Source organism: Ensifer sp. 22460 (genome assembly GCF_052044935.1).
Taxonomy (GTDB): domain Bacteria; phylum Pseudomonadota; class Alphaproteobacteria; order Rhizobiales; family Rhizobiaceae; genus Ensifer.
The window spans coordinates 1-114081 of record NZ_JBQENZ010000025.1 but is presented as its reverse complement, the minus strand read 5'-3'; the positions used below and the strand labels follow the sequence as shown (position 1 = coordinate 114081).

101 protein-coding genes, 3 tRNA genes and 1 riboswitch (1 of these 105 only partly in view) are annotated in these 114081 nt (G+C 62.8%); of the genes, 42 read left to right on the top strand and 62 right to left on the bottom strand.

Annotation, left to right across the window (positions count from 1 at the left end):
• The 20 genes from visR to ACTJKM_RS26720 form a co-directional block, all read right to left on the bottom strand.
• A protein-coding gene (visR, locus tag ACTJKM_RS26815) for a transcriptional regulator VisR (protein WP_058328709.1) crosses the window boundary here: on the bottom strand, positions 1-282 show its 5' end (the start). It extends 459 nt beyond the left edge of the window; 282 of the gene's 741 nt are visible here — the first part of the coding sequence; it begins with the start codon at positions 280-282; its stop codon lies off the left edge, out of view.
• 12 nt (positions 283-294) lie between these two features.
• Complete coding sequence (visN, locus tag ACTJKM_RS26810; protein ID WP_058328710.1) at positions 295-1035, bottom strand: transcriptional regulator VisN; 741 nt, start codon at positions 1033-1035, stop codon at positions 295-297.
• Between the two features lie 827 nt (positions 1036-1862).
• Positions 1863-3533 carry a flagellar basal-body MS-ring/collar protein FliF gene (gene fliF, locus ACTJKM_RS26805; RefSeq protein ID WP_058323552.1) on the bottom strand — a complete coding sequence of 557 codons (1671 nt, stop codon included), beginning with the start codon at positions 3531-3533 and terminating at the stop codon, positions 1863-1865.
• A 359-nt stretch (positions 3534-3892) separates the two neighbouring features.
• Entirely contained in the window at positions 3893-4285 is a 393-nt protein-coding gene (gene cheT, locus ACTJKM_RS26800; RefSeq protein ID WP_057248196.1) for a chemotaxis protein CheT, read from the bottom strand.
• 74 nt (positions 4286-4359) lie between these two features.
• Positions 4360-4914 (bottom strand): chemoreceptor glutamine deamidase CheD, encoded by a 555-nt coding sequence (gene cheD, locus ACTJKM_RS26795; RefSeq protein WP_057248195.1) that lies wholly within the window; start codon positions 4912-4914, stop codon positions 4360-4362.
• Positions 4911-5300, bottom strand: a complete 390-nt coding sequence (locus ACTJKM_RS26790) for a response regulator (protein ID WP_025425902.1) — start codon at positions 5298-5300, stop codon at positions 4911-4913. The genes cheD and ACTJKM_RS26790 overlap by 4 nt, the downstream gene beginning before the upstream one ends.
• Positions 5300-6361 (bottom strand): protein-glutamate methylesterase/protein-glutamine glutaminase, encoded by a 1062-nt coding sequence (locus ACTJKM_RS26785; protein WP_057248194.1) that lies wholly within the window; start codon positions 6359-6361, stop codon positions 5300-5302. The genes ACTJKM_RS26790 and ACTJKM_RS26785 overlap by 1 nt, the downstream gene beginning before the upstream one ends.
• The gene (gene cheR, locus ACTJKM_RS26780) at positions 6358-7266 is read right to left on the bottom strand and encodes a protein-glutamate O-methyltransferase CheR (RefSeq protein ID WP_058328712.1); all 909 of its coding nucleotides are present in this window, start codon (positions 7264-7266) and stop codon (positions 6358-6360) included. Before cheR ends, ACTJKM_RS26785 begins: the two co-directional genes overlap by 4 nt.
• The gene (locus ACTJKM_RS26775) at positions 7263-7733 is read right to left on the bottom strand and encodes a chemotaxis protein CheW (RefSeq protein WP_058328716.1); all 471 of its coding nucleotides are present in this window, start codon (positions 7731-7733) and stop codon (positions 7263-7265) included. Before ACTJKM_RS26775 ends, cheR begins: the two co-directional genes overlap by 4 nt.
• A 5-nt stretch (positions 7734-7738) precedes the next feature.
• On the bottom strand, positions 7739-10039 hold the full coding sequence (locus ACTJKM_RS26770; protein ID WP_058328713.1) for a chemotaxis protein CheA: 2301 nt from the start codon (positions 10037-10039) through the stop codon (positions 7739-7741).
• A 19-nt stretch (positions 10040-10058) separates the two neighbouring features.
• Positions 10059-10424 carry a response regulator gene (locus ACTJKM_RS26765; RefSeq protein ID WP_025425897.1) on the bottom strand — a complete coding sequence of 122 codons (366 nt, stop codon included), beginning with the start codon at positions 10422-10424 and terminating at the stop codon, positions 10059-10061.
• A 3-nt stretch (positions 10425-10427) separates the two neighbouring features.
• Positions 10428-10721: an STAS domain-containing protein gene (locus ACTJKM_RS26760; protein WP_057248191.1), complete on the bottom strand. Its 294-nt coding sequence runs from the start codon at positions 10719-10721 to the stop codon at positions 10428-10430.
• Between the two features lie 41 nt (positions 10722-10762).
• A complete protein-coding gene (locus tag ACTJKM_RS26755; protein WP_058328714.1) occupies positions 10763-12376 on the bottom strand; it encodes a globin-coupled sensor protein in 1614 nt (537 codons plus the stop codon).
• A gap of 800 nt (positions 12377-13176) precedes the next feature.
• Positions 13177-14565 (bottom strand): FGGY-family carbohydrate kinase, encoded by a 1389-nt coding sequence (locus ACTJKM_RS26750; protein WP_113513735.1) that lies wholly within the window; start codon positions 14563-14565, stop codon positions 13177-13179.
• A 4-nt stretch (positions 14566-14569) separates the two neighbouring features.
• The gene (gene rhaM, locus ACTJKM_RS26745; protein ID WP_058323557.1) at positions 14570-14884 is read right to left on the bottom strand and encodes an L-rhamnose mutarotase; all 315 of its coding nucleotides are present in this window, start codon (positions 14882-14884) and stop codon (positions 14570-14572) included.
• Between the two features lie 7 nt (positions 14885-14891).
• The gene (locus tag ACTJKM_RS26740) at positions 14892-15896 is read right to left on the bottom strand and encodes an ABC transporter permease (RefSeq protein WP_058328715.1); all 1005 of its coding nucleotides are present in this window, start codon (positions 15894-15896) and stop codon (positions 14892-14894) included.
• The gene (locus ACTJKM_RS26735; protein ID WP_057248186.1) at positions 15896-16876 is read right to left on the bottom strand and encodes an ABC transporter permease; all 981 of its coding nucleotides are present in this window, start codon (positions 16874-16876) and stop codon (positions 15896-15898) included. The genes ACTJKM_RS26740 and ACTJKM_RS26735 overlap by 1 nt, the downstream gene beginning before the upstream one ends.
• The gene (locus ACTJKM_RS26730) at positions 16873-18369 is read right to left on the bottom strand and encodes a sugar ABC transporter ATP-binding protein (protein WP_057248185.1); all 1497 of its coding nucleotides are present in this window, start codon (positions 18367-18369) and stop codon (positions 16873-16875) included. Before ACTJKM_RS26730 ends, ACTJKM_RS26735 begins: the two co-directional genes overlap by 4 nt.
• A 302-nt stretch (positions 18370-18671) precedes the next feature.
• Entirely contained in the window at positions 18672-19661 is a 990-nt protein-coding gene (rhaS, locus tag ACTJKM_RS26725) for a rhamnose ABC transporter substrate-binding protein (protein ID WP_057248265.1), read from the bottom strand.
• A 116-nt stretch (positions 19662-19777) separates the two neighbouring features.
• On the bottom strand, positions 19778-20590 hold the full coding sequence (locus ACTJKM_RS26720) for a DeoR/GlpR family DNA-binding transcription regulator (RefSeq protein WP_057248184.1): 813 nt from the start codon (positions 20588-20590) through the stop codon (positions 19778-19780).
• Positions 20591-20792: 202 nt separating this feature from the next.
• On the opposite strand from ACTJKM_RS26720, the gene ACTJKM_RS26715 reads away from it, so the two are divergent.
• The 7 genes from ACTJKM_RS26715 (at position 20793) to ACTJKM_RS26685 (ending at position 27765) form a co-directional block, all read left to right on the top strand.
• Complete coding sequence (locus ACTJKM_RS26715) at positions 20793-22892, top strand: bifunctional rhamnulose-1-phosphate aldolase/short-chain dehydrogenase (RefSeq protein WP_058329021.1); 2100 nt, start codon at positions 20793-20795, stop codon at positions 22890-22892.
• Between the two features lie 14 nt (positions 22893-22906).
• Complete coding sequence (rhaI, locus tag ACTJKM_RS26710) at positions 22907-24202, top strand: L-rhamnose catabolism isomerase (RefSeq protein ID WP_058329022.1); 1296 nt, start codon at positions 22907-22909, stop codon at positions 24200-24202.
• A gap of 158 nt (positions 24203-24360) precedes the next feature.
• The gene (locus tag ACTJKM_RS26705) at positions 24361-24615 is read left to right on the top strand and encodes a GlsB/YeaQ/YmgE family stress response membrane protein (RefSeq protein WP_057248181.1); all 255 of its coding nucleotides are present in this window, start codon (positions 24361-24363) and stop codon (positions 24613-24615) included.
• Positions 24616-24758: 143 nt separating this feature from the next.
• Positions 24759-24947 carry a hypothetical protein gene (locus ACTJKM_RS26700; protein WP_057248180.1) on the top strand — a complete coding sequence of 63 codons (189 nt, stop codon included), beginning with the start codon at positions 24759-24761 and terminating at the stop codon, positions 24945-24947.
• 89 nt (positions 24948-25036) lie between these two features.
• On the top strand, positions 25037-25498 hold the full coding sequence (locus ACTJKM_RS26695) for a YbaK/EbsC family protein (RefSeq protein ID WP_058323563.1): 462 nt from the start codon (positions 25037-25039) through the stop codon (positions 25496-25498).
• A gap of 120 nt (positions 25499-25618) precedes the next feature.
• Complete coding sequence (locus ACTJKM_RS26690) at positions 25619-26005, top strand: DUF930 domain-containing protein (protein WP_057248178.1); 387 nt, start codon at positions 25619-25621, stop codon at positions 26003-26005.
• A 512-nt stretch (positions 26006-26517) separates the two neighbouring features.
• Positions 26518-27765 carry a glycosyltransferase family 2 protein gene (locus ACTJKM_RS26685; protein ID WP_058329023.1) on the top strand — a complete coding sequence of 416 codons (1248 nt, stop codon included), beginning with the start codon at positions 26518-26520 and terminating at the stop codon, positions 27763-27765.
• 121 nt (positions 27766-27886) lie between these two features.
• Here ACTJKM_RS26685 and ACTJKM_RS26680 read toward each other — a convergent pair whose 3' ends face one another.
• The 12 genes from ACTJKM_RS26680 to ACTJKM_RS26625 all read right to left on the bottom strand — a co-directional run bounded on the left by ACTJKM_RS26680 (position 27887) and on the right by ACTJKM_RS26625 (position 35367).
• Entirely contained in the window at positions 27887-28108 is a 222-nt protein-coding gene (locus ACTJKM_RS26680) for a hypothetical protein (protein WP_113398434.1), read from the bottom strand.
• A gap of 254 nt (positions 28109-28362) precedes the next feature.
• The gene (locus ACTJKM_RS26675) at positions 28363-28743 is read right to left on the bottom strand and encodes a flagellin (protein WP_057248175.1); all 381 of its coding nucleotides are present in this window, start codon (positions 28741-28743) and stop codon (positions 28363-28365) included.
• Positions 28744-28818: 75 nt separating this feature from the next.
• Positions 28819-28894, bottom strand: a tRNA-Phe gene (locus ACTJKM_RS26670).
• 342 nt (positions 28895-29236) lie between these two features.
• On the bottom strand, positions 29237-29461 hold the full coding sequence (gene yacG / locus ACTJKM_RS26665; RefSeq protein ID WP_057248174.1) for a DNA gyrase inhibitor YacG: 225 nt from the start codon (positions 29459-29461) through the stop codon (positions 29237-29239).
• Between the two features lie 5 nt (positions 29462-29466).
• Positions 29467-30087 carry a Maf-like protein gene (locus ACTJKM_RS26660; RefSeq protein ID WP_058323566.1) on the bottom strand — a complete coding sequence of 207 codons (621 nt, stop codon included), beginning with the start codon at positions 30085-30087 and terminating at the stop codon, positions 29467-29469.
• Between the two features lie 150 nt (positions 30088-30237).
• On the bottom strand, positions 30238-30456 hold the full coding sequence (gene infA / locus ACTJKM_RS26655; RefSeq protein ID WP_004435948.1) for a translation initiation factor IF-1: 219 nt from the start codon (positions 30454-30456) through the stop codon (positions 30238-30240).
• 271 nt (positions 30457-30727) lie between these two features.
• Positions 30728-31195 (bottom strand): arsenate-mycothiol transferase ArsC, encoded by a 468-nt coding sequence (locus ACTJKM_RS26650; protein ID WP_057248171.1) that lies wholly within the window; start codon positions 31193-31195, stop codon positions 30728-30730.
• A 14-nt stretch (positions 31196-31209) separates the two neighbouring features.
• Entirely contained in the window at positions 31210-31686 is a 477-nt protein-coding gene (locus ACTJKM_RS26645; protein ID WP_057248170.1) for a UPF0262 family protein, read from the bottom strand.
• Complete coding sequence (gene hisD / locus ACTJKM_RS26640; protein WP_058323568.1) at positions 31683-32987, bottom strand: histidinol dehydrogenase; 1305 nt, start codon at positions 32985-32987, stop codon at positions 31683-31685. The genes ACTJKM_RS26645 and hisD overlap by 4 nt, the downstream gene beginning before the upstream one ends.
• Positions 32988-33029: 42 nt before the next feature.
• The gene (locus ACTJKM_RS26635) at positions 33030-33470 is read right to left on the bottom strand and encodes a DUF2948 family protein (protein WP_440661280.1); all 441 of its coding nucleotides are present in this window, start codon (positions 33468-33470) and stop codon (positions 33030-33032) included.
• Between the two features lie 105 nt (positions 33471-33575).
• A complete protein-coding gene (murA, locus tag ACTJKM_RS26630) occupies positions 33576-34868 on the bottom strand; it encodes a UDP-N-acetylglucosamine 1-carboxyvinyltransferase (protein WP_057248168.1) in 1293 nt (430 codons plus the stop codon).
• A 253-nt stretch (positions 34869-35121) separates the two neighbouring features.
• Positions 35122-35367 carry a hypothetical protein gene (locus ACTJKM_RS26625; RefSeq protein ID WP_057248167.1) on the bottom strand — a complete coding sequence of 82 codons (246 nt, stop codon included), beginning with the start codon at positions 35365-35367 and terminating at the stop codon, positions 35122-35124.
• 157 nt (positions 35368-35524) lie between these two features.
• On the opposite strand from ACTJKM_RS26625, the gene ACTJKM_RS26620 reads away from it, so the two are divergent.
• A tRNA-Thr gene (locus tag ACTJKM_RS26620) sits at positions 35525-35599 on the top strand.
• Between the two features lie 611 nt (positions 35600-36210).
• Here ACTJKM_RS26620 and pncB read toward each other — a convergent pair.
• The 3 genes from pncB to ACTJKM_RS26605 all read right to left on the bottom strand — a co-directional run bounded on the left by pncB (position 36211) and on the right by ACTJKM_RS26605 (position 39511).
• On the bottom strand, positions 36211-37515 hold the full coding sequence (gene pncB, locus ACTJKM_RS26615) for a nicotinate phosphoribosyltransferase (protein WP_058329025.1): 1305 nt from the start codon (positions 37513-37515) through the stop codon (positions 36211-36213).
• Positions 37516-37553: 38 nt separating this feature from the next.
• Positions 37554-38153 carry a bifunctional nicotinamidase/pyrazinamidase gene (pncA, locus tag ACTJKM_RS26610; protein WP_057248164.1) on the bottom strand — a complete coding sequence of 200 codons (600 nt, stop codon included), beginning with the start codon at positions 38151-38153 and terminating at the stop codon, positions 37554-37556.
• 176 nt (positions 38154-38329) lie between these two features.
• Positions 38330-39511, bottom strand: coding sequence for a polysaccharide biosynthesis/export family protein (locus ACTJKM_RS26605; RefSeq protein WP_057248163.1), 1182 nt, complete (start codon positions 39509-39511; stop codon positions 38330-38332).
• 407 nt (positions 39512-39918) lie between these two features.
• On the opposite strand from ACTJKM_RS26605, the gene ACTJKM_RS26600 reads away from it, so the two are divergent.
• From ACTJKM_RS26600 to ACTJKM_RS26580, 5 genes are all read left to right on the top strand, one after another.
• Positions 39919-47427 (top strand): type I polyketide synthase, encoded by a 7509-nt coding sequence (locus tag ACTJKM_RS26600; protein WP_058329026.1) that lies wholly within the window; start codon positions 39919-39921, stop codon positions 47425-47427.
• On the top strand, positions 47424-48839 hold the full coding sequence (locus tag ACTJKM_RS26595) for an aminotransferase class I/II-fold pyridoxal phosphate-dependent enzyme (RefSeq protein ID WP_058329027.1): 1416 nt from the start codon (positions 47424-47426) through the stop codon (positions 48837-48839). Before ACTJKM_RS26600 ends, ACTJKM_RS26595 begins: the two co-directional genes overlap by 4 nt.
• A 100-nt stretch (positions 48840-48939) precedes the next feature.
• On the top strand, positions 48940-49779 hold the full coding sequence (locus tag ACTJKM_RS26590) for an SDR family oxidoreductase (RefSeq protein ID WP_058329028.1): 840 nt from the start codon (positions 48940-48942) through the stop codon (positions 49777-49779).
• Positions 49780-49876: 97 nt separating this feature from the next.
• Positions 49877-51469, top strand: coding sequence for an LTA synthase family protein (locus ACTJKM_RS26585; protein WP_093231877.1), 1593 nt, complete (start codon positions 49877-49879; stop codon positions 51467-51469).
• 28 nt (positions 51470-51497) lie between these two features.
• On the top strand, positions 51498-52808 hold the full coding sequence (locus ACTJKM_RS26580; protein ID WP_058329029.1) for a capsule biosynthesis protein: 1311 nt from the start codon (positions 51498-51500) through the stop codon (positions 52806-52808).
• 36 nt (positions 52809-52844) lie between these two features.
• On the opposite strand, the gene ACTJKM_RS26575 is transcribed toward ACTJKM_RS26580, so the two are convergent.
• A complete protein-coding gene (locus ACTJKM_RS26575) occupies positions 52845-54002 on the bottom strand; it encodes an MFS transporter (RefSeq protein ID WP_440661279.1) in 1158 nt (385 codons plus the stop codon).
• A gap of 48 nt (positions 54003-54050) precedes the next feature.
• On the opposite strand from ACTJKM_RS26575, the gene ACTJKM_RS26570 reads away from it, so the two are divergent.
• Positions 54051-54575, top strand: a complete 525-nt coding sequence (locus tag ACTJKM_RS26570) for an Lrp/AsnC family transcriptional regulator (protein ID WP_057248156.1) — start codon at positions 54051-54053, stop codon at positions 54573-54575.
• 32 nt (positions 54576-54607) lie between these two features.
• On the opposite strand, the gene ACTJKM_RS26565 is transcribed toward ACTJKM_RS26570, so the two are convergent.
• From ACTJKM_RS26565 to ACTJKM_RS26530, 8 genes are all read right to left on the bottom strand, one after another.
• A complete protein-coding gene (locus ACTJKM_RS26565) occupies positions 54608-55618 on the bottom strand; it encodes a KpsF/GutQ family sugar-phosphate isomerase (protein WP_440661278.1) in 1011 nt (336 codons plus the stop codon).
• A gap of 145 nt (positions 55619-55763) precedes the next feature.
• Complete coding sequence (locus ACTJKM_RS26560) at positions 55764-56219, bottom strand: RrF2 family transcriptional regulator (protein ID WP_057248154.1); 456 nt, start codon at positions 56217-56219, stop codon at positions 55764-55766.
• 212 nt (positions 56220-56431) lie between these two features.
• The gene (locus ACTJKM_RS26555; RefSeq protein WP_057248153.1) at positions 56432-56644 is read right to left on the bottom strand and encodes a hypothetical protein; all 213 of its coding nucleotides are present in this window, start codon (positions 56642-56644) and stop codon (positions 56432-56434) included.
• Between the two features lie 510 nt (positions 56645-57154).
• On the bottom strand, positions 57155-59692 hold the full coding sequence (gene secD, locus ACTJKM_RS26550; RefSeq protein ID WP_057248152.1) for a protein translocase subunit SecD: 2538 nt from the start codon (positions 59690-59692) through the stop codon (positions 57155-57157).
• Positions 59693-59804: 112 nt separating this feature from the next.
• A complete protein-coding gene (locus ACTJKM_RS26545) occupies positions 59805-60212 on the bottom strand; it encodes a hypothetical protein (protein WP_245296243.1) in 408 nt (135 codons plus the stop codon).
• 183 nt (positions 60213-60395) lie between these two features.
• Positions 60396-62003 (bottom strand): 5-guanidino-2-oxopentanoate decarboxylase, encoded by a 1608-nt coding sequence (locus ACTJKM_RS26540; protein WP_057248150.1) that lies wholly within the window; start codon positions 62001-62003, stop codon positions 60396-60398.
• Entirely contained in the window at positions 62000-63190 is a 1191-nt protein-coding gene (locus ACTJKM_RS26535; RefSeq protein WP_440661277.1) for a pyridoxal phosphate-dependent aminotransferase, read from the bottom strand. Before ACTJKM_RS26535 ends, ACTJKM_RS26540 begins: the two co-directional genes overlap by 4 nt.
• 17 nt (positions 63191-63207) lie before the next feature.
• Positions 63208-63831, bottom strand: coding sequence for a TetR/AcrR family transcriptional regulator (locus ACTJKM_RS26530; protein WP_057248148.1), 624 nt, complete (start codon positions 63829-63831; stop codon positions 63208-63210).
• A 272-nt stretch (positions 63832-64103) separates the two neighbouring features.
• Between ACTJKM_RS26530 and ACTJKM_RS26525 the strand changes: the two genes are divergently transcribed.
• The 8 genes from ACTJKM_RS26525 (at position 64104) to ACTJKM_RS26490 (ending at position 72022) form a co-directional block, all read left to right on the top strand.
• Entirely contained in the window at positions 64104-64877 is a 774-nt protein-coding gene (locus ACTJKM_RS26525; RefSeq protein WP_057248147.1) for an ABC transporter ATP-binding protein, read from the top strand.
• A 36-nt stretch (positions 64878-64913) separates the two neighbouring features.
• Entirely contained in the window at positions 64914-65696 is a 783-nt protein-coding gene (locus ACTJKM_RS26520; RefSeq protein WP_058329032.1) for a transporter substrate-binding domain-containing protein, read from the top strand.
• A gap of 101 nt (positions 65697-65797) precedes the next feature.
• A complete protein-coding gene (locus ACTJKM_RS26515) occupies positions 65798-66523 on the top strand; it encodes an ABC transporter permease (protein WP_057248145.1) in 726 nt (241 codons plus the stop codon).
• A complete protein-coding gene (locus ACTJKM_RS26510; RefSeq protein ID WP_058329033.1) occupies positions 66520-67344 on the top strand; it encodes an ABC transporter permease in 825 nt (274 codons plus the stop codon). Before ACTJKM_RS26515 ends, ACTJKM_RS26510 begins: the two co-directional genes overlap by 4 nt.
• A 1-nt stretch (position 67345) precedes the next feature.
• Positions 67346-68515 carry a M20 aminoacylase family protein gene (locus ACTJKM_RS26505; protein WP_058329034.1) on the top strand — a complete coding sequence of 390 codons (1170 nt, stop codon included), beginning with the start codon at positions 67346-67348 and terminating at the stop codon, positions 68513-68515.
• 315 nt (positions 68516-68830) lie between these two features.
• Positions 68831-70252: a cytochrome ubiquinol oxidase subunit I gene (locus tag ACTJKM_RS26500; RefSeq protein WP_112947173.1), complete on the top strand. Its 1422-nt coding sequence runs from the start codon at positions 68831-68833 to the stop codon at positions 70250-70252.
• Positions 70242-71246, top strand: coding sequence for a cytochrome d ubiquinol oxidase subunit II (gene cydB / locus ACTJKM_RS26495; protein WP_058323579.1), 1005 nt, complete (start codon positions 70242-70244; stop codon positions 71244-71246). The genes ACTJKM_RS26500 and cydB overlap by 11 nt, the downstream gene beginning before the upstream one ends.
• Before the next feature lie 467 nt (positions 71247-71713).
• The gene (locus tag ACTJKM_RS26490; protein WP_057248140.1) at positions 71714-72022 is read left to right on the top strand and encodes a chorismate mutase family protein; all 309 of its coding nucleotides are present in this window, start codon (positions 71714-71716) and stop codon (positions 72020-72022) included.
• Between the two features lie 34 nt (positions 72023-72056).
• Here the strand turns inward: ACTJKM_RS26490 and ACTJKM_RS26485 are convergent, their stop codons facing one another.
• Both ACTJKM_RS26485 and mscL read right to left on the bottom strand, forming a co-directional pair.
• On the bottom strand, positions 72057-73223 hold the full coding sequence (locus tag ACTJKM_RS26485; RefSeq protein ID WP_058323581.1) for a pyridoxal phosphate-dependent aminotransferase: 1167 nt from the start codon (positions 73221-73223) through the stop codon (positions 72057-72059).
• Positions 73224-73426: 203 nt separating this feature from the next.
• Positions 73427-73855: a large conductance mechanosensitive channel protein MscL gene (mscL, locus tag ACTJKM_RS26480; RefSeq protein WP_057248138.1), complete on the bottom strand. Its 429-nt coding sequence runs from the start codon at positions 73853-73855 to the stop codon at positions 73427-73429.
• 262 nt (positions 73856-74117) lie between these two features.
• Here mscL and ACTJKM_RS26475 point away from each other — a divergent pair, with 262 nt between their 5' ends.
• Positions 74118-77621: a PAS domain-containing hybrid sensor histidine kinase/response regulator gene (locus tag ACTJKM_RS26475; protein ID WP_058329036.1), complete on the top strand. Its 3504-nt coding sequence runs from the start codon at positions 74118-74120 to the stop codon at positions 77619-77621.
• A 67-nt stretch (positions 77622-77688) separates the two neighbouring features.
• On the opposite strand, the gene ACTJKM_RS26470 is transcribed toward ACTJKM_RS26475, so the two are convergent.
• Together ACTJKM_RS26470 and ACTJKM_RS26465 are read right to left on the bottom strand one after the other, a co-directional pair.
• Entirely contained in the window at positions 77689-78339 is a 651-nt protein-coding gene (locus ACTJKM_RS26470; protein WP_058329037.1) for a response regulator transcription factor, read from the bottom strand.
• An 81-nt stretch (positions 78340-78420) separates the two neighbouring features.
• Positions 78421-78840: a hypothetical protein gene (locus ACTJKM_RS26465; protein ID WP_057248135.1), complete on the bottom strand. Its 420-nt coding sequence runs from the start codon at positions 78838-78840 to the stop codon at positions 78421-78423.
• A 169-nt stretch (positions 78841-79009) separates the two neighbouring features.
• Between ACTJKM_RS26465 and ACTJKM_RS26460 the strand changes: the two genes are divergently transcribed.
• Together ACTJKM_RS26460 and ACTJKM_RS26455 are read left to right on the top strand one after the other, a co-directional pair.
• Positions 79010-79357, top strand: a complete 348-nt coding sequence (locus ACTJKM_RS26460) for a DUF952 domain-containing protein (protein ID WP_058323584.1) — start codon at positions 79010-79012, stop codon at positions 79355-79357.
• Positions 79354-80439, top strand: a complete 1086-nt coding sequence (locus ACTJKM_RS26455; RefSeq protein ID WP_058329038.1) for a quinone-dependent dihydroorotate dehydrogenase — start codon at positions 79354-79356, stop codon at positions 80437-80439. The genes ACTJKM_RS26460 and ACTJKM_RS26455 overlap by 4 nt, the downstream gene beginning before the upstream one ends.
• Here the strand turns inward: ACTJKM_RS26455 and ACTJKM_RS26450 are convergent.
• The 3 genes from ACTJKM_RS26450 to ACTJKM_RS26440 all read right to left on the bottom strand — a co-directional run bounded on the left by ACTJKM_RS26450 (position 80415) and on the right by ACTJKM_RS26440 (position 82873).
• Complete coding sequence (locus ACTJKM_RS26450; RefSeq protein ID WP_058329039.1) at positions 80415-81770, bottom strand: MATE family efflux transporter; 1356 nt, start codon at positions 81768-81770, stop codon at positions 80415-80417. The two genes, ACTJKM_RS26455 and ACTJKM_RS26450, sit on opposite strands and share 25 nt — an antisense overlap.
• Positions 81771-82100: 330 nt before the next feature.
• A complete protein-coding gene (locus ACTJKM_RS26445; protein WP_058329128.1) occupies positions 82101-82604 on the bottom strand; it encodes a CAP domain-containing protein in 504 nt (167 codons plus the stop codon).
• Between the two features lie 2 nt (positions 82605-82606).
• On the bottom strand, positions 82607-82873 hold the full coding sequence (locus ACTJKM_RS26440) for a DUF6460 domain-containing protein (RefSeq protein WP_057248131.1): 267 nt from the start codon (positions 82871-82873) through the stop codon (positions 82607-82609).
• A gap of 162 nt (positions 82874-83035) precedes the next feature.
• Here ACTJKM_RS26440 and ACTJKM_RS26435 point away from each other — a divergent pair, with 162 nt between their 5' ends.
• The 4 genes from ACTJKM_RS26435 (at position 83036) to pdeM (ending at position 88251) form a co-directional block, all read left to right on the top strand.
• The gene (locus ACTJKM_RS26435; protein WP_058329040.1) at positions 83036-83974 is read left to right on the top strand and encodes a methyltransferase; all 939 of its coding nucleotides are present in this window, start codon (positions 83036-83038) and stop codon (positions 83972-83974) included.
• A gap of 106 nt (positions 83975-84080) precedes the next feature.
• Entirely contained in the window at positions 84081-84716 is a 636-nt protein-coding gene (locus ACTJKM_RS26430; RefSeq protein WP_065372333.1) for a YitT family protein, read from the top strand.
• A 175-nt stretch (positions 84717-84891) separates the two neighbouring features.
• On the top strand, positions 84892-87438 hold the full coding sequence (locus tag ACTJKM_RS26425) for a ligase-associated DNA damage response DEXH box helicase (protein ID WP_162764741.1): 2547 nt from the start codon (positions 84892-84894) through the stop codon (positions 87436-87438).
• A gap of 87 nt (positions 87439-87525) precedes the next feature.
• Complete coding sequence (pdeM, locus tag ACTJKM_RS26420) at positions 87526-88251, top strand: ligase-associated DNA damage response endonuclease PdeM (protein ID WP_057248128.1); 726 nt, start codon at positions 87526-87528, stop codon at positions 88249-88251.
• A gap of 48 nt (positions 88252-88299) precedes the next feature.
• Here the strand turns inward: pdeM and ACTJKM_RS26415 are convergent, their stop codons facing one another.
• The 4 genes from ACTJKM_RS26415 to ACTJKM_RS26400 form a co-directional block, all read right to left on the bottom strand.
• On the bottom strand, positions 88300-88536 hold the full coding sequence (locus ACTJKM_RS26415; RefSeq protein WP_034797129.1) for an Lrp/AsnC ligand binding domain-containing protein: 237 nt from the start codon (positions 88534-88536) through the stop codon (positions 88300-88302).
• Positions 88537-88736: 200 nt separating this feature from the next.
• A complete protein-coding gene (locus tag ACTJKM_RS26410; RefSeq protein ID WP_057248127.1) occupies positions 88737-89537 on the bottom strand; it encodes a TIGR02186 family protein in 801 nt (266 codons plus the stop codon).
• Complete coding sequence (locus ACTJKM_RS26405; RefSeq protein ID WP_057248126.1) at positions 89537-90463, bottom strand: sulfite exporter TauE/SafE family protein; 927 nt, start codon at positions 90461-90463, stop codon at positions 89537-89539. The genes ACTJKM_RS26410 and ACTJKM_RS26405 overlap by 1 nt, the downstream gene beginning before the upstream one ends.
• A gap of 339 nt (positions 90464-90802) precedes the next feature.
• Positions 90803-94624, bottom strand: a complete 3822-nt coding sequence (locus ACTJKM_RS26400; RefSeq protein ID WP_058329042.1) for a peptidoglycan-binding protein — start codon at positions 94622-94624, stop codon at positions 90803-90805.
• Between the two features lie 485 nt (positions 94625-95109).
• On the opposite strand from ACTJKM_RS26400, the gene ACTJKM_RS26395 reads away from it, so the two are divergent.
• The 6 genes from ACTJKM_RS26395 (at position 95110) to ACTJKM_RS26370 (ending at position 102325) form a co-directional block, all read left to right on the top strand.
• The gene (locus ACTJKM_RS26395) at positions 95110-96906 is read left to right on the top strand and encodes an acyl-CoA dehydrogenase C-terminal domain-containing protein (RefSeq protein WP_058329043.1); all 1797 of its coding nucleotides are present in this window, start codon (positions 95110-95112) and stop codon (positions 96904-96906) included.
• Positions 96907-96971: 65 nt separating this feature from the next.
• Positions 96972-98180 carry an acetyl-CoA C-acetyltransferase gene (locus ACTJKM_RS26390; RefSeq protein ID WP_058329044.1) on the top strand — a complete coding sequence of 403 codons (1209 nt, stop codon included), beginning with the start codon at positions 96972-96974 and terminating at the stop codon, positions 98178-98180.
• A gap of 11 nt (positions 98181-98191) precedes the next feature.
• Positions 98192-98593: a YbaY family lipoprotein gene (locus ACTJKM_RS26385; protein ID WP_156437035.1), complete on the top strand. Its 402-nt coding sequence runs from the start codon at positions 98192-98194 to the stop codon at positions 98591-98593.
• 11 nt (positions 98594-98604) lie between these two features.
• Positions 98605-100821, top strand: coding sequence for an FAD-dependent oxidoreductase (locus tag ACTJKM_RS26380; RefSeq protein WP_058329046.1), 2217 nt, complete (start codon positions 98605-98607; stop codon positions 100819-100821).
• Between the two features lie 168 nt (positions 100822-100989).
• Positions 100990-101418 (top strand): GNAT family N-acetyltransferase, encoded by a 429-nt coding sequence (locus ACTJKM_RS26375; protein WP_058323596.1) that lies wholly within the window; start codon positions 100990-100992, stop codon positions 101416-101418.
• Between the two features lie 73 nt (positions 101419-101491).
• Complete coding sequence (locus ACTJKM_RS26370) at positions 101492-102325, top strand: methyltransferase domain-containing protein (protein ID WP_058329047.1); 834 nt, start codon at positions 101492-101494, stop codon at positions 102323-102325.
• Between the two features lie 68 nt (positions 102326-102393).
• Here the strand turns inward: ACTJKM_RS26370 and ACTJKM_RS26365 are convergent, their stop codons facing one another.
• Complete coding sequence (locus ACTJKM_RS26365; RefSeq protein ID WP_058323598.1) at positions 102394-103278, bottom strand: DMT family transporter; 885 nt, start codon at positions 103276-103278, stop codon at positions 102394-102396.
• 219 nt (positions 103279-103497) lie between these two features.
• Between ACTJKM_RS26365 and ACTJKM_RS26360 the strand changes: the two genes are divergently transcribed.
• Entirely contained in the window at positions 103498-104079 is a 582-nt protein-coding gene (locus ACTJKM_RS26360) for a LysE family translocator (protein ID WP_440661275.1), read from the top strand.
• Positions 104080-104139: 60 nt separating this feature from the next.
• Here ACTJKM_RS26360 and ACTJKM_RS26355 read toward each other — a convergent pair whose 3' ends face one another.
• The gene (locus ACTJKM_RS26355) at positions 104140-104613 is read right to left on the bottom strand and encodes an SRPBCC family protein (RefSeq protein WP_058323600.1); all 474 of its coding nucleotides are present in this window, start codon (positions 104611-104613) and stop codon (positions 104140-104142) included.
• A 135-nt stretch (positions 104614-104748) separates the two neighbouring features.
• Between ACTJKM_RS26355 and ACTJKM_RS26350 the strand changes: the two genes are divergently transcribed.
• Positions 104749-105258, top strand: a complete 510-nt coding sequence (locus ACTJKM_RS26350) for a winged helix-turn-helix transcriptional regulator (RefSeq protein WP_057248115.1) — start codon at positions 104749-104751, stop codon at positions 105256-105258.
• A gap of 27 nt (positions 105259-105285) precedes the next feature.
• Here ACTJKM_RS26350 and ACTJKM_RS26345 read toward each other — a convergent pair whose 3' ends face one another.
• Positions 105286-106374, bottom strand: a complete 1089-nt coding sequence (locus tag ACTJKM_RS26345) for a calcium:proton antiporter (protein WP_082615702.1) — start codon at positions 106372-106374, stop codon at positions 105286-105288.
• A gap of 181 nt (positions 106375-106555) precedes the next feature.
• Between ACTJKM_RS26345 and ACTJKM_RS26340 the strand changes: the two genes are divergently transcribed.
• From ACTJKM_RS26340 to ACTJKM_RS26330, 3 genes are all read left to right on the top strand, one after another.
• Entirely contained in the window at positions 106556-107206 is a 651-nt protein-coding gene (locus ACTJKM_RS26340; RefSeq protein ID WP_057248113.1) for a S24 family peptidase, read from the top strand.
• Between the two features lie 13 nt (positions 107207-107219).
• Complete coding sequence (locus ACTJKM_RS26335; RefSeq protein ID WP_058323601.1) at positions 107220-108074, top strand: thermonuclease family protein; 855 nt, start codon at positions 107220-107222, stop codon at positions 108072-108074.
• A 149-nt stretch (positions 108075-108223) separates the two neighbouring features.
• Positions 108224-108634: a tellurite resistance TerB family protein gene (locus tag ACTJKM_RS26330; protein ID WP_058323602.1), complete on the top strand. Its 411-nt coding sequence runs from the start codon at positions 108224-108226 to the stop codon at positions 108632-108634.
• A gap of 143 nt (positions 108635-108777) precedes the next feature.
• Here ACTJKM_RS26330 and ACTJKM_RS26325 read toward each other — a convergent pair whose 3' ends face one another.
• The 3 genes from ACTJKM_RS26325 to ACTJKM_RS26315 all read right to left on the bottom strand — a co-directional run bounded on the left by ACTJKM_RS26325 (position 108778) and on the right by ACTJKM_RS26315 (position 111006).
• The gene (locus ACTJKM_RS26325; RefSeq protein ID WP_057248110.1) at positions 108778-109611 is read right to left on the bottom strand and encodes a transporter substrate-binding domain-containing protein; all 834 of its coding nucleotides are present in this window, start codon (positions 109609-109611) and stop codon (positions 108778-108780) included.
• A gap of 141 nt (positions 109612-109752) precedes the next feature.
• A tRNA-Gly gene (locus ACTJKM_RS26320) sits at positions 109753-109827 on the bottom strand.
• An 81-nt stretch (positions 109828-109908) separates the two neighbouring features.
• A complete protein-coding gene (locus tag ACTJKM_RS26315; RefSeq protein ID WP_057248109.1) occupies positions 109909-111006 on the bottom strand; it encodes a 2'-deoxycytidine 5'-triphosphate deaminase in 1098 nt (365 codons plus the stop codon).
• A gap of 74 nt (positions 111007-111080) precedes the next feature.
• A riboswitch (SAM riboswitch) is annotated at positions 111081-111159 on the top strand.
• A 45-nt stretch (positions 111160-111204) separates the two neighbouring features.
• On the opposite strand from ACTJKM_RS26315, the gene ACTJKM_RS26310 reads away from it, so the two are divergent.
• Positions 111205-112389: an O-succinylhomoserine sulfhydrylase gene (locus ACTJKM_RS26310; protein WP_058329049.1), complete on the top strand. Its 1185-nt coding sequence runs from the start codon at positions 111205-111207 to the stop codon at positions 112387-112389.
• Between the two features lie 238 nt (positions 112390-112627).
• Positions 112628-113020, top strand: a complete 393-nt coding sequence (gene apaG / locus ACTJKM_RS26305) for a Co2+/Mg2+ efflux protein ApaG (RefSeq protein WP_057248107.1) — start codon at positions 112628-112630, stop codon at positions 113018-113020.
• A 21-nt stretch (positions 113021-113041) separates the two neighbouring features.
• Here apaG and ACTJKM_RS26300 read toward each other — a convergent pair whose 3' ends face one another.
• On the bottom strand, positions 113042-114031 hold the full coding sequence (locus tag ACTJKM_RS26300; RefSeq protein ID WP_058323604.1) for an Hsp33 family molecular chaperone: 990 nt from the start codon (positions 114029-114031) through the stop codon (positions 113042-113044).
• Positions 114032-114081: the final 50 nt, after the last annotated feature.

Below are 114081 nucleotides of genomic sequence, written 5' to 3'. Positions count from 1 at the left end.
CAGCAGGGATTGATCGAGATGGGCAACCAGTTCCTCGCCATACGCGGTGATGAGATCATGCGCGTTCGCTTCGGCCGTAAGGCTCCAGTTGTCGAGGACGCAGGTCAGCTTTCGGGCCGTGCCTTTACCGCTGAGGCGCAGCACGGCGAAATGCTTGGCATTGATCTGCCGCTGCATCGCTTGCAGACGCGTGACCAGGGTTGCGGCACGTGCGGCGCGGTTGCCCTGCCGGGCGAGCTTGTGGTCGTCGTCGAACCGCCCACCACCGAGAAAATGCGTCATCGCGCCCGTTCCTCACACAAGATTGTTGCGCACCGCGTAAGCTATCGCTTCCGATCGCGTCCTGGTCGCGGTCTTGCGCATGACGCTGGTGATGTAGTTGTTGATGGTGTTGCGCGAAATTCCGAGGATCACCGCGATCTCTTCGCTGGTTTTGCCCTCGGCGATCCAGAAGAGGCATTCGAGCTCGCGCTCCGTCAACTCGAAGTCTCGATCGTGCCGGACTTCGGCGCGCGTCGTGAAGCTTGCGAGGTAACCCGCAAGCAGCGTGACGTCCCGCAGGCTCTCCTGCGACAGGATCACGTCTTCCGGCATGAGCAGCATCAGCGAGAAGCGCAGCCGTCCGACGTTGAAGGTGACCGCACAATATTCGCGGCTGATGCCGCGCGGCAGGCCGATGTCATCGGGCAGCGCGTAGAAGCACGGCTGCAGCACCGCCAGGCATTTTTCAAGCTCGGTCGTCTTGGCGTGGAGCGACGTGACGACGCCGGAGAGGCGCCGCACCACGTCGAAGGGCCAATCGGAACAGACCACGAAGTCGAGCCCGTTGTCCTGCGAGATGTCATAGCGCGCCAGAAGATAGTGGCTCGCGCCGACATATTCGGTCAGCGCCGACAGACCGCTGCCAAGACCGCCCCGACCGGCGACTTCCCCCAGCCTTCGCAAAAGTTGTTCGCGCGAGAAACCGCCGCCGCGTGCACGTGCCGGTGCCGTCGGCAAAGGCCAGACAGCAATGTCTGCTTGCGAAATGTCCATGAGTTCAGCCCCCGTGCCGGATTCACATCCCGGAACTGCACTTGCACTGTCGCCGCCAACAGCCGGCCGAAGCCGAATATTACCACCAGTCGCAGATCAGGACGCGAATCAACTGTTAAAAATGTACATCGGCACGAGAAAAATACCACCGCCCTGTTCTGGCTATTTACTTCACACCCTGTGCATAGACCGATTCGGCCCAGACAGGCCTCGCCTGTTCTGCCCAATGACGTTCATCGCCTATGCCAAGGCACAACACATTGATAGACAATGCATTTCTACTTGAAAACCTGCCGTTCCCGCGCGTCAGCCGCGATCCTGGACAGCGCTATTGGCGTGGTTTTGCCCAACAAACGGGCGCTTATTGCCGAAATTCGAAAATTAGAACCTGAAGAAATTATACTTTGTTTTCACAGCTGTGGCTGAAATGCATCAGGAGTTTTTCGGGCTCTTCTCATTTTACCGATATATAAATTGTAAAATTTTCAGAATAAATCTGAGTGCATGCGAAGTTATATTTCAGTTTGACTATGTATAGCTGGAATCCGGTATAGTAGATGACCGCACCGAATGCACGCCATGCGCGCGCGACGAATCTATAAATTAAGATATCGTTAAAATATTACCATTCTCGGCTCCCACAGGACTCAGCGGCCTCACTTCGAAACTTGAAGCAAATTTGCGGCAGTGGCGGCGGACGCGCCCGGACTCTCACAATATTTGGCCCGAACATAGACGACGCCGCCTGACATGCGGGAGCGACGCCACAAACACAAATCCCGCCACAAGGGCGGGATCTGTTTGATTGCGGCAGGGCTGCGGCGATATCAGGCGGCCTTGTCGAGGGCCCATTTGCGCAGGATTTTCGCCGCGCGTTCTTCGCTGATCTCGACCATCCGGGCCAGGCGCCTTTCCGGGCCTTCCTTGACACGGCGGTTGAAGCCACCGTCTTCGCCCATATTGAGCAGGTCGTCGGTGCTGTCGAAGCCGAAGTCCGACCCGAAGCCTTCCATGAGCGCCCCGCCGGCACCGGCATTGGCCGGAGAGAAGTCGGGCAGTTCGAGACCGGCGGCTTCGCCTTCGAGCTGGCCGGCAGTGCTGCCGAACCCGAGCTGACGGGCGAGCGGCCGCATGCCCCAGACGACCAGAGCGGCCACCACGATAAAGGCAAGGGCATTGATGATGCCGCCGAGATTGCGGGTCAGGGTTTCCATCACGCCGGGGCCGGCGACGGCCTGGTCGAGCAATTGCGTTTCGACGAAGTCCATGGCGGTCAGGGTCACGACGTCGCCGCGGTTCGTATCGAGGCCGGCAGCGGAAGCGACGATCTTCTGCATGTCCTGAAGATAGGCGTCGATCTTCGCCTGGTCGGCCGGCTCGCCGACCATCGCGGCCAGTCGGCCACGGTTGACGACGACCGCAATGGAGAGGCGTTCGATCGTGTAGCTGTTCTTGACGGTAGCAATCGTCTTGCTGTTGATCTCGTAGTTGGTCTGCTCTTCCTTTTTCTCGGCCTCGTCGCTCGACTTCGGGCCGGCGCCGCCGCTCGGGGCAGCCTGAGGAATGTTCTGCTGGACGGTCGCGGCATTGTCCGGCTGCTGCTGGCTGGACTTCTGCTCTTCCTTAGTCACGCGCGTGGAGCGCTCAACCCGCGATTCCGGATCGAAAACCGTTTCCTGGATCTGCTGCGTATCGGTGTTCAGCCGCGCGGTGACACTCGAACGGAAATTGTCCATTCCGAGGAAGGGCGCCAGCGCATTGTCGATCTTCTTCTCGAGCTCGGTCTGCACATTCTGGACGACGCCGAGCGACTGGTTGAGAGCGCTGTTGGCCGGATCGTCGCCGGAGGCGAGCAACTGTCCGGTCGAATCAAGCACGGTCACGTCATCGACGTCGAGCCCCGGTACGGAAGAGGCGACGAGATGGCGGATCGAGGCAGCGGCGCTGCGGCCGACGGTGGCGCTGGCGCGGATCATGACCGAGGCTGTGGGGTTCTGGTCCGCCTTGCGGAAGCTGCCGCGTTCCGGCATCACGATGTGGACGCGGGCGGCGGCGATGCCGGAAATCTGCTGGATGGTACGGCCGATTTCGCCTTCGAGGGCACGCACCCGCGTCACTTCCTGCATGAAGGAGGTGAGGCCGAGCGAACCGACATTGTCGAAGAGTTCGTAACCGGCATTGGCACTGCTCGGCAGGCCACGCTCGGCGAGCAGGAGGCGCGCCTTGCTCGTCATGCCGACGGGAACCTGGAGGCTGGCGCCATCGGAGCCGACATTGAAATCGATATTGGCCTCAGCCAGCGCGATGCTGATCTGGGTGACATCGCTGCGTTCGAGCCCGACATAGAGCGTTTCGAACGAGGGTCTGTTGACGTAAATGCCCGCCCCGAGCACCAGGCCGACCGCGACCATGCCGGCTGCCGCCAGCGCGATCAGCTTGCCCTGCCCGAGATTGCTCAGGTTCTTCGTGACCGTCGAAAGTTGATCCAACAGACTCATTCTGTTTCCGCACCCAGTATCGCAGAGCTTTCAAGCCGGTCATCGGCCGAGCGCCCTGCGCAGTTCCAACATTCGGGTTTGCTGGGTATCGACATGCTTTGTATCGACTTCCAATGCGCGCGAATCTACCAGCCCCGATCGGGACCGTAGGAAACGAAACTTGCGCGAAATTGGCTTGATCGGCCCGGATCGCCGATCGAATGGACGCATCGGCAGAGTTATCCACTGACTGACAAGAGCCTGTGAAGGCGGATATCCGGGGTAAGCGGCATGAGCTGAGCGCTGGTCTGCACGCCGCAAGCCGCTGATTTTGCGGCGCTATTGCCAGATTCGCGCGTCGCACAGACTTCCGACGAGCGTCAGAATGCCTCGAAATCACCCGCTGCCTTGGTCAGCGGCTGGGAGTGGCCGTGGCGCAACATGCCGTTGCCAAGTGCCTTCTTCATATCGGCAAGCTTGACGAGACTGACGGCAGTGGTCACGTCGACCAGCCAGTCGTCGGGGATCGACGCCGTTATGGTGTCGATGAACTCCGCGATGCCGCGCGTCTTCTGCACCGCGAGGTCGATGCCCTGCAGCAGCATCATCTTGTCCGGATTGGCGAGCGCATCGGCCCCCTCATCACCTGCCAGCTGCGGTTCGATCCGTTCGATCAGATAGGCGACGTCATGCAGCTCGGTGACGATGCGCATCAGCACTTCGGGCAGTGCTTCTTCCACGTGCGGCATGTGGCCCTGGTAGTCGGTCTGCATTGGTATGTCTCACGTGGCTCGGGGCTTCGGTAGAAGGTCTTATTTGCGGCCTGCGAGGCGCCTGCCCCGCAGGATCAGAAGAATTCGATCGAGCTTTCGGCCGGCTTCGGCGCGATGACCGGACGCTCCTCCAACTGTACGGTGCGCTGCGTCTCGACGCCGGTCAGGGCATATTGCCGAGCCCGGCCGCTGGACGGCCAATATTCGAGCTTGCGACCGTGCTCGCCGCCGGTGCTTTCGCCGACGATGCGGATGCCTTCGTCGAGCAGGAACTGCCGTGCGAAAGCGGCATTCTGTTCGCCGACATTGGAGAACCGCGCGATCGTCTTGGCGCCGCCAAAGATCTTGGCTTCAAGACGATCTCGACGCGCGCCCTGCTTCAGCAGTCCGTTGATCAGGAGTTCCATGAGATGGACCCCGTAGCGGGTCGCGTCGCCGCCGGAAGCGGGCGAAGTCGCGGAACCTGGCAGCAGGAAATGGTTCATGCCGCCGACACCGACCACGGGATCGCGCATGCATGCCGCCACACAGGAGCCGAGAATGGTCGACAGCACGATATTGGGATCGTTGAAGACCTTGTACTCGCCCTGGATGACATGCACGCGCTTGCCGGCGGCTTCCATGTTCATTTGAGCGCCCCGAATACGGCTTCGATCGCCGCCTTCATCTTTTCGATGGTGAAGGGCTTGGCGAGCACGTTGTTGGCACCGAGGGCCGCCGCCTTCTGAACCAGTGCGCGATCGCCCTGGGCCGTCAGAATGATAAAGGCCGCCTTCTTGGTCGCCGGGTTGGAACGGACCGCCTGCAAGAGGCCAAGGCCGTCCATCTTCGGCATGTTGAAGTCGGAGATCACCAGATGGTGCGGGTTCTGGGCCATGATCTTCATGCCCTGCTCCCCGTCACCGGCGGCGGTGATCTGCTTGAAACCGAGCTGCTGCAGGGCATCACCCAGCAGCAGGCGGCTCGTCACCTGATCGTCAACGATCAGAACTTTGATTTTTTCGGCGATGGACATTATTCGCTTCCTTCCTTGCGGAGCGCCGCTGCTTTCAGGACCTCCTCCCCGATGGAACCGAGGGGGAGCTGGGTTTCAACGGCGCCCAATTCATAGGCGACTCTCGGCATGCCGTAGACGACACATGTCTTTTCGTTTTGTCCGAAGGTCTTTGCCCCGGCATGCCGCATTTTCAGGAGACCGGAGGCGCCATCGCGCCCCATGCCGGTCAGAATGACGCCGATCGCATTGCGGCCGGCGAGTTCAGCAACGGAATCAAACAGCACATCTACCGACGGCCGATGTCCGTTGACCGGTTCGCGATCGACCAGGCGGCAGCAGGGTGCCGTCGCGTTCGCGACCTGCAGATGGCGCTCGCCACCGGGTGCCAGGTAGACCTTGCCGATTTCGAGCCGCGCACCATCCGTCGCCTCCTGCACCGTCGGCGCGCACAGGCGGTTCAACCGCTCGGCAAAGCTCTTGGTGAAGGTGTGCGGCATGTGCTGCGTGATAACGGTCGGCGGGCAATTGGCCGGGAACTTCTGCAACACCGTGATCAGTGCTTCCACGCCGCCGGTCGACGCACCGATGGCGATGATCTTGCGGCCGGCCCGGTATTCCGAAGCCGTGTTCGCGTTGGCGGCAGCGGGAGAGCCCGCGATCTTGTTGCCGGTGATGATGAACTTGCGTTGCGAACGCGCTGCCGCCTTCACCTTGTCGACCAGGCCGGCGAAGGGATGTGGATCGCCCGGGTGCGGCTTGCCGACGCAATCGAAAGCACCGATTTCGAGTGCGGCGATCGTCGCCTCTGCGCCCTTGTGTGTCAGCGTCGAGACCATGATGACCGGCATCGGTCGGAGCCGCATGATCTTGTCGAGGAATTCGAGGCCGTTCATGTTCGGCATTTCGATGTCGAGCGTGACGACATCGGGGTCGAGTTGCTTGATCGCCTGGCGCGCTTCCATTGCGTCGGCCGCCTGGCCAACGACGGTCACATCAGGGTCGGCGTTCAGGACAGCGGTGATCAGGCCACGCATGGTGGCCGAATCGTCAACGACGAGAACACGAGCGGGAGCGGTCATGCCCGTCCTCCATGAAACTTGCCGGTATGGCGGTAGGTGGTGATACCGATGTTGTCGAAGTGCGACTTGGCGTCACCCGACACGCGCTCGGAATGCCCTATGTAAAGATGACCGTCGGTGTTCAGCATGCCGGCGAAGCGCGACCAGATCTTCATCTGCGTCGGTTCATCGAAATAGATGACGACGTTGCGGCAAAAGATGACGTCGAACGGGCCCTTGAACGGCCATTGCGCCATCAGGTTCAGCTCGTTGAAGGTGATCAGGCGCTTGACCCGGTCGTCGACCTGCCACTTGAAGCGGCCGCCGGCATTGACCTCGGAGAACCATTGCTTGCGCATCGCCGGGTTGACGGTTTCAAGCGCGGTTGCGTCATAGGCGCCGGCACGGGCGAGCGCCAGGATCTTCGGATCGATGTCGGTCGCAAGGATGCGGAAGTCGTAGTCGGCCGCGTTCGGCAGCAGCGACAGAACCGTCAGCGCGATCGAATAGGGCTCCTGCCCGTCCGAGCAGGCCGCCGACCAGATACGCACCCGGCCGCCGGCCTTGGCGCGCGCGATCAGCTCCGGCAGCACTTCGGTCTTCAAGTGCTCGAAATGGTGGTTCTCGCGGAAGAACCGCGTGAAGTTGGTGGTCAGGTGCGAAAGCATGTCGCGACGGGCGGCGGCTCCGACGGGCGAAGCGACCAGCTGGCAATAATCCCGGAAGCCCTTGAGCCCGAGATTGCGGATATGCTTCGACAGACGCGAATAGACGAGCGACGCCTTGCTTTCGTTGAGATAGATGCCGGCATCCGCATAGATCATCGCGGCGATCTCGGTGAGATCGCGGCGGGTCAATGGATACTCGCCGCTGGCCAGGCACTCGTCCGGCGACAGCTTCTGTTCGAATGCGACCTGGTTCCTCATGCCGCTTCCCTTTCTTCCTGCGGGAAGATTGCTTCCAGCTCTATGAGGCAGATCATCCGGCCCTCGATCGCCAGCACACCGCGGGCGAAGCTCTTCTCGAACTCCGACGAGACGACGTCGGGTGTCGGCTGGATCTTGTCATTGGTGATGGTCAGGATGTCGGAGACGGCATCGACCAGGAGACCGACGGCCTGGCTTTTGACCTGCGCAACGATGATGACGTGACGCACTGTCGGTTCGGCCGGCTTCATGCCGAGCCGGGCCGAAAGATCGATGATCGGCAACACGGCACCGCGCAGATTGATGATGCCGAGCATGTAGGACGGCGCATGCGGCATTGCCGTCGCCGGTGTCCATCCACGGATCTCGCGCACGGACATCACGTTCACGCAGAACTCCTGGTCGCCGACGCGGAAAGCGATCAGCTCTCGCCCGTCCGTGGTCAGACTTTTTGCGACATAGGTCATCACATTCATCCAGCAGCGGCGAGAGACATTTCAGGCTTCAGCGACTGGCCACGCGAAGCGGCCACGATCGTGTCGACGTCGAGAATGAGCGCCACGCGGCCGTCGCCGAGAATGGTCGCCGCAGCGATGCCCGGCACGTGGGTGTAGTTGGCCTCGAGGCTCTTGATCACCACCTGGCGCTGCCCCTGGATCGCATCGACCATCAGCGCACGCTGACCGCCACCTTCCGATTCCACCAGAAGTGCTACGCCCTCGACCGGGTTCGCCTGGATGGCGCGGAAATTCAGGATGCGGCCGACGTCGACGAGCGGGCAGAAGGAGTTGCGGATCGAGATCAGCCGCTGGTTGGAGCCGAAGGAATGGATTGCCGAAGCTTCCGGCTGCAGGGTCTCGACGATCGCGGTCAGCGGCACGACGAGCGTCTGGTTGGCGACGGTGACCACCATGCCGTCGAGCACGGCGAGCGTCAGCGGCAGGCTCATGGTGAAGACCGAACCGTGACCCGGCTTCGAGGAGATGTTGATGCGGCCACCGAGCGCCTGGATCGAGCGCTTGACCACGTCCATGCCGACGCCGCGGCCGGAAATGTCGGAGATCTTGTCCGCCGTCGAGAAGCCGGCGTGGAAGATCAGGTTGTCGATCTCTTCGTCCGAGAGATTTGCGTCGGCCGCGATCAGGTCGTTGTCGATCGCCTTCTGGCGCACCTTCTCGCGGTTGATGCCAGCGCCGTCGTCGGCAAGTTCGATGACGATACGGCCTGAGCGATGCTTGGCCGTCAGGCGCACCGTGCCTTCAGCGCTCTTGCCGGCGGCAAGTCGCTTCTCCGGCGTTTCGAGGCCGTGGTCGACCGCGTTGCGGATCATGTGGGTCAGCGGCTCGGCAAGCTTGTCGATGACCGTCTTGTCGACTTCGGTGTTCTCGCCCTCGGTGATCAGGCGGACCGATTTGCCGGTCATGTCGGCGATTTCGCGGACGATGCGCGACATGCGCTGGAACACCGGCTTCACCGGCTGCGCGCGGATCGCCATCACCGAATCCTGGATCTCGCGGGTGAGCTGCTGCAGCTCTTCGAGACCCATGTTGATCGAGGACGTGCCGTTGGCGTCGTTCTCGACGACGCTCTGCGAGAGCATCGCCTGGTTGATGACCAGTTCGCCGACGAGGTTGATCAGGCGATCGACACGGTCGAGATCGACGCGGATCGTCGGCGTGCCGGCCGATGCGGCTGCCTGCTGGGCGGCAGCGCTCTGGGCCGCGCTGGCGGCGGGCGCTGCCTTTTCGGCAGGGGCGCGGGCTGCGGATTGCGCCATCTGCAGCACGTTGCTGGCGGTGCCTGCGGCCGAAACGGCGGCGTTGCGGATGTCCTGCTGTCGGGACGCGAGCTGTTCTTCCTCCTCGACGACACCGACCGAAACCGCCGGCTCATCATCAAGGATCGAAAGATCGAAAGGCACCGGCTGCATCGGCAGCTCTTCGCCCGACTGCGTAGCCTCGTCTTCGACCAGGGAAATCTCCAGGTCGCAATCCCACTCGGCGAATTCGAAGACGGTGCGGATCGCGTCCTCGCCCTTGTCGGTCGCAAGCTGGATCTTCCAGGAGAAATAGGCGCTCTCCGGGCTCAGCCGCTCGAGCGTCGGCAGTGCGCCCATGTCGCAATGGATGCTCATTTCGCCAAGGCGGGAGAGGTCGCGCAGAAGCAGCGTTGCCTCATTGCCCTTGGCATAGAGATCGGACTTCGGCTTGAAGACGATCTCGTAGGTGGGCATTTCCATCAGCGGCGGTTCTTCGGCAGCGTCGAAGTCGTCGAAGGAGAAAGCGACCGGTTGGAACCCTTCGTCGTTGACCGGCGGCGGGGCCACGGCGGTGACGGGCTTGGCAACCACTTCGACCGGCGCTGGGGCGGCTGCTGACGCTTGCGGCACTTCGCCGTTCGCCAAAGCCTCGAGCTCCTTGATCAGCTGGCGGCTGCGCGCCTCGTCGACACTGCCGCCGTCACGAGCGGCATTGGTGAGGTCGGCGAGCACGTCGGCCGACTTCAGCATGACCTTCAGAACCTCCGGACCGGGATCGAGCCGGTTGGAACGAACGCAATCAAGGGTCGTCTCGAACACATGCGCGAAGGAGACGAGGTCGTCGAGCCCAAAGGCGCCGGCGCCGCCCTTGATCGAGTGCACCGCGCGGAACACCGCATTGACCGTTTCCGGGTCGCGGTCGCCGTCATTGAGCTTCAGCAGACCCGATTCCAGTTCAGCGAGTTGCTCCTCGCACTCCTGGAAGAAGATCTCTTTGATTTCGTTCATATCCATTGGAGGTTATCCCCGGACTTCAGGCCGTTACGCGCTCAATTGCATCGATGAGTTTGGTCGGGTCGAACGGCTTGACGATCCAGCCCGTTGCCCCCGCCTGGCGCGCGCGGTTCTTCTTTTCCGCATCGCTTTCGGTGGTCAGCACCAGGATCGGGATGGCGCGGTAGCGATCGTTCTTGCGCACGCCTTCGATGAAACCGAAACCGTCGAGACGCGGCATGTTGATATCGGTGACGATCACATCCGGGTTGGCTTCTTCCAGAACCTCAAGTCCCTCGACGCCGTCCTCGGCCTGGATCGTCTCGAACCCGGCATTGTTCAGCGTGACCAGCAGCATGTTTCGGATCGTCCGGGAGTCGTCGACCGTCAGAACTCGCTTCTTCATTTCTCAAATCTCCTTTGCCACCAGATGATCGATTTCGACCCCGATGAGCTGTGTCGTTTTCTCGAAAGCGTCCGACACCTTGCTGAAGGTGAAAGACAAATGATCCTCTTCCCAGGTCTTGGCGCCGGCCATCAGCACCTGGACACAAAGCGTGCCCACCCGCTCGACCGCCGAAGCGTCGATCACGATGTCGCTGCCTTTCAGAGCGATCAGCTTCTCGTGCAACGCCGTCGCCTCATTCAGGTCCAGCACCGGAGCGAGGCTGAGCGTCTTCTGAGCGGTCTTCTTGCTGGCCATTCCTGTCTTCCTCGACTGCTAACTCTGTACTGCTCTTGAAATCAGCGCTGCCATCCGGCGAGCTGCCGTTGCGGCCCGTCGTCGAACAGCGGCAGTCCCGGCTCTTCGGCAATCACGCCCAGGGCCGGCCGGCTCGGTTCACGACCGGCAGCTGACGAAACAGGATGACGCCGCTCCAGACGAAACCGACGGATGGTTTCGCCAAGCTCGACGATGACGGTGTGGAGATCGTCCGACGAACGCGCGGTTTCTCCCGCCAGGGCAGCACTTGCCTGCACGCCCTGCGAGATCGTGCCGATCTCGGCCGCGACACCCCGGAGGTCGCCGACCTGTTGCTCCGCTTCGCGGGCTATGCCGGAAACGGCCGAATTGATCGACGTGACCTGCTCGACGATGCTGCTGATCGCGTCCTGGGTGCGGCCGACGATCTCGACACCGGTTTCGACCTGCGCCTTGGTGCCGGAGACGAGCTGCTTGATTTCACGGGCCGCCTCGCCGGAGCGCTGCGCGAGGGCGCGCACTTCCTGGGCGACGACGGCAAAGCCGCGACCGCTGTCGCCAGCCCGCGCCGCTTCGATGCCGGCATTGAGCGCCAGCAGATTGGTCTGGAAGGCGATCTCGTCGATCACGCCGATGATCTGGCCGATCTTTTCAGCCGATGCCTCGATGTCGGCCATGGCGCTGATTGCCTGGCCGGCGATTTCGCCGCTGCGCTCGACGGCGATGCGGGTTTCGTTGGCCTTCGTTTCCGTGGCGCTGATGCGGCCGGAGCCGCTCGCCATGCGTCCAGCCATGTCGGCAAGTGCTGCAAGCTGCCCGGACAGCGCATCGGCTTCCACACTCGCCTTGTCCGAGAAGGCAGCCGCGTTTCCGCGCATGCGATCGACCAGAGCTTCGGCGGAACGGTTGTGGTGGTCAGATGCCTGCAGGCTCTGTTGAATTTGTTCCAGCGCCGCATTCAGACTGGCGACGATCGGCTGGTAGGCTTCCGCTGCCGCTTCCGGCAGCCGCGCACCAAGATCGCCCTGGCTCAGACTCTCGGCAAAGTCGCCGAAGAGCGCCTTGACTTCCTGTTCGTCGGCGCTGCGCTGCTCGGTCAGCTGCCGCTGGTGCTGCTGGCGCAGGGCATTGAAACGGAGCGAAACACCGATCTCGGTGTCGACGAAGACGGTGCGCACCAGCGCCGCGACGAGGTCGCAGAGCTCGCGGCGGCGCGCCTTGCCCATCGGCAGGAAAGATCTCGGCCAGGCCTCTTCGATGAGACCGACGAGCAGATGCTCGAGCACGACCGCATGGCTGGCCATCTGCCAGCGCGGATCGAGACCCATGCGGCTTGCCGTGTCGGCGAGCACCTTGACGCGCTCGGCATAGAGCCCGTCGAAACGCGCGTCCGTCAGCACGTTCCAGTGCGACGATTGAAGGTCCTGAAGGCGATCGATCTGGCGGTCGCTGTCGAAATGGCGGGCGGCATCGGGATAGGTCTGGAGGCGCTGGAAAAGGTCGCGAAGCGCCTGGTCGATGCGGGGAGAAAGCTTCTGTCTGTGATCCCGGACGCGGTTGCAGCTCTCGTCGTCGAGCCCGGCAAAACGCAAGCGCTCCAGCAGGCTGCCTGCCTGGCCCTTCCTTGCCTGTTCTGACGATGCTTCCTGCCTCAACGCTGATCCCCGGGTAATGCGCGTTTTCGAATTTGCCCGGAGAGGTTCAAGGGGAGCCACAGTCCACCGGACGTGCACGCCACATCGATGAGATCAGCCCCCGCCAGCAGCGTCTGCTATCGTTCATCCCGCAAGTAAATTCGGTGAAGAATGGATACCGGACCGGAACCGGTACGGCGGGGCGGCATCATGCCTTGAGGAGACTTGTGAATTATCCCATTCCGACGTGTGGGACCATGTTTATGGTTAATTCCTTGCTTGAAGGTTAACGGTCCCTCGCCTCTAATCGGATTCACTAAAATTCGCAGGGTGTTTTCGCGGGCCATTTTTGCACCGCAACAAAACTGTAATAAAGCCCCTGGATTACAACAGGTTCTCACTCACAAGAGTTTAGAATTGTACTTCGACTTGCGCTCGCGTATCGAAGCGAAAGTGAAGTGGGCGCTCAATGCGCGAAGAAACCTTCGCAAGAGCGGGATGAGGAAAAGTGTGTGCGGTTTTCCTCCCGCATCCCGCTCTAAGTTATAAGAAATCGATCACGTTTATGATTGGGGTCGCTGCGACCCAAATCATCGTGATCTAGGCAAAGCGACATCATGACGATGCGCTTACAGGAAACGAACAATGATTGTTCTTGGTATTGGCGCCGCACTCACAGCAATCCTGACAATGATGGCAGTATCGATCGTGCTCAACATCGAGCATAACCGCTCGGCAAAGCGCAGCTCTGTGTTTTGAGCAGGCTCAGGCCCGTATCTTCCTGATACAGCCAAGCATCTTTGCGGCCGTGAGCGAATGTTCTATGGCCGCTTTTCTTTGCCTGTATGCTTGAGTGCCGCCTCGCGCCATGCCTGCGCATAGATGACGAAGCTCTCGGGAATCTCGCCCGCAACCGGCTCGATCCCGGTCCTGACCCTCGATCCCTGGACGAGGCAGGCTGCACCGAGGCTCGTGCCCGTAACATTCTGGGGATCGGCGAAGACCGGCCTTCCGGTCGCCGCTGCGAGCATGCGCAGATAGGCCTTGTTTGCGGCAAACGGTCCCTCGACGACGACCTCCCCGCGCGCGCCGATCAGATCGAGGCAGGTGGCCGTCATCAGCGCCAGGTGAAACGAGACGACGGCAAAACGCTCGGCGGCGCCAAGCGCCTGTTCGTCGGTCGTCCAGATCGCCTTCGAAGTCGGAAAGGGACCAGACCCCTCGGGAATGGACGGCAGCAGCATGTGGCCGGCCTTGGCGACCGTCTCTTCCACATCCGGCGATGGGGGAACCGACCCCTCCCCCAGCAGAAGCTGGAAGGCGCGGCCGCCCATGAAGCGGGCCGAGGGCACGGGCTCGCCGAGCGCGTTGACATTGATGAGCGTGTCGCGATGTTCGTCGAGCGCCTTCGGCTCTGCGCCGACCGCCAGCATGACGACCCAGGTTCCGGTCGAAACGACCGAGAATGGCGAAGCGCGCGTCAGCAGATGCGGGAGCAGCGATGCGTTGGAATCATGAATGCCGCAATAGACGGGTGTATCAGGCGCAATGCCGGTTGCGGCACAGACTTCCGGTCGCAAGGCACCGGCGATATCGCTCGCCTTCAAAACCGGCGCAAAGAGTGGCCTCCAGCCCTGGCGTTCGACCAGAGACGAGAACGTGCCGGCTCGCGGGTTCCAAAGATCGGTATGACAACCGAGCGACGTCAGTTCGTTTGAGAGAACGCCGGTCAGGCGATAGGTCCAGTATTGCGCATAGGTGAGGATCGACGCGACCCGCGCAAAATCATCCGGAAAGGTCTTCTGCTGCCAATAGAGTTGCGCGCCGACATTGAGGCCCATAGGCAAGCGTGCAGAGCCAGTCTCTGAAAACGGGGGCCGCGCCACATCATATTCGGCGGCAAGGCTGTCGGGTCCGGCGTATTCATAGTCCAGCACCGGTAGCGCAAGGTGGCCTGCAGCATCGAGCACGACCGCTGTCGCGCCATGGGTGGTAATGGAGACTGCCTCGAAAGCGTGTTCGGCGTTAAGCGCCGCGAGGCTCTCAAGCAGGAAGGCCCAGAGGTGCTCGATATCGAAATGCGGATAGGGACCGGAAGTTAGCACCGCATTCGCCGTCTTGCGGACGGCGATCTCCTCGAACCGTTCGAGATCGACGGCCGCGACCTTCGCATTGGTCTTGCCGATATCGATGACGCAAACGACCCGCATCCGATCAGTCCATATGGAAGACGGTTTTGAGCGGCACCGCCACCGGCTCGTTATCGGCCTTGGTCTCCATGATATCGGCCATATAGGCCCACCATTTCCGCATGACGGGATGGGACGGCAGGTCGGCCATTCGGTGGTCGTCCGTGCGCCAGAGAACGCCGAAGAGCAGGCTGGTCTCCTCGTCCAGATGGATGGAATAGTCGGAGACGCCCGCCTCCTTCAGGAGCGCCGCCAGCTCCGGCCAGATGGCATCGTGCCGCGCCTTGTATTCGGCCGCCATGCCTGGGTTCAGCCGCATGCGGAAGGCGTATTTTTCCATCGGAACCTCAATGCGCGAGACGGCGGCGGGCACGCCGCCAGAGAATGGGGAGTGCGATGACCGAGATCAGCAGCAGGCCGATGAAGATCGACATGACGATACCGGGCACGTTGAGAAGGCCGAAGCCGAAGGTCACCATGCCCATGATCAGCGCCGCGAGCACGACGCCGGGGATGGTTCCGGAGCCACCGAGAATGTTGACGCCTCCGAGCACCACCATCGTCACCACTTCGAGCTCCCAGCCGAGCGCGATCGACGGACGGGTCGAGCCGAGGCGCGAGGTCAGGCAGATCGATGCAAGCCCCGCCATCAGACCGGTAAGCAGGAAGAGGATAAACTTGATGCGCGCGACCCGGATGCCGGAAAAAAGCGCTGCAGTCTGATTGTTGCCAATGGCATAGACCGCACGGCCGAAATTGGTCTTGTGCAGGACGATGCCGTAGACGACGGCGAGGATGACGAAGAGCGTGAACTCGAAGGAAAACACCCACCAGACATAGCCCTGGCCGAACCAGGAGAAACTGCCGGGATAGCCGGTGAAGGCCTGGTCGCCGAGAATGATGAAGGAGAGCCCGCGGAAGAGGCTCATGGTGCCGATGGTCACCACGATCGACGGCAGCCCGAGACCAGTGATCAACAGGCCGTTGACCGCGCCGCAAATGAGGCCCACTGAGAGGCCGATCGCCACCAGCGCCGGCGTATCGAAGCCGAGCTGGACGGCATAGCCCATCGCCGTCGAGGCAAGCGCGATGATCGAGGCCACCGACAGATCGATCTCGCCGGAGATGATCACGAGCGCCATGGCAAAGGCGATCATCGCCTTCTCGGTGAAGTTGAAGGTCGCGTCCGAGAGGTTCCACGGATCGAGGAAATACGGCGACGCCAGTGAGTTGCCGAGGAAGATCAGGCAGGCGACGACGAACAGCAGGCTTTCCCAGCTCCTCAAAAGCCGGGCGCTGCGCCCTTCCAGCCGATCGGGGATGTGGCGGGGAGCCAGGTGGGTTTCGGCCATCAGACAGCCTCCGCTTTTCTCAGGATGACACGGCCCTTTCGCCGCTCGGCGCGGGCGTTGACGGCAACAGCGATAATGATGACCGTGCCGGAAATCGCCATCTGCGCGAAGGGCGAAATGTTGATGACCGGCAGGGCGTTCTTGATCACGCCGAGAAACAGCGCGCCGAGCACTGCACCCGCGACGGTACCGATACCGCCGGCGATCGAGATGCCGCCGATGACACAGGCCGCGATGATGTCGAGCTCGAAGCCGGCGGCGATGTCGACATAGGCGACGGCATAACGCGACACCCAGAGATAGCCGGATAGCCCGGCGAGCGCGCCCGAAAGGCAATAGGCCGAGAAGCGGGTGCGGCCGACATCGATGCCGGTATAGACGGCCGCATGCGGATTGCCGCCGACGGCATAGAAGGCGCGGCCGAGGGCCGTGCGGTTCATCAGCAGGAAGACGAGCCCGATCATGACCAGCGACAGCCAGGAAAGAACCGGGAAGCCGAAGAGCGCGTCGCGCGGCAGCGCCTTGAATGCATCACTCATCTGGTGCGCGTTGATCCACTTGCCGTCGGTCAAGAGGAAGATCAGGCCGCGATAGATAGTGAGCGTGCCGAGTGTCACGACGATCGGCGGAATATCGAGTTTCCAGACGAGCGCGCCGTTGATCATACCGAGCAACGCGCCGAGCGCGATCGCGGCGAGCATGATCAGTGGGATCGGCAGGCCCGGAAAAGCAGCGTTCAGCATCGCCGCGACCATGCCGGAGAGCGCCAGGTTGGCAGCCATCGAAAGGTCGATGCAGCGCGTCAGGATCACAGCCATCTGGCCGAGCGCCAGGATAATGAGGATCGAGGTGTCGTTGTAGACACGCGCGAGATTGGCGGGTGCGACGAAAGGCGGGAAACGCCAGGTAATGAGCGCGAGCAGCACGGCGATCGCGCCGACGAGCAGCAGCTCACGATTCTTTAGAAACTTCGCCATCACGCGGCCTCCTGAATGCCGGCAGCGGCACGCACCAGCTTTTCGGCCGTCAGATCGGCGCGCTCGAAGCGCCCGGCGATCCGCCCCTCGCGCATGACGATGACGCGGTCGGACATGCCCATGATCTCGGGGATTTCCGAGGAGACCATGATGACGCTGAGGCCTTGAGCCGCAAGCTCGCTCATGAAGGCGTGCACGGCCGCCTTGGAGCCGATGTCGATGCCCTTGGTCGGCTCGTCGAGAATGATCACCTTCGGCTTGGTCGCCAGCCACTTGGCGATGACGACCTTCTGCTGGTTGCCGCCCGAGAGCGTGCCGACGTCTTGATCGAGCGAAGCAGCACGCAGATCGAGGCGCGCGGTGTACTCGCGGGCGAGCGCGAACTCGTTGGCAAGTTTCAGGAAGCCCGAGCGCGAGGTCCGCGACAGCGACGGCAAGGTGACGTTTTGAAAGATCGGCAATCCGATGATCGCGCCCTGGCGGCCGCGCTCTTCGGGCACATAGACGATGCCGCTGCGGATCGCCTCGGAGGGGCTGCGGATCACGAGCACCTCGCCATCGAGCCGGACCGCACCAGCGGAAGGCCGGGTGACGCCGATCAGCGACTGCATGAATTCCGATCGGCCGGCGCCGACGAGACCGTAGAAACCGAGGATCTCGCCGCGGCGAAGCTCGAAATTGATGTCCTCGAACTCGGTCGGGTGGCGGTAGCCCGAAACGGTGAGCACCGGCGCGCCGATCACCACTTCCTTCTTCGGGTAGACCGAACCGACGGCGCGGCCGACCATGAGGCGCACCAGTTCGTCCTGGCTGACATCGGCAATCAGGCCCTCATCCACCATCGTTCCATCGCGGAAGACGGTGTAGCGATCGGCAATGCGGAAGATCTCGTCGAACTTGTGACTGATGAAGAGGATCGCCTTGCCGTCAGCCTTCAACCGCTCGACGAGCGCATAGAGCTCGTGGATCTCCTTGTGCGACAGCGCGGCGGTCGGCTCGTCCATGATGACCACCTGGGCATCGACGGAAAGCGCGCGGGCGATCGCGACGAGATGTTTCTTGGCAATGCCGAGATCACGCAGGCGGATCGTCGGATCGAGATCGGCACCGGCGCGCGCAAGCAACGCGCGCGCATCAGTATTGAGCTTCTTCCAGTCGATCAGGCCGAAGCGATTGCGCGGTGCATGGCCGAGGAAGATGTTTTCGGCGACCGAGAGCTCATCGAAAAGCACGGTTTCCTGGTGGATCGCGGTGACGCCGGCACGCGCTGCGGCAAGTGCCGTCGGGAAATGGACCTCCTGCTCCGCAACGCGGATCGTGCCGCCATCCGGCTGATAGATGCCGGTCAGGATCTTCACCAGCGTCGACTTTCCGGCGCCGTTTTCGCCGATCAGCGCGGTCACCGATCCCGGATAGAGCGACAGCGAAACATCAGAGAGCGCCTTGACGCCGGGGAAGGACTTCGAGATCCCCTCAAGCGCGATGGCGGGCTTCATCCGCGATGTGAGCGTATCCTGGAGCAAGTTCCGTTCCGCCTGATCTATGTGCCTGACATCGAGGGCACCGCAGTCTGCAAATGCCCCTCTCCTCGGGTTTAACCCGAGGACTAACCCTCTCCCCGCGCGCGGGGAGAGGGAACGAGGACGCCGCTCTCCTCCCTCCTTGACGTGGAAGAGGAGCGAACGGTTGCCGCTTGTCCCTTCTCCCCGCCTGCGGGGAGAAGGTGCCGGCAGGCGGATGAGGGGCCCTTCCCTCACCGCGCGGATGAGGGGCGACGCCAGTTTGGTCGTTCGCCAGATCAGAAGATCTTGGCGAATTCCTCGACGTTCTTGGCATCGTAGACGAACGGGTCGGCCATCGCGCCTTCATTGTTGTCGTCGAGCTTGACGGCACCCATACGGCCCATCTTCAGTTCCGCGCCGGGCTTGGCTTCGGCACCGCCGATCAGATCATAGGCGATCATCGTTGCGGAATAGCCGAGGTCGATCGGGTTCCAGATGGCGAAGGACTTGGAAGCGCCCGACTTGACGTGGCCGGCCATTTCCGAGGGAAGGCCCAAGCCCGTTACGTTGATCTGGCCGATCTTGCCGGCGTCGGTAACGGCCTGTGCGGCGGCAACGATACCGACCGAGGTCGGCGCGATGATCGCCTTCAGGTTCGGATAGGACTGAATGAGCCCTTGGGTTTCGCGATAGGACTTGTCGGCAAGGTCGTCGCCATAGACGGTTGTTACGACGTTGATGCCCTTGTAGTTGCCCTGGACCTTCTTCATCTCGGCGATCCAGGTGTTCTGGTTGGTCGCTGTTGCGGACGCCGAGAGCACGGCGACGTCGCCGCCCTCAGGCAGGTTGTCGGCGGCAAGCTTGATGATCATGTTGCCGATCAGCGGGTTCGACGACGGGTTGAGGTGCATCAACCGGCCATCCTTGGCGACACCGCTGTCCCAGGAGATGACCTTGATGCCGCGGTCCATCGCCTTCTTCAGCGCCGGCACCAGGGCGTCCGTGTCGTTGGCCGAAACGGCGATCGCATCGACCTTCTGGGCGATCAGCGAGTTGATCACCTCGATCTGGCCCTCGGCGGTGGTCGAGGTCGGGCCGGTGTAGATCACTTCGACGTCGCCCAGTTCTTTGGCGGCTTCCTGGGCGCCCTTGTTGGCAGCTTCGAAGAAGCCGATGCCGAGCGCCTTGACGACGAGCGCGATCTTCTTGTTTTCCGCATGCGCGGCATTGGCCATCAGCGCAAGCGAAACCGCGGCCGTGACCATCAGTGACTTCAGGATCTTCATGCTCATTTCCTCCCATTGTCCGGTTCGCGAAAATCGCATCCGGCGCAAATTCCTCCGTTCGGCAACGACCCGGCTCCCTTAACCGTGACCACCGCCTTCCCCTCTCCTCACCCGCGTCAGGCGGACGAGGATATGTTCTCCGCATCCGTACCGGCCCTGCTGCTGGCCACAACCAGCCTCACCCCGGCATTTTCGAGCATCGCGGCATGCCTGTCCTCGATGCCCGAATCCGTAATGACAGTGGCGATCCGCTTCAGCCCGCAAAGAATGAGGCTCGATCGCTTGTGAAATTTCGACGAGTCGACCAGCACGACGAGTTCGTCCGCCTGATCGATCAGTTTCTGTTCCGCTTGGATCAGAAGCGGGTCCGCTTCCATCAGGCCGAGCGGCCCCAGTCCTTGAGCCCCCATGAACATGCGGCGCGCATAGAAATTGCGCGTCACGTCGTTGTCGAAGGGGCTTAAGATGATGTTCTGCTCGCGGTAGATCGTGCCGCCGGACAGCATCACCGTGTTCTTTGAGTGCTTTAAAAGGTGCTCGGCGATCGGGAAGGAATTGGTGAACACCTGCATGCGGCGATTGCTGAGAAAATGCACCATCTGGAAGGTGGTGGTGCCGCCATTGATGATGATCGGCTCGCCATCCTCGCAGAGCGCCACCGCCTCCTTGGCGATCGCCTGCTTCTCGCGGGCGTGCAGGCCTTCGTTGACCTTGAACGGCCGACCGGCAAGGCCGACGAATTGCGGCGGGTTGATTGCCTCGGCGCCGCCGCGCACACGGCGCAGCTTCTTCTGCACGTGGAGTGCCGCGATATCGCGCCGGATCGTCGCCTCGGAACTGTCGGTCAGATCGACCAACTCCTGGACGGTGACGACGGGTTTTTCCTGAACCGCCGACAGAATGATCCGATGTCTTTCTTTCTCGTGCATGCGTTCCTCCGATGGCGTTCATGCTTCCATCACGATCGACCATTGTCAATCACAATCAATCATATTTTTTCATTGTGCAGCGCAATATGCGCGAACTTGATCGTTTTTGATTGACTTTAACGCTCAAGTCCTATGATCTGATGCCAACCATATCTCCGTGCGGACGCCAAGCCGCACGACATCAGACCGGGAGGAATTCGAGATGCTCGACAAGCAGCAGGGCGCACGACTTGCAAACCTTTGGGACGAGGCGAAGGCTGCCGGTATGAGCGAATCCGAGCGGCTGCTCTATCGCTCGAACCTGCTTGGCTCCGACAAGCGCATCACCAATTATGGCGGCGGCAACACCTCGGCTAAGGTGATGGAAAAGGATCCGCTTGGCGGCGGCACTGTCGAGGTTCTCTGGGTCAAGGGCTCCGGCGGCGACGTCGGCACGATCAAGCTCGACGGCTTCGCGACGCTCTACATGGACAAGCTCAATGCGCTGAAGACGATCTATCGCGGCGTTGATTTCGAAGACGAGATGGTCGGCTACCTGCCGCATTGCACCTTCAATCTCAATCCGCGCGCCGCCTCGATCGACACGCCGCTGCATGCCTACGTGCCGAAGAAGCACGTCGACCACATGCATCCCGACGCGATCATCGCGATTGCCGCCGCCAACAACAGCCGCGAGCTGACGGCAAAAATCTTCGGCGACGACATCGGCTGGCTGCCGTGGAAGCGCCCCGGCTATGAGCTCGGTCTGTGGCTGGAAAAATTCTGCCTGGAAAACCCGAGTGCCCGTGGCGTCGTGCTCGAAAGCCACGGCCTCTTCACCTGGGGCGACACGGCGAAAGAGGCCTATGAGACGACGATCGAGATCATCAACAAGGCGATCGCCTGGTTCGAGGTCGAGAACACTAAGCCTGCCTTCGGGGGCGCAGTAACAGCGACGCTCGACGCTACTGCCCGCGCCGATGTCGCCCGCAAGCTGATGCCGGTCATCCGCGGCCTGATCAGCGCCGACGAGAAGAAGGTCGGCCATTTCGACGGCAGCCAGGCCGTGCTCGACTTCGTCACATCGAAGGACCTGAAGCCGCTGGCGGCGCTCGGCACGAGCTGCCCCGACCACTTCCTGCGCACCAAGATCCGACCGCTGGTGATCGAATTCGATCCGGCCAAGCCGGATATCGACGGGACGCTCGCTGCGCTTCCCGAGGCAATCGCCGCCTATCGCGCCGACTATGCGGCCTACTACGAGCGCTGCAAACGCGTAGACAGCCCGGCTATGCGCGATCCCAATGCGGTCGTCTATCTCGTGCCGGGCGTCGGCATGATCACATTCGCCAAGGACAAGGCGACCGCCCGCATCTCCGGCGAGTTCTATGTCAACGCCATCAACGTCATGCGCGGCGCTTCCGGTGTCTCCACCTATGTCGGCCTGCCGGAACAGGAAGCCTTCGACATCGAATACTGGCTGCTGGAGGAAGCGAAGCTGCAGCGCATGCCGAAGCCGAAGAGCCTTGTCGGCCGCATCGCGCTCGTCACCGGCGGTGCCGGCGGCATCGGCAAGGCGACGGCCAACCGGCTGATGCAGGAAGGCGCGTGCGTGGTGCTGGCCGATATCGACGAGACGGCGCTCGCCGCTGCCGAGAGCGATCTTTCGGCACGCTACGGCAAGGATGTCGTCCGCTCCGTCACCATGAATGTCACCAGCGAGGCGGCCGTCGAAGGCGGCTTCGCTGATGCGCTGCTGGCCTTTGGCGGCCTCGATATTCTCGTTTCCAATGCGGGTCTTGCCTCGTCCGCTGCGATCGAGGACACGACGCTTTCGCTCTGGAACAAGAACATCGAGATCCTCACGACCGGTTACTTCCTCGTCTCGCGCGAAGCCTTCCGCATCTTCCGCCAGCAGAAAGCCGGCGGCAATATCGTCTTCGTCGCCTCCAAGAACGGGCTTGCCGCCTCCCCCGGCGCCTCGGCCTATTGCACCGCCAAGGCGGCCGAGATCCATCTCGCCCGTTGCCTGGCACTTGAGGGCGCATCGGCGCAGATCCGCGTCAACGTCGTCAACCCGGACGCGGTGCTGCGCGGCTCGAAGATCTGGACTGGCGAGTGGAAGGAGCAGCGCGCCGCCGCCTACAAGATGGATGTCGACGACCTCGAGGCGCATTATCGCGAGCGCTCGATGCTGAAGCTCAGCGTCTTCCCGGAGGACATCGCCGAGGCGATCTACTTCCTCGCCTCCGACATGTCGGCGAAATCCACCGGCAACATCATCAATGTCGACGCGGGCAACGCCCAGTCCTTCACCCGCTGATCGAGGAGGTTTCCATGACGACGACGATGATCAGCCCGGCAACGGTCGAGGCCGAGAACGAAAGCCGTCTCACGGCGCTTCGCCGGGATTATGACAGCCTCGGCGAGCGGCTCGACCGCCGCGGTATCGCGATCGACGAGATCAAGCGCAAGGTCGCCGCCTATGGCGTCGCCGTCCCCTCCTGGGGTGTCGGCACCGGCGGCACGCGCTTTGCCCGCTTCCCCGGCAAGGGCGAGCCACGCAACATCTTCGACAAGCTCGAGGATTGTGCGGTCATCCATGAGTTGACCAGGGCGACGCCGACCGTCTCGCTGCACATTCCCTGGGACAATGTGAGCGACATTCCCGAACTGAAGCAGAAGGGCACGTCGCTCGGCCTCGGCTTCGACGCGATGAACTCCAACACCTTCTCCGACACACCGGGCCAGGAGCACTCCTACAAGTTCGGCTCGCTGTCGCATGTCGATGCCGCAACCCGCCGCCAGGCGGTGGAGCACAATCTCGAATGCATCGAGATCGGCCGGCAACTCGGCTCCAAGGCGCTAACGGTGTGGGTCGGCGACGGCTCCAACTTCCCCGGCCAGAGCAACTTCACCCGCGCCTTCGAGCGTTATCTCGACGCGATGAAATCGGTCTATGCGGCGCTGCCTGAGGATTGGCGGGTCTTTACCGAGCACAAGATGTTCGAGCCGGCCTTCTATTCGACCGTCGTTCAGGACTGGGGCACAAACTATCTGATCGCGCAGGAGCTCGGCCCCAAGGCCTTCTGCCTCGTCGATCTCGGTCACCATGCGCCGAACGTCAATATCGAAATGATCGTCGCCCGCCTCATCCAATTCGGCAAGCTCGGCGGTTTCCACTTCAACGATTCGAAGTACGGCGATGACGATCTCGACACGGGCGTGATCGACCCCTATCGGCTGTTCCTCGTGTTCAACGAGCTGGTGGATGCGGAAACGCGCGGCGCCAAGGGATTCAAGCCGGCGCATATGCTCGACCAGAGCCACAACGTCACCGATCCGATCGAGAGCCTGATGACGAGCGCGACCGAGGTTTGCCGGGCCTATGCCCAGGCGCTGATCGTCGATCGCAAGGTGCTTGAAGGCTGCCAGGAAGACAACGACGCGCTGATGGCGAGCGAGACGCTGAAGACCGCCTTCCGCACTGATATCGAGCCGATCCTTGCGATGGCGCGACTTGAGAGCGGCGGAGCGGTGGCGCCGGTCGCGACCTATCGGAAAAGTGGATATCGCGCGAAGGTCGCCGCCGAACGCCCGGCCGTTGCCGGCGGCGGAGGCGGCATCGTCTGATACCGATCGAGCAGCGCCGTGCCCTCGTCTTGGGGGTCCGGCGCGCGCCGGCGATCATTCAAATCTCAAAAAATCGCTGCGCGATGAAATTGCCCTCTATCTGATTTCGATTCCTGATCTATCTTTCCAATCGAGATCCAATGGAAAGGGGACCATTCATGGGTATTGAAAGCATTCTCGTCTTCCTGATCGTCGGCGCGGTCGCCGGCTGGCTCGCCGGCCTCATCGTCAAGGGTGGCGGATTCGGCCTTATCGGCAACATGGTCGTCGGCATCATCGGCGCCTTCATCGCCGGCTTCCTCTTCCCGGCGATCGGCATCAGCCTCGGCAGCGGTATTCTCTCGGCAATCCTGCACGCGACAATCGGTGCGGTGATCCTTCTGGTGCTGATCCGCATCGTCAAGCAGGCCTGAGCCCACACCATTCGGCGGCAGCCGCCTTCGCGCATGGAACGGCCCTCGGCCGTTCCATCTGGACGCGCGAACAGGGCTGTAGCACTGTGATCTGCTGGACGGGTCACCGGACGGAACATCGCACTTGCCAGACGGAGGCACGCATGAACGCGCTTTACACCGACAAGATCGAGACGGCGCTCAGGTCTTTCATCGCCGATCACCCGGGAACGCTGTCACGGGATCAGGCGATCGCCACGATCCTCGAGAACTGGTTCACCAGCCATGGCTATCTGCCGCCTGGGCAAGAAGGCCGACGCCCCGAAGACCTTGACGCTTCCAACGACGACTGAGAGATTTGCCCGCGCGAAGCCGAACGCCGTGGCGGTTGTTCGTAGCGCGGCTGATCGCCATCGCTCTTCAATAACGTGAATCCTTCGCCATGAGCCTGACTTCCGTCAAAGACTTCTTTTCCCAGCACGCCCCAGATATCGATGTCATCGAGCTTCAACAGAGCACCGCCACGGTTGCGCTCGCGGCCGAGGGCCACGGCGTCGAGCCGGCGCAGATCGCCAAGACACTGGCGCTTCGGGTTGGCGACGATGTGATCCTCATCGTCACGCGCGGCGACGCCCGCCTCGACAACAAAAAGTACAAGGCCCGCTTCGGCACCAAGGCCCGCATGCTCGGCTTCGACGAGGTGGAGGCGGAGACCGGGCACCCGGTCGGCGGCGTCTGCCCCTTCGGTCTTGCCAAGCCGCACAGCATCTATTGCGACTTGTCGCTCAAGGCCTACGACATCGTCGTGCCGGCCGCCGGTGCCACCAATGCGGCGGTGCACATCAGTCCCGCCCGCATCGTCGAACTGACCGGGGCCGAATGGATCGACGTGTCGGAAACGTAGTTCAACGTTTCGGAAACGTGACCTGCCTTGGAATGGCCACAAAGCTTAACTGAAACCGCAGGCGCGTCCCGGAGTGATTTGCCGGGTCCGGTTCTTTTTCATCGCAGGAGTCCGTCGAGCATGAAGACAATCGCGTACCCGCTCATCTTCGCCGCCACATGTTCCCCGGCGCTGGCGATGGATCAGTCCCTGGTGCGCCAGTTCGAAAAGCTCGACCCGCAGACCCGGCTCGAACAGCGGTGCGATACCGAGGCGATGGAGCGCATCAACGCCGACAAGTCGACCTTCAAGCCGGACAAGGTGATCGCCTACACCTTCGCCGAGCCGGTCGTGAAGGAAGACAAGATGAAGGCGCTGGGCGCCGTGTTCCGCAGCAAGGGGGAATGGTACAAGCTGAAGTTCAAGTGCCGCACCGACGCGGAGCACCTGGATGTCCTGTCTTTCGAATACAAGATCGGCGAGCTTGTGCCGCACGAGAGCTGGGACGAGTTCTACCTCTACCCCTGACGGGCGCGCCGCCCGAACCTTTGACCGTCGTTAGAGCACAGCCATTAGAAACAGCAGCGAGCCGAGCGAAAGCGCGGCCATGATGCTCATCAGCATCTTCATCATATGGGCTGCCATTTCGTACATCCTTGTCTCTGCTCCCTTAGGAATGAACGAATGCGTCTGCTTTCGGGCATGTGGCTCGATGAAGACCGGGTTCGAGCGCCATTGTTACAACCATCGAGATTGCGCAAGCATGGTTAACAAATCGCTAACGGGGGTCCTGCTCACCCTCTGCACAGCTGCCGCCTGAACGGCCTTTATTCAAGACAAGGCTCACGCAAGATCGAAGCGGAATAACGGAGCGTAGGATCGGCCTTCTCTGCGCGCTGCCCCTTGCGCCCTGAGGCGCCCGATCCCTGCCGTTGCATCGCCAGCCACCGCTGTTCTCGTGCCGGCGTGCAAGCAAACGAGACGCGACCGGCGGTCTGCGGAAGGCCCGCTGTCGCATGTGACTGACAATGGAGAGGCGAGTGAGCCAGGTTAAGCTGAGCATCTGCATTCCCACCTATAACCGCGCGCCCTTCCTCGAAAAGGCGCTCGGCTACTTCGTCGAACTCTACCAGTTCTCCTTCAAGTACGAGATCATCATTTCCGACAACGCCTCGACCGACGGCACCCGGGAGATCGTCGATCGCTTTGTCGCCAAGGGGTTGCCGATCCGCTATTTCCGCCAGTCGGAGAATTTCGGCGCGATTCCCAACGTCATCAGCGCCGTCAGCCGCGCGGTCGGCGAATACACGCTCTACCTCGCCGATGACGACGTGCTCATCAACGATGGCTTGCGCGAGGCAATCCGCTATCTGGATCTCAATCCGGAAGTGACGGTGTGCTTTGCGCCCTGGTACACACACGACGAGATCGACGAACGTGACAGTGCGCCGTTCTTCTCGGTCGATAAGGATACCAAGTTCAAGAAACGGGACTTCGAGCCGGTTTTCGATTTTCTCGTCGACCGACATGTCTTTCCCGAGATCGGCATTTACCGGACCTCGGCCCTGCGCTCCGCCTGGGCGCCCCGGCACTTCGCCTATTGGGCCTTCGCCTATCTCGCACATTTTCTGGAACTGGGCGCCGTCACCTTCCTGAAGAAGCCTTTCTATCGCCAGGTGATACGCTCGAAGATCGTCCGCGATCGGCCGCAGGCCGGCCACGCCGAGACGCTGACGGCATGGGATACGTACCGGGGCGGTCTTGAGTACTTCCTCTACAGCGGCGCCAAGCGCGGTGCCGTCAAGCTGACCGCCGATCGGCGCACCTATTTCGATGCCCAGATCAGGGACTTCACCATGATCCGCATGAGCGTTGCCTTGCGCATGTGGATGATGAAGAAGGACTACGTTCGCGCCTATGAACTCTATACGCGGCTGATGCTGGGCGGCTTCGAGCACCATCCCGATGTGCAGCAGGCACGGGGGTCGCTGCCCCTCATGGTCGCGCTTCAGACAGTCACCTGGCACACAAACGCGATCGCAGAAATCGATCGGCTTGTTCTTCACGGCGTGGACGACCACCGCGCGATCGAGGAACTGTTGCGCGAGCTGGGCCTTCGTTCCGAAATCGCTGTCGTGCCGCCAACGACACAATTGACAGCGGACGAGGTTGCCCGCACCGCCGTGTTCATTACCGCCGATAGTGACCGCAAGCAGTATCTGCGCAACGGCCATCCGCCGAACATGGTGGTCAGCGAAGGCGATATTCTCAGTCATGTTCTGATCTGAAACGGAAGGGCGCCATGGCGCCCTTCCTTGTTTTTCGCGATGTCACTCACGCCTGAGAGGCGGACCTGTGGCCGATAGCCGACGGCGTCCCGGCCGATCGACGTCCTCTCACGTGCTTTTCCTACTTGCGCATGACGCCCTTGTAGTAGGAACCATTTCTCGGCGGCGGGCGGTTTACGGTCTTTCCGGGCGGGTTGTACTTCTCGCTCCCGTGGCCTTCATTGACCGCCGTTGGTGAAACGCCCTTGTAGTAGCTGCCTCCTGCGAACGCAGGAGCGGACACACCCGCAGCGATCGTGGCCGCGACGAGCGTTGCTAGAGAGAGCCTGGAAAATTTACGCATTTCTGATCCTCGGTTGACCCTGCCACGACCCTGTTTTTGTTGTGGTTTCGTGGCATCGATTACGCGACGAAGACGTTCGCCGCTCAGGTCCTCCCGGGCGTGAGAATATGCGGAAGCTGCGACGAACATGTAACGCAGGTGACAGCCGTCGATTCCCACCTTCGCTAAAAGGGAGGATCGATGCCTGATCAGCGACGTGCTGGAACCCTCTCGGCTGCGATGCTTTCGTCATCGCTTCGCGACGACGCGATCGCTCAGCGGAAAAGCTGCAGGATGTTCTGCGCATTGGAGTTGGCTATCTGCAAAGCCTGGATGCCAAGCTGTTCCCGCGTCTGCAATGCCTTCAGCCGCGTCGACGTCTCGTTCATATCGGCATCCAGCAAACGTCCGCCCCCCTTTTCGATGGTGGCCATCAGCGTCTGACCAAAGGTCGTCTGCATGTCGATGCGCGTCAGCAGCGAGCCCAACGCGGCCGCTCCGTCAATCGTCTTCTGCAACACGACTTCAATGTACTGAATGTAGGAATCGAGCGACTGCGGGTTCGCGGCGACATCGATATCCAGGAAGTTGCGCCGCCGGCAGCGATCCGCTTTCGCGAGATGCTGGTGCAGGAGTGGACGACATATTGAGGGCAAACGAGTGACGCAACGCTCAGTAAACGCCGAACGTGGCTTTCAAGCTTTTCGAGACCAAACATTCAAGGAGATGAATGGTGCCCGGAGGCGGATTTGAACCACCGACACGCGGATTTTCAATCCGCTGCTCTACCAACTGAGCTATCCGGGCATCCTGCCGTTTCGGGCAGCGGTTCCTTGCGGAACCCTCGGGGCGCTTGTGTTTGCCCCGGAAGCGAGCGGGGTTATAGCATCTTGTTCGGCGGTGTCCAGCGCCAAATGAAAGTTTTTTGACCGAAATCCTGTGGACAGTCAAAAAAACCGAAAAAGCAAAGAGTTTCAGAGAGATCGCATTCGCTTCCCCCGTACTCTCCGAGACAGAAGTGGTCCTCGGAGACCGAAAATGGCGGCCGCATTCACCTGCTGGCGCGCAGGACCATCCAGGCGTCGTTCACGATAAAGAGGAGCGTTGAGGGAAAGGCCGGACCCACGCGCCCGACCGCAGCGGTACGCCTTAGCGATCGTCGTCGTCGGCCTTCGTTTCGTCGTCGGCAACCGGAATGGCATAGGAGCCGGAGAGCCAGCGATTGAGGTCGACATTGCGGCAGCGGTCGGAGCAGAAGGGATAGTGCTCCCGATGCGACGGCCGTCCGCATTCCGGGCAGGGTCGAGGCGCCCGCAGGGGCGCGACGTTCGAACCGCTCTTCTTCGTTTCGTCGTTATTTGTCTCGTCTGGCACCGGCTTCAGCCTTCCAGCCAACGATTGTGCACATCATAGCCTTCGCCGACAAGCAGGCTGACGGTTTCGTAGAGCGGCAGGCCGACGACGTTGCTGTAGGAGCCGACGAGTTTCACCACGAAGCTGCCGGCAATGCCCTGGATGCCGTAGCCGCCCGCCTTGCCGCGCCATTGGCCCGAGGCGAGATAGCTTTCGATATCGAAACCGGACAGGCGCTTGAAGCGCACCTTGGTGTCGACGACCTTCTGCCTGAGCGTCTTGTCCGGGGTGATCAGGCACACGCCGGTATAGACGCGATGGCTGCGGCCGGAGAGAAGGTGCAGTGCGCTGGTGGCTTCGCTGACCAGTTCCGGCTTCGGCAGGATGCGCCGGCCGACGCAGACGACCGTATCGGCCGCCAGAATATAGCTTCCGTCCCAGCCGGGCTCGCCCTTGATCGCCGCAAGTGCTGCGCGCGCCTTTTCAGCCGACAGACGCCTTGCGAGCGAACGCGGGTGTTCGGCACGCTTCGGCGTCTCGTCGAGATCCATCGGCATCAGGCGCGCGGGCTCGATGCCCGCCTGCGCCAGAAGTTCGACGCGACGCGGCGAGCCGGACGCCAGTATCAGTTTCTTGGCCACTGTCATCGGAACGAGCCGTCACTCCAGAGCAATTCCAGCAAAATGCGGGTGAAGCGGTTTTGCGTCTGGAATTGCAATCCAACCAAAGGTTAGAGCGTTTTCGCGATTCGAAGAAGAAGCGGAAATGCTCCAGGAATTGCGTAGAGCCGGAGCGGCTTACTTGAAGCGGTAGGTGATACGGCCCTTGGTAAGGTCGTACGGGGTCATCTCGACGAGAACCTTGTCGCCGGCAAGCACGCGGATGCGGTTCTTGCGCATGCGGCCCGCCGTGTGGGCGATGATCTCATGCTCGTTTTCGAGCTTCACGCGGAAGGTCGCATTCGGAAGCAATTCGGTGACCACGCCCGGAAATTCAAGGACTTCTTCTTTCGCCATGTAGGACTGTTCTTTCTATCTTTGTTTAGGGATACGTCAGGTATCCCGAAAAATTCGCCGGAAACTACACAATCAACGAGGATTTGTGAACCGTCTAACACCGGCTTTTGCGCTTTTGTGACGGCTACGGCGCCGCGCGTCCTATCAGAGGCGCAGAGGTCGCTATAGCACTTTGAACTGCTACGTGTCTTTAGCCTTAAATCGGATGGGATCTAAGAAGACATGGAAAAGAACTGTCGTCGGAAACCGCACTCGGATTTCCGGGAAGCTCTCAAGTTTTCTCTCGTCTGTGCGAGCCGACCAACCGATGATTGATCAGCGTCGACAGGTGATCGCGCACGGCGCGATACGCATCGACGATCTGCTCGCGGGTGCCGGCTGCCACCGTCGGGTCCGGCGTTGGCCAATAGACCACGTCGACGGCCATCGAGCGAGTCAATTCCAGCGCCTTGTGATGCGCCTCCGGCGCCAGCGTCACGATGAGGTCGAAGTAGTCGTCCTCGAGTTCATCCAGCGTGTGGGGCTGGTGGCGGCCGAGGCTCAAGCCCACCTCGGCCATGACCACGTCGACAAACGGATCGCGTTCGCCATGCCGGACGCCGGCCGAGGCAACATACGTTCCCGCTGGCAGCGCCGCCTTGGCGAGCGCTTCGGCCATCGGCGAGCGGATGGCATTCATGCCGCACATGAAGAGGACCGAGCGGGGCGCTTTCAACTGCGGTGCCTCGGTTGCCGTCATGCCGGTTCGCGCCTCTACCCGCGCCAATAGAGCACGCAGACGAGCGTGAACAGCCGGCGGGCCGTATCGAAATCCAGCCGGATCTTGCCGGACAGGCGATCCATCAGGGTCTGCGAGCCCTCGTTGTGAATGCCGCGGCGCCCCATGTCGATCGCCTCGATCTGGCTCGGTGTCGCCGAGCGGATCGCCTCGTAGTAGCTCTCGCAGATCATGAAGTAGTCCTTCACGATCCGGCGAAACGGCGTCAGCGACAGGATGTGGGTGGCGACATCGCCGCCCTTTTCGGTCGAGATCGAAAAGACCAGCTTCGCATCGACGAGCGAGAGATTGAGCTTGTAGGGGCCACAGGGATGGCCGACCGGTTCGAACAGGTTTTCTTCGAGCAGGTCGAAGATAGCAACCGCGCGCTCATGCTCCACGTCGGGCGTCGAGCGGCCGATGGTCTCGTCCAGAACGACATCGCAGAGGCGCAGATTGCGGTCCGCCTTCATCCAGCATCCCCGAGATTGAGGCGAATAGCGACGGAACGCGCATGGGCCTCCAGCCCCTCGGACTTTGCCAGCACGATCGCCGCCGGTCCGAGGATCCGCAACTGCTCCGGATCGAGCCGAAGGATCGACGTGCGCTTCATATAATCGAGCACGCCGAGGCCGGACGAGAAGCGCGCCGAGCGCGCGGTCGGCAGAACGTGGTTGGAGCCGCCGACATAATCACCGATGACTTCGGGCGTGTGCCGCCCGACGAAGATCGCGCCGGCATTGCGGATCTTCTCGACCATCGGCTCGGGATTGGCGAGCGCCAGCTCAAGATGTTCCGCTGCAATACGGTTGGCGAGCGGCACGGCCTTTTCGAGATCGGGCACGAGAATGACGGCGCCGAAATCGCGCCAGCTTGCCGAGGCCGTTTCGGCCCGCGGCAGCGTCTTCAATTGCCGCTCGACCGCGTCCTCGACCGCCTGGCCGAAGGCCGGATCGTCGGTGATCAGGATCGACTGGGCGCCGACGTCGTGCTCGGCCTGGGCCAGGAGATCGGCGGCGATCCAGTCCGGATCGTTGTGCTTGTCGGCGATGACAAGCACTTCCGAGGGACCGGCGATCATGTCGATGCCGACGGTACCGAAGACCTGGCGCTTGGCGGCGGCAACATAGGCATTGCCCGGGCCGACAATCTTGGCGACGGGGGCGATCGTCTCGGTGCCATAGGCAAGCGCCGCAACGGCCTGCGCGCCGCCGACGCGGTAGATCTCCTCGACGCCCGCAAGCCTTGCTGCTGCAAGCACCGCCGGATTGATCTCACCGCCGCTTGCCGGCACCACCATAACGATGCGGGGAACGCCCGCCACCTTCGCCGGCAGCGCATTCATCAGCACCGAGCTCGGATAGCTCGCCGTGCCACCGGGCACATAGAGGCCGACGGCATCGACTGCCGTCCAGCGCGAACCGAGGCCGACGCCCATCGTGTCTTCGTAGATATCGTCCTTCGGCCGCTGGCGCGCGTGGTGCGCCTCGATGCGGGTGGCAGCGACCTTGAGCGCGCCCAGCACTTCCGGCTCGACCGCCTGGATCGCCGCATCGATCTCGGCCGCGCTGACGGCCATCGGCGTCACGGAGAAATCGACGCCATCGAAGCGCTTGGAATATTCGGCGAGTGCCTGATCGCCCCGGGCGCGCACGTCGTCGATGATCGCCTTGACCACCGCATTGACGTCTTCGGACACCTCACGCTTGGTCGTCAGGAATGACGCGAACTTTTGTTCGAAGTCACCGTCGAGAAAATTGAGCCTGATTGCCAAAGGGGACGTCCTTGTATGCCAGTGTCGTTCGGGTCGAGCGGCTCAAGCGCCTTCGGGATGCTTGGGCTTGAAAGCGGTTTCCCACGCCCCGCCGGTATCCGCAAGCTGCGTTTCGATGCATTCGACGTCAAGCGCGATCGAGGCATCGCCGGCTAGAACCAGTTCGAGCGTGCCTTCCGGCCCCTCGCCGCGCACCGTGAACTTGAGCGTCAGCAGGTCAAGTACCGCTTCATCGTCGCGGCGGTCAAAGCCGACCGAGCGGACCGCATTCACCCGCTTGAACAGCAGCAGCGCGCGACGACGCTCGAAGGAGCAGCGCTTGCCGTCGGCCGTCTCCCAGACGAAGCGATTGACGACAAGCGAAAATAGCTTGCGGCGGGCGTCATATTCCAGCCCCGATACCTTGAACACGGCATCCTGGACATGGGCGGAGACGACAGCGAGATCTTCCTCGTCGAGCGCCAGCAGCTTCAGACCATTCATACCGTCCATTCCTTTCGTTTCGCCGCACATTTTCCGTGCCACAATTGAAATGGACATAGGATGTTGCGCCTGAAACCGCAACGGTATCAGGCGCAACCGATCAAATCAGTCGCTGACACGCTCGACATGCGCGCCGCAACGGGTGAGCTTCTCTTCCAGCCGCTCGAAGCCGCGGTCGAGGTGATAGACGCGCGAGACCATGGTTTCGCCTTCGGCTGCAAGGCCGGCGATGACGAGCGAGACCGACGCACGAAGGTCGGTTGCCATGACAGGCGCGCCCTTCAGCCGGCTAACGCCCTCGATCTTGGCCGTCTGGCCGGAGAGCGAGATCTTGGCCCCGAGGCGGGCGAGCTCCTGCACATGCATGAAACGGTTCTCGAAGATCGTCTCGGTGATGTGCGAGGTGCCGTTCGCCCTGGTCATCAGCCCCATGAACTGCGCCTGCAGGTCGGTCGGGAAGCCCGGGAAAGGATCGGTGACGATATCGACCGGCTTGATGCCGGCACCGTTGCGCACGACGCGGATGCCGCTGTTGGTCTCGGTGATCTCGGCGCCGGCGCGGCGGATCGCTTCCAGCGCCGTGTCGAGCAGCGCCATGTTCGTGTCTTCAAGGATGACGTCGCCGCCGGTCATGGCAACCGCCATGGCATAGGTGCCGGTCTCGATCCGGTCCGGCAACACGCGGTGACGGGCGCCGGAGAGCGAACGTACGCCTTCGATCGTGATCGTCGGGGTGCCCTGGCCGGTGATCTTGGCGCCCATGGCATTGAGGCAGTTGGCGAGGTCGACGACTTCGGGCTCGCGCGCGGCGTTGCCCAGCACCGTGGTGCCGTTTGCAAGCGTCGCGGCCATCATCAGGACGTGGGTGGCGCCGACGGACACCTTCGGGAAAGTGTAGCGTGCGCCGACCAGGCCGCCTTCCGGCGCCGTCGCGTTGACGTAGCCGCCGTCGATCTCGATATTGGCGCTGAGTGCCTGAAGGCCTTCGATGAAGAGATCGACCGGGCGCGTGCCGATGGCGCAGCCGCCGGGCAGCGATACGCGGGCCTTGCCTTCACGGGCGAGCAGCGGGCCGATCACCCAGAAGCTTGCGCGCATCTTCGACACCAGCTCGTAAGGCGCGGTCGTATCGACGATGTTGCGGCAGGTGAAATGGATGGTGCGGGCGTAGCTCTCGCCCTGGCGCTCGCGGCGACCATTGACGGAGATGTCGACGCCGTGGTTGCCGAGGATGCGGATCAGCTGCTCGACGTCGGCCAGATGCGGCACGTTTTCGAGCGTCAACGTGTCGTCGGTCAGAAGCGACGCGATCATCAGCGGCAGGGCCGCGTTCTTGGCGCCGGAAATCGGGATGACGCCGTTAAGCTTGTTGCCGCCTACAATCCTGATGCGATCCATGAGGCCTCTCGAACGGGCTTGGCCCGCCTTTCCAAATATTTTCTATGTTGTCTGAAGGCGCCTCTTTAGTGGAGACGCCGCGAAATTAGAAGTGCCTTGAACGCCGCGCGCCCATTCGGACGCGAAAGGTCGCCATATCGGTTAAGTCGCTGCCCTGGATCGACCCGACCAAGGGCATTTATGCAATTGGACGCCAGACGGCTGAGCCGCCGGCAAACGGGAAGGAGCCGGCGAACGCCGCCCCTGCCCCGTACTAATCTTGGGATTCGTCCGTTTTTGCGGCAGGAAGGCCGCTGACCTCATCGGCTGCACCGGAACGGCGCGCCCGCGCCTGCTGCTTGCGGCGCTGAAGATTGTCGCGCAAGTTCCTGGCAAGACGCGCCTTTTTCAGGTCCGACTCGGTCGTATCCTTCTTCTTCTCCCGGCGCACCTTGCCCTCGGTCCGCTGCTCTTCCGGCACGGGCTCGGTTTTCTTGCCGTCGCTGTCGTTTGTTTGCATAGTCCTGCATTAGCGCAAAACCAGGGTCTTCGGAAGCACCGGCGAACTTTCTCACAGGTCTTCACGAAAAACTTCGAAATGCGACTTGCACTCCCCGCTCAGCTATGGCAATAGCCCCCTCGCTTGATGCGGCTTGTCAACGAACCGGCCGCCAGATGCTGCTATAGCTCAGGGGTAGAGCACTCCCTTGGTAAGGGAGAGGCCGAGAGTTCAAATCTCTCTAGCAGCACCAGTTTTCCTCATGCGAAATCAATCAGATATCTCCGTTGGGACGCCGCGACTATCCTGGCTTGTCCTGCGTAAACGGCGACACCTGCACTGCCGTTCTGTTCGGGCAACCATCCAAGGCGTCCGCAAAAGTCCGACCTCCCGCTCCCGAATTTTCCTTCGGGAGCAATTATCGTGTTCGGCCAATTGCGATATCCTTCGATTCGGGCGCGCCCACGCCTCCCCCCTCCGCTCGGGAAAGTAGATTTCATACGGGGCACTCTCGCCATCGAACCGACTGTTCGAGCACCAAGCATCGGGAACGTATTCCCCGATGCCGCGTTACCGTTTCAAAGGCAGTAACGCGGAGGCTTGCATATGAAAGGTATCGTTCTCTGGCTCATGGGCGTGCCGCTCATCGTCATCATCCTTCTCTATATGTTCGTGTTCTAGAGAGGTGAAATGCAACGGCAGGTTGGCGCCTTAACGCAACCTTAAGATTCCACTGCCAGATTTGACATTGCGATGATGGACAGTCGCAACATCTTTGATCCCCTTTTGAAACCGGCTTCTGCCGGTTTCTTTTTTTGAAGTGGTGGAAAGCCGCTCCATACTTTTCCTGGAATAGCTTGGCGGCTAAACCTTGACCGCCTGCTCGACGAAGTCCTGTGAGCCGAAGAACTTGAGGTAGCGCTCGACCTCCGCCGGATCGCCGGTCGCCTTGCGTGGATTATCGGAGAGTTTCACCGCCGGGCGGCCATCGGCTTCGCTGACCTTGCAGACGATCGAGATCGGGTTGAGGCCGCTGATTTCCGTCGGGGCGCAATCGGCAAAATCGTTGGTAAGGTTGGTGCCCCAGCCGAAGCTCATGCGCACGCGTCCCTCGAAATGGCGATAGGTCTCGATGATCGTGTCGACGTCGAGGCCATCGGAGAAGATCAGCAGCTTCTCCCGCGGGTCCTTGCCCATCTTCTTCCACCAAGCGAGGATCTTCTCGCCACCTTCGATCGGCGGCGCACTATCCGGCCGGAAGCCCGTCCAGTCCGCGACCCATTTGGGTGCATCGCGAAGGAACGCCGCCGTTCCAAACGCATCCGGCAGCACGATCAACAGGTTGCCGCCATAGAGCTGGTTCCAGTCCTGCAACACCTTGTAGGGGGCGGCGGCCAGTTCCTTGTCGTTGCGGGCAAGCGCCGCGGCCACCATCGGAAGCTCATGCGCGTTGGTGCCGAGCGCTTCCAGATCCGTATCCATGGCAAGCAGCACGTTGCTGGAGCCCGAGAAGGAACTTCCGATCCCTTCCTTCAGCGCCTCCACGCACCAGCGTTGCCAGAGGAAGCTGTGTCGGCGCCGCGTACCGAAATCCGAAATCCTGAGGTTCGGATACTGCCGCAGGCGCTCGACCTTGGACCACATCTTTGCCTTGGCGCGAGCATAGAGCACGTCGAGGGTAAAGGGGCCGAGGCCCTTCATCGCCGAGCGTGAACGCAACTCATTGATGATCGCGAGCGCCGGGATTTCCCACATGGTGGTTTCCGCCCAGCGGCCACGGAAGGTCAATTCGAACTGACCGCCGCTGCGTTTCAACTCATAGTCCGGCAGGCGGAACTTGGCGAGCCAGGCAAGAAATTCCGGCGAGAAGATCTGCTTGCGACCGTAAAACGTGTTACCGGCGAGCCAGATCATCTCCTTCTTGGAGAAGCGCAGCTCGCGCGCATGATCAAGCTGATCGCGCAGTTCCTGCTCGTCGATCTCGTCGGCAAGCCGTACCGTCTTCGTGCGATTGATCAGCGAGAAGGCCGCATCGACATCCGGATAGAGCTGCCAGATCATCTGCAGCATCAAAAGCTTGTAGAAATCCGTGTCCAGCAGGCTGCGCACGATCGGGTCGAGCTTCCAGGCATGGTTATAGACACGCCTGGCGATATCGGTCTTCGTCATTGGTGAAATCTCTCCTTCCTCAGCGCGAGGGTCTCGAACTAGTTCAGCTCGACACCGGCATCGCGCATGCGCGTGACCATTGCCTGAAGCGAACCGTTGAGGTCGATGCCCCGACAGGCCTCGAGAATGACGGATGTCGAAAATCCCTGTGTAACCGCATCAAGCGCAGAAAAGGCGACGCAGAAATCAGTCGCCAACCCACACAGCGTCACCTTCTTGATGCCGCGGTCCCTGAGATAGCCGGTGAGACCCGTCGGTGTCCGGCGATCGTTTTCGAAGAAGGCAGAATAGCTGTCGATCTCGGGCCGGAAGCCCTTGCGGATCAGGAGTTCGGCCCGCGTCCACGCGAGCGCCGGATGGAAATCGGCACCGGCTGTTCCCTGGACGCAATGATCCGGCCAGAGCGTCTGGCCGCCATAGGGCATGGCGATCATCTCGAACGGGGTCTTGCCGGGATGGCTGGAGGCAAAGCTCGAATGGCCGGCGGGATGCCAGTCCTGCGTCAGCACCACGTGCTCGAAGCGGCCAATCAAGCCGTTGATCATCGGCACGATCTCATCACCGCCTGCAACCGCAAGCGCTCCGCCCGGGCAGAAATCGTTCTGCACGTCCACGACGATCAACGCTTTATCCGCCATAGTTCATTCCTGCCTGCCAACGTCCATCGATCACCAAAATCGATTTAAGTCCAAGATCAATCACAGAATTTGAGCGGCGACAAGCCGCTTCCACGTGCTTTGAAAATCAGGAGGATAGATAAGCAAAAGGCGCCGACCCTGCGGTCGACGCCCCCGAGAAAAGCTGTTTAACGTGATTAGTTGCCGTTGAGATTGTCGGCGATCGAGAAACCGGAATTGGCGATGCCGACCGGCTGGGCGATGAAGTTGAGGAACTTCGAGAAGTCGACCGAGGGGTGGCGCGAAGCATAGATGACGTCGCGGTTCTTGATCGGGAAGGTCTGGCCGACGATCAGGCTATCCGGCTTGCTCATGTCGAAGCGGTAGACGATCGGGTAGCGACCCGTGCTGTCGGTCTTCATGCCCTTGCGCAGCATCTCGTTGAAACGCTGCTGGCCAAGCAGGCTCATGACGACATCAGGCTCTTCGTAACGGAAGATGAAATAGCCCTTCATGTCGAGCGTGTAGTCCGAGCCGCCGCCGGCAAGGCCCATGGCTTCGAGCAGGTTCAGGTCATTGGCGCCGAATTCGACACGCTGGTTGGCCTTGACTGCGCCGAGGATCGTGAAGCGGCGCGGGTCGCGCGATACGAAGATCTGGTCACCCGGCTTGACGTGGATGTTTTCCGACGGATTTTCGATAATCGACTTCAGGAGGACCGTTCCGGTTTTCTTGCCGCGCACCAGCGTGACATAGGTCTCGTAGGGCTGCGCAACGGGGCCACCCGCCTTGGCGATGACCTCATTGATCGTCTCGTCGACGAGGCTGAGCGGCACGACCGACGACTTGCCGACTGCACCGGAAACCGTGACGTTGCGCGAGGCGGTGCTCATGCTGGTGACGATGACATCAGGCTCGACCGCCTTCTGCTTCAGCGCCTCCAGGATCTCCTGGCGCGCCTGCTCCAGCGTCAGGCCGGCAAAGTTGACCGGACCGACATAGGGGATCGCAGCCTTGCCATCAGGCTGAACGACGAGATCGATGCTCGTCTGCTTGGACTCTGCCGTCGAGAACAGCCCGTCGCTGCCGGCTTCGAAGATTGAGACCTTGAGCTGGTCGCCGACGCCGATCACGACTCGGCCGACGCCGCCGCCAATGCCGAAACGGCGGTTGAGCGTCGACGAGACATAGTCGGAAACGAGGCGCGCGGAGCGGCCATCCACATCGACAATATCAAAAACGGTGGCATTTTGCCGGCCGATCTCGGCGCCGGATTGACCGGCATCCTTGACGATCGCCCCAGCCAGCGGCCCCTCGCCCGGAACGGCCTGGCATCCCACGAGGGCGGTACAAAGCAGAAGGGCACTGACTCGTTTCAACTACGACACTCCAAATTCGACACAGCCATGATTTTACTCACAGTTCCGTGCCGCATTATCTCCCGACCGGGAATTCGCCGGTCTCTGAAAAGCACAATCGCCGTCCCACAACAAGTCATCCGAAGACCAAGACGGGCAAAATATTTGGAGCCGCGTCTTTCTGGTCATACCTTCTCTACCTTGAGTGTGGTTTATCGCCCTATCCGCCTTGGATTGGCGTTGACAGCGTGTATATCTTCAGTCTTTGGGGTTGAAAGCTAGGGACTTTAAGTTAAAAGCTGACTAATGAGGCGGAACGAATATAGCTGGGGATAGCCTGGCAGCATGACGATTGGCGATTGCATTTCGGCCTCCGACGCGCAATCGCAGATGCAACTTTAGCGGCAGTTTAGAGCGTTCGATCATACATGGCTGTTGAGATAATTGGGCGAGCATGCCTCGCCCCTGGAGCAGAATCGCCTTCGGCGTTGTTCAAACTTCTTCGTCAGGGCAAGTGCACCGTCACCAGCATTCCGTCGGATCGCTGGGACGTCGCGCGTTTTTGGCACCCCGTCATGGGCACGCAGGGCAAGACCTATTCCTTTGCCGCCGGCGTGCTGGACCAACTCTATGATTTCGATCCCGCCGTCTTCGGCATGTCGCAGCGCGAAGCCATGTACATGGATCCGCAGCAGCGCGTGCTGCTTCAGCTCGCCTGGCGCGCACTGGAAGACGCCAATATCTCTGCAACGTCGCTGAATGGCGAGAATGTCGGCGTCTATATCGGCGCATCGAGCCTCGATCATGCCAACCTGACGGTCGAGGACCCGGCTGCCGCCGGCCCTTACTTCATGACCGGCAACACGCTGTCGATCGTTTCCAACCGTATCTCGCATATCTTTGGCCTCAGCGGTCCGAGCATGACGGTCGATACCGCCTGTTCCTCCTCGCTGGTCGCGCTCGACCAGGCGATGCGGGCTCTGACGTCGGGCGAGATCGACACCGCGATCGTCGGTGGCGTCAACATCCTTGCCCATCCCCTTCCCTTCGTCGGCTTCGCCCAGGCACGCATGCTTTCGCCCGAGGGGCTTTGCCGCGCCTACGACAATGACGGCGCCGGTTATGTGCGCGCCGAAGGTGGCGTGGTCTTCGTCTTGCGCCGCTCGGACAGGGCGCGCCGGGAGAAGGACCGCAGCTACGCGCGCATCGTTGCGACCGGCGTGAACTCGGCCGGGCGCACCAACGGCATTTCGCTCCCCTCCCGCGAGGCGCAGGCCAATCTTCTGCGGGCGATCTACGAAGGCAACGGCATCGACGCCAACCAGGTGGCCTTCGTCGAGGGCCACGGCACCGGCACCAAGGTCGGCGATCCCGCCGAGGTCTGGTCGATCGGAACGGTCATCGGCGCCAAGCGCCGGGCACCGGTGCCGATCGGTTCGATCAAGTCGAACATCGGCCACACGGAACCCGCTTCCGGCCTCTTCGGCATGCTGAAGGCCGTCATGGCGCTTGAAAACAACTATCTGCCGGCTTCGCTGCACTTCGACACGCCGAACGAACACATCGACTTCGACGGTCTCAACGTGCGCGTCACGGCGAACCCGATCGAGCTGCTGCGGGGAAAACGCGCTCGCCTTGCCGGCATCAATTCCTTCGGCTTCGGCGGCGCCAATGCCCACGTCGTCATCAGCGATCCGGAACCCGCGGCCGACGAAAGGGCGTCAAACCCATCGTCTTCCGGCCATGTCTTCCTGGCGAGCGCCCATACGGCGTCGAGCCTGGAGGCGCTTCTCAGCGACTATAAGGCGGCGTTCGCACATGCTTCCAAGGGGGAAGCACGGGCGATGATCGCCGCATCGGGTGCAAACCGCACCCACATGCGCCATCGCTTTGCCGCCCGCAGCGATCAGCCGGAAGATATCGTCCGCGCGATCGCCAGCCACCTGGAAAAGCCGGGCTCCGGCATCGGTGAAGTCGGCGAAGCCGTCGTCCGCGACGCCAAGGTCGCCTTCGTCTTCTCCGGCAACGGCTCACAATGGGCCGGCATGGGCGTCGAAGCGTTCCGCGAGAACCTGCATTTCCGTCAGTGCTTCACCTCGGTCAGCGCGCTGTTCAAGTTCCACTCCGACATCGCATTGACCGATCTTCTCACCGATCCTGATCTCGACAAGAAGCTTGCCGATACGAAGATCGCCCAGCCATTGCTCTTCGCGGTGCAGGCCGCCCTCTCCGACTCGCTGGTTGCCATGGGCGTCAAGCCGGTCGCGGTCTTCGGCCACTCTGTCGGTGAAATCGCCGCCGCCTACGCCGCCGGTGCGCTCTCACTGGTCGACGCCGTTTCGATCGTGGCGAAGCGCTCGCTGCATCAGGACCTGCTTGCCGGCCACGGCACGATGGCGGCCGTCATGCTCGGAGAAGACGCCGCCCGCGCCTTTGCCGAGGCGCGCGGTCTCGACAACCTCTGCGTCGCAGCGGTCAATGCCCACAATTCCGTGACGATCTCGGGACCGGCCGACCAGATCTCGGCCTTCCGCGACGCTGCGCGCAAGGCGAAGATCCCGGTCCAGATTCTCGACATCAACTATCCCTTCCACCACCCGATCATCGATCGGGCGAAGGACGCCTTCCTCTCCGACATTCCGGATATCGCACCGCGGCGCACCGAGCTCGCCTATCTGTCGACGGTCACGGGTGCCGCGCTCGATGGCACGCAACTCGATCCGGACTACTGGTGGAAGAACGTGCGCGAGCCGGTCCGCTTCCAGGCGGCCGCCGAGGCCGCGATCGAGATGGGTTGCCGCCTGTTCATTGAAATTTCGCCGCGTCCGATCCTGTCGTCCTATGTCAAGGAGACGATCAAGCAGGCTGCAGCCCCGGGCATGGTCGTACCGACCCTGCTCCGGGATGTCGGCGAAACCGGCCAGGACCCGATTTCGGCAGCGATGGCGCGTGCCGTCGCGCACGGCGCGGTGGTCGACACGACCCGCGTCTTCGGCAAGCGCAACGCTTCGATCGCCCTTCCCAGCCTGCCGTTCGAGCCCGTCGAGCTGCGCCCCGCAGCAACGACCGACGCCACCGACCTCTTCGGCCGGACCGCCAAGCCCTACCGCCTGATCGGCTGGCGCAGCGACCCGAACAGCGGCAGCTGGAAGAACCATGTCGACGCCCATCTCTTCCCCGACCTCGCCGAACACGTCGTGGACGGCAAGGCGATCCTGCCGGGCAGTGGCTTCATCGAAATCGCTGTCGCCGCTGCACAGCAGTTCTACGGCAGCGACGAAGTTGAGATCACCAATCTGGAGATCGTTCGCCCGCTGGAACTCAGCGATACGAAGATCATGGAGCTGTCGACGGTGCTTTCGCCGGAGACCGGCGACATCGAGATCCGCTCGCGCGAACGGCTGTCGGAAGACGATTGGGCCGTGCATGCGGTTGCCCGCTGCCGCAAGCCATTGCCGGCCGAGGAGCGCGCCTATCCGTCGCTTGCCGGCTTGGCGAAGACCGCAACGGTTGCGCCTGGCCGTGCCTATGAGACGGCGAAACAGTTCGGTCTCGACTACGGCCCGCGCTTCCAGCTGCTGGCCAAGGCCGTCGCCTATGGCGATCGGCTTGTCGATGTCGAGCTGAAGACGCCTGATGCAGCTGGCCATCCGCTCGTCACCTACGCCTTGAACCCGATCTCTGTCGACGCAACCTTCCACGGGCTTGTCGCCCTCTTCGATCGTTTCACCGGCGACAAGAGCGGTGCCCCCTATATCCCCGTGCGCTTCGGTTCGGTGCGGGTCGTCAACGGCAGCCAGCCAATCGCGCGCGCAATGATCGAGATCGAGCGCGTCAGCCCCAATTCGATCAAGGCGAAGTTCCATTTCTTCGACAAGTCGGGCGCACCGATCGCGCACTTCGAGGATTGCCGCTTCCGCCGTACCTATCTGCGCAAGCACAAGACGCTCGACGCGCTGTCCTTCCACTACGAGGCCGTGCAATCGGAAGCGACGCTGCCGGGTCTGCAGGGTAAAGCGCCGGCGCCGATCAAGATCACCATGCCTGCCGCCAGCGAAGCCGGCGTCGACAACACGACGTTGCTCTTCAACGCAGCCATCTATCGCGCCTGCCAGGAGATTGCGCTCAAACTCGCCAAGGGTCGATCGACCATTCAGGGCAACAACCTGCCCGGCGATTTTGCCTTCCAATGTTTCCTGACGAGCTGCCTCTACGTCCTGGAAGACGCCGGTCTCTGCGAGCACAAGGACGGCGTCTGGACGATTGCTCAGGACTTCAACCTGCCGAGCGTCCCGGAGATCCTGCGCGAACTCTATGGCGAGCGGTCCGACCGCGCCGTCGAAGCCGTCTTGATCAACAATGCCTATGCGGAGGCCCTTGCGCGCCTTGACGCGCTCCAGGCCGGCGACGAAACGGCTCATGGCACCACCTTCATCAGCGATGCCACGCTTGATCATCAAGCCGTCCACTCCGGGGCAAGCCGGGAGCGGATGGCGTTCGTCCTCGAGGCGCTCGAAAAGATCCTGACTTCGGCATCTTCTGGCGCGCGCCTGCGCATCGTCGAACTCGGCAGCGTTTCGTCCGCCTTTACCCGCCGACTGGCGACGCTTGCCGAAAAGCACGGCGCAAGCCTCACCGTATTCGAAGCGCGCGACAACGCCCAGCGTGGCCTTGAATTGGCCTTCGAGAACGACGCCCATGTGCGCATTCTCAAAAAGGGTGAGCTTGCAACGCTCACGTCCTTCGACCTCGCAGTCAGCGCCTCTGACGGGCTTTACAGCCTGATCGAGGACGACGTGGCGGTCCGCACCGCGCTTCGCTCGACGCTTCGCGATACCGGCGGGTTGATAGCCGCCGTCAGCGCGCCATCGCTCTTCAACGATTTTGCCCTCGGACTTTCCGAGGGGTGGTTCGCCCGCAGCCAGACCGCGGAATTCCCGATCGGCAATCTTGCGGCGGTCCCGCACTGGCAGAAATGTTTCGGTGATCTCGATCTGCGCGACGTCAATATTGCAGATCGCGAATGCGCGAGCGGCAATGTCATCCTGCTCGAAGCGCGCGGCGCCGCCGCGGCGTCCGTAAGTGCCGAAGCACCGGCTACCGGCCCCTATCTGCTGCTGCAGATCGCGGGCGGCAAGGGCAACAAGCCTTCGGCATCGGCTATTCCGGTCAATCTCAGCGGCGATATCGCAGCCGACAAAGCAGCGCTTCTCAGCGGTTTCGAGGCCCTTGGCGAACAGCCGCTGCGGGCAATCTTCCTCGCGTCGCCGACAGCTGCATCCCGAACAGACGATTCCGCTTCGCTGCAGACCCAAATCCTTGCTCTCGGCGCCTTTGCCGAAGCCTTGCGTCAGCATATCGGCGGAGCCGAGCCTGCTGGCGAAAATCGTCCGCGTCTCGTGCTCGTCGCGCCAGGCGGAGCCCCGATCGCGAGCCGGACAACGGGCAAAACGGTTGCAAGCGACGGCGTCAATGCCGGTCTCTGGGCCTTCGCCCGCGTGCTTCAGAACGAATATGAGTTCCTCGAAGTGCACTCGCTCGATATCGACGGTTCGCCGACCACGATCGAGCAGATCGCGGCAGCATCTCCGCTGCTCGGCAGCGCCAACGCCAACCGCGAGTGGCTGCTAGAGGGACAAGACGCGGCGCTTTCCGAAATCCGTGCCGTGCCCGGCCCGGTCGACAACGCCCATGCGGCGATCGACACCTTCAAGGCCGCAACGATCCGTCAGCGCGTCAGCTCGCAGGTGGGCAGCATCGTCTGGGAAGAGAGCGACATTCCCGCCGCAGGTCCGGGTGAAGTCGTCGTCGCGGTTGCCGCGACAGGCCTCAACTTCCGCGACGTGATGTGGGCGATGGGCCTGCTGCCCGAAGAAGCGCTCGAAGATGGTTTCGCAGGCGCGACGATCGGCATGGAACTCTCCGGCCACGTGGTTGCCGTTGGCGAAGGCGTCGACGATCTCGTGGTCGGTGATGCCGTCATGGCAATCGCCTCATCCGCCTTCTCGACCCACGCCGTCGTCTCACGCGCCGGCGTCGCCAGGTTGCCGCAGACTGTCAGCCCGGTTGCCGCAGCAACGGTGCCTGTCGCCTTCCTGACCGCCTATTACGCCATGGTGGAACTCGGCCGCATCCAGCCGGACGAAACGATCCTCATCCACGGCGCTGCCGGCGGCGTCGGCCTTGCCGCGCTGCAGGTCGCGAAACTGAAGGGTGCCAAGGTCATCGCCACGGCAGGCACGCGCGAGAAGCGCCGCTTCCTGTCGATGCTGGGTGCCGATCACGTCTTCGATTCCCGTTCGCTCGGTTTCGTCAACGACGTTCGCGCCGTAACGGACGGAGAGGGTGTCGATCTCGTTCTGAATTCGCTCTTTGCCGAAGCCATGGAACAGAGCCTGGCACTCGTGAAGCCCTTCGGTCGCTTCCTCGAGCTCGGCAAACGCGACTACTATGCCGACAGCAAGATTGGTCTCCGGCCCTTCCGCCGCAATGTCAGCTATTTCGGCATCGACGCCGACCAGCTGCTGGTCAATCAGCCGAAGCTCACCAAGCGGATCTTCACCGAGATCGGCGCGTTGTTCGAAGACGGCAAGCTGACGCCGCTTCCCTACCGTGCCTTCGACTTCGACGAAATCGGCAATGCGTTCCGGCTGATGCAGAATGCGGGCCATATCGGCAAGATCGTCGTGTTGCCGCCGGTTGCTGGTAAGCATCGCGTTGCCAAGCGTCCGCATGGCGGCATGCAGGTCGATCCGAACGGCATGCATCTCGTCGTCGGCGGCATCGGCGGTTTCGGTCTGGCTGCTGCCAACTGGCTCGTCGAAAAGGGCGCGACGACGATCGCGCTCTGCTCGCGCCGCGGCCAGGCGGATGCCGAAACGACGGCGATGATCGAGGCCTGGGCGAAGGCCGGCGTGTCGGCAACGGTACACGCCTGTGACGTCACCGACCCGACGGCGACCGAGCGTCTCCTCAAGGAGTTGCGTGCGATTGCACCGCTCCGCTCGATCGTCCACGCCGCCATGGTGCTCGACGACGCGCTGATCAGCAATCTCAATCGCGAGCGCAACCGACCGGTCATTGACACCAAGGCCAAGGGCGCAGCCGTTCTCGATCAGCTGACCAACGACGACAAGCTCGACAACTTCATCCTGTTCTCGTCGGCGACGACACTTGTCGGCAACCCGGGACAGGCGAACTACGTCGCCGCCAACGGCTACCTCGAAGGTCTCGCCCGCGCCCGTCGCGCCCGCGGTCTTGCGGGTCTTGCCGTCGGCTTCGGCGCGATCGCCGACAAGGGTTACCTGGTCCAGAACACCGATGTGAACGACCTGCTCGCCAAGCGTATCGGCAAGACGGCGCTGAAGGCACAGACGGCGCTCGACATGGTCGAGAGCCACCTGGCCTTCGATCCGGGCACCGTCGATGCGGCCACGGTGATGATCTCGGAGATCGACTGGTCGGCTGCGCGCAACCTGCCGGTTGCCAAAAACGCCCTCTTCGAAGTCATCCTGCGTAGCGCCGACCAGCACGCCACCGGCGGCGAAGGCGCCCAGATGGACCTCGTCGCAATGATCGAGGGCAAGTCGCCGCAGGAGGCCGAGGACATCCTCTTCGACCTCGTCGCCGGCGAGATCGCCGCGATCCTGCGCGTATCGAAGGATACGGTCACACGCAGCAAGGTGCTGAAGGAAATCGGCCTCGACAGCCTGATGGCGGTCGAACTCGGCATGAGCTTCCAGCAGAATACCGGCTTCGACATGCCGCTCAGTGGGGTCGCGGACAACACGACGGTTGGCGATGTCGCCCGCAAGCTCTATGAGAAGGTCAGCAAGCGCGACCAGAGCGACGATGCCGAGCCCGCCGACGACAAGATCGTCAACGAACTCGCACAGCGGCACGTCGGCACGGCGAAGGAAAAAGCACAGAGCCAATGAGCACGAACGGAAACGGTCCAGGCGCATCCAAGATGACCAGCAGCCTCAAGGAGAACCTGCTGGACCGGATGCGGAACACGCATCAATCCTCCGAGCGCAACCGCATGGCGCGCTCGGAGCGGGAGATGCCGCCGCCGGCGCGCCGGCAGCAGGCCCGTTTCGAAGATCTGCCGGAATACAAGCAGGTGATGACCCAGAAGTTCGCGAGCGAGCAACTCGGCATCGCCAATCCGTTCTATCGCGCGCACCAGACCGCGGCCGGGGCGACCACCGTCATCGACGGCCGCAAGCTGATCAACTTCGCCTCCTACGACTACCTCGGCCTCAACCGCCATGCGGAGGTGCTGGCCAAGGCGCGGGATACGATCGGCACCTTTGGCATCTCAGCCTCGGCGAGCCGCCTCGTCGCCGGAGAGCGGCCGGTGCATATGGCGCTCGAAGAGAAGATCGCGGGTTTCTACGGCGTCGATGCCGCCGTCTGTTTCGTCAGCGGTTACCTGACCAACGTCGCTGCCATCAGCTGCCTGATGGGCCCGAAGGACCTCGTCGTCCATGACGAGTTCATCCACAACAGCGCGCTTGCCGGCATCAAGCTCTCGGGCGCGACCCGGCGGCTGTTCAAACACAATGACGTCGCCGATCTCGAACACGTGCTGCGCACCGTCGCGGGCGACTATCGCCGCATCATGGTCATCGTCGAGGGCATCTACTCGATGGACGGTGACGTCGCCGACCTGCCGGCTCTTCTGAAGCTCCGGGCCGAATACGGCTTCTGGCTGATGGTCGACGAGGCGCACTCGCTCGGCGTCCTCGGCAAGACCGGCCGGGGGCTTGCCGAGCATTTCGGCGTCGATCCGCATGAGATCGACGTCTGGATGGGCACGCTGTCGAAGACCACCTCGAGCTGTGGCGGTTACATCGCCGGTAGCGAAGCACTGGTCGAGGTGCTCAAGGCATCCGCCGGCGGCTTCGTCTACAGCGTCGGCCTTGCGCCGGTGCTGGCCGCATCCGCCACCGCGAGCCTCGACGTGCTGGAACGCGAACCGGCGCGGACGGCGGCATTGCGCCGCAACGGTGCCCTGTTCCTGAAGCTTGCCAAGGAAGCCGGCCTCGACACGGGTCTCAGCAGCGGCTTTTCCGTCGTCCCGGTCATCGTCGGCGATTCCTTGCGTGCCGTTCAGCTTTCGAACGACCTGCTTGCCGAAGGGGTCAATGCACTGCCGATCATCCATCCAGCGGTGCCCGAGGGGCTGGCGCGCCTGCGCTTCTTCATCACCAGCGACCATACGGAAGAGCAGATCCGCCGGACGGTAACATTGACGGCGGAACGGCTGACGGACCTTACCGAGCGAAACTTCGGACTGGGCGGCATCGACATCGACGAGATGATGAAGGCACTCTCGGCGCGCTGACTAGAGATCACCGCGTGTGCCGCCGAGTTGTTTTCACGCAAATCCGGACGCAAAACCGCTTCGCACTTTTCCTGGAATTGCTCTTGAGCGGGATATCAGCATGACGCATGTGATCATCACCGGTGGCTCGAGCGGTATCGGATTTGCGGTTGCGTCCATCTACGCGGCTCGTGGCGCCCGCGTCTCGCTGATCGCGCGCTCCCGGGACCTCTTGGAACGGGCGCAAGCAGACCTGGCCCGCTCAGGCGCTAGCGGCGCCGACAACATCAGGATCGAGGCTGCCGATGTTGCTGCGGAAAGCGATGTCGAGGCGGCGATCCTACGGTGCGAACAAGCCTTCGGTCCCTGCGACATCCTGGTGACATCGGCAGGTATCGTCGAGCCCGGCCGTTTCGAGGAACTCGACAGCGCTTCATTCCGACGCCAGATGGAAACCAACTTCTCCGGCACGGTGCACGCGGTCCGTGCTGTCTATGACGGCATGAAGCGGCGTGGCCATGGCCGGATCATGATGATCTCCTCCGGCGCCGGCCTCATCGGCATCTACGGCTATTCCGCCTATTGCGCGTCGAAGTTCGCGCTGCACGGCTTCGCCCAGGCGCTGCGCTCGGAAGCCTGCGCCCACGGCGTCAGCGTCTCCGTGTGTTTTCCGCCGGATACGGAGACACCCCAGTTTCAGCGTGAACTCGCAAGCCGTCCTCCGGAAGCGGCCAAAATCATGGGCACGGTCCGTCCCTGGCCTGCCGACGCCGTGGCGAAGACAATCGCCAAGGGCATCGACCGCGGGCGGTTCGAAATCTACTTCGGCACCACGCTCTTTCTCCTCGGCCGCTTCGCGCCGGCCATTCGTCCCTTGCTCAACTGGTGGTTCGACAGGGCGATTGCGCGCGGCGGCAACACCGCGACGCATAATAGTGGAGTGTCGGAGCGCCGGACCTGACGGCGCTTGTACGTCCAAGCGATAAGATCTAAGTGTCGGGCGGACGCTGTGCCGCATCAAGCGGCGTCGGCCGGCATGAAGACATGAAGGTTTCCGCTTGGCGTTGCTTCCCTTTCAGCTGCACGACTACCCAAGAACACTGACGCTCTGTTGTTACGTGCTCTCCTGTGCGGTGATCTTCTTTACCGATCGCTTTGCCCTGCCGAAGCGGGAGCGGCGCGCCCATCCCTCGCCCTTCGGGCGGACGCAGGATGTCGTCGATGCGGTTGCCCGCCTGCCGGTCATCGCGCTGGTCTTTGCAGGATTCTTCGCCGGCTCCTGGCGGCCGCTTTATGCCGCAGCCGGCACGATGAGCTTCTTCATCATCTTCACCGGCATTTCCCGCGCCAAGTTCAAGTTCATCCGCGAGCCGCTGATCTTTTCGGATATCGCGCTCGTCGTCGACGTCTTCAAGTACAAGACGATTTTCTATGCGAGTTCTTTAAACGTCGTCTTCTGGACCGTCGCCTTCCTCTATGTCTTCGGCGTGTCCGGCCTTTACATGTATTTCGAGCCGGCCATCCTGCCCGATCGCGGCAAGGCGTTCTGGATCCTGTTGATGCTCGGGATCGCCTACGGACCCTGGCTTCTGCTGTTCTACGGCCCGGTGAACCGCCCGACGGCGGCGCTGGTGCAAAGGCTGCTGAAAACACTCGACGTCAAGGTGAACACGGTGCGCTTCGGCACCTTCGGCTCGGTCGTGTTCCGCTTCATCGTCTGGCTCGGCGTGCGGCGTGAAAAGATCGTCGCGGAACTCTCCGAGATCGTCCGGGCCGCCGTGCATGATCTGATCGGCGACGACGGCTCGCCGCTGATCGTCGTCTGGCAATCGGAATCCTTCATCGACATGCGGCACTTCGGCGTCGATACGCTTGACATGCCGACCTTGGATCGGCTGCGGCGCGAGGCGGTGCAATGGGGTCGCCTCAGCAGCGTCTTCGAAGGCGGCTATACGCTGCGCACGGAATTCGCGGTCATCAGCGGCCTGGTGCCTGACGACATCCACGTCGACGCCAGCTACCCCTATCTCAGGGCCTCGCACTATGCCGACGTGGTCTGGCCGGGAAAGATGAAGCGCGCCGGCTGGAACACGCATTTCATCCATCCCTATGACCGCACCTTCTTTCTCCGGCACAAGGCGATGCCGCAACTCGGCTTTTCCAAGCTGACCATGCTCGACGGCTTCGACCATCGCCCCGAAAGAGACGGCCCCTACGTCTCCGACGAGAAACTTGCGGCAAAAGTGATCGACGCATGCGAGAAGCTGCCGGAGGATGAAAACGGCTTCATCTTCGTTGCCTCCATGGCCAATCACGGTCCGTGGGAGCCGGGTCGCGTCGGTGATCTCACCAATCCCGTCGACATCTATCTGGCCATTCTCGAACAATCCGATGCGGCGCTGAACATGCTGAGCGAACGACTCGACAAGCTGGACCGCCCGGTCTGGCTCGTCTTCTACGGCGACCATGCGCCGCTGCTCAAATCCTTTGCCGATCCCTTCCCCGACCCGCGAACCGACTACCTGATCGTACCGCTTGCCAAGGCCAAGTCGTCTTCCCACAAGCCGGTGGAACCGAGTAATGTCGAAGCCTGGAACTTGATCGAGGCCCTGCTCAACCACGCCAACCTCAGAAAGGATACGCTGCGGTAGCAGCAGTGGACGGATGGAGAACGCTTCGATGACATCGACCGGGGCGGTCGATCGGCCAAGGCGACGGGTGTTCCTGTTCCTGCAAGGCCCTTCGTCGCCGATCTTCCGCAAGATCGCCGATCGGCTCGAAGCCATTGGCCACACCTGCCTGAGGATCAACCTCAATGTCGGCGACCAGATCATCTGGGGCCGCAAGGGTGCCTATAATTATCGCGGCACTGCAGCCGATTGGCCAGCCTATATCGAGGCCTTCATCGCGCGCCATGGCGTCACCGACATGCTGCTGCTCGGCGAGGAACGCGCCTACCACCAGGCAGCCACCACGGTCGCGCGGCGCAAGGGTGTCGCAGTCGCCATCGTCGAGATGGGGTATCTTCGGCCGGACTGGCTGACGCTCGAGCGCAACGGCATGTCCTCGAACTCACATTTCCCGTCCGATCCCGCGCAAATCCTTGCGGCGGCAGCGGGCGTCCCGGAACCGGACTGGCGCAAGCACTACAGCCAGACGTTCCTCGCCGATGCGAGCTATGACCTGCTCTACAATCTGCCGAACGTCTTTCTCTGGTTCCTCTTCCCACACTATCAGCGCCACGCGATCTTTCATCCGCTCGCCGAATATGCGGGCTGGGTCCGCCGGCTCCTGTCCGAAAAGCGGCGCAACTCGGAAGCCGAGGCGACCGTTGCCAAACTGCTTTCGCAGGACGCGCCCTATTTCGTCTATCCGCTGCAGCTCGAAACCGATTTCCAGCTCAGGGCCCACTCGCCTTTCCATAGCCAGAGGCAAGCGATTGCCGAAGTGCTGGCTTCCTTCGCCGCCTTTGCGGCGCGCGACGCGCGCCTCGTCTTCAAGGTGCATCCGCTCGACAATGATCTGATCCCCTGGCGCAGAATCATCGACGAACGAGCGGCAGCGCTGGGGCTTCGCGGGCGCGTCTTCTATCTCGATGGCGGCAACCTCGATACGCTTGGAGAGGCAAGCGCAGGCATGGTCACGGTCAACTCGACGGCCGGTCTGCATGCATTGAAGCAGGGGCGACCGGTGAAGGTGCTTGGCACGGCCTTGTTCGACATCGCCGGACTGACCGACCAGCAGCCGCTCGACGATTTCTGGCGTGCGCCGCAGGCGCCAGATCCGGATCTGGCGAACGCAATGTTCCGCTTGCTCGCCGCCTCGATCCAGGTACGCGGAAATCTTTATTCGCGCGCCGGAAGCGATGCCGGCGCCGAGTCGATCGCCAAGCGGCTGAGTGAGAACAGCCTCAACCAGCCAGGCGCCTTCGTGGACCCGCCACCACGCCGCAAGCCGCAAAAGCGGCCGAGGATCGCCTCCTCCGCGTGACGACGACTGACGTAACAGCGGGTCTGTTAAGCCAGACTACCGCCGCNAGGCCGCCAGGAGCATCAGGCCTGCCGCTGCCAAAGGCAGCACAAAGAAGGCTGCCCGGGCATAGGCTGCACCGAACCCGATCGTGCCGACAAAGAGCGCGATATAGGTGACGCCGCTGTTCAGCCCCATGATCGCGCCGCGCTTGGCGGGGTCGAGGCCGGTGAGCCGCATGATCAGCACATTCAGCCCGAAATGGTTGGCAAGCCCCCAAAGGAAGACGACGGCCAGCATGGCAGCGTAGGAGCCGCTCGCCACAGCCATGGCAACGTAGACGCCCGCGACCGCCAGGAAGATCAGCGGCAACAACCGGGCGGCGCCGAAACGATCGATCAGGCGGTCAAGAAAAGCGGCGGCGCCGAAACCGAATCCATAGGAAACGGCGATGAGACCGTTGGCGGTGACAGGCAGGCCGAGTGCGGCATGCAGGTGCTCGCCGATATAGGCATAGACGCCGTAGAAGGCGGCCATGAAGGCGGCGCAGGCGATCAAGAGCGGTGCGACGCCGGGAACACTCAATGCCGCCAGCGGTGATGTCGCTGTACCGGTGGCGCCTTCCTGCGCCGGCGCAAACTTGACCGCAGTGCAGGCGATCAACGTGGCGGCGGCGACAATGACATAGACCGTGCGCCAACCGGCAAAATCAGCGATCGCTGCCGATAGCGGCACGCCCGCCACCATGCTGAGCGTCCAGCCGGTCAGCACCAGGCCGATCGTCTCGCTCTCGCGTCCGGCCGGCGCAATGACCGAGGCCAGCGTATAGATCGAGGGAAGCGCAATGCCCGCGGCCAGACCGACGACGAGCTGGGCGGCAACCAGGAACGCAAGCGATGGCGCGAGCGCACTGCCGCCGAGCCCTGCAGCCAGAAGCAAGAGAGCCGCAGCCAACATGCGGCGCGGACCATGGCGATCGATGAAGCGGCCAAGGAAAACGGCGCTGACGGCCGTGCCCAGGCCAAAGATGGCAGAGGCCGTCATGACGGCGGGAACGTTGGCGCCAAGGCTTCGCGCCACCTCCGGCGCGATCGGCCCGAGGGCGAGGGAGTTGGAGCCGATGACGCCGATGCAGATGGTGAGCAGGTAGGCGAAGGGCGGGATACGTGCCCTGTCGACTGAACCGCTGGAAATGGATTGATTGATGTTCGTCATTGTCTCATGTTTGCAGAATGAAATTCAGCAGCAAGAGGAAACATCGGAATGGATCAAAATACAGATGACGTTCGGCGGAAGCGTCCACCGGAGCGCGACCTCGACGCGATGGACCGAAAACTATTAGGCGTGCTGGTCGAGGATGCGACGACGAGCTATGTCGAACTCGGTGAACGGGTCGGGCTTTCGCCACCGGCGGCGCATGAGCGTGTGAAGCGGCTCAGGCGATCAGGGGCGATCCGCCGCGTGGCAGCGCTGATCGATCCCGAGGCCGTCGGCAAGACGTTGCTCGCCTTCGTCCATGTCGACACGACCGGCTGGGGAAAGACACAGGCGCTGCTTGCCATCGAGGAATGCCCCGAGGTGGAGGAGATCCACTCGGTCGCGGGCGATACCTGCATGCTGCTCAAAGTCCGCACGGAAAGCACCCATGCGCTGGAGGGGCTGCTGGCGCGCCTCTACGACACGCCCGGCGTCAAGGCGACGCGCAGCTATGTGGTGCTTTCAACCTATCTGGAACGGCCGGTGCAGCCGGGCACGACGGGCGACTGGCCCGCCGTGGTCAAGGGTTAGGCAGCTTTCGCGAGGTGTACTACCCCTAGCCCTCAGACGACGCCGGCGCGCAGCAGGTCGTGAATGTGCAGGATGCTGACCGGTGCTCCGCCATCGCCGACGATGAACAGCACCGTTACCTTGTGCTGCTGCATGAATTCCATGGCGCCACTCGCGAGCACGTCGCCACGGATCACCCGCGGATTGCGCGACATCACCGCCTCGACCGGTTGCTGGAGCAGATCGCCCGACATGTGGCGGCGCAGGTCGCCATCGGTGATCACACCGACAAGCTTGCCGGTGTCATCGACGATGCCGACGACGCCGAAACCCTTCGACGACATTTCGATGAGGGCCTCGCTCATCGGCCGCCCCGTCTGGAGCAGCGGCATCTGGGCGCCCTCATGCGCCAGCTCGCGGACCAGCCGCAACTGCGCACCGAGCTTGCCACCGGGGTGGAATGTCTTGAAATCTTCGGCCGAAAAGCCGCGCCGTTCCAGAAGCGCGATCGCCACCGCGTCGCCGACGGCGAGCTGCAGCATTGCGGATGTCGTCGGCGCGAGGCCGTGCGGGCAGGCTTCCTGCACCTTGGGCAGTACGATCGGCACTTCGGAATTCCGCGCCAGCACGCTGTCGCGGTTGGCACAGATCGAGACGATCGGCACGTTGAAGCGCTTGGCATAGGTGAGCATGTTGGCGAGCTCGGCCGTCTCCCCCGACCACGAGAGCAGGATCAGCACGTCCTGCGAGGTGACCATGCCAAGGTCGCCGTGGCTCGCTTCGGTCGGATGCACGAAATAGGCCGAGGTGCCGGTCGATGCTAGGGTCGCAGCGATCTTGCGGCCGATATGGCCGCTCTTGCCGACGCCGGAGACGACGACACGCCCCTGGCTCTCGCCGATCAACTCGACTGCATCGACGACACTGCGGGCAAAAGCTTCGTCGGAGCCAAGGTGGTCAGTCAGCGCCTTGATGCCGACCATTGCAGTCGTCAGCGTCCGGCCGATCGACTCCAAAGCCGCAACCGCGGTGCGCTCATGCGCAGATGCTTGTCTCAAACCCATGATGACCCCGATCTTACGAAGACTTAAGTGGCAGGCTGCAACGCTGCCCGCCAGACCATTGACGGCAGATAAGCGCTTTTTCTTGGCAAACCAAGCCTTGGAAGCAGACTTCGGGGGAAAACTGGCGCGATCGGCGGCGTTTTCGTCAGCCGGCCCGCATTTCTTCGACAGTTTCGAGCGGCATCGACTTGTCGGCGGCGAACTCTTCAAGCGTCATCGAGTCGAGGATCGCAGCAACGGCGTCGCGCACCGTGGTCATCGATACCCGCACCTGACAGGTCTCGGGATCGTTGCAGTCCTCGCAGACCTCATAGGCCGTGCGGCTGGCACAGCGGATCGGCGCCAACGGCCCATCCAGCGTGCGGATCACATGGCCGATGCGAATTTCGGCAGCGGGCCGCGATAGCGAATAACCGCCGCCCGGGCCCTTCTTCGAGCGCAGCATGCCGGCGTTGCGCAGTTCGAGCAGGATCGTGTCCAGGAACTTCTTCGGGATATTGTTGCGCTGGGCGATTTCGGTGATGAAGGCGGTCTCCCCCGGCTCCAGCCGTGCAAGATCGACCAAAGCCTTCAGACCGTATTTTCCCTTCTTCGTCAGCATTCCGGCACGCTTTCCCTGCGGCTCCCGATACGGGAATCATCCGCGCAAATGCAAATACATCTTGGCATAGCACAAGAAACGTACTGCCAACATATAATTATAGTGGAGAATTGGCCGAAGTCGCGGCCACGCTTGCAGCGGAAGCAACGACGATTTTCAGAAGTATCGGGCGGATGCGGGAGAAAAGCCGAAAACGACCTTTCTCACCCGCTTCATGCGGCTGCGCTGTGACCCCGCCGCTTCGCCGACACGGCCTGGTGGGCCAGCAGCTGGCGGATCGCGGCACGTGCTTCCTCGGCCGAGCCGAAGCGCTTCGCGTCCAGATCCCAGACGTGATACTTCACCGCCACGAACTTGAAGCGATCTTCATCCGGGACGACCACACCGACGGCTTCGCCGCCAAATTCGATAACTTGCTTGCTCATACAAATAACGCTCCTTCCACGCCGGAGGCGCGGAGACTTTCAATTTCGGCAAAAGATAAAGTTCGAGGGGTTCGACGGTCACATTCGGCAGAGATTGCGAATGTGACGTTTCTCTGTTGCGCGACAAAGGAGACGCGTGCCGAAGAAGGCGGCGGTCGAGACGTTTCCGAACATGTCACTCTCCTTTGGCTGGCCCGGCATCAGCATGCCGGTGCGTTTGATGAACAACCGTGAGGCGGACTCCCCGCGTCACGTATTGGCAAACTAGAATAATCTACCAATTCCGTCAATTAAAAAGATGAAGATGCGAAAAATAATTCTCACCCTTCAAATCTTAGGGGGACGCGGACGCAAAATCCGTTCTCCCGCCCCGGAACCGGAGACCCTCGCTATCTAGGTAGCGAAGAATCAGTCTGCAAGGCACGAGGGGGATAAAGACAGCACATTCGGACAAAAAAGGGGCGGCCCGCCGGGCCGCCCCTTCACGTTTTGTATCCCGGGACCGCCGGATCACGCCGCCGGCGTGCCCGCCTGAGGCGTGGTGCTCGAACGAGACGCTTCGCGATCTTTCCACCAACGGTTCAGGAAGAGCAGGATCGGTCCGCCGATATAGATCGACGACGTGGTCGCAACGATCACGCCGAAAATCATCGGCCAGGCGAAGCTCTTGACCGCGTCGCCACCCCAGATCGCCATCGGCACCAGCGACAGGGCCGTCGCCATCGAGGTGAAGATGCATCGCGCGATCACCTGGTTGATGCTCATGTCGATCAGGTCGGAGAACGGCATCGACTTATACTTGCGGAGGTTCTCGCGCATGCGGTCATAAACCACGACCTTGTCGTTGACCGAGTAGCCGATCATCGTCAGCAGCGCGGCGATGGCCGTCAGGTTGAAGTCGATGCCCGTGAGCGCGAAGAAGCCGATCGTCTTGGTGATGTCCAGCAATAGAACTGCGATCGCGCCGACGGCGAAGTGCCATTCGAAGCGGAACCAAATGTAGAGCAGGATCGCCACCATCGCGAGACCGACGGCGAGGAAGCCCGAACGGGCAAGTTCGGTGCTGACGGTCGGACCGACGACCTCGGTACGCTCGAAGGTCGCATCGGAGATTGTCTGGACTACGGTGTCCTTGATGCGGTTCAGTGCCGCCGTCTGCTCCTGCTCGCCGCCCGGCTGACGCTGAACACGGATCAGAACCGACTTGTCCTGGCCGAATTCCTGCAGCGCCACTTCGCCGATGTTGAGCGCTTCGAGGTTATGGCGCAGCGTCGGAAGATCGAGCGTGTTCTTCGAGGTGGTTTCGACCTGGATACCGCCGACGAAGTCGATGCCGTAGTTGAGGCCAGGTGTGAAGAACAGCACCACGGAGCTTATCGACAGGAAGGCAGACATGCCGATGGCGACGAAGCGGCCCTTCATGAAGGAGAAGGACGGAAGCTTCGGAACCTTGCCGAAGAGCGACGGAATTTCGAGCTTCTTCATCTTCCGGCGAACGACGACCTCACGCATCATCAGGCGTACGACGGTGATCGACGTGAACATCGAGATGATGATGCCGAGCATCATGGTGACCGCGAAGCCCTTCACCGGGCCGGAGCCGAAGGCGAACAGCAGCACGGTGCCCGAAAGCGTCGTGACGTTGGAGTCGATGATGGTTGCGTAGGCCTTGTTGAAGCCGATATCGAGCGCCTTCATCGCGCCGGCGCCGCCTTCCGTCTCTTCGCGAATACGCGCGTTGATCAGGATGTTGGCGTCCACCGCCATGCCGATGCCGAGAATGATACCGGCGATGCCGGGCAACGTCAGCGTCGAGCCGAGCATGGCCAACAGCGCGATCGTCAGGATCGTGTGCAGCACCAGGCCGACATTGGCGATCATGCCCCATGCGCCGTAGAGCACGACCATGAGGGTAACCACGAGGGCGAAGCCGGCAAGGCCGGTATAGATGCCCATGCGGATGGAATCCGAGCCGAGGTTCGGGCCGACCGAGCGTTCTTCGATGACAGTCAGCGGTGCAGGCAGCGCGCCCGAGCGCAGGAGCGCTGACAGAACGGTTGCTTCCTGCGCGGTGAAATTGCCGCTGATCTGGCCATTGCCACCGATGATCGGCTCGCGGATGACCGGTGCCGTCAGAACCTTGCCGTCAAGCACGATCGCAAAGGGCCGGCCGACGGCGGCCTGGGTAATTTCCGCGAACTGGCGGGCACCCAGGGAGTCGAAGGTGAAGGAAACGATCGGCTCGTTGGTGCGCTGATCGAAGCCGGCCTTGGCATCGGCCAGCCGCTCGCCCGAAATCGCAACGCGACTTTCGACCGCATATTTGTTGTTGTCGTGCGCACCCGGCAGGATGTCGACGCCACGTGGTGCCGGCTGATTGGGATCCACAGTCTGGTCGACCATGTGGAAGCTCATCTGGGCTGTGGAGCCGAGAAGCTGGCGCAGTGCCGTCGGATCCTCGAGGCCTGGAAGCTGGACGAGGATGCGGTCGGAGCCGACGCGCTGGATCAGCGGCTCGGCAACACCGACGGTATCGACGCGCTGACGAATGATTTCCAGGCTCTGCTCAACCGCCTTGGTGGTGCGGTCGGCGAGGCCGGCCTCGGTCATGGCGACCGTGATGGTGTCGCCATCCTCGGTGACCGCGATATCGGAAGCCGAGCCGCCAAAGCCGAGCGTGCCAACCGGGGCAGCCAACTCTTTAAGCTTCGGCAGAACCTTCTCGCGGTCGGCAGCGTCTTCGATCTTGACCGTCACGGTGTCGCCGGCGATGCGGGCAGACGAAGCCGGAACGCGTTCGGCGCGCAGCGCCCGACGCGTATCGTCGAGCAAGGTTTCGAGGCGGGCCTTGCGCAGGCCGGCGGCGTCGACTTCGAGGACGAGGTGCGAACCGCCCTTGAGGTCGAGGCCGAGCGTCACCGGCTTGACCGGCAGCCAGGCGGCGAATTGTTCACGCTGTGCTGGCGTCAGCACGTTGGGAAGCGCCGCGACGCATCCGAAGATGATCACGGCGACATAGACGAGAATCGCCCATTTCGATGTACGCATGTTGTGGTTCCAGAAGAGCCTGCACGGGCGCGGGGCGCGTCGTCAGGACTTTGTTTCATCAATGGCGGCGTAGCGGTCCAAGCCGCAAACGAGCCAGAATATGCTTGATGGATCAGGCGCGCGGGGGTGCGCGAATATGGGGCCCATGGCTCGAAGCCCCGCCGATCTGCTCTGCGACACGGCGCAGGAACCGACCGTCCGACGATTGGGGAAATTCCAGCTCCGCGGATACCGGCAGCAGCGCCGGTAACCCATCGTCGGTCGCGGACTTCGCGTCCTTGCGCTCGGCCGTGAACCGAAGGTCTGAAAGCGGTGTCGCCCGCGAGATCTGCCGGGCTGCAGGGCGATCGGTCGAGCCGGTATCGGTGACATTACCGGCCTGGGCGCCAGAGGACGAGCGGGACGGAATGCTCTGCCCAACCGAGATGACCTGCATTGCGAAGGAGGCGCAGAACAGCCACAGCACGGCGAGAAGCCGGCCGGCCTGCATATTCTTGCTGCCACCACCCAAGCGGTCCATCGAGGACGCGGTCCCTTTCCTTGGCGCCTACAAGACGCGCGGCGCTCCAGCGCCAGCGAGACGAAACTCAGCCCGAATGCCCGACCTTAACGAAAGAACGTGGCCGGATTCGAGCATGGGCGCCCTTAACACCATTGCGGGCCGGAAAAGTCAAATCCGGCCCGTTGTGCGACTGAGGCGCGGTCAGGCCGAGAGACCCGCCGTCCGCCTCTCGTGGATCTCGATGAGCGACGGGCCTTTGCGCTCTGCGGCTGCGGCAAGCGCCTGCGCCAGATCGGCAACCGCGGTGAGCCGCTGCCCCTCGACCCCATAGGCCTTGGCCGCCATCAGGAAGTCCGGCGCCGAGGGCCTGACCCCTTCAGGGGTAACGCCGGCGTCGACCATGTAGGACTCGATCTCCTGGTAGCCGTCATTGTTCCAGACGAGGAAGATCACCTTCGCCTGCGCATCCACCGCGGACCCGATCTCGGCCAGCGAGAACTGGAAGCCGCCGTCGCCGACAAGGCACACGACCGGACGCGACGGATCGGCAACGGCAGCGCCCACGGCCGCCGGCGGGGCGTAGCCGAGCGAGCCGTAGCCGGTCGCGGAATTGAACCAGCTGCGCTGGCGCGGCGCATCGCAATAGAGATTGCCGGCATAGACGGCCTGGGTCGAGTCACCGACAACGGTGCAGTCCGGCAACGTCCTGTAGACCGTGTCGATGATGCCGATCTCGGCCTTCATCTTCGGCGTCAGTTCCTTCAGCGCTGCCCGTCGCGCGGTTTCGGCGCGCCCCACTCCATCCTTCGCGGTGTGGCCGGGCAGGAAGGCGAGGATGCCTGCCGTGGCCGCCTTGGCGCCGGAGAGAATGGAAAGGGCTGCATGCGGCCCGCGCGCGAGCTGCGCTGAGTCAATGTCGGTGCGGATGAGATTGCGCAAGGCCGGGAAACCGCCATCGGCATACATGTCGTAGTCCGTCTGGCCCATTTCGGTGCCGAGCGCCAGGACAAGGTCCGCTTCCTTGAGGAGCGACCGCACCGCCTTCAGGCTGGGGCTTGCGGGAACGCGCAAGGGGTTGCCGGCGAGCATGCCGCGGGCGTTGACCGTGGTGACGACAGGCGCGCCGATCTTCTCGGCAAGCGCCGTCACTTCGGCTTCCGCCGTCAACGCGCCGCCGCCGCAGATGATCACCGGCCGCGAGGCGTCGGCACAGAGGATCGCTGCACGCTGCAGCGTCTCGCTGTCGGAGCGCGGGCGCGTCGCCGTCGCCGGCCGCACCGCCTGCGGCGCGATCTTCGCCGCCATCACGTCGGTCGGGATCTCGATGTGCACCGGCCCCGGCCGGCCGGAGACGAGCACCGAGAAGGCGCGGTCGACGACGAAAGGCAGGTCTTCCGGATTGAGCAGCGTGTGCGAGTAGAGCGCCAGCGTCTTCATCATGCCGTGCTGGTCGGGCAACTCATGCAAGAGCCCGCGACCGTGACCGAGCGAATCGCGGCGATTGACGCCGGAAATCACCAGCATCGGGATGGAATCCTGCCGAGCCTGCGCCATCGCCGTGATGGTGTTTGTGAGTCCCGGACCGGTGATGACGAGGGCGACACCCGGCTTGCCGCTGACCCGGGCATATCCATCGGCCATGAAGCCCGCACCCTGTTCATGGCGCGGGGTCACATGGCGGATCTTCGATGCCGCCAGCCCGCGATAAAGCTCGACCGTGTGCACCCCGGGAATGCCAAAAACCACCTCAACGCCATTGGCCTCGAGCAGATCGACCAGCACTTCTCCAACTGTTTTTTCCATCGTCATGCGCAGCGCTCCTTACGCAGGCTGGACCGCTCGGCGAGCGCAGCGATGCGACGGCAGGCCTCGTCGATGTCCCGATCAGGCACGGTCAGGCTGACGCGCAGATAGTTCTGCGCCTGATCGCCAAAGGATGATCCAGGCATGACGGCAACCCCCTCCTCTTCGAGCAGCGCCCAGGCAAACGCATCGCCGTCAAGGCCGGTTCCGGAAACGTCGATCACAATGAACATGCCGGCTTCCGGCGCGAACACCTCGATGCCGGGTGCCGCGGCAAGACCGGCTACGATCTGTGCGGCACGGGACTGATAGGACTCGCGCATCCGCCGCGCGGTATCGATGTCATGGGTCAGGGCATAGGCGGTCATGTCGGCGATGAAAGGCTGGGTGCCGAAGAGCATCGTTTCCGAAACCGGCAGCAGCCGGTTGGCAAACTCGACCGGGCCGACTGCCCAACCACTGCGGAAGCCGGGCGCGGCGTGGGACTTGGAGATCGACGAGACGACGACGGTGCGTTCGGCGAGATCCGGATTGTCGAAGGGCGAGGCAAAGACGGCGTCGAAGACAAGTTCCTCGTACACCTCATCGCAGACGATCCAGAGATCGTGACGGCGCGCGACCTCGCCGATCGCGGCGATCTCGGTCGCGGTCAGCACGGCCCCGGTCGGATTGTGCGGCGTGTTGAGCAGCAGCACCCGGCTCTCGGGTGTGATCGCCTTTTCAAGATCTTCGGCCTGCATGTGGAAGCCGAATTCCGGCTTCAGCGGCACCAGTACCGGATGGGCGCCGGTGGAGCGGATCACGCCCTCATAGGTCGCATAGAGCGGGTCGCCGACGAGCACCGCGTCGCCGGTTTCGACCAGGGCCAGCATCACGGAGAAGAGCGCCGTCTGGGTGCCGGGGAAGCACAAGACGTTCGCCGCGGTGACGTCGTCACGGCGCCGGCGATATTTTTCCGCGAGAGCAGCCACGACCGGCGGCTCGCCGCGGCCATTGGAATAGCGGTAGCGCCCGGCATTCATCGCGCGCTGGCATTCTTCGAGAAGGGCGCGGTCCGGCGGAAGGTCCGGTTCGCCGATGGTCAGTTCGATGATGTCGGCGCCACTTGCCTTCAGTTGGCGGGCACGAATATGCAGCGACCATTTTCCCGAACCAAGATCGGCAAGACGTTCGGTGATGGACGCGTAGCGCATGGTGTTCTCTCCCGTTGTCATTGTTTTGCAGTTCCGATCGACGTGCCGAGCAGTGCCTCGGCCGACGACATGGCGATGGCGACCAGTTCACCCTCGCGAAAGAGGTCGCCCGCCAGGCACCCCTCCACCCAAAGACCGTCGACCAGCCCGTTGATGGCGATGGCGAACGCCCGGCAGGTTTCTGCGTCCGCCGGTTTGCCCTTCGCCGCAAGAAAATCGGCGAGCAGTTCCTGCAGTGTGTTGCGGAAGGCGAGGTAGCCTTCGCGATGGATCTCGGCGAGTACCGGATCGACACGCACCTGGCTGATGAAGGCGGCCCACAGCGAGATGCTCCGGCTGTCGGCCACCGGTTCGGTGAGGTTGATCGCGATGAAGTCCCTGAGGCGGGTTTCCGGATCACCCTCCACCTGGCTCGCCTTGTCCGTCAAGGATGCGATGACGGCGCGATAGGCCTCGGCGACCATCTGATCCTTCGATTCGAAATAGTGACGCACGAGCCCGGCGGTCACGCCGGCGCGGATCGCGATCTGCCGCACCGTCGCGCCCTTGAGCCCAAATTCGGAGATGCAATCGAGCGTCGCCTCGATCAGCTCCTGGCGGCGTTCGCCTTCCGGAGCGCGGTGAAAGCTGCGCCGGTTCATGCGGCGACCCGCTGGAACAAGTGCCCTGGCGCGGTCGACGATGGCTTCGGCCGGAACGGGGACATGGGCGGCTCCTTCGGGAAATCAAGGCTGGGGGCGGGCGTCGAAAAATCGACGATGCGTATTATTATACGCTTGAATAATAGCGACACAAGTGCAACCATGCCAATCAACAAAACCGTGACAGGCCAAAGATGCCGCGCGGGAAACGACAGGGGAACTGTTCTCATGCTGACAGAAAAAGCGCGCAGAGCCGTTGGAGCGGCGTGCCGATGACGGATGCGGCCCAGGCAATCGCGGTCACTGACCTGCACAAGCGTTTCGGGCCATTGGAAGTGCTGAAGGGTGTTTCGCTGACGGCGAAACAGGGCGACGTGATCGCCATCATCGGCGGCAGCGGCTCCGGCAAATCCACCTTCCTGCGCTGTATCAACCTTCTGGAACTCCCGTCCGCCGGCAGCGTCAGCGTGCATGGCGAGAAGATCCGGATGAAACCCGACGGCCGAGGCGGCCTCGTGCCGGAGGACCGCCGCCAAGTCCAGCGCATCCGCAGCCAGCTCGGCATGGTCTTCCAAAGCTTTAATCTCTGGCAGCACATGACCATCCTCGAAAACGTCATCGAGGCGCCGATCCACGTGCTCGGCAAGCCGAAGGCCGAAGCGGTCGCCACCGCCGAAACGCTGCTCAAGCGCGTCGGCCTCTATGAGAAGCGCGACGCTTACCCGGCCTTTCTTTCCGGCGGCCAGCAGCAGCGCGCGGCGATCGCGCGGGCGCTCGCTATCCAACCGCTGGTCATGCTCTTCGACGAGCCGACCTCGGCGCTCGATCCTGAACTCGTCGGCGAAGTGCTTTCGGTCATCGGCGATCTCGCGCGCGAGAAGCGCACGATGATCCTGGTTACCCACGAGATGAAGTTCGCGCGCGACGTCGCCAACCACATCGTCTTCCTCCACAACGGCGTGATCGAGGAACAGGGCCCGCCAGAGGCCATCTTTGGTTCGCCGAGGTCGGAAAGGCTCAAGAAGTTCATCAGTTCCATTCACTGAATTCCGGAATGCTAAACAACCAAAAAGGGGAACAGCATGAAGAAGGCATTGAAAGTCCTGGCCGTTGCGACGGCAATCGCCGTCAGCGGCGGCGTCGCCGCTTCGGCCGAAGCGCTTAAGGTCGGCGTCGCCGCCGAGCCCTATCCGCCGTTCACGGCGCCCGACGCCAGCGGCAAATGGGAAGGCTGGGAAGTCGAGTTCATGAACGCGATGTGTGCCGAGGCGAAGCTCGAATGCGTGCTGACGCCGGTCGCCTGGGACGGCATCATCCCCGCGCTGACCTCGAAGAAGATCGACATGATCATCAGCTCGATGTCGATCACCGACGAACGCCTGAAAACGATCGATTTCTCGGACAAATACTACAACACCCCGACCGGCATCATCGGCACCAAGGGCGTCGACATCAAGCCGACGCCGGAAGGTCTCAACGGCAAGGCGCTCGGCGTCCAGGTCTCGACGGTCCACCAAGCCTATGCCGCCAAGCACTTCGCGCCGGCAGGCGTCGACGTCAAGGAATACCAGACGCAGGACGAAGCCAACAACGACCTCGCCGCCGGCCGCCTCGATGCCGTCCAGGCGGACGCCATCGCGCTGAAGGCTTTCCTTGCGACCGACCAGGGCAAGGAATGCTGCGACTACAAGGGCGACGTCGCCGAAGACGTTGCCGTGATCGGCCCGGGTGTGGGCGTCGGCCTGCGCAAGGGCGAAACCGAGCTCAAGGACAAGGTCAACACTGCGATCAAGGCGATCCGTGACAACGGAACCTTTGATACGTTCTCGAAGAAGTACTTCGACTTCGACATCTACGGCGATTAAGGCGCGATCGGCCGGCGGCCCAGAGGTGCTGTGCCTTGTGTGCCTGAAAGGGGACGCGGGCGCAGCAGCCGCCGCCGGCTGGCGCCATCGGAGTACGACGCATGGCTGCGGATTCCCTCATCAATTGGGGCCTGCTCTCGCTCAACGCGCCCGGATGGGGCGGCGTGTTGCTGCAGGGCTTTTTCAACTCCATCCAGATCGCCGTCGGCGGCTTCACGCTCGGCCTGGCACTCGGCATCGGCGGCGCCTTCGGCAAGCTCTATGGCGGTCCGGTGCTGCGGGATCTGCTTGAATGCTACACCACGGTGGTGCGTGCGGTGCCGGAACTGGTGCTGATCCTGCTGCTCTATTACGCCGGCACCGATCTTCTCAATCAGGTGCTGGCGCTCTTTGCGATCGGCCCGGTCGACATCAGCGGCCTGATGGCCGGCATCTTCGTCATCGGCGTCGTCCAGGGGGCTTACTCGACCGAAGTCTTGCGTGGCGCGATCAAGGCGGTGCCCGCCGGACAGATCGAAGCGGCGCGGGCCTATGGCATGTCGCCGACCAAGGTCTTGAGGCGTATCACGCTGCCGGCGATGCTGCCCTATGCCATTCCCGGTCTTTCCAATCTCTGGTTGATCGCCACCAAGGACACCGCCCTTCTCGCTGTCGTTGGCTTCAGCGAGCTGACGCTGGTCACGCGCCAGGCGGCCGGCACGACCAAGGCATACCTGCTGTTCTTCCTTGCCGCCGGCGCGCTCTATCTGGCGCTGACACTCGTGTCCAACGTCTTCATCGGCATGCTCGAACGCCATGCCCGACGCGGCTTTGCGGTGCAGCGATGACCAACGAAACCACCCACGCCGTTGCCTTCACGCCCGAGGACCTGCCGACGGCTCGGAGCTTCTTCGTACCGCATCGCATCGTGATGATGCTGGTCTTCGCCGCCTTCGTCGTCGCCGTTGCCGTCTTCATGCGCTGGGACTGGCTGCCGCGTTATCTGCCTCGGCTTGGCTGGGGCATTCTCGTCAGCCTCGTGATGCTGTTCAGTACCGCGATCCTCGGCTTCCTGCTGGCGGTGCCGATCGGCCTCGTGCAGGTGACAGGCCCTTGGTTCCTGAAACTGCCGGCCAAGGTCTTCTGCACTGTCATTCGCGGCACGCCGCTGCTCCTGCAGCTCTGGCTGCTCTATTACGGGCTCGGCTCGCTGTTTCCGCAGTTTCCGGCGATCCGCCAGTCCTTCCTCTGGCCCTATTTGCGCGAGGCCTGGCCCTATGGCGTGGCGGCACTCACCGTCTCGTTTGCCGCCTATGAGGGCGAGGTCATGCGCGGCGCCTTTGCCGGCGTGCCGCCGGGCGAGCTGGAGGCGGCCAAAGCCTATGGCATGAGCCCCTGGACGATGTTCCGGCGCATCTGGCTGCCGCGCGCCATCCACCGGGCGCTGCCGACGCTGAACGGCGAAACAGTGCTGCAGCTCAAATCGACGCCGCTCGTTGCCACCGTGACCGTCGTCGACGTCTATGCAGTGATCTCCAAGGTCAGGCAGGAAACCTTCCTCACCTACGAGCCGCTGCTCCTGCTGGCGCTCATCTACATGTGCCTCACCGGCATTCTGGTGGTGGCCTTCCGCACATTCGAAAATCGCATCCCAACCCGTGGCGCCTGACATGAAGCTTTCCCCCTCGATCACCAACGCCATGCCGGAACTCGTTGCCATCCGCCACGATCTGCATGCCCATCCGGAACTTGGATTGGAGGAGAAGCGCACCTCCGCCTTCATCGCCAAGCATCTCGAAAGCCTCGGCTATGAAGTGACGACGGGTCTCGCCCAAACCGGCGTCGTCGGCACGCTCCGGAACGGCACGAGCGGGAGATCAATCGGCATTCGCGCCGATATCGATGCGCTGCCGATCCTGGAAGAAACCGGTCTCGACTATGCCAGCAAGACCGCAGGATTGATGCACGCCTGCGGTCACGACGGCCACACGACCATGCTGCTCGGCGCGGCGCGGGCGCTCGCCGAGCGGCGCAATTTCGACGGAACGATCCACCTGATCTTCCAGCCGGCCGAGGAGAACTTCGGCGGCGCCAAGATCATGATGGACGAGGGCCTGTTCGAGAAGTTCCCCTGCGACGCGGTGTTTGCGCTTCACAACGAGCCGGGCCTGCCCTTCGGCCGGTTTGCCCTCCGGGAAGGCCCGATCATGGCGGCCGTCGACGAGGCGCGCATCACCGTTCACGGCCGCGGCGGGCATGGCGCGGAACCGCAGGAGACGGCCGATCCGATCGTCTGCGGCGCCTCGATCATCATGGCGCTGCAGTCGATCGTCTCGCGCAACATCCACCCGATGGACCCCACTGTTGTCACCGTCGGCGCCTTCCATGCGGGTTCCGCCAGCAACATCATTCCTGAGCGTGCCGAGATCGTCGTCGGCATCCGCTCTTTCGAGCCTGATGTCCGCGACGAACTCGAACGGCGCATCCGCATGATCGCCGAAGCGCAGGCCGTGAGCTTCGGCATGCGCGCGACGGTCGACTACCAGCGCAGCTACGATGCGACGATCAACCACAAGGCCGAGACCGACTTCGTGCGCGATCTCGCAGTACGCTTTGCTGGTGCCGACAAGGTCGTCGATCTCGCCCGTCCCTTCATGGGCAGCGAGGATTTCGCCTATATGCTGCAGGAAAAGCCGGGGACCTATTTTTTCCTCGGCTCGAAAGTCAGCGACGACGACAAGCCGCTGCACCACCCGGCCTACAACTTCAACGACGACCTGCTGCCGATCGGCGCCGCCTTCTGGACCGAGCTTGCCGAAGCCTATCTCCCGGTCCGCTGACGCCGTCCCGGCAACCCTTTGATCGATTGCCGGTCGCCTGCTTCGCTCTCTGGTGAAACTCCGTCCAATATGCCGCAGCGCAACATTGCCGCAGTGTGACAACGTGGCGGACGCGCCGTCATTGACGTTTGGCAAATTTGGCGCAGATTCAAGCGCGTGCTGAGAAGCCGGGGCCAACACCGAAAACGCCCCGACGGACGGCCAAGAAAAGTCCCCTGATCGACGATCGATCATGGGACGAATGATGCAGCAGCCAGAGCGATACGGCCACGCGTCAGCGACGCGCGTTGCCGTATGTCTGAAAGGATTGCGCCCGTGTTTGAGAGTTTCGATGCGACCCTGCTCGCTCGCTTCCAGTTTGCCTTCACCGTCTCCTTCCACATCATCTTCCCTGCTTTTTCCATCGGCCTTGCAAGCTACCTCGCGGTACTGGAAGGTTTGTGGCTCCTGAAGAAGGACGGGGTCTACCTCGAACTCTTCCACTTCTGGAAAACGATCTTCGCGGTCGCCTTCGGCATGGGTGTGGTCTCCGGCATCGTCATGTCCTACCAGTTCGGCACCAACTGGAGCGTCTTTTCCGACAAGGCCGGGCCGATCATCGGGCCGTTGATGGGCTACGAGGTGCTGACCGCCTTCTTCCTCGAAGCGGGCTTCCTCGGCGTCATGCTCTTCGGGCTCAACCGCGTTGGGCCAAAACTGCATTTCCTGGCCACAGTCATGGTCGCCATCGGCACGTTGATTTCCGCCACCTGGATCCTTTCGGCAAATTCCTGGATGCAGACGCCCGCCGGTTTCGCCATGAACGAATCGGGCCAGTTCGTCCCGGTCGACTGGTGGGCGATCGTCTTCAACCCGTCCTTCCCCTATCGCCTCACCCATATGGTGCTTGCCGCTTACCTCACGACCGCCTTCGTCGTCGGCGCCTGCGGCGCCTGGCACCTCATCCGCAAGACGGCGCCGCGCCGCGCCCGCAAAATGTTCTCGATGGCGATGTGGATGGCGGCGATCGTCGCGCCCATCCAGATCTTTGCCGGCGACATGCACGGCCTCAACACGCTGGAGCACCAGCCGGCCAAGGTGATGGCGATGGAAGGCCACTACCAGAGCCATCCGGATGGGGCGCCGCTGATCCTTTTCGGCATTCCGAACTCGCCCGAAAAGCGCGTCGACTATGCCATCGAGGTTCCAAAACTCTCCAGCCTGATCCTGAAGCACGACCTCAACGCGCCGCTCGCCGGCCTCGATACGATCCCGGAAGAGCTGCATCCGCCCGTCGGCATCGTGTTCTGGTCCTTCCGGGTGATGGTCGGCCTTGGGTTCGCCATGCTCGGCATCGGCCTCTGGTCGCTCTGGTGTCGTTACCGCGGCACGCTCGACAGCAATGTCTGGCTGCATCGGGCGGCAGTCGTGATGGGCCCGGCCGGCTTCGTCGCCGTGCTCGCCGGCTGGGTCACCACCGAAGTCGGCCGCCAGCCCTACACGGTCTACGGCCACCTGCTGACAGTGAACTCGGTGGCGCCGATCGCAGCCCCTGCCGTCGCCGCCTCGCTGATCGCCTTTATCATCGTCTACTTCTTCGTCTTCGGCGCCGGCACCTTCTACATCCTGAGGCTGATGGCGCGATTGCCGCGTGATCCGATGCCGGATCTCGACGAAGGGCCGCTGCGCAGCTCCGGCATCATGCCAGGCCCCGCCATCGCCAGCACCAGCACTCATGGAGGTCGTCATGGAGTTTGATCTGCCGTTCATCTGGGCCGCCATCATCGCCTTTGCGGTGCTCGCCTATGTCATTCTCGACGGCTTCGACCTCGGCGTCGGCATCCTCTTCCCGTTCTTCCCGGAGAAGCACGACCGAGACGTGATGATGAATTCCGTCGCGCCGGTCTGGGACGGCAACGAAACCTGGCTGGTGCTCGGCGGCGGCGGTCTGATGGCGGTGTTTCCGCTCGCCTATGCGACGATCCTGCCGGCACTCTACGCCCCTGTTATCGCCATGGTCATCGGCCTCATCTTCCGCGGCGTCGCCTTCGAATATCGCTGGCGCACCAGGCGCGCCGAATATCTCTGGAACTGGGCTTTCTCGGGCGGTTCGATGCTCGCCGCCTTCGCGCAAGGCATCACGCTCGGCGCGCTCGTCCAGGGCATCCCCGTCGAGAACCGCGCCTATGTCGGCGGCTGGTGGGACTGGCTGACGCCCTTCTCGATCATGACCGGCGTCGCCGTCGTCGTCGGTTATGCCCTGCTCGGCTCCACCTGGCTGGTCATGAAGACCCATGGCGACCTCGCCGACCGCGCCCGCGACCTCGCGCTCAAGTGCTCGTTCGGCACCGTCGCCGCCATGGGCATCGTCAGTCTGTGGACTCCGTTCCTGGAGCCGCAATATCTGAAGCGCTGGTTCGGCTTTCCGACGGCGATCTTCAGCGTCATCGTGCCAGCCCTCGTTCTCGGTTGCCTGTATGCGCTGATCACAGGAATTCGCAACAGGCACGACAGCCGGCCGTTTCTTGCGGCGCTCGGCCTGTTCGTGCTCGGCTATGCCGGCATCGGCATCAGCTTCTACCCCTATATGGTGCCGCCATCGCTGACCATCTGGGATGCGGCGGCGCCTGAGGAGAGCCTGTCCTTCCTGCTCGCCGGCGCGCTGGTGCTGGTGCCGATCATCCTCGCCTATACCGGCTATTCCTATTGGGTGTTCCGCGGCAAGGTCGATCCGGAGGAGGGTTACCATTGACTGATGAAACCGGAACCGGCCGCAAGCTTCTCTGGTTCGTGGGCCTGTGGTGCGCCGGGGTGGCAGCCGTGACGATCGTCGGCCTCGCGATCAAGCTAATGATCGGAACATGATCGATTCTCTTAAGTTCGAGCGAGATGCGGGCGGAAAACCGCATACACTTTTCCTCATCCCGCTCTAAAAAGCCTCGCTCAAGCTTGGCCGGCTAACTTCCCTCAACACGTCAGCAGGCGATCGCCGCAGACGGAGACAGGACCGCACCCTCCTCCCCTGCCCAGCGATCGCCTGCTGAGGTGACCACTGTCACCGGTCGCATGCTGCGACCCTGTTGCCCCTTCTCATTGAGCTCATCGTTTGTTAGCAGTGCGCCGCAAGAGCGCTCCGCTTGCCCAGAGCCGAGGGACGCTCGAACACCTGGACCTGCGCTTGGCCACGACGGCCATGCACCAGGCAATCGGACGAGACAGATGCAAAAGACCCCCGCGCAATGCACCACCATGGCCGACGTGCGTGCCGAAATCGACCGGCTCGACCAGGCGCTGATGACGCTGTTTGCCGAACGCTGGGGCTATATCGACCGGGCGGCCGAGATCAAACGGCCGCTGAAGCTGAAGGCCGACATTCCGGCGCGGGTGATGGAAGTGCGTGAGAACGCCCGCAAGAACGCCGCGAGCTACAACCTCGATCCTGACTTCTACGAGGACATCTGGGCGCGGCTGATTGGCCACGCAATTGCCCATGAGCAGAAGCTGCTCGGCGAAACCGGCGACGAATAGCGTCGCCGTCTTCGATCGCCCTTCCTGGCAGAAGTCAGCGCCCGAGGATGTATCGCTGCAAGCGGGCCGCCGCTTCCTTCACCTGGGCCGGGTCGCGCAGGAAGCAGGCGCGCATGAACAGCGAACCACCATCGCCAAAGGCGGTGCCGGGCGCCAGGCCGACGCCCGTCTTGTCGACGATATCGATCGCGGCCGCGCGCGAATCCGTGACGCCATCGATCTTCAGGAACGCGTAGAGCGCTCCATCCGGCTTCAGCGTTTCCACCCGGTTGGTAGCGATCAGCGCGTCGCAGAAGACGTCACGGTTGCTGGTCGCCTTGGCGACATTCGCGTCCAGGAAGGCATCGCCCTCGTCAAGCGCCACGACGGCACCGCGCTGCATGAACTGGGCGACGCCTGACGTCGAATATTGCACCAGGTTCTCCAACACCTGCCCCATCTCCGGCGGGGCGACGATCCAACCCACCCGCCAGCCGGTCATCGACCAGTTCTTCGAGAAGGAATTGACGAAGAGGATCCGGTCGCCCTCTTCCATGACATCGAGGAAGGACGGCGCGCGGGCGCCGGCATAGTAATAGAGCGCGTAGATCTCGTCGGCGATGATCCACAGACCATGCTTGCGCGCCAGCGCCAGGATCGCGGCCAGTTCTTCCTTAGTCGCGGTCCATCCCGTCGGGTTCGACGGCGTGTTGATGAACAGTGCCCTGGTCTTCGGGCCGATCGCCGCTTCCAGTCGATCGAGATCGAGCTGCCACTTTCCGTGTTCAAAGCGCAGTTCGACGGAAACTGGACGGACGCCAGAGAGGTCAGCGGCAGCGGCAAAATTCGGCCAGGCCGGCGTCAGCAGCACCATCTCGTCTCCCGGCGAAGCGATCGCCTCGATCGAGAGCTTGATTGCCTGCATGCCGGAGCCGACGACGTAGAAATTTTCGGGCGAAAGGGCTTTCTGGAAACGCCGCTGATAGTAGCGCGACAGCGCCTCGCGCAGCGGCGGGATGCCGCGCTGCCAAGTGTAGAAGGTCTCGCCGGCGGAAAGCGCCTCGCGTGCCGCATCGCTGATAAAGGCCGGCGTCGGCAGGTCGCCTTCGCCGACCCAGAGCGGGATCAGGCCGTCGCGCCCGCGGGCATAGTTCACCACCTCGACGATGCCGCTTTCGGGCGCCGCAAGTGCGCGGGGGCTGATGGTGCTGAGGATGGTCATCGGCGGGCTCCGGAGGCACGACGGTCCCGCGCCGGATCGCCCGGGAGCATCGTGAAAGATTCCAATGGATTAGAGCGGAAATGGACCGCTCCAGACTGCCCATCGCTTCTAGCCGCTTTCGCTTCTGCGATCACGCGACTTTATCTGACCGGTTTATCGATTTCTGTGATGTTTCGCGGCCCCNAACGGGGCCGCGAGAAGCCTCAGGCGCGCTGTTTCAACAGGTCGCGGATTTCCGAGAGCAGAAGGATATCTTCCGGCGGTGGCGCGGCCGGTGCCTCGTCCTTCTTCTTCTCGATCGACGCGCGCATGCGGTTCACGGCCTTGATCATCAGGAAGATGATCCAAGCGAGGATCAGGAAGTTGATGAGCACGGTGATGAAGTTGCCATAGGCAAAGACGGCGCCCTGCTGACGGGCAGCGGCGAGAGACGTCGCCGTGACGTTGGCCGACAGCGGTAGGAAGTAGTTGGAGAAGTCGAAACCACCACCGGTCAGCGCACCGACGATGGGCATCACGAGGTCTTCGACGACCGACGTCACGATCTTGCTGAAGGCGGCGCCGATGATGACACCGACCGCGAGGTCCATCACGTTCCCGCGGGCAATAAACTCCTTGAACTCATTCAGCATACGTCTCTCCGTATTATCCCCGTTTAAAACGACCGCCGGCGCTGTCCCGCGCTGCAACCGTTTACGGAAACTAAACCAAAGCGGGCAGCGAGAAAACCTTTCTTTGCCTTTGGTCAAACCACGCCTGCCAAAAGAAGGATCAAACTCTCTTCCGCATCCGGCAGACCATTTTCTCTTGCAGCACCTTGGACTTAAGACTCATATGCCGGGCAATTCTCAACCTGGCGGACTTGTCCTATGCTTCGCGTCGGAGGAGTGAGGCATGCTTTCGGGTTCGGTCATCTTTGCCTCGGCCTTCGCCTATCTGCTGCTGCTGTTTGCAGTCGCGAGTTATGGCGACCGGCGGGCCAGGAGGAAAAGCGCTGCGCTGAAAGGCAGACCGCTCGTCTATGCGCTCAGCCTTGCGATCTATTGCACGTCCTGGACCTATTTCGGCGGCATCGGGCTTGCCGCCGAGCGCGGGCTCGAATTCACCGGCATCTACATCGGACCCATCCTGATGTTCACGCTGGGCATGCCGCTGATCCGCAAGATCATCCGCCTTGCCAAGACCGAGAAGCTGACCTCCGTCGCCGACTTCATCGCCGCGCGCTACGGCAAGAACCCGGCCGTGGCGGCGATCGTCGCACTGATCTCGCTGGTCGGTGCCATCCCCTATATCGCATTGCAGCTCAAGGCGATTTCGAGCTCCGTCGCGGCGATGATCAACACCAGCGACTATGGCATCGGCGCGGGGCAGAGTTTCATCGACCTGCCCCTGCTCGTGACCCTGTTCCTCGCCTGCTTCGCCATCGTCTTCGGCACGCGCCATACGGACGCGACAGAACATCAGGACGGACTGATCCTCGCGATCGCAATGGAATCGCTGGTCAAGCTCGTCGCCCTCGTCACCGCCGGCTTCTACATCGTCTTCGTCATCTTCAACGGCCCGGCCCATCTCTGGTCACTGGCGACCGAGAGCCCGGCGGTGCAATCCGCACTTTCCTATGAAACGCCGACGGCGCGGTGGATCCTGCTGATCGTCACCTCCGCCTTCGCGATCATCATGCTGCCCAGGCAGTTCCATGTGACCGTCGTCGAGAACCGCACCGAAGGGGAGTTGCGTACCGCCGGCATTCTCTTTCCGCTCTATCTGATCGGCATCAATCTCTTCGTGCTGCCGATCGCGATTGCCGGCCTCCTCACCTTCTCGGGCTCCGGCGATGCGGATCTTTATCTGCTGACTCTGCCACTCGCCAACGGCCTGCCGCTGCTGACGCTGATTACTTTCATTGGCGGCTTCTCGGCAGCAACGGCCATGGTAATCGTCGCCTCCGTGGCGCTGTCGATCATGATCTCCAACGACATCGTCATGCCGGTGTTCCTGCGCCGCAATCTCAGCCAGCGCGGCGGGCTTCAGGAAAACCTCGCGGGGACGCTGCTCAACATCCGCCGTTCGGCGATCTTCGTCGTCCTCCTGCTCGGCTATGGCTACTACCGCTCCGCCGATATCAGTGCCGGCCTTGCTTCGCTCGGGCTCCTCTCCTTCGTCGCCATCTCCCAGATGGCGCCGGCCATGCTCGGTGGTCTCATCTGGCGCCAGGCGAATGCGCGCGGCGCGATCACCGGCATGGTCTCCGGCTTTTTCGTCTGGGCCTATCTCCTGTTCCTGCCGAGCCTCGGCGGACCGGACAATTCCCAGGTCGCGGCAACGGTGCTGAGCTTCCTGCTGCCATTTACGGACCTCTTTTCGGGTCCCCGCGCCGACCCGTTGGTGAATGCCACGATGCTGAGCCTGCTCGTGAACTGCAGCGCCTATGTGCTCGGCTCGCTGACCCGGACGCCCAAGCCGATCGAGCGCTTTCAGGCCGGCATCTTCATCACCCGGCGGTCGCGCACCGAAGGCACGTTCCGCGGCCGCAAGACCAAGGTCACGGTGCGCGATCTCAAGGCGACGATCGGCCGCTACATGGGCACCGAGCGCATGCAGCGCTCGTTCCACACCTATGAGCGCCAGTCCGGCCGCTGGCTGGACGACAATGCGCCGGCGGACATGGCCGTCGTGCATTTTTCCGAGCAGCTGCTCGGCAGTGCCATCGGCTCGTCCTCGGCGCGGCTCGTGCTTTCGCTCGTCCTGCAGCGCGGCGACGACACGTCGTCGGACACGGCCTGGCTGCTCGACCAGGCGAGCGAGGCGCTGCAATACAATCAGGATATGCTGCAGACCGCGCTCTCGCAGATGGACCAAGGCATTGCCGTCTTCGACAACGCCAACAACCTGATCATCTGGAACCGGCGCTTCCGCCAGCTTCTCGATCTGCCGGAGGCGGCCGGCCAAGTGGGCTTCCCGCTCGCCGATATCGTTTCGATCCTCACCAAGCGCGGCGATATCCGCAAGGATCAGGAAAAGGGATTGATCGCCAACTTCCTGACGCTGGACAAGCCCTTCCTGCTCGAACTTGGCAATGGCGAACGCATCATCGAAGTGCGCACCAATGCCATGCCCGACAAGGGCATCGTCACCACCTATACCGACATCACCCAGCGCGTTGCCGCCGACATGGCACTGAAGCAGGCGAACGAAACGCTGGAACTGCGCGTCGAGGAACGCACCGGCGAACTGACCCGCGTGAACCGGGAACTCGCCGAAGCGCGGGCGGCCGCGGAAGAGGCCAATATCGGCAAGACGCGGTTCTTCGCCGCCGCCGGCCACGATATTCTGCAGCCGCTCAACGCCGCCCGTCTCTATTCGTCCTCGCTGGTCGAGCGGCTGGGCGATTCCGACAACAGCACGCTCGTCGAGAACATCGATTCCTCGCTGGAATCGGTCGAGGCCATTCTTGGCGCCGTGCTCGATATTTCGCGCCTCGACACCGGCGCAATGAAGCCGCGGCTGCAATCCGTGCCGCTCAACGACCTGCTCCGCCGCATCGAGACCGACTTCGCGCCGATCGCGCGCGCCAAGGATCTCGACCTGGTGGTCATGCCGACCTCGCTGGTCGTGCGCAGCGATCCGAACCTTTTGCGCCGCGTGGTGCAGAACCTCGTTTCCAACGCGATCAAATATACGCTCACCGGCAAGGTGCTTGTCGGCGTGCGCAGGCATGGCGCGATGGCGACGATCGAGGTGCTCGATTCCGGCATCGGCATTCCGTCGTCGAAGTTCCGGACGGTCTTCAAGGAATTCGCACGGCTCGACGAGGGCGCGCGCACCGCTTCCGGGCTCGGCCTCGGTCTTTCGATCGTCGATCGCATCTCGCGCGTACTCAACCATCCGGTCAGCCTGCAATCGACACCGGGCAAAGGCACCGGGTTCAAGGTGACGCTGCCGCTGGACGTAAGCGCCGGCGAACCGGTCGCGGTCCGCCCAGTTGTCCCCAACAAGGCGAGCGAGGCGCTCAACGGCTTGCGCGTGCTCTGCATCGACAACGAACCGCGCATCCTCGAGGGCATGAAAGTGCTGCTTTCGGGCTGGGGCTGCGTCGTCAGCACGGCGGAATCGGTTGCCGCCTGTGCCGAGATGACGGGAGAGCCGGCCGAGAAACCGCACGCGATCATCGCCGACTATCATCTCGACGACGGCACTGGCATCGAGGCAATTGCGAAGATCCGGCTTTCCGCCGGCGAGGCGATCCCAGCCCTGCTGGTGACGGCGGACCGCTCGCCGGAAGTGCGCGCCGCGGCCGAGCGCGATGGCGTTTCGATCCAGAACAAGCCGGTGCGGCCGGCAGCGATGCGGGCGTGGCTGACGCAGCTTTCGACGGCGGCGCGAACGGCTGCGGAGTGAGCGGCTTCGGCGTTGCGGCAACGCGCCTGCGATAGACGAATGCTGCTGCAGTGCTCGATTGACCGCCTCAGGCGGCGGCGACGGTGCCGATCTTCGAAAGCTGGATCACTGCCTGGGTGCGGCTGTCGACATTGAGCTTCAACAGGATCGCCGAGACATGCGCCTTGATGGTCGCCTCGGAGACGCCGAGCTCATAGGCGATCTGCTTGTTGAGCAGGCCTTCGCCCAGCATGCTGAGGACGCGTGATTGTTGCGGCGTCAGCGTCTGGAGCCGCTGGAGCAGATCGGCGACTTCCGGTTCGTATTCCTGCGCCTGGTCATAACCCGCCGGCACGAAGACCTCGCCAGCCATGACCTTCTCGATGCCCTCGCGGATCTCTTCGATACCGGCCGACTTTGAGAGGAAGCCGGACGCGCCGAGGTCGAGCGCGCGGTGGATCGTCGCCGGATCGTCATGGGCGGAAACCACCATGACCGGCAGGCTCGGAAACTCGGCCCGAAGTGCAATCAGGCCGGAAAGGCCGCTGACGCCAGGCATGGTCAGGTCCAGAAGAAGGAGATCGGCATCTGGATAATCGGCTGCCGCCTTGCGCGCGGCGGCGAAATCAGCTGCCTCGACGATGGCGGGCGCGCCGTCCATCCCGCTCAGGGCCTGGCGCATGGCGCCACGAAACAGCGGGTGATCGTCCGCGATGATGATGGTCATGTCCGGCGTCATGTCGCTCCCTCCCAAGAGCCCGGTCTGCGACCTGCGCGCCTCCACGCGCCGATCCGCATCCCGCATGGCCGTTCCGGCGTCTCAGGTCTTCTGCGGCTCCGTCGCGGGGTCGCTGCCTTCGAGATCCTTCACGATATCCATGAACTTACGCATCATTCTTTCCATGATGCCCATTGTCCGGTCAATCTCTTCGTCGGTCGGAAGGTTCGGTTTCGCGACGCTTTCACCGGATTTAACGGCCTTTTCCAAGGTCTCTACCCGTTTGGTCAAAAGCTCGATCTCCAGCTCGAGCGCGGAGCGTTCGTCGGCTGCCATGCGGCAGACGAGCTCGCCGCTCCTTTCCTGGCAGAGCGACACTTCGCCGGTTTGCGTGTCGAGCCGGGCAATGCCGGTCTCGGATTTCTGCATGCTGTAGCGGCCGGGCGCCGGATCCTGCGCCGAGGCGATGCCGGCGAATGCCAGGCCGGCTCCGATCAGAAGTGCGACTGTAGCTTTTCTCATGACGTCCTCTCCGTTGCGGTCCTTGCCAGATGACGCCCGGCACATGAACGGGAAGAGCGAAATCGATCTTCACCAAGGATTATGCGCGAATCGACGTCCTTCTGCGATGGACAATCGCTGATATTTGCGGCAAGGCCACGACAGAAGATTACGGGGGCAGACGGGCACAATGGGTTCCATCATCTACAAGATCGTTCCGGCCTCGCTGTGGCAGGAAGCCAAGCGCAGCGGACGCTTCGACGGCGCACCCGTCGACCTTGCTGACGGCTTCATCCATTTCTCCACCGCCGAACAGGCCGTGGAGACGGCAGCGCGGCATTTCGAGGGACAGGAAGGCCTGCTTTTGGTCGCCGTCGACGGCGACGCGCTCGGCGTGGAACTGGTCTACGAACCCTCGCGCGGCGGCGCCCTCTTCCCGCATCTCTATGCACCCCTCTTCCTCTCCGCCGTGGTCTGGGAAAAGCCCCTGCCGCTTGGCGCCGATGGCTCGCATATCTTCCCGGAACTTGACGCATGAATCCGCTTACCAATCTCGCCCGCCGCGGCCTCTTCCTGTTCGATCCTGAGGCCGCGCACGGCCTGTCGATCAAGGCGCTGAAGACCGGGCTCGTGCCCAGCTGTCCTTCCAAGGCCGACAAGCGGCTTTCCCAGACGGTCGCCGGCATCGAGTTCCCAAACCCGATCGGCATGGCGGCCGGCTATGACAAGAACGCCGAGGTGCCGGAAGCGCTCCTGAAGATCGGTTTTGGTTTCACCGAAATCGGCACCGTCACGCCGAAACCGCAGTCCGGCAACGACAAGCCGCGCATTTTCCGGCTGGTCGAGGACGAGGCCGTCATCAACCGCCTCGGCTTCAACAACGAGGGTCATGGCGCGGCGCTGGCGCGGCTCAAGGCCTGCTCGCGCGCTGCGCTGATCGGCGTCAATATCGGCGCCAACAAGGACAGTGCCGACCGCGTTGCCGACTATGTGAACGGCATTCACGCCTTCTATTCGGTCGCCCGTTATTTCACCGCCAACATCTCCTCGCCGAACACGCCGGGCCTGCGCGACCTGCAGGCGCGCGAGAGCCTTGCCGCCCTGCTGTCCGCCGTGCTCGCCGCTCGCGACGAGGAAGCCCGCCGTAGCAACCGGTACGTTCCGGTGTTCCTCAAGATCGCGCCCGATCTGACGGAAGAGGGCATGGACGACATCGCAGCCGAAGTTCTCGCCCACAATCTCGACGGCCTGATCGTCTCCAACACGACGCTTTCGCGCGAAGGCTTGAAGGACCAGAACCAGGCGAAGGAAGCTGGCGGCCTCTCCGGCAAGCCGCTCTTCGAGAAGTCGACGGCGGTGCTTGCCCGCATGCGCAAGCGCGTCGGACCAAATCTGCCGATCATCGGTGTCGGTGGCGTCAGTTCGGCCGAGACCGCGGCAGAAAAAATCCGCGCCGGCGCCGATCTGGTCCAGCTCTATTCCTGCATGGTCTATGAAGGCCCTGCGCTCCCCGGCCGCATCGTGCGTGGCCTTTCCGATCTCTGCGACCGTGAGCGGATCAGCTCGATCCGCGATATCAGAGACAGCCGCCTCGACTACTGGGCCGGCCGGAAGGTCTGACGCGCCTTCGAGGGAATTCTCGAAAGCAGGAACAGGCCGCGCAGCAGCAGGAAAAGATTGAGGCCGGCCCAAAGCCCGTGATTGCCGAAGACGGGCACGAGCACAGCCAGCACCGCCGCGTAGCCGACAAAGGCCGCGACCATCATGTTGCGCATCTCGCGCGACCAGGTGGCGCCGATGAAGACGCCATCCATCAGAAAGGCGAGCGCGCCGGTAGTCGCAGTGACAGCCGCCCAGGGCAGATACTCGTAAGCGGCCGCGCGGACATCGGCGGCCGTCGTCAACAGATTGATGAGCCGATCGCCGAAAAACAGAAGGACGATGGTGGTGACCAAGGCGAGCCCCAGCGACCAGGCAGCCGTCAGGCGTAGCGCGCGATCGAAGGCTGGCCGGTAGAGGGCACCGATCGAGCGGCCGATCAATTGCTCGGCGGCGTTGGCGAGGCCGTCGAGATAGTAGCCGGCGACCAGGAAGATCGTCATCAGCACCGCGTTTGCCGCAAGCGTCACCGGCCCAAAGGCCGTGCCGATGCGCGTCATCAGCGTGAAGGCAGCGAGCAGCACGAAGGAGCGGATCATGATGTCGCGGTTGAGGCCGAAGAGCGGCTTCAATCGTTCGCGATCGAAGATCAGCGCCCAGCTCGGCGCATCCTTGCGGTCGAAACGGCCATAGACGATCGCAAAGCCGGCAAGCGCCCCGATCACCTCGCCTGTGACGGTGGCAAGCGCGACCCCCATCACCCCCCAGCCAAGGACGAGACCGAGCAGGATCGACAGCACGATGTTGATGCCATTGATCAGCGTCTGCAGCATCAGACCGATGGTGCCTTCGCCGCGGCCAAGCACGAAGCCGAGGACGGCGTAGTTCGCAAGGGCTGCCGGTGCCGAAATGATACGACAGAGAAAGTAGGTGCTGGTGACGGCCGCCACCTCCGGCTCAGGTCCCATCAGCCAGAGGCCGCCGGATAACAGAAGAGGCGAAATGAGAACGCTGACCGTGCCGCAGACAAGCGCGATCGTAAGGGACCGCCAGAACACCGCCTGCTGCTCACGTCTGTCACCACGACCGTAGGCCTGAGCAACGAGGCCGGTCGTGCCGGCGCGCAGGAAATTGAAGGTGGTAAAGATCAGGTCGAATATGATGGCGCCGATCGCGAGCCCCGCGAGCAGCGTCGCCTGCCCCATGCGGCCGACAACAGCCGTATCGACCAGGCCCAGCAAGGGCGTCGTCAGGAAGCCGAGCGTCATCGGCAGCGCAATCGCCAGGATCAGCCGATGGGTGACGTGAAAGGCGCCGGCGGGATCGTTCGGCGAGGCGGGAGAGGCGGTCATCGAACGGTCCGGGCGTTATAGGTGAGTGACGACCGTTTTAGGGAAAGTGCATGGGAGGATGCAAGGGACCATGCGCTGTTCAGCGGCGATGAGTGCGTATCTAAGTCTGTGCCTGCCAAAGCCCCTCACCCTAGCCCTCTCCCCGCAGGCGGGGAGAGGGGACGCGCGCAAGCTGAAGCGCCACATCCTGAGCTACCGTCGGCGACAGCTTCAAGCATGGAAATTGCGGGTACGAGCGGGGGCGGCAAGCTGCCTTCTCCCCGCCTGCGGGGAAGGTCCCGGCAGGGGGATGAGGGGCAAAGGTCTAAAGGGATCGGCTGCTAAGCCGGATCAGGCCGACAGCACCATCGCCCAGAACGGGCGGTTGCCGGAGGCGGCGTTCTGGGCGACGGCAACGCCGAGGCCGCGATAGTTGCCGAGCATGTTTTCCAGATGCTTGGGCGACTTGTACCAGGCATCATAGGCGCGTTCGGCGTCGTCCTGGCCCATGGCGATGTTTTCGGCTGCCGGAAGCGTCACGCCCTGGCCCTTCATCCGGTCGTAGAAACTGTCGTTCCAGCCGATCAGATGCTGCATCTTGCCGACCTTGGCCATGCGGGCGGCCTGGTTCATCGCGGCGACCGAGGCCGCGTGGTCCGCCACGAGCTCCGTCAGCCCCTTGCCCTTGCGCAGCTTGTTGACGTAGCCGAGGCTCGCCTCGGTCTGGTCGCTGCCAGTGCCACTATCGGGCGTCAGCAGTTGGGACGTCGTGCAGCCGGCAAGCGCGCCGAGCGAGAGGATGGCGGTTGCACGCAGCAGGCCGCGGCGTTCGATCAAGAGAAACCGGTCGTGCATCATCAGCGCCGGTAGCTCATAACACGCAGGATCACGAAGGCCGGAACGACGATCGCCGCACCGAGCAGCAGATAGTCGCCCACCCGGCCAAGTGCGGCAAAGCCGGTGTACCAGAGGTCGAGCAGGAAGTTGCGGACCGCGAAATAGATGTCGGTCGGATACCAGCCGAAGACGGTCATGACGAAGCCGACGAGGATCGACACCACGACGAGCTTGACCAGCACCCGCAGCGGCGAGTCACCCAAAAATCTGTTCATTCCGTCCGACATCCGCGAACTTCTCCTGTTTGTCTTCACATAAGCCGCGATCGGCAGCGTCGCAAGTCGGCCAGACCTTGCACAGCGCCCAAGCTCTCGGTTTCAGCCAGATTCCGCTTGTGTTTTGCAGCATCCGGCGTCAGAAGCGCTGATCGCAACCGATATCTCACATTGATGACGCTCAACCAGCTCTCCTCCGGCGACCTGATCGCCGACCGCCGCGCCGACTACGCAAAAATGCTTGCCGAAGGCGGCGAGCCCGGAAGTGCTGCCGAACTCATGGCACAGGCGCTGGAACGGGCGCCGGACTGGGCAGCCGGCTGGTTTCGGCTCGCGGACTATGAGGAAAAATCGGGCCGGAAAGAGGCGGCGATCGACGCGCTCAGAAAAACCCTGGCGCTGAGCCCTCAGGACATCTTCGGCGCCGGCCTGAAGCTGGCGCTTCTCGGTGCCGCCGCGGTGCCCGAACAGCCGCCGAGCCTCTATGTCGAGCGCCTGTTCGACGACTATGCCGATCGCTTCGACCAGGCGCTGGTGGAAAAGCTCGGCTACACGGTGCCGCAAAAGCTCGCCGCGCTGATCCAAAGCCACACCGGGGGCCTCATCTTCGAGCATGTGACGGATCTCGGCTGCGGCACCGGCCTCTTCGGCGAACGCATCCGGGATCAGGCGCAATTCCTTGAAGGTTTCGACATCTCCATCAACATGCTCGCCAAGGCCGAGGCGAAATCCACCTACGATCGGCTGGCACGCGCCGATCTTTCGCTCCCGCCGGAAGCTTCCGGCATCTTCGGCAACTTCGCGTCCGCCCGCGCCGATCTCGTCAGCGCCGCCGATGTGCTCATGTATCTCGGCAATCTCGACAGTGTCTTCGACATCGCGCTCCGTCTGCTGGCCGCCGATGGCTACTTCGCCTTTTCCGTCGAGGATGCGGGCGATGGCGTGGAATTTCTGCTGCGCCCCTCGCTGCGCTACGCCCATAGCGAAGCCTATATTCGCGGCCTCTGCACCGCGCACGGGCTGAAGCTGCTGGCCATCGAGCGTACCGTCATACGCATGGATGCCGGCGAACCGGTTTTCGGCATCCTGTTCCTGGCGCGCAAGCCTGCATAAAACGCAAGGCAGAGTCGCAAAAATAAGTCAGCAATACTGACATATTTTTCTTGAATATTGTTGTGCGTTGCAGCATTGCTGCGGCCATCGCAATCGAGGTTTTGCCATGGCTCAGATCAGCAGCGTTTTCGGTATCTGGAACACCAGCCCGACCCGGCATACGGCGGTCGAGGACCTGCAGGGCATCTTCACCGGCAGCCTGATCGCCGCGCTCGGCCTCTATTTTCTCGCAAGTGCCGGCCTGCTCACCGGCAGCACGGCGGGCGTCGCCTTCCTGCTGCACTATGCGTTCGGCATCAATTTCGGTCTTGCCTTCTTCCTGCTCAACCTGCCGTTCTTCTATCTGTCGCTGAAGCGGCTCGGCCCGGCCTTCACCGTCAAGACCTTCATCGCCATCGGCGTGACCTCGTTCCTGACCGACATCCAATCGCGCCTCTTCCAGATCGGCACGATCCAGCCGGCCTGGGCAGCGCTGCTTGGCGGCCTGCTGCTCGGTTATGGCTTGCTCGCGCTCTATCGCCACCGCGCCAGCCTTGGCGGCGTCGGCATTCTCGGCATCTACCTGCAGGAGCGCTTCGGCATTCGCGCCGGCCTCGTGCAGCTTGCGATCGACATGGTCGTGCTCGTCGCCGCCTTTGGGGTGACGACGCCCACGGTGGTCGCCTGGTCGGTGCTCGGCGCGGTCGTGCTCAACCTGTTTGTGGCCATCAACCACCGCGCCGATCGTTACATCGCACTCTAGATCAGTCCAGTCGTCACGCGGAAACGATTGCTGGGCTGTCTCAGGCGACCCTTTCCCGGTGCGTCGACCGGATGCGGAGAGCAGAAGCCGACGGCGATCCAATTTCGAACAGGAGTCAATGTGCCGCCCGGCGGCAGGTCTTCCGGGCTTCTCTTTTGGCAGATTTGATCTACCTTTGTTCTCCGTGAACAGGATCGATTCCAGAGAACCGCAAGGTGATGCCTTGACCTTGCCCGCCCCCTTTCTGCGCTGGTTCGGCGAGAAGGGCTGGCGGCCGCGCGCCCACCAGCTTGAGCTCCTGGCACGCGCCGAGGCGGGGGACAGCACGCTGCTGATCGCACCGACAGGTGCCGGCAAGACGCTTGCCGGCTTCCTGCCTTCGCTGGTCGATCTCACCCGCCGCGGCAAGATCCCGCCCGGCTCCGCCTTCGTCGGCATCCATACGCTCTACATTTCGCCTTTGAAGGCGCTTGCCGTCGATATCGAGCGCAACCTGATGAAACCGGTCGGCGAAATGGGCCTGCCGGTTCGCATCGAAAACCGCACCGGCGACACGCCCACCGCCAAGCGGCAGCGACAGAAGCTCAATCCACCCGACATATTGCTGACGACGCCGGAACAGCTGGCGCTGCTGCTTGCCAATGGCGAGGCGACGCGCTTCTTCAAAGACCTGCGCTACGTCGTCTTCGACGAGCTGCACTCGCTCGTCACCTCGAAGCGCGGCCATCTGCTCTCCCTCGGCCTCGGGCGGCTTCGCCGGCTGGCGCCGCGGCTGCAGACGATCGGGCTCTCGGCAACGGTTTCCGATCCCATGGACCTGCAGCGCTGGCTGGCGCCACAGGAGCCGAACACGAACAATCACGCAGGGCTCGTGCTTGTCGAAGGCGGCGCCAAGCCGCAGATCTCCATCCTCAAGACGGAAGAGCACGTGCCCTGGGCCGGGCACTCGGCGCGCTACGCCATCGCCGATGTCTACGCCGCGATCAAGGAGCACGGCACCACCCTGCTCTTCGTCAACACCCGCAGCCAGGCGGAACTGCTCTTCCAGGAACTCTGGACGATCAACGACGACAATCTGCCGATCGCGCTGCATCACGGTTCGCTCGATGTCGCCCAGCGCCGCAAGGTCGAGGCGGCGATGGCCGAGAACCGGTTGCGCGCTGTCGTCGCGACCTCGACGCTCGACCTCGGCATCGACTGGGGCGACGTCGATCTCGTCGTGCATGTCGGTGCGCCGAAGGGGGCAAGCCGTTTGGCCCAGCGCATCGGCCGCGCCAACCACCGCATGGACGAACCCTCGAAGGCGATCCTGGTGCCGGCCAACCGCTTCGAGGTGATGGAATGCCAGGCGGCGCTCGACGCCAACTATATCGGCGCGCAGGACACGCCGCCGGTCGGCAAGGGCGCGCTCGACGTGCTCGCCCAGCACGTGCTCGGCATGGCCTGTGCCGCGCCTTTCGACCCGCTGTCGCTTTACGACGAGATCACCAGTGCCTCGCCCTATAGGACGCTCGCCTGGGAGACCTTCGAGCGGGTGATCGATTTCGTCGCGACCGGCGGTTATGCGCTGAAGACCTATGAGCGCTACGCCCGGATCCGCAAGACCAAGGACGGGCTCTACCGCGTCTCCAATCCGCTGGTGGCGCAACAATACCGCCTGAATGTCGGCACCATCGTCGAGTCGCCGATGCTGAACGTGCGCATGGTCAAACGCAACCAGCGCGGCTCGCTCGGTCGCGGCGGCATGTCACTCGGCAAGGTCGAGGAGTATTTCCTCGAAATGCTGTCCCAGGGCGACACCTTCATGTTCTCCGGCAAGGTGCTGCGCTTCGAGGGCATTCGCGAGAACGAATGCCTCGTCAGCCAGGCCTTTACCTTTGACCCGAAGGTGCCGAGCTATGCCGGCGGCAAGTTTCCGCTCTCGACCTATCTGGCACAGCAGGTTCGCAGGATGCTCGCCGATCCGGCGCGCCGGGCGGCGCTACCGGAACAGGTGCGCGACTGGCTCTCGCTACAGAAGGACGTCTCGATGCTGCCGCGCGAGGACGAGCTTCTGATCGAGACCTTCCCGCGCGGCAGCCGCCACTACATGGTCATCTACGCCTTCGAAGGACGACTGGCGCACCAGACGCTCGGCATGCTGCTCACCCGCAGGCTCGACCGCGCCGGCTTGAAGCCGCTCGGCTTCGTCGCGACGGATTACTCGCTGGCGGTCTGGGCGCTCGACGACCTCGGCGCCACCTTCAAGCTCAAGCGCGGCGCGCTTGCCGAGCTGTTCGACGAAGACATGCTCGGCGATGACCTCGAAGCCTGGCTGAACGAGTCCTTTCTTCTGAAACGCACCTTCCGCAACTGCGCCGTCATCGCCGGCCTCATCGACCAGCGTCACCCCGGCAAGGAGAAGACCGGTCGGCAGGTGACGGTCTCGGCCGACCTCATATACGACGTATTGCACGCGCACGAGCCGGATCACCTGCTGCTCGAAGCGACCCGCAACGATGCGGCAACGGGGCTTTTGGACATCGCTCGGCTCGGGGATATGCTGAAGCGAATCAAGGGCCACATCACCCACAGGCGTCTCGACCGGATCTCGCCGCTGGCGGTGCCTGTGATGCTGGAGATCGGCAAGGAAATGATCCAGGGCGAAGCGCAGGACTTCCTGCTTTCGGAGGCCGCCGACGACTTGATCCACGAGGCGATGGGCGGTCTGGATGTGGATTGATAGGAAAATGGCTTTGAGAACGAGCAGTCTAACGAATTGGGCCGGTCACTTCCGTCTCGACAGTCAGTCGCGTGCGGGATCGTGACCATGCACCGCCTCGCCCACGCCCTATCAGCTCAGACGACTGCCCCCCTCCTCCACGCCCAGACGATCGTGAACGGCGTCGTCGCGATCTGCGATCCGCTCGGCAGTCTCTACCTGCCCGAGACCGGCACGCTCGTGGTTTCCGACCTGCATCTGGAAAAGGGTTCGGCGTTCGCCCGCCGCGGCATGCTTTTGCCGCCCTATGACACGCTTGCGACGCTGCGCGTGCTGGAGGCGGCGATCGTGCGCCACGACCCGAAACTCGTCATCAGCCTCGGCGACAATTTTCACGATCGTGTCGGTTCGGCCGTGATGCCGGACGCCTTCCGGCACATGATCGCGGCGATGGCGCTCGGGCGCGAGTGGGTCTGGATCAACGGCAATCACGATCCGGATGGCGCCTTCGGGCTCCCGGGCGCCTCGATGGACGAGCTCAACCATGCGGGTCTTGCCTTCCGGCACGAGCCCAAGCGCGGCGATGCCGTTGGCGAGATCGCCGGGCATCTGCATCCGGCGGCAACGGTGGTGAGACGCGAAAGGGCCGTGCGCCGCGCCTGCTTTGCGACGGATGGCACGCGCATGCTGATGCCCGCCTTCGGGGTCACGACCGGCGGGCTAGATCTGCGACACCGGGCCATGACCGGCCTCTTCGACCGCAGCAGGCTGGTCGCCCACATGCTCGGTCGCGACCGGATCTATTCGGTCCGGTTTGCCAATCTGATTGCCTGACGCTTGGGGAAGGCGTGCGGTTCCGTCCGCACACCGCCGACCCCGTGATCAGAACGCGTTGAAGGTCAGCGTCGTCAACGAGCGCGAGATACCCGGCACCGTGGCAATGTTGTCGTTGATGAACTTGCCGATGTCCTGGCCTTCCTCGATGTAGACCTTGATGATCAGGTCGTAGTCGCCGCTGGTCGAGTACATTTCCGAAACGATTTCCTTGCGGTAGATCTCGTCAGCGACCTCGTAGGTCTTGCCGGGAGCGCACTGCAACTGGACAAAAATCGGTTTCATCGAGCTTCCTCTGTCTGTGTGGCGTCGCTTGCCGCTACCAGCGCAAGCATCGCCTTCTCGAACTTCAGCGCGCGTTCGGCGCGGCGTGTTCAGATCAACATGTTCGAGATGCCTGGGTATCTTATCCCTACAGCATCCTGCTGCCCTTTCTTTAAACGCACGCCGGGCAAAAGAAAACGCAGGGTAAGCTCCTGGCCCAACTATTCCTTGCGGAAGATCACGCTGGCACCCCAGCCGGTGATGACTGCGAGCAGCACGGCGACGAGACCGTAGAAGAGCGGTTGCTGATGCGCTGCCTGGGTAATGAACTGTTCCAGACCAGTCTTGACGACACGCAACGGCAGCGCCTTGGCGGCGACGAAGACACCGTCGCGAAAGAGGTAGGCGCGCACCACGTGGACGCCGTTCGGCACGTTCGCCGGCAGGCGCACCGACGCCTTGAACAGGCTCGCACTGATGAACTGCACCCCGCCCGGATCGCGCTCGTAGACGCCACTCGTTTCGCGGATGCGGCGAAAGGCGTTGCGGAACTCGCCGAGATTGCTGCCGTCGCCGACGAAGCCGAGCGGCACCAGCCGCATGTGATCGACGCCGATGCCCATATTGCCCATCTCGCCGGGCGGCGCGATCGTTTCGATGTCGCGCGTGCTCGACAGCGAATAGGATTCCGGCACCAGCTCGAAGGTCATCGACCGCGTGTTTACCCAGATGCCGAAGACGCGCTCCTTCTTGCGCACCGTCGCATTGTCCTTGGGGCCTTCGAGGGACACGATGATGTTGTACCTGCCCTGGGCCAGCAGTCCCTGGTCGAAACCATCGACGGCGCCGAAGATCGTCAGATCCGCGCCGCGGAAATCCGAGGTGATGGCAATCTCGTCGGTGGAGATGCCGATCTCCAGCTTCTCGGTGAAATCGGCGTTCTCGTCCTGCAGTGCCGCATGGGTCGGAGCGGCGACGGCGAGTGCCAGAAGGGCGAGAGCTGTGCGCGCGAACCGGATCATCAGAAGCCGAGCCCCGCTGATACGACCGAATAGATATCCTTCGGCGGAATGACGAGCTCGATCGCCAGACGAATGCCGACGGCAAGGACGAGCAACGCCAAGAGCGCTCGCAATTGTTCGCCGCGCAGCTTCTGGCCGACGCGCACGCCGTATTGCGCGCCGATGACGCCGGCGATCATCAGGACGAAGGCGAGTACGATATCGACGGTATAGTTGGTCGACGCCTGGACGATGACCGTATAGGCCGAGACGAAGACGATCTGGAACAGCGACGTGCCGACGACGACGTTGGTCGGGATGCGCAGGAGATAGATCATTGCCGGCACCATGATGAAGCCGCCGCCGACGCCCATGATCGAGGTCAGGATACCGATGCAGAAGCCGAGGAAGGCAACCGGAATGACGCTGAGATAGATCTTCGACTTCTTGAAACGCATCTTCAACGGCAGGCCGTGCACCCAATTGTGCTGGCCGGGGCGACGCAGGGTCGTCGCCTCGTTCTTGGCGGCCTTGCGCATGGCGACGATGCTTTCCCAAAGCATCAGACCGCCGACAGTGCCGAGCAGCACGACGTAGAGCAGCGAGATCACCAGATCGAGCTGGCCGAGGCGGCGCAGCAGCGAAAACAGCCAGACGCCGACCGTCGCGCCCACGAGGCCACCGCAGAGCAACACCGTGCCGAGCTTGATATCGATGGTGCCGCGCCGAAAATGCGTGATCGCGCCGGATATCGACGAGGCAACCACCTGGTTGGCGCCGGTCGCCACCGCCACGACAGGCGGAATATTGTAGAAGATCAGGAGCGGCGTGATCAGGAAACCACCGCCAACGCCGAACATGCCGGAAAGAAAGCCGACGGCCGCGCCCATACCGAGAATGATGAGTATGTTCACCGACAACTCTGCGATGGGCAGATAGATCGTCACGCCGGGTCCTCGATATGCCAACGGCCCGCAATGCGGGCAAACCGGTTAGTGTGGCAAGCAATTCACCACGAATGAGGGATTATTCGAAAGGCCGGCACCTCTCCCGAGGGCGAGGCGGCTTCCGTCATGCACTCCTGCAGCGTTGCGCTTCCGCCAGGACATGCCAAGGTCACAACCGGACCTTGATTGCTGCATCAGTTCTTCCCTAGCCTGATTCCGATTAAGGAATTATGCAGCAGGCCCGACATTTCAACCTTTTCAGCCACATGGCAGACGGCTTCGCCACCCGCAACCCGTGTCGCCCGGCTCTGCGGCTTTATTACGGCGCAAGCCCAAGGGTCAGGAATTGCGCTTCAGCAATTCCTTGACCAACTGCTCGGTGATTTCGCCCGTCGGCTCCTGGCCGACCGACTTCTGGAAGGCCTTGATGGCAGCCACGGTCTTCTTGCCCATCTGGCCGTCGGGCTTGCCGGCGTCGAAGCCGTTGTTGTTCAGGATCGCCTGGATATTGCGGACCGCCTTGGTCATGTCGACGCTGGCGGTCTTGTTGGCCGGGCCGACCCAGGCATCCGGAACGTCGACCGTGTTCGCCTTGGCGTCGACCGGCTGCACCTTCCAGGCATCGGCCTTCGCCTTGGCGCTTTCGAGCTGCTCAGGCTTCATCGCCTTGGCAACTTCGTCACGCTTGGCGGCGGCATCCATGTCGCCTTCGCGGGCGGCGGCGGAGAACCATTTGTAGGATTCGGTCAGGTCCTGCGGCACGCCGTTGCCACGCGCATAGAGGACGGCGAGGTTGAACTGGCTATCGCGAATGCCGAGTTCGGCAGCCTTCGCGAACCACTTCGTTGCCTCGGCAAAGTCAGGCGAAGCATCGCGGCCACTCGCCAGCATGACCGCGAGGTTGTGCATGGCGCTGGCATTGCCCTGGCCGGCGGCGGCGAGATAGAGCGCCTTCGCCTTGGAGGCGTCACGCGTTAGGCCCATGCCTTTTTCATACATGCTCGCGAGGCGATACTGCGCCGGAACGACGCCGGCGTCGGCGGCGCGCTGATACCACTTGGCGGCTTCCGCCATGTTTTCAGGAACGCTGCGGCCTTCGCTAAAGCGGGCGCCGATTTCGTAGAAGGCAAGCGGGTCGCCGCCCTTGGCGGCCGTCACCAGGGCTGCCGGGCCGAAGCCTTCCGGCAGCACGATCTCGCTCGGTGCGGCCACCGGCGCCAGCGCGGTCGTTGCCGCGCCCTCGGCCGGAGAACTGATAAGGGCCGCACCACTGGCGGGTGCGTTGCCAGCGGGCGTCGCCTGGAACTCGGAGGCCGCCGAAGCGGTTTTCGTTTCTGCGACCGGCGCGAGCATCGGTGCCTTCTCTTCGGCCGGTGTCGCAATGGTGGTCGTCGGCACGGCCGTCGCCGGTACCGAGATCGAAGCTTCGGATACCTTCGCCGGGGCTTCAACGGAATCGACCGGTGCTGCGACTGCGATTTCGGATGCCGTGACCGGCGTTTCAGCCGGGGCTACGGCCGCGGTCTGCGGCAGAAGGCCTTCGACGATCTTGTTTTCGCGCGATTCCGGCACCGCCTGCTGCTCGATGATCGCGGCCGGCTCCACCGGTGCGGTCTCTTGCTTCTTCAGCATATTGCTGACCAGCGGATAGGACATGATCGCCAGCAGGACCGCGCCGACGGCCATGAGGATGGGCCGGCGGTGACGGGCAAAAGCGCCGCCGATGCCGGAGGTCTTTCCGCTTTGACCGACCTTGTTCAAGGTGTCGGCCTCTTCAACGGCGAGCTGGGCAGCACGGCGGGCGGCAGCGATGAAGTCCGACTTGTCGCCATCGGCAGGCTGAATGCCTGCCTTGTTCATCTGCCCGGCGCGCACGCGTTCCAGGATCTTCTTGACATCGGGAACGCCGGAACCCGGCTCCAGCAGCTGGTTGGCTTCCTCGGGCGCAAGCATTTCGGAGGGATCGATCGACGGGGTCGGCTCGACGAGCTGTCGGGACTGCTCCTGCTCGTGCACCGGCTCGGACCGCTTGCCGGAGAAGCGCCGGGTCAGGCCGGCAAGCAGGCCGGTGCGGGCTGCAGCGGCGGGTTCACGCGCATCTTCGACTTCAACGGTCGAGACCTGCCGGTCATCGGCAAACGCCGTTGCCGGCTCGTCCGTCTGGGCGACCACAGCCTGATCTTCGGCCTGCAGCGCACGGACGTTGCGCTGCAGGTCCTCGTAGCGGTCATCGAGGTCGTTGCCGCCGAAGGGATCGAGTTCCGGCTGCGCTGCCCTCGGCATCTGCGCGGGTTCGCGCAGCACCGGCGTCTCAGCCCGTGCCGGCATTGCCGGCTCGCGATTTTCGATGCGCTCCAGCTTGTCGGCGATATGCACGAGGGTCTCGTGCAGCGCCTCGAAGGTGCGCGCCGTGCGCTCCTCGCTGGAGCGGCTGAGGTCCTCGAGCGTGCGAAGGTCTTCGGCAAGCGCCGAGATTGCGGCCAGATCTCCACCGGAACCCCGCGGAGAGCCGTTCTTGGCATAGGCTTCCATCACCGCTTCGGCCGCCTGGCGAGCGGCCTCGACGATGTATTCGTCGCTGGTCGAGAGGTAGTCCTCGAGCGCGCTCATGCGGTTTTCGAAATCGACGGGCACCGCGCTCGCAGCGACGTCCGCGCGCGGCTGGCTGACCAGCGTCGACAGATTGGCGATCTGCGCTTCGAGGTTCTGCAGGGCGACACGATCATCGAACGGCGCAGCGTGGGTCTCTTCCAGACGCTGCGCGATGCCGACAAGGCGATCTTCCAGCCGGTCGAAGCGCGGATCGGAGGCCGGTTGAACGCCATGGGCGTCGAGTTCGTCGATCCGGCGTGCCAGATAGTCGAGCCGCTCGGCCAGTGTGTCGTTGACGCTGCCCTGGTCCAGGGCCTCGATCTTGCGCGAAATATCCGACAGATAATCGTTGAGATCCGACTGCGCGGTCCTGTTGCTGCGCTCCATCACCAGCGAAAGCTGGTCGAGACGCTCTTCGAGACGGGCGGCCGCCTTTTCGCCGGCGAGATCTTCGACCCGGGCGGTCAAGGCTTCCAGGCGGGCGCCGAGGCCGGAATCGTTCGGGCGCGACAGGCTGTCGATCTGACGGGACAGGTCGCCAAGCCGGCTTTCCAGCCGGTTGACGAAGCTACCGTCGAGACCCGTCGCCGTGCGACTGTTGGCAGCGATCGCGCGGCTGATTTCATCGAGCCGACCGTCGAGATCCGCAAACTGCGAAACGAGACGGCGGTCATCGGGTTGGATCTGGCGGCCCAGCATTTCGATGGCCTGGGCGACGGCGATCAGTTTGTCCTCAAGCGCGTCGACGGCCGAGCTGCCCTTCAGCGAGCCGATCTGCGACTTGATCTCGTCCAGGCGGTAGGCCAGCGCCACCAGCTCGTCGTCGCGGTTCTGATCAAACGCGATCAGCCGATCCTCGACGCCGGTCCAGCGGTTTTCCATGCGGCGCATGCTGTCTTCACGCGCAAGGCCGTCGATCATCGCACGCAGTTCGTCGAAGTCGCCACGCAGCGCGTCGGCCTGGGCGGGCGAGGCCTGGCGGCCGAGCTGCTGGATGCTGTCGGCAAGACGCTGCATGTCGCCGCGCACGTCTTCGGCGAAGCTGTGATCCTGCGCCTGAGCCTTGATGCCGCGAATCTCGGACCTGAGCGAATTCATCTCGCGCGTGAGGCCATCGGTGATGTCGCGCTTCAGGTCCTGGCGCAGACCGACGAGCGCCTCGGCGATATCGTTAACGGCCAAAGACGGGCGCTGCGGCTGGCTGTGCAACGGTTGCAGGCGGGGCTCTTCGGTAAGACGGTCAGAGGCCGGACGTTCGGGAACATAGCGTTCCGGTTCGCGCGCCGACATTCGGTCGCGAAGCGGCGGGCGCTCGCGCGAAGCGCTGAGGCTGCGCTGGCGCTGCATGATTTCGGCGACGGCGTCACGGGGCGTTGCGGGTTCCCTGGCTGGTTCGCGGGCCGGAAGACGCTCGGGAGGCCTTGGCGCCACGTCGCGGGCAGCGCCGCTCATCAGGCCTTCGATCCGCGCCTCAAGTCCTTCGATGGTGCGGTTCAAAGCGTCGAGCGACGGCCGCTCGCTATAGGACTGGCTGCCTGCGCGCTGAGGATTTGATCGCGATCCATTCATGGTGTTCTTCGCCCCTGTCGTCGGCCATCCCGAAAGTCGTCACGGAAGAAAACAGCTTTCCTCACCCCTGTGGCGCTTCCGACGTGGGCAAAGCTACAACGACACGACGCCAGGACCGGTTGCAGCTTTGACCATCTCAACACGCACCTTTCACGAAACGTGGTAAATAAGCCGTTAATCTGCCCAGGATTTTTAACGATTTGGCAGGATCGTACCGTGAGCGCGGGTTGCCGGCGCCCCTTTCGGCTCCCCTGGTGCCGCGACGAAACTTCGCAGCCCGCAATTTTTGACGTTTACGCAAACGTCAAAATTTTGTAGCATCCGGCCAACGATGCGAGACCGCCCTGGAGCATGCCGCTTTCCTGTGGAATCACTGGAAGGGAAAGATGCTCTAGAATCAAAGAGGATGGCGGCGCATCCGGCATCCTGCAACCGGGCGTCGACGACGAGGTACGGCGCCCGAAGCACCAAAAGGCGAGGAAAGCATGCCCATCTACAAAGCCCCGGTCGACGATACCCTCTTCATCCTGAACGACGTGCTCGGCATCGAGCGCTACAACAACCTGCCCGGTTTTGCTGATGCTACGCCGGACATGATCGAAGCGATCGTCGGCGAAGCGGCCAAGCTTGCCGAGGAAGCCCTGTTCCCGGTCAATCTCTCCGGCGACCAGGAAGGCTGCAAGCGCCGCGACGACGGCTCGGTCAGCGTACCCAAGGGCTTCAAGGAAGCCTTCGACCTCTACCGCGAAGGCGGCTGGCTCGGCCTCGCCGTTCCGGAGGAATTCGGCGGCCAGGGCCTGCCCTACACGCTGCACACCGCCGTCGGCGAGTACATGTCGTCCGCCAACATGGCACTGACCATGTATCCCGGCCTCACCCAGGGCGCGATCGCCGCGATCCTGGTGCATGGAACCGACGAGCAGAAGCAGGCCTATCTGCCGAAGATGGTTGCCGGCACCTGGACCGGCACGATGAATCTCACCGAGCCCCATTGCGGCACCGATCTCGGCCTGCTGCGCACCAAGGCAGTGCCCACCGGCAACGGCGCCTACAAGATCTCCGGCCAGAAGATCTTCATCTCGGCCGGCGAACACGACATGTCGGATAACATCATCCATCTGGTGCTCGCCCGCCTTGAGGGCGCGCCTGATGGTGTGAAGGGCATTTCGCTGTTCATCGTTCCGAAGTTCAAGCTCAATGCCGACGGCGAGCCTGGCGACCGCAACGGCGTTTCCTGCGGCGCGATCGAACACAAGATGGGCATCCACGGCAACTCGACCTGCGTCATGAACTATGACGAGGCCGAAGGTTACCTCATCGGTACGGAGAACAAGGGCCTCAACGCCATGTTCGTCATGATGAACGAGGCCCGCCTCGGCGTCGGCCTGCAGGGCCTGTCGATCGCCGAAATCGCCTACCAGAACGCCGCCAACTATGCCCGTGACCGCATCCAGGGCCGCTCGCTTTCCGGGCCGAAGGCGCCGGACAAGAAGGCCGACCCGATCATCGTGCATCCGGATGTGCGCCGCACGCTGATGACGATCCGCGCCTTCAACGAGGCCGGCCGCGCCTTTACGCTCTGGACCGCGCTGAAATCCGATATCGCCCACCGCTCCGACAATGACGCCGACCGCCAGACGGCCGACGACATTCTCGGCCTGATGACGCCGATCCTGAAGGGCGTGCTCACCGACAAGGGCTTCGACCACGCGGTCATGGCACAGCAGATGTTCGGCGGCCACGGCTATATCGAAGAACACGGTATGAGCCAGTATGTCCGTGATGCCCGTATCGCGATGATCTACGAAGGCGCCAACGGCATCCAGGCGCTCGACCTCGTCGGGCGCAAGCTGGGCCTCAATGGCGGTCGCGCCGTCATGGCACTGTTCAAGGAAATCGGCGATTTCTGTGAGGAAAACCGCAACAACGAGAAGCTGGCGAGCTACACCAAAGCGTTGAAGAAGGGCCTCAACGACCTGCAGGCCGCCACCATGTGGTTCATGCAGAACGCTATGGCCAAGCCCGACAATGCCGGCGCCGGCTCGACCGACTACATGCACCTCTTCGGCCTCGTCGTGCTTGGTTACATGTGGGCAAAAATTGCGAAGACTGCTGAGGAAAAACTTGCCTCTGGCGAAACGGCGCGCGCAGACTATCTGAAGAACAAGCTGATCACCGCGACCTTCTTCATGGAAAGGATTCTGCCGGAAACGGCCCTGCGCAAGGCCCGCATCGAGACCGGCGCCGACACGCTGATGGCGCTCGACGCGGCCGCCTTCTGAGCCGTTCGATTTCAAACTGTTTTGACGGGCAGCACCTGATGGTGCTGCCGAAAGGGAGATGAGACATGACGAAAGTCTTCGTTTACGACCACGTGCGCACGCCGCGCGGCCGTGGCAAGAAGGACGGATCGCTGCACGAAGTGCCATCCGTTCGCCTCGCCGCCAAGATGCTGGAGGCGGTGCGTGACCGCAACGACCTTGATACTTCGACCGTGGACGACATCATCATGGGCTGCGTCGATCCGGTGATGGATGCCGGTTCGGTGATCCCGAAGGCAGCCGCCTTCGAAGCGGGCTATTCCACCCGCGCGCCGGGCATGCAGATCTCGCGCTTCTGCGCCTCCGGTCTCGACGCCATCAACTTCGGCGCGGCCAAGATCGCCCAGGGTGCAGACGACATCGTGATTGCCGGCGGCGTCGAGAGCATGTCGCGCGTCGGTCTCGGCATGTCCGGCGGCTCCTGGTTCATGGACCCCTCGGTCAACCTGCCGGCCTTCTTCATGCCGCAGGGTGTTTCTGCCGACCTGATCGCCACGAAATACGGTTTCAGCCGCGACGACGTCGACGCCTATGCGGTGGAAAGCCAGAAGCGCGCGGCGCATTCCTGGGAGAAGGGCTATTTCAAGAAGTCCGTCGTGCCGGTCAAGGACGGGAACGGTCTGACGATCCTCGACCGTGACGAGCACATGCGTCCGGGCACCGACATGCAGGCGCTCGCCTCGCTCAACCCGTCGTTCCAGATGCCGGGCGAAATGGGCGGCTTCGAAGCCGTCGGCATCCAGGCGCATCCGGAGATCGAGAAGATCAACTACGTGCACCACGCCGGCAACTCGTCGGGCATTGTCGATGGCGCCGCAGCCGTGCTGCTCGGCTCCAAGGCCGGCGGCGAGAGCATGGGCCTGAAGCCCCGCGCCCGCATCCGCGCCTTCGCCAATATCGGCTCCGATCCGGCGCTGATGCTGACGGGCCCGGTCGACGTCACCGAAAAGCTTCTGAAGCGCGCCGACATGAAGCTGTCGGATATCGACCTCTTCGAACTCAACGAAGCCTTCGCCGCCGTCGTGCTGCGCTACATGCAGGCCTTCGACATCCCGCACGACAAGATCAACGTCAACGGCGGCGCGATCGCCATGGGCCATCCGCTCGGCGCCACCGGCGCGATGATCCTCGGCACCGTGCTCGACGAGCTGGAGCGTCGCGATCTCAACACCGCGCTCGTGACGCTCTGCATCGGCGCCGGCATGGGCACGGCCACGATCATCGAAAGGGTCTGACGATGGACGTGATGCGCCGCTCTTTTCTCGGACTGATGGGCCTGGGGCTGCTTGCAGCCGCCGGCTGCGTCTCCGACGAGGAAGGCGGCGACAGCTTCACGCTCACCGGTGCGATCACCAATGTCGCCAGCGGCCCGGTTCCGGCCGGCACGGTCACGATCAGGCTCGAAGAGCAGGGCGTGGCTGACGCCGCTGCCAAGCTGATCGCGGAAACCTCCGTCGTCAGCGATGGCAAGGCGACCCGCGTGCCCTTCGTGCTGCAGGTGCCCAAGCCCGAATTGGACAAGGCCGTCGATGCGGGCTTCACCATCCGCGTCGAGCGCGACAGCCGGCTGATCGCCACCAATACCAGCAAACAACGTTACAGCGGCAGATCGAATATCTCGCTGCGCATCGAACCCATTCTCTACTGAGGGGGAGAACCATGACGAATTACACCAATTTCAAGATCGAGACCGACGCCGACGGCATCGCACTCGTCACCTGGGACATGCCTGAGAAGTCGATGAACGTCTTCACCCAGGAGGTGATGGAGGAACTGAATGCCATCGTCGACGCAACGACTGCCGACGCAGCGGTCAAGGGCGTTGTCTTCACGTCCGGCAAGTCGACCTTCTCCGGCGGCGCTGATCTGTCGATGATCAAGTCGATGTTCACCTTCCAGCAGGAAGAGAAGAAGAAGGATCCGGATAACGCCGCCCAGAAGCTCTTCGACCTGGTCGGGCGCATGACCGGGCTCTTCCGCAAGCTCGAAACCTCGGGCAAGCCCTGGGTCTCGGCGATCAACGGCACCTGCATGGGCGGCGCTTTCGAGCTTTCGCTCGCCTGCCACGGCCGCGTTGCTTCCAATTCCAAGTCGGTGAAGATCGCCCTGCCTGAAGTCAAGGTCGGCATTTTCCCGGGCGCCGGCGGCACCCAGCGCGTGCCGCGGCTCACCAATGCGCAGGACGCGCTGCAGATGATGACGACGGGCTCGTCGCTGACGTCGGCGCGCGCCAAGGCGCTCGGCCTCGTGCATGAAGTCGTCGAAGCCGACAAGCTCATCGACGCCGCCAAGGCGATGATCAAGAACGGCCTGAAGCCGGTCCAGCCCTGGGACGAAAAGGGTTACAAGGTTCCGGGCGGCGGCATCTGGACGCCGGCCTCGGCCCAGCTCTGGCCGGCCGCTTCCGGCATCCTGCGCCGCGAGACCTACGGCAACTATCCGGGCGCCGTTGCCATCCTGAAATGCGTCTATGAAGGCCTGCAGGTGCCGTTCGACACGGCGCTCAAGATCGAGCAGCGCTACTTCACCGAGATCCTTCAGACGACCGAAGCCTTCTCGATGATCCGTTCGCTGTTCGTCTCGATGCAGGAACTCGGCAAGGGCGCCCGCCGCCCGGCCGGTGTGCCGAAATCGGAATTCAAACATGTCGGCGTCGTCGGCGCCGGCTTCATGGGCGCCTCGATCGCCTATGTGACGGCTGCCGCCGGCATTGCCGTCACGCTGATCGACCGCGACATGGAAGCGGCCGAAAAGGGCAAGGCCCACTCGGAAGGCCTGGTCAAGGATTCGGTCGGCAAGGGCCGCCTGACCAAGGAAGAAGGCGAAGCGCTGCTTTCCCGCATCACGCCTTCGGCCGACTACAACGACCTGAAGGAAGTCGGCCTTGTGGTCGAAGCCGTCTTTGAAGACCGCCAGGTCAAGAAGGACGTCATCGAGAAGGTCGAAGCGGTGATCGGCGAAGACACGATCTTTGCCTCCAACACCTCGACACTACCGATCACCGGCCTTGCCAAGAACTCCAAGCGCCCCGGCCAGTTCATCGGCATCCACTTCTTCTCGCCGGTCGAAAAGATGATGCTGACCGAAGTGATCCTCGGCAAGGAAAGCGGCGACAAGGCGCTCGCCGTCGCGCTCGACTATGTCGCCGCGATCAAGAAGACGCCGATCGTCGTCAACGACACGCGTGGCTTCTATGTCAACCGCTGCGTCTTCCGCTACATCCACGAAGCCTATGACATGCTGATCGAAGGCGTGCCGCCGGCGATGATCGAGAATGCCGCCAAGATGGCCGGTATGCCGGTTGGACCGCTGTCGCTCAACGACGAAGTGGCGATCGACCTCAGCCAGAAGATCCTCAAGGCCACCGTCGCCGACCTCGGCGAAAAGGCCGTCGATCCCAAGCACATGGCGCTGATCAACAAGATGGTCGACGACCTCGACCGTCGCGGCCGCAAGAACGGAAAGGGCTTCTACGAGTATCCGGTGAAGCCCGCCAAGAAGTATCTTTGGCCGGAGCTGAAGACGCTCTACCCGCAGAAGAACGCCGACAAGATCGACGTCGAAGTGCTGAAGCAGCGCTTCCTGGCGACGATCGCGCTCGAGGCCGCCCGCACCATGGAAGAGGGCATCGTCACCGACCCGCGCGAAGCAGACGTCGGCTCGATCCTCGGCTTCGGCTTTGCGCCCTATACCGGCGGCACGCTCTCCTACATCGACGGCATGGGCGTAAAGGCCTTCGTCAAGATGTGCGACAAGCTTGCCAAGGACTATGGCAGCCACTTCAAGCCGACGGCGCTCTTGAAGGAAATGGCCGAGCGCGGCGAGACCTTCTACGGCCGCTTCGACCCCTACGGCGAGAAGAAACAGGCGGCGTAAGTTCCGCGCATCGAATTGGAAGCAGGCCCCTCGGGGCCTGTTTTCGTTTGGGCGACGGCTCGTCCAAGGCTCATGGCCTAACGCAGCGCCCGCATTCGCGTGACCATCAAGTTGTTATGGTTGCGATGTTAGACCTATTCGGGTTGAAGCCGCGCAAGTGATGAAGCCATGAACAAAGTCCTGCTCCGCCCCGCGATCGCCGGCGACGAACCCTATCTGCACTGGCTGGAAGAGGCCTGCATGCGCGACTATGCCATGGCGCTCTGGGGCAACTGGCGGCCGCGTCCGGCGGATGCGCTTATCCTTGACGAACATCGCATCATCGTTGCGAACGGCGAGGATGTCGGCTGCGTCTCGGTCACCGTGCGCAACGACCATGTCTGGGTCAACAAGCTCTATGTGGCGCCCGGCCATCAGAAACGCGGCAATGGCGCGATCGCGCTCAGGCAGGTGCTCGGCGAAGCAAGGGCGGTTGGCCTGCCCTTGCGCCTCAGCGTCCTGGCCACCAACCCCGCCGTCGCCTTCTACCAGCGCGAAGGTCTCAGCATCTACGAGGAGACCCCAGAACGGCGCATGATGACGTCGCAGGTGCGTTAAGGCTACTTGCACCTCCCGATTGACGGCCTCCCTGCGCGGGCGCATGCTCGCCGGGATCAGAGGGGGACACGCCATGAGCGAGCCTGATCTCTATCTGCTTGGGCGCGCCGGGCCCGAGGAAGAACGCCTGAAGCGACAGATTGCCAATCTTGCCCCAGATTCCGACCAGCAGCTCGAAAGGGTCGGCATCCGGCCAGGCGAGCGCGTCATCGATCTCGGCTGTGGCCCCGGCGGCGTGCTGCACCTGCTTGGCAAACGCGTCGGGCCGACGGGCTCCGTGCTCGGTATCGAGCGCGACCCGCACTTCGTCGAACTTGCGCGCCGTTTCGTCGCCAGCCACGCCCTGCCTCAGGTGGAAGTGCGCGAAGGCGACGCCTATGCGACGGGCCTGCCCCGCCGTTCCTTCGACGGTGCCCATATGCGACTGGTGCTCGTCAACGTGCCACGGCCGGAGCTCATCGTGCTCGAAATGGTGTCGCTGGTAAAACCCGGCGGCTGGATCGCGAGCTTCGAGGCCGATTTTCTGGCGCATATCTGCGATCCGCCGCTTCCCGCCTGGGACCGCCTGCTTGCCGCCTATATCGCCTATTCGGCGGCCAGAGGCATCGACCTCCATATCGGCCGCCGCGTGCACCGGCTGTTCCGGCAAGCGGGTGTCGAGGCGATTTCGGTCGATGCCGTTGCGCATGTCTACCCGCCCGGTCACGACCGCCGGCCGATCCTCAGAGACTTCATCAACAATGTGCGTGACGGCCTGATCGGTGAAGGCTTCATCGACCGCGACGATCTCGACGACGACCTCATGGCGCTGGATCGGCACCTCGCCGACCCGTCCGTCCTCGTCACCTCGCACCTGTTCTTCCGGCTGACTGGCCGGGTGCCCGAAACACTTGTCATGAAGGCCTGAAGCGGCCTCTTGATCGCTCTGCAATCAATTCAGCTAGAGCGTCCTTTGTGCTCCGAACGCACGGCGCTCTAGGCGGCAGCACCGGCGCGACGGTGCGCCAGGCGTTCGCCGACGATGATCAGCAGACCGGCCGCAAAGATCAGGCCGGCGCCGGCAAAGACGTTCGCCGCCGGCACATCGCCCCAGATCAGGAAACCGAGACCGAAGGCCCAAACGAGCGAGGTGTATTCGAACGGCGCGATCACCGAGATCGGCGCCCGACGCATGCCCTCGAACAGCGCGTACTGGGCGATGCCGGCAATCACGCCGGTGCCTGCCATCAGTGCGACGTCGAAGAGCGCCGGCGGCGTCCAGAAGAAGCCGACCGCAAGCCCGGTCATCGCGATGAAGAAGACGTTTGAGATGGTCATCTGCACCAAGGTCGTTTCCTGCAGCGCGGTCTTGCGCAGCATGACGGTGCCGATCGCCCAGAAGACGGCGGCGGTGAGCGCCAGGAACACCGGCAGCGACAGCTTCATGCCGGTGCCGAGCGGGTCACAGGCGATGAGCACGCCGACGAAGCCGATGAAAACGGCGAACCAGCGGATCGGCGGCACGTCTTCCTTCAGGATCGGCACGGCAAGCAGCGTCACGATGATCGGCGCTGCATAGTAGAGCGTCGTCATCTCCGCGAGGCCAAGATCGCGCGCCGCGTTGAAATAGGAAAGCCAGGCCGCGAGCAGCAGCAGGTTGCGCACGAAGAGCGGCTTGATCACCGGAGATGAGATGGCGCTGCGCACCAGCTTGCCGCGGCCGATGACGAGGCAAAGCACGAGAATGGTGATGCTGCGGGTAAACAGGATCTGCCAGACCGAATAGCCGACGACGAGCCATTTGACCGACGCATCCTGCAACGAGAACAGGAAATAGGAAAACGTCGTCATGACGATGCCTGACAGTACGGTCTTGTTCATGGGAGGCCTCGATCGCGCCGGCGGGAGAGAAGCGGCAGCGTCCCGTCTGATAGCGCGGCCGCGACACACGCGGAAGAGGCATTCCCACGGACACGTGTGGCGATTTCTTGCGGGTAGATTCCGGTACTATCGGGCGCCACGCTTGATGGAGATCAAGAGCGGACGCTTGCGCGGCTGGTAGAAGACGGCGATAACGGCCACAAAACCAGGTTCAACGACATGCAGCCGCTCACCTTCGCCCTCGCCGCCCTGATCCTGCTCGCAACGCCGGGGCCGACAAACACGCTGCTCTGGCTGTCCGGCGCCTCTGCCGGTTTCCGCCGTTCGCTGCCGTTGCTCACCGGCGAGCTCGGCGGTTATCTCGCCGTCATCATCCCGGCCGTAGCACTATTGGCGCCATTCCTTGCCGCCCATCCGCAGCTCGGCCTTGCGCTCAGGCTCGTCGCCGCCTGCTGGGTTCTCTACCTCGCCTATGCGCTCTGGACCACCGATGCCGAGCGCAGCGAAGGTGTCGTCATCTCCATCCGCCAGGTCTTCGTTACGACGCTGCTCAATCCGAAGGCGCTGATCGTCGCCCTGGTGCTCTTGCCACAGACTGGACTGGCCGCCGTCTGGCCCTGGATCGCCGGCTTCTCGCTGCTGGTCGTCGCCGCCGGATCGACCTGGATCGGCGCCGGCGCCATGCTGGTGCAGATGTCGACGGGCTTGTCGGTCTCGCATCTGCCGCGACGGATTGCTGCCGTTTGTCTCACCCTTTTTTCGGTGGGCATCGCCGGCAGCGCGATCGCGGCCATGCACTGAGACCCCCCGGAGACAGAAAGGTCTCGGGGGTTCAATGCGCTCACGAGACCGATTGCTGCGTCACGCAGCAACAGCCGCTTCGCCGAGTTCCTCTGCCAGTGCCACACCGATCAATTGTTGCCAACCGTCGCGCCGGTATTCGAGCTTGTCGAGCCCGTCGAGGAAGGCAACCTGTTCGGTGAAGACGAGGCGCGTACCGTTGCCTTCCGGCTGAATGTCGACGGTCGCGACGGACGCCGAGATCCTCTTGTCGTTCTCAGCCATCGTGTAAGCAAAGATGATCCGGCGGTTCTCGACGATGTCGAGATAGACGGTGTCGTCATGATAGATCGTTTCGCCGTCCTGGCTGAAGCGACCGCTCTCGCGACCGCCGACGCGGAAGTCATGGCTGAATTCGGCCACCGGCCCGTCAGCACTGACGAACCAACGTTCCTTCGCGGCCGGCTCGGAGAAAGCCCTGAACACCTGTCCCGGCGTCGCCTTGAAGCTGCGCTCGATGGTGAAGCTCGCATGTTCCACGGATCTGTCGGTCATGTTCTCTCTCCTCTGATGTTCGAAAACCGCTGGCCTTTGCCTAACTGGTTTCATATAAAAACTGCTCTAATTTTGAAAGCAGTTGCACGATAGCTTCACTGATGCGATAATGCAAGCGGTTTTGAAGAGGTGCCAATGAAGGACGACATTCGCTCGGGTTGCCCGATCAATCTTTCGCTCGAAGTGTTCGGCGACAAATGGAGCCTGCTGATCATTCGCGACATGATCTTCGGCGGTAAACGGCACTTCCGGGAATTGCTGCGTTCCCAGGAGGGCATCTCGTCCAACATCCTGGCGGATCGGCTGAAGATGCTGGTCGAGCAGGGCATGCTGACCAAGGCGGACGACCCCACGCACAAGCAGAAGGCGATCTACAGTCTCACGGAGATGACGATCGCGCTGGTGCCGATCATGGCCCAGCTCGGCGCCTGGGGGCGGCGCTATCTGCCGGTCAGCGAAGAGCTCAGTATTCGCGCCGAGCAGATGGAAAACGGCGGTCCGGAACTCTGGGACCGCTTCATGGACGAGTTGCGACACGATCATCTCGGCGCGCTGCTCGATGGTCCGCCGCGGGTGCGCGCTACACTGCAGGCAGCCTATGAAGAGGTGGTGGCAAGAAAGGCACGCGAAAAGGCGACGGCCTGAGGCTATACGAACAGGCACTTCATCCGCTCAGAGCCCGATCACAGACAGCATGACGAAGGTCGCGAACAGCACGAAATGAGTCATGCCCTCAATGGCGTTGGTCTGGCCGTCGTTGAGGTTGATCGCGGCCACGATCAAAGTGACCGCCACCATCACCGTCTGCACCGGCGACATGGCCATCAGGAAGGGCTGGCCGGTATAGAGCGCGATCGCCTCCATGACCGGCACCGTCAGGATCACCGTCGAAAGCGATGCCCCGAGCGCGATGTTGACGACCGCCTGCATGCGGTTGGCGAGTGCCGCCCGCATCGCGGTCATGACTTCCGGCGAGGCAGAGATCACGGCAACGACGATGGCGGTCACCGCCGGCGGGGCGCCGCTCCCCTTCAGGCCCGAGGTCAGCAGCGACGACATCACTTCCGCCAGCACGCCGATCAACACGATGCCAAGGATCAGTATCACGATCGACGGCAGCACCGGCTGATCCGGCCCACCCTGTATCGCGCTCCCCTCGCCCTTCGCCTTCGGATAGCTGTAGCTGAAGAAGTAGCTGTGCACCCCCACCTGCATGCGCAGGAACAGGGCATAGAGGGTGATCATCGCGCCGATGGTGAAGGCCGAATAGAGATGCCATCTCGCCGCCGGCACGAACTCCGGAACGACCATCGAGATGCCCATCGCCGTCAGAATCATGACGCTGTAGGTGCGGGCGGAATCGTCGTTATAGGGCTGCTCTCCATGTTTCAGGCCACCAAGCAGGGCGGCGAGGCCCAGGATGCCGTTGATATCGAGCATGACGGCCGCATAGATCGTGTCGCGCACGAGCGTCGGCGAGGTCTCGCTGGTCATCATGATCGCCAGCACGACGACCTCGACCAAGACCGCCGAGAGCGTCAGGATCATCGTGCCATAGGGATCGCCGACCTTGGACGCCAGCACCTCGGCATGGTGCGACACGCGCAGCGAGGCGAGCACGATCGCCACCACGAGACCGGCGGCACCGAGAAGCGTTGCCAGGCGCCCCATTTCGAGAAGCTCATGCTCCAGCGCGATCCCGGCAATCGCCGCAGCGAGGGCCACGAACAGCAGACGCTCCGATCTCATGCGCGCCAACAAACGTTCCCTCCGATGAAAGCCTGTCCTGCCCGTCACGCGAACTATAGGGGCCGCCGCCCCCAAAGCAAATGACGGAGAAAGGACTATTTTCCTTCGGATTCTTTACCGGTACTTCGCGTTTCGATAGTGTGGTGTCGAACAAACCCAGCAAGTGGCCGCCTGTTCGGCCCGGACCTTTCGCATGTTGTCTCACGGCACGATCTGGCACGCCATCGATGCATTGGCCGAGCGCAATCAGCTCTCGCCTTCCGGTCTCGCCCGCCGCGCCGGGCTCGACCCCACCTCCTTCAACAAGTCCAAGCGCCACTCTGCCGACGGGCGGGAACGCTGGCCTTCGACGGAATCGATCGCCAAGGTGCTCGAGGCGACCGGCGCCACGATGGACCAGTTCACCAGCCTGTTGAGCCCGAATGACACTCAGGCCACCCCGGCGACTGCAAGTGCCGCGATCCCGCTGATCGGCTTCGCCCAGGCGGGTGCCGGCGGCTTCTTCGACGACGGCGGTTTTCCGGCCGGCCAGGGCTGGGACGTGATCGACTTTCCAACAGTGGCGGAACGCCGGACGGGCATCTACGCGCTTGAGGTGCAGGGCGATAGCATGCTGCCACTGTACCGCGACGGCGACACCCTGATCGTCGATCCGGGGGCGCAGGTTCGGCGCGGCGACCGCGTCGTGGTCAAGACACGCGAAGGCGAGGTCATGGCGAAGGTCCTGACACGCCAGACGCCGCGCACGATCGAACTCCTTTCCCTCAACCCGGAGCACCCGAACCGGGGCTTCGAGATCAGCCAGATCGAATGGATCGCCCGGATCATCTGGGCCAGCCAATAGGACGTTCTTCCTGATGCGGCAGCATTTATACTCCCTTGCCGGCGGCATCGCCGCGATCGCGCTTTTCACCGGCATCCTCTACGCGGGTGCAGCCGCCATTCGCGACCGCGAGAGTGCCGCCACGCCGGACTTCGTCCTCGAAACGCCCGACATGACGGAAATCGAGCCGGCGCCGGATGACGCCGAAACGGATGATAACGTACCGCTCGACTTGGGAACACCGACCGACGGCACCGCGCAGCCCGGTGCGGTTACGACCGGCGATCAACCGCAGACGTCGACGACGGAAAACGCCGCACGCGCCATCGAGCCGCAACAATTCGGTCTGCCCGACACCGTCACCGGCGCGCCGCTCGAACGCGCGGAGCCGCGTGCCCCGCTGTCAGAGCCGGAGAAGCAAGCGAAGGCGACCGCCGGGCCGACCATCCTCTATCGCCCCGTGGCGATCGCCGCCGGTGTGATCCAGTTCGACAAGCTCACGCTGCAGATCGATGGCATCGAGCCCGAGCAGGCAGAGAGAACCTGCGAAACCGGGGGGAAGAGTTGGCCCTGCGGCATCGTCGCACGGACGGCCTTCAGAAACTTGCTGCGCGCACGCGCGGTCAGCTGCGACATGCCCGAGGGGAGCGCCGGCGCATCGGCCACCGCTTCCTGCTCGCTCGGCGGGCAGGATCTCGCAACCTGGCTCGTCGACAACGGCTGGGCGACGCCGGTACCCGGCTCGCCGCTCAAGACGCGGGCCGACGCTGCGCGCCAGGCGAAGCTCGGCTTCTATGGCGAAGATCCGCGCGACCTCAGTCACACGCCGATGACGTTCGACGACCCAACCCTCGGCACCGGGATGGACGAGCCGCAGCCAGACTTGTAAACAGCCGCGGCAATTCCCAGCTCTCAACCGTCCAGATCATCTCATTACATCGTTGAAACAGTGAGATGATCCAACTCTTTGAAACTCTGCAATCCGGATGGACACCGCTTCACGCCGTTCCCGGAATTGCGCTACCGCCGGAAAGACCCATGCTGCCAAGCCTCAGCCACCACGAAGCGCTCATCTATGTCATGGTGATGATGTCGGCGGTCGACCGCGAGATGAGCGACGACGAATTCACCCGCATCGGCCGGCTGGTGCAGTTCCTGCCGGTCTTCGAGGGATTCGACGAGGACCAGCTCGTCCATATCGGCCACGAATGCTCCGCCCAGCTCGCGGCTCCCGAGGGGTTGGACATCGCGCTGGAAATCGTGCGCGAGGCGCTTCCGGAAAAGTTCCATGAGACGGCCTATGCACTTGCCGTCGAGATCGCCGCCGCGGACCAGCGCATTCGCAACGAAGAGATCCGGCTGTTGCAATTGCTGCGCGACCGCCTCGGTCTCGACAAGCTCACCTGCGCCGCCATCGAACGAGGGGCGCTTGCTCGCTTCCGCCGGTAGCTCATCATTTCCTGGCGTTCACGCCAAGCTGTCTACAGCGCTGCGCGTCTTATCAGACGCGCAAAGGTCGCTGTAGCACTTTGAATTGCTGCATGTTTTTGACCTTTGATCGGGTACGATTAAAGGAAACATGCAGTGGGCGCTCAATAGATGCCGTTGGGGAAGTAGCGCAGGTAGATTTCCTCGAGCCGGCCGCTGCGCGAAAGCGCCAGCAGCGCGTGGTCGATCGCCTGGGTCAGCGCCGGTTCGGATTTGCGGTTCATGATCGTCAGGCCTTCACCGAGAAAGCGTTGCGAGAAATAGGCACCATCGACGAGTGCGCAGCAGCCCCCGGCAGTCGTGCCTGAGATCCAGAAGGAAAGCTGCAAACCGTCGGAAAAGACCGCCGGCACCTCACCCTTCTGCAGTGCCGTGAGCATGGCATCGCGATCTGGGAAGACCTTGGCCCCGATACTCGGGAAGAACGCCTTGAACATGGCCTCATGGGTGGTGCCCGCCACGACACCGACCGTTTTTTTCCTGAGGTCCTTCGGACCCGTCACGGCGCCGGCCGCCTTGGTGTTGATGGCCAAGCGGGCCGGAAGCCGCATGAAGGCGCGCGAGAAGCCGAAGCGCTGGCGCAGTTCCGGGCCGACGGCGATACCGGCGGCAACCGCTTCGCCCTGCCCCTGCTCCAGCGCCGGCAGCAGTTCCGCATAGGTCACTGCCTGGATCTGGCATTTGGCTTCGATGTCGAGCTCGCGGCAGATCTCGCGCACGAGATCGACGTGAAAACCGGAGAGCTTGCCGGACTGATCGATGAAGTTGAACGGCGGAAAGTCGACCGTCGTCAGGAAGCGCAAGCGCGCAAGGCCCGTGAGATCGGGCTTGGCGATGCGTTCGCGCGCATCGAACAGAATGGGCAGGTCCCTGGGCTGGGCCGCAAGCGGCGTTGCGATCAGGGACGCGCAGAGAGCGAACAGGGAAAGAAATCTCATGGGCAGCGGGCCGGCACGGTTCTTGTCTCAGGGGCGGCGCTTGGAACCGCGGGATGATTCATCGAGCGGTAAAGTAACCGTCCGCAAGGCAACTGGCCATAGGTCTCGCTCGAACGAGGCAAAAGAGGCTTCAGGAAGGATTGGAGCGGGTGATCGGGATCGAACCGACGACATCAAGCTTGGGAAGCTGGCGTTCTACCACTGAACTACACCCGCGATGCCTGCGAAATTTCCCGAACCGGGACGATCTGTCAAGGACCCTTGCGCGGTATCGCACGAGGGTCCCGTGCAAAATCCCTACTCGGCGCGGAAATGTTTCGAAAGCTTCAGGCCCTGGGCCTGGTAGTTGGAGCCGACGCCGAGGCCGTAGAGACCGTCAGGACGCTCCAACATGTGTTCATAGATCAGGCGGCCGACGATCTGGCCATGTTCGAGGATGAACGGCACCTCGTGGCTGCGCACTTCCAGAACGGCGCGGCTACCGCTGCCACCGGCAGAGGCATGGCCGAAGCCGGGATCGAAGAAGCCGGCATAGTGCACGCGAAACTCGCCCACCAGCGGATCGAACGGCGTCATCTCGGCCGCGTAAAGCGGCGGCACATGCACCGCTTCGCGCGAGACGAGGATGTAGAACTCGTCCGGATCGAGGATCAGCTCGTCGCGTCCGCGGCTGTAGAGCGGCTCCCAGAAATCGAAGATCTTGTGCTGCGCCTTCTTGTCGACGTCGATGACCGCGGTGTGGTGTTTGCCACGGTAGCCGATCAGACCCTCCGGACCGGTGCCCTTGAGGTCGATCGACAGCGCAATGCCGCCGCCGCTGACATTCGGGCGTTCGCTCGCCACCAGCACGTCGCTTTCATGCAGCGCCAGCAGCTCCTGTTCGGAGAGCAGCGACTGGCCCATGCGGAAGCGGATCTGCGACAGGCGCGAACCACGGCGCACGACGATCGGGAAGGTGCGCGGGCTGATTTCGAGATAGAGCGGACCGCTATAGCCGGCAGGAATCTTGTCGAACTCCTGGGCGCGGTCGGTGATCACGCGGGTGAAGATGTCGAGGCGGCCGGTCGAGCTTTTCGGATTGGCCGAGGCCGACATGCCCGCAGGCAGCGCCAGGCTCTCCATCAACGGCACGATGTACACGCAGCCGGTTTCAAGCACGGCACCGTCGGTGAGATCGACGACATGCAGCTTCAGCCGGTCGAGCTTGTCGGCGACGAGGTGGGACGGGCCGGGCATGAAGCTCGCGCGGACGCGGAAAGCCTTGGCGCCAAGGCGCAGGTCGAGGCTTGCCGGCTGGATCTGATCGTCATCCAGCGGCCTCTCGCTCTTCAGGCGCCCCGTTTCGAGCAGCGCGGCAATCGCGCGGTCGGCCAAAATCCCAGTATCGCGGGCCATTGCAGTCCTCTTTCCAGTTGCGAGACAAAACCAAACTCCGGGAATTGACGCAAGCGCACCCTAGCAGTATTGAAGCTTTATCCCGTGGTGATTTGGCCGGTCGGCTTGCAGCCACGTTAAACAAGTAGCTAAAAAGGCCGGGTGTCAAACCGGCTCGTTTTTGCGGCCGGTTTTTTTGTTTTTGAAGGTGATCGTCACATGAGCAAAAACTGGCGCCCGGCAACCCAACTCGTCCACGGCGGAACCACCCGCTCCCAGCATGGCGAGACGTCCGAGGCGATCTTCCTCACCCAGGGCTTCGTTTACGAGACATCCGAGGCGGCAGAAGCGCGTTTCAAGGGCGAGACCGAAGGCTTCATCTATGCCCGCTACGGCAGCCCGACCAACGACATGTTCGAAAAGCGCATGTGCATGCTGGAAGGCGCCGAAGACGCGCGGGCCACGGCTTCGGGCATGGCTGCCGTTTCTGCAGCAATCCTCTGCCAGCTGAAGGCCGGCGATCATATCGTTGCCGCCCGTGCGCTGTTCGGTTCCTGCCGCTGGGTGGTCGAAACGCTGGCGCCGAAATACGGCATCGAATGCACCTTGGTCGATGGACGCGATCTCGCCAACTGGGAAAAGGCGATCCAGAAGAACACCAAGGTCTTCTTCCTGGAAAGCCCGACCAACCCGACCCTCGAAGTCATCGACATTGCCGGTGTGGCCAAGCTCGCCAACCAGATCGGCGCCAAGGTCGTCGTCGACAACGTCTTTGCGACGCCACTCTTCCAGAAGCCGCTGGAACTCGGCGCCCATATCGTCGTCTATTCCGCCACCAAGCATATCGATGGCCAGGGCCGCTGCCTCGGCGGCGTCGTGCTTGCTGACAAGGAATGGATCAACGAGAACCTGCACGACTACTTCCGTCATACCGGCCCGGCCATGTCGCCGTTCAATGCCTGGACGCTGCTGAAGGGTATCGAAACCCTGCCGCTGCGCGTGCGCCAGCAGACGGAAACCGCACGCCGCGTCGCCGACTTCCTGGCTGAGCAGCCGCAGGTGGCGAAGGTCATCTACCCCGGCCGCAAGGATCACCCGCAGGCCGACATCATCGCCAAGCAGATGACCGGCGGCTCCACCCTCGTCGCGTTTGAACTGAAGGGCGGCAAGGATGCGGCCTTCGCGCTGCAGAACGCACTGGAGATCGTCCGCATCTCTAACAACCTCGGCGACAGCAAGAGCCTGATCACCCATCCGGCAACGACGACGCACAAGAACCTGACCGACGAGGCCCGCGAAGAGCTGGGCATTTCCGCCGGCACGGTGCGTTTCTCGGCCGGCATCGAAGACAGCGAGGATGTCGTCGAGGATTTCGCCCGCGCGCTTAGGGCCGTCAAAGCCTGAGGCAACGAAAAGATACGGCCGCCACGACAGGCGGCGGCCGTCGACCCCTCGTGGCGCTCATGCAGCGGGCGCCCCGCCATCCAATATGGCTTCACCAGCGGGATCGAGCGGGTTCGAACAGCCGATCCGGATACCCGCAAGCCCTTGCCCCAGAATGGGTATGCACAATCTTGCCGTTATTCTTGACGAAACCATCTTGCTGTAGAATACCCTGAAAGACCGAAGCAAGGTGTTGCCCATGTATCGCGCTTTGACCCGCGACATAGAAGTTACGGTGGAGCCGTACTATCTCGAAGAGCAGTCGGACCCCGATGACGGCCGCTATGTCTGGGGCTATCGCATTGTCATCTCAAACCATTCGGACGCAGCCGTGCGGTTGATGACCCGCTACTGGCATATCACAGATGAGAATGGGCAGGTCGATGAGGTCAGCGGTCCCGGCGTGATCGGCGAACAGCCGCTGCTCAACCCCGGCGACACCTATGAGTATTCGTCCGGCTGCCCGCTGGATACGCCGTCGGGCGTAATGTTCGGCCATTACAGTATGGAAGCGGAAGGCGGAGAGACCTTCAACGTGGCCATCCCCGCCTTCTCACTCGATTCACCCGGGCTCGTGCGTACCCTGAACTAGCTTGATCCGGAGTGGCGCCGGCTACTGCGGACGCACTTCGCTTGCCTCGAAACGATAGGTCGTCGAGCAGAATTCGCAGGTGACCTTCACGGCCCCCTCCTCGATGGTGCTTTCGATATCATCAGCGTCCAGATTGGCGAGCACCGAACGCAGCTTCTCGCGCGAGCAGCTGCAACGGTCAAAGACCGCCTGCGGCTCATAGACGCGAACGCCGCGCTCGTGAAACAGCCGGTAGAGCAAGCGTTCGGTTCCGACCATCGGGTCGGTCAGCTCGTCGGTGTCGATCGTCTCGACCATCACCTTGGCTTCCGCCCAGAGATCGTCATCCTCGAAGACGCCTTCCCCGTCATCGCCATCGCCGCCGGAAAGATCAGGCTGGCGCATGCGCTCCGGCGCTTCCGGCAGGAACTGCGCGACCATGCCGCCGGCACGCCAGCGATGGCGCGGCTTGCCGCTTTCATCGCGGTCGAGCAGCTCGGCAACGCCGAGCCTGACCTTGGTCGGGATCTGCTCTGACTGGCGGAAATAGACGCCAGCGATTTCTTCCAGCGTGGCGCCGTCCAGCGCAACGATGCCCTGATAGCGCTGAGTATGAGCGCCCTGGTCGATGGTGAAGGCGAGTACGCCCTTGCCAAGCAGTTCATGCGAAAGGGTGCGGCCATCCTTCTCGGCGTCGGCAAGCGCATCTGCATCGTAGCGGGCATAGGCGCGCACGCGATCCGGCGTCGAGAAGTCTGCGACGACGAGATCGACCGGACCATCGCCTTTCGTCTGGACGATCAGCTTGCCTTCGAACTTCAGCGAAGTGCCGAGCAGAACCGTCAGCACGACGGTTTCGGCAACGAGCCGCGCGACCGGAAGCGGATAGTTGTGGCGCTCCAGAATTGCGTCGAGCATCGGGCCGAGCTGCACGGCGCGGCCGCGCACGTCGAGGCCTTCCACCTGGAAAGGCACGACGTGATCGTCACCGGCGAAGTCGAATTCACCAAGCCCTGGCGTCATGTCAGTCATGTCTTGCTCCTTGCCTCAGCAACTGCGTTGCGCCGGGGACATTCCTGTCC

What these genes read in the sequence shown, in the direction of transcription:
- visN (WP_058328710.1), bottom strand. Translation starts at nt 1,035, where the DNA reads ATGGACATTTCGCAAGCAGACATTGCTGTCTGGCCTTTGCCGACGGCA.
- fliF (WP_058323552.1), bottom strand. Translation starts at nt 3,533, where the DNA reads ATGAGTCTGTTGGATCAACTTTCGACGGTCACGAAGAACCTGAGCAAT.
- cheT (WP_057248196.1), bottom strand. Translation starts at nt 4,285, where the DNA reads ATGCAGACCGACTACCAGGGCCACATGCCGCACGTGGAAGAAGCACTG.
- cheD (WP_057248195.1), bottom strand. Translation starts at nt 4,914, where the DNA reads ATGAACATGGAAGCCGCCGGCAAGCGCGTGCATGTCATCCAGGGCGAG.
- ACTJKM_RS26790 (WP_025425902.1), bottom strand. Translation starts at nt 5,300, where the DNA reads ATGTCCATCGCCGAAAAAATCAAAGTTCTGATCGTTGACGATCAGGTG.
- ACTJKM_RS26785 (WP_057248194.1), bottom strand. Translation starts at nt 6,361, where the DNA reads ATGACCGCTCCCGCTCGTGTTCTCGTCGTTGACGATTCGGCCACCATG.
- cheR (WP_058328712.1), bottom strand. Translation starts at nt 7,266, where the DNA reads ATGAGGAACCAGGTCGCATTCGAACAGAAGCTGTCGCCGGACGAGTGC.
- ACTJKM_RS26775 (WP_058328716.1), bottom strand. Translation starts at nt 7,733, where the DNA reads ATGACCTATGTCGCAAAAAGTCTGACCACGGACGGGCGAGAGCTGATC.
- ACTJKM_RS26770 (WP_058328713.1), bottom strand. Translation starts at nt 10,039, where the DNA reads ATGGATATGAACGAAATCAAAGAGATCTTCTTCCAGGAGTGCGAGGAG.
- ACTJKM_RS26765 (WP_025425897.1), bottom strand. Translation starts at nt 10,424, where the DNA reads ATGAAGAAGCGAGTTCTGACGGTCGACGACTCCCGGACGATCCGAAAC.
- ACTJKM_RS26760 (WP_057248191.1), bottom strand. Translation starts at nt 10,721, where the DNA reads ATGGCCAGCAAGAAGACCGCTCAGAAGACGCTCAGCCTCGCTCCGGTG.
- ACTJKM_RS26750 (WP_113513735.1), bottom strand. Translation starts at nt 14,565, where the DNA reads ATGCGGGTCGTTTGCGTCATCGATATCGGCAAGACCAATGCGAAGGTC.
- rhaM (WP_058323557.1), bottom strand. Translation starts at nt 14,884, where the DNA reads ATGGAAAAATACGCCTTCCGCATGCGGCTGAACCCAGGCATGGCGGCC.
- ACTJKM_RS26740 (WP_058328715.1), bottom strand. Translation starts at nt 15,896, where the DNA reads ATGGCCGAAACCCACCTGGCTCCCCGCCACATCCCCGATCGGCTGGAA.
- ACTJKM_RS26730 (WP_057248185.1), bottom strand. Translation starts at nt 18,369, where the DNA reads ATGAAGCCCGCCATCGCGCTTGAGGGGATCTCGAAGTCCTTCCCCGGC.
- rhaS (WP_057248265.1), bottom strand. Translation starts at nt 19,661, where the DNA reads ATGAAGATCCTGAAGTCACTGATGGTCACGGCCGCGGTTTCGCTTGCG.
- ACTJKM_RS26720 (WP_057248184.1), bottom strand. Translation starts at nt 20,590, where the DNA reads ATGCACGAGAAAGAAAGACATCGGATCATTCTGTCGGCGGTTCAGGAA.
- ACTJKM_RS26715 (WP_058329021.1), top strand. Translation starts at nt 20,793, where the DNA reads ATGCTCGACAAGCAGCAGGGCGCACGACTTGCAAACCTTTGGGACGAG.
- rhaI (WP_058329022.1), top strand. Translation starts at nt 22,907, where the DNA reads ATGACGACGACGATGATCAGCCCGGCAACGGTCGAGGCCGAGAACGAA.
- ACTJKM_RS26705 (WP_057248181.1), top strand. Translation starts at nt 24,361, where the DNA reads ATGGGTATTGAAAGCATTCTCGTCTTCCTGATCGTCGGCGCGGTCGCC.
- ACTJKM_RS26700 (WP_057248180.1), top strand. Translation starts at nt 24,759, where the DNA reads ATGAACGCGCTTTACACCGACAAGATCGAGACGGCGCTCAGGTCTTTC.
- ACTJKM_RS26695 (WP_058323563.1), top strand. Translation starts at nt 25,037, where the DNA reads ATGAGCCTGACTTCCGTCAAAGACTTCTTTTCCCAGCACGCCCCAGAT.
- ACTJKM_RS26690 (WP_057248178.1), top strand. Translation starts at nt 25,619, where the DNA reads ATGAAGACAATCGCGTACCCGCTCATCTTCGCCGCCACATGTTCCCCG.
- ACTJKM_RS26680 (WP_113398434.1), bottom strand. Translation starts at nt 28,108, where the DNA reads ATGCGTAAATTTTCCAGGCTCTCTCTAGCAACGCTCGTCGCGGCCACG.
- ACTJKM_RS26660 (WP_058323566.1), bottom strand. Translation starts at nt 30,087, where the DNA reads ATGACAGTGGCCAAGAAACTGATACTGGCGTCCGGCTCGCCGCGTCGC.
- infA (WP_004435948.1), bottom strand. Translation starts at nt 30,456, where the DNA reads ATGGCGAAAGAAGAAGTCCTTGAATTTCCGGGCGTGGTCACCGAATTG.
- ACTJKM_RS26650 (WP_057248171.1), bottom strand. Translation starts at nt 31,195, where the DNA reads ATGACGGCAACCGAGGCACCGCAGTTGAAAGCGCCCCGCTCGGTCCTC.
- ACTJKM_RS26645 (WP_057248170.1), bottom strand. Translation starts at nt 31,686, where the DNA reads ATGAAGGCGGACCGCAATCTGCGCCTCTGCGATGTCGTTCTGGACGAG.
- ACTJKM_RS26635 (WP_440661280.1), bottom strand. Translation starts at nt 33,470, where the DNA reads ATGAATGGTCTGAAGCTGCTGGCGCTCGACGAGGAAGATCTCGCTGTC.
- murA (WP_057248168.1), bottom strand. Translation starts at nt 34,868, where the DNA reads ATGGATCGCATCAGGATTGTAGGCGGCAACAAGCTTAACGGCGTCATC.
- ACTJKM_RS26625 (WP_057248167.1), bottom strand. Translation starts at nt 35,367, where the DNA reads ATGCAAACAAACGACAGCGACGGCAAGAAAACCGAGCCCGTGCCGGAA.
- pncB (WP_058329025.1), bottom strand. Translation starts at nt 37,515, where the DNA reads ATGACGAAGACCGATATCGCCAGGCGTGTCTATAACCATGCCTGGAAG.
- pncA (WP_057248164.1), bottom strand. Translation starts at nt 38,153, where the DNA reads ATGGCGGATAAAGCGTTGATCGTCGTGGACGTGCAGAACGATTTCTGC.
- ACTJKM_RS26600 (WP_058329026.1), top strand. Translation starts at nt 39,919, where the DNA reads ATGGCTGTTGAGATAATTGGGCGAGCATGCCTCGCCCCTGGAGCAGAA.
- ACTJKM_RS26595 (WP_058329027.1), top strand. Translation starts at nt 47,424, where the DNA reads ATGAGCACGAACGGAAACGGTCCAGGCGCATCCAAGATGACCAGCAGC.
- ACTJKM_RS26590 (WP_058329028.1), top strand. Translation starts at nt 48,940, where the DNA reads ATGACGCATGTGATCATCACCGGTGGCTCGAGCGGTATCGGATTTGCG.
- ACTJKM_RS26580 (WP_058329029.1), top strand. Translation starts at nt 51,498, where the DNA reads ATGACATCGACCGGGGCGGTCGATCGGCCAAGGCGACGGGTGTTCCTG.
- ACTJKM_RS26570 (WP_057248156.1), top strand. Translation starts at nt 54,051, where the DNA reads ATGGATCAAAATACAGATGACGTTCGGCGGAAGCGTCCACCGGAGCGC.
- ACTJKM_RS26565 (WP_440661278.1), bottom strand. Translation starts at nt 55,618, where the DNA reads ATGGGTTTGAGACAAGCATCTGCGCATGAGCGCACCGCGGTTGCGGCT.
- ACTJKM_RS26560 (WP_057248154.1), bottom strand. Translation starts at nt 56,219, where the DNA reads ATGCTGACGAAGAAGGGAAAATACGGTCTGAAGGCTTTGGTCGATCTT.
- ACTJKM_RS26555 (WP_057248153.1), bottom strand. Translation starts at nt 56,644, where the DNA reads ATGAGCAAGCAAGTTATCGAATTTGGCGGCGAAGCCGTCGGTGTGGTC.
- secD (WP_057248152.1), bottom strand. Translation starts at nt 59,692, where the DNA reads ATGCGTACATCGAAATGGGCGATTCTCGTCTATGTCGCCGTGATCATC.
- ACTJKM_RS26545 (WP_245296243.1), bottom strand. Translation starts at nt 60,212, where the DNA reads ATGGACCGCTTGGGTGGTGGCAGCAAGAATATGCAGGCCGGCCGGCTT.
- ACTJKM_RS26540 (WP_057248150.1), bottom strand. Translation starts at nt 62,003, where the DNA reads ATGACGATGGAAAAAACAGTTGGAGAAGTGCTGGTCGATCTGCTCGAG.
- ACTJKM_RS26535 (WP_440661277.1), bottom strand. Translation starts at nt 63,190, where the DNA reads ATGCGCTACGCGTCCATCACCGAACGTCTTGCCGATCTTGGTTCGGGA.
- ACTJKM_RS26530 (WP_057248148.1), bottom strand. Translation starts at nt 63,831, where the DNA reads ATGAACCGGCGCAGCTTTCACCGCGCTCCGGAAGGCGAACGCCGCCAG.
- ACTJKM_RS26525 (WP_057248147.1), top strand. Translation starts at nt 64,104, where the DNA reads ATGACGGATGCGGCCCAGGCAATCGCGGTCACTGACCTGCACAAGCGT.
- ACTJKM_RS26520 (WP_058329032.1), top strand. Translation starts at nt 64,914, where the DNA reads ATGAAGAAGGCATTGAAAGTCCTGGCCGTTGCGACGGCAATCGCCGTC.
- ACTJKM_RS26515 (WP_057248145.1), top strand. Translation starts at nt 65,798, where the DNA reads ATGGCTGCGGATTCCCTCATCAATTGGGGCCTGCTCTCGCTCAACGCG.
- ACTJKM_RS26510 (WP_058329033.1), top strand. Translation starts at nt 66,520, where the DNA reads ATGACCAACGAAACCACCCACGCCGTTGCCTTCACGCCCGAGGACCTG.
- ACTJKM_RS26505 (WP_058329034.1), top strand. Translation starts at nt 67,346, where the DNA reads ATGAAGCTTTCCCCCTCGATCACCAACGCCATGCCGGAACTCGTTGCC.
- cydB (WP_058323579.1), top strand. Translation starts at nt 70,242, where the DNA reads ATGGAGTTTGATCTGCCGTTCATCTGGGCCGCCATCATCGCCTTTGCG.
- ACTJKM_RS26490 (WP_057248140.1), top strand. Translation starts at nt 71,714, where the DNA reads ATGCAAAAGACCCCCGCGCAATGCACCACCATGGCCGACGTGCGTGCC.
- ACTJKM_RS26485 (WP_058323581.1), bottom strand. Translation starts at nt 73,223, where the DNA reads ATGACCATCCTCAGCACCATCAGCCCCCGCGCACTTGCGGCGCCCGAA.
- mscL (WP_057248138.1), bottom strand. Translation starts at nt 73,855, where the DNA reads ATGCTGAATGAGTTCAAGGAGTTTATTGCCCGCGGGAACGTGATGGAC.
- ACTJKM_RS26475 (WP_058329036.1), top strand. Translation starts at nt 74,118, where the DNA reads ATGCTTTCGGGTTCGGTCATCTTTGCCTCGGCCTTCGCCTATCTGCTG.
- ACTJKM_RS26470 (WP_058329037.1), bottom strand. Translation starts at nt 78,339, where the DNA reads ATGACGCCGGACATGACCATCATCATCGCGGACGATCACCCGCTGTTT.
- ACTJKM_RS26465 (WP_057248135.1), bottom strand. Translation starts at nt 78,840, where the DNA reads ATGAGAAAAGCTACAGTCGCACTTCTGATCGGAGCCGGCCTGGCATTC.
- ACTJKM_RS26460 (WP_058323584.1), top strand. Translation starts at nt 79,010, where the DNA reads ATGGGTTCCATCATCTACAAGATCGTTCCGGCCTCGCTGTGGCAGGAA.
- ACTJKM_RS26455 (WP_058329038.1), top strand. Translation starts at nt 79,354, where the DNA reads ATGAATCCGCTTACCAATCTCGCCCGCCGCGGCCTCTTCCTGTTCGAT.
- ACTJKM_RS26450 (WP_058329039.1), bottom strand. Translation starts at nt 81,770, where the DNA reads ATGACCGCCTCTCCCGCCTCGCCGAACGATCCCGCCGGCGCCTTTCAC.
- ACTJKM_RS26445 (WP_058329128.1), bottom strand. Translation starts at nt 82,604, where the DNA reads ATGCACGACCGGTTTCTCTTGATCGAACGCCGCGGCCTGCTGCGTGCA.
- ACTJKM_RS26440 (WP_057248131.1), bottom strand. Translation starts at nt 82,873, where the DNA reads ATGTCGGACGGAATGAACAGATTTTTGGGTGACTCGCCGCTGCGGGTG.
- ACTJKM_RS26435 (WP_058329040.1), top strand. Translation starts at nt 83,036, where the DNA reads ATGACGCTCAACCAGCTCTCCTCCGGCGACCTGATCGCCGACCGCCGC.
- ACTJKM_RS26430 (WP_065372333.1), top strand. Translation starts at nt 84,081, where the DNA reads ATGGCTCAGATCAGCAGCGTTTTCGGTATCTGGAACACCAGCCCGACC.
- pdeM (WP_057248128.1), top strand. Translation starts at nt 87,526, where the DNA reads ATGCACCGCCTCGCCCACGCCCTATCAGCTCAGACGACTGCCCCCCTC.
- ACTJKM_RS26415 (WP_034797129.1), bottom strand. Translation starts at nt 88,536, where the DNA reads ATGAAACCGATTTTTGTCCAGTTGCAGTGCGCTCCCGGCAAGACCTAC.
- ACTJKM_RS26410 (WP_057248127.1), bottom strand. Translation starts at nt 89,537, where the DNA reads ATGATCCGGTTCGCGCGCACAGCTCTCGCCCTTCTGGCACTCGCCGTC.
- ACTJKM_RS26400 (WP_058329042.1), bottom strand. Translation starts at nt 94,624, where the DNA reads ATGAATGGATCGCGATCAAATCCTCAGCGCGCAGGCAGCCAGTCCTAT.
- ACTJKM_RS26395 (WP_058329043.1), top strand. Translation starts at nt 95,110, where the DNA reads ATGCCCATCTACAAAGCCCCGGTCGACGATACCCTCTTCATCCTGAAC.
- ACTJKM_RS26390 (WP_058329044.1), top strand. Translation starts at nt 96,972, where the DNA reads ATGACGAAAGTCTTCGTTTACGACCACGTGCGCACGCCGCGCGGCCGT.
- ACTJKM_RS26385 (WP_156437035.1), top strand. Translation starts at nt 98,192, where the DNA reads ATGCGCCGCTCTTTTCTCGGACTGATGGGCCTGGGGCTGCTTGCAGCC.
- ACTJKM_RS26380 (WP_058329046.1), top strand. Translation starts at nt 98,605, where the DNA reads ATGACGAATTACACCAATTTCAAGATCGAGACCGACGCCGACGGCATC.
- ACTJKM_RS26375 (WP_058323596.1), top strand. Translation starts at nt 100,990, where the DNA reads ATGAACAAAGTCCTGCTCCGCCCCGCGATCGCCGGCGACGAACCCTAT.
- ACTJKM_RS26370 (WP_058329047.1), top strand. Translation starts at nt 101,492, where the DNA reads ATGAGCGAGCCTGATCTCTATCTGCTTGGGCGCGCCGGGCCCGAGGAA.
- ACTJKM_RS26365 (WP_058323598.1), bottom strand. Translation starts at nt 103,278, where the DNA reads ATGAACAAGACCGTACTGTCAGGCATCGTCATGACGACGTTTTCCTAT.
- ACTJKM_RS26360 (WP_440661275.1), top strand. Translation starts at nt 103,498, where the DNA reads ATGCAGCCGCTCACCTTCGCCCTCGCCGCCCTGATCCTGCTCGCAACG.
- ACTJKM_RS26355 (WP_058323600.1), bottom strand. Translation starts at nt 104,613, where the DNA reads ATGACCGACAGATCCGTGGAACATGCGAGCTTCACCATCGAGCGCAGC.
- ACTJKM_RS26350 (WP_057248115.1), top strand. Translation starts at nt 104,749, where the DNA reads ATGAAGGACGACATTCGCTCGGGTTGCCCGATCAATCTTTCGCTCGAA.
- ACTJKM_RS26340 (WP_057248113.1), top strand. Translation starts at nt 106,556, where the DNA reads ATGTTGTCTCACGGCACGATCTGGCACGCCATCGATGCATTGGCCGAG.
- ACTJKM_RS26335 (WP_058323601.1), top strand. Translation starts at nt 107,220, where the DNA reads ATGCGGCAGCATTTATACTCCCTTGCCGGCGGCATCGCCGCGATCGCG.
- ACTJKM_RS26330 (WP_058323602.1), top strand. Translation starts at nt 108,224, where the DNA reads ATGCTGCCAAGCCTCAGCCACCACGAAGCGCTCATCTATGTCATGGTG.
- ACTJKM_RS26325 (WP_057248110.1), bottom strand. Translation starts at nt 109,611, where the DNA reads ATGAGATTTCTTTCCCTGTTCGCTCTCTGCGCGTCCCTGATCGCAACG.
- ACTJKM_RS26315 (WP_057248109.1), bottom strand. Translation starts at nt 111,006, where the DNA reads ATGGCCCGCGATACTGGGATTTTGGCCGACCGCGCGATTGCCGCGCTG.
- ACTJKM_RS26310 (WP_058329049.1), top strand. Translation starts at nt 111,205, where the DNA reads ATGAGCAAAAACTGGCGCCCGGCAACCCAACTCGTCCACGGCGGAACC.
- apaG (WP_057248107.1), top strand. Translation starts at nt 112,628, where the DNA reads ATGTATCGCGCTTTGACCCGCGACATAGAAGTTACGGTGGAGCCGTAC.
- ACTJKM_RS26300 (WP_058323604.1), bottom strand. Translation starts at nt 114,031, where the DNA reads ATGACTGACATGACGCCAGGGCTTGGTGAATTCGACTTCGCCGGTGAC.